The organism is Rhizobium sp. G187 (assembly GCF_051549525.1).
In the GTDB taxonomy this organism is placed as follows: Bacteria; Pseudomonadota; Alphaproteobacteria; order Rhizobiales; family Rhizobiaceae; genus Allorhizobium.
Genome location: NZ_JBPUGM010000009.1, coordinates 55,962 through 161,345, shown reverse-complemented (window position 1 = coordinate 161,345; position 105,384 = coordinate 55,962). Strand labels below are relative to the sequence as shown.

Below are 105,384 nucleotides of genomic sequence, written 5' to 3'. Positions count from 1 at the left end.
GAATTCACCGAAGTACTTGGTGATCGCTGCCGTCAGAGACGTCTTGCCGTGGTCGACGTGGCCGATCGTACCGATGTTGACGTGCGGCTTATTGCGCTCAAACTTACTCTTTGCCATTTGAATGCTTTCCTATGAACGAAAAGAGGTTTCCCCGGGCGACCCGGTTTGGTCCCGCCGTTTAAGGCTTTCGCATCCATTGCGCAAGAGTTAAATCTCTGGCGCTCTCCAGCGCTACCAAGGGCTTGTCATGGCGCGCCGTAGGCAGGCTTCATCTTTGCTATGGTCGCATCGATCTCAGCCGCCACGATGGGATCATCGATAAGCTCGGCGCATTGGAACAGCGGCATCGGATGTTCCCCACCGTCGCCCCGGACCACGGGCACCGCCGCTTCCGCCAGGGCTGCTTCAACCGCATTGCGGAGCGGCGCCCAGTCCTCGATATCACCTTTGCCCCGCTCGACAATGATTGCGGCCCATCCATTGCCCTGTTCCTTGAGAACCTCATTCTCCTGCCGGTCAAGACAGACGGCAATCGCATATCCCTGTACATCGCGGGTCACGGCATCCCGCGGCGCGGCCAATGCCGACAGGGGCGCCTGAGCGGCTGACAAGGTGAGAGCATAGGCGCAGAATGACGCGAGATTAGGTGACGTCTTCATGACGCATGGTCTCCCGGAACTCGAGATGAAAATCACAGCCGTCTCCATGAGGCGATGGCCGGATCAGTCATTGCGGGAAAAGTGGTGAAAGTGTGCAGCGGAGCGCGGGATCAGGATCACTCTATGACAGCGATCACAAGAGCTGGCATAACTTGCAGACAGCGCGATGCATCGCAAACAGCGATCAGCGCGGTAGAACGCAAAATGTCAAAGAGAGTGGGAAGTCACACTTGGAGCGGGTAACGGGAATCGAACCCGTGTATTCAGCTTGGAAGGCTGCTGCTCTACCATTGAGCTATACCCGCATTTCACGATCCGAGGACGAATGGTGGAGAGAGTTGGATTTGAACCAACGTAGGCTGAGCCAACGGATTTACAGTCCGTCCCCTTTAACCACTCGGGCATCTCTCCATTCTTTCGTCCGGATCGTTCGACCAAGCTTTTTAGTCTCGACCAGTGGGCGTTGCCCCTCGGTCTGCGGCGGGTATATGACGGCCGAACCGGCTCGTGTCAACACGAAGTTTGCGGAAAATTTCCAAAAAAAACATCAGCCCTTGTGCGCCGGCCTTTCCCGCCGACAATTCACAGCACCCTCTATGCCCATTCGAGCCCGCCCGTTATAAGGGCCTATGGCAAAAGATCCCAAAACAGACAAAACCGCCCGTGACACTCACTATGCGACGCTGCGCCGACAGGTGCGCGACGCAAAGCGCGAACGCGGCGAAATCCCGACACCCGCCCCGCAGACGCGGCGCAAGAGCAATGCCGACTGGACACCACCGCCTATCGCCCCCGACCAGGTCTTCCTGTACGGCCTGCACACGGTGCGTGCCGCGCTCGACAATCCGGAGCGCAAGCTGATCAAGCTTTCCGCAACCCAGAACGCGCTGGTCCGGCTGGAAATCGCATCTGTGGAAAACCTCGGCATTCCCTTCGAGACCGTGACGCCGCAGGATCTCGACAAAGCGCTCGGTCCCGACGCAATCCATCAGGGTGTCATGCTGGAGACGCGTCCCCTGCCCGTGCGTCGACTGGAAGCCTTGAAGGACAGCCCCCTGCTTCTCGTCCTTGACCAGGTGACCGATCCGCACAATGTCGGTGCGATCATGCGTTCGGCGGTCGCATTCGGCGCCGGCGCCGTCATCACGACGCAACGCCACAGCCCAACCGAATCAGGTGTACTGGCCAAATCAGCCTCCGGCGCGCTGGAAATGATTCCCTACATCCAGGTCACAAACCTTGCTGGCGCTCTCGGCGAGCTGCACGATCTTGGCTTCTTCACCATCGGCCTCGATTCGGAAGGACCGGCCCCCATGGAAGACATGCTGCAGGGCAGTCGCGTGGCGCTGGTTCTCGGCTCCGAGGGCAAGGGCCTGCGGCAGAAGACGCGCGAAACGGTCTCGGCACTTGCACGCCTCGACATGCCGGGCGCGATCAAGTCGCTCAACGTTTCGAATGCCGCAGCGATCGCTCTCTACGCCACCCGCCAACATCTCGCCCGCAAGGCCTGATCGGCCGCATCCCCGACTTCGACGGAACCGCTGCTCGCCCACGACAGCTGTCCCGTCGAAGCGGCGAAGCTCATGCAGCCCCGACAGCCCGCTTCCACGAACCGCTTCGGAATGATGACTGAGGCAGCTTCATAGGCCAGCTGCGCGGGCGGACGGACCTGCCCCGCTCAATGATCCCGCATGAAAACGCTTGGCGAATCCGGGCTGCCCGGCCTCGGGGGCAAAACGCCAACGCACACAGCCCCCGACGCCTCCCGTTAGCGAATTACCTAAGCAACTTACCGCCTACATAGAGGGTTTCACAGGCCGGGCCGACACATCCACTGCGACCTCCGCGTGGACATGGTTTATCAGACCGTCATTGGCCGGAAACCTCGGACAGCCCTGTATCCCAACCACAGAAAAGCCGCGAGAACGATCACCTGCACCACAAGAAAGGGCGGCTCGGAGCCGGTGGGCGCGAGGGCGTTGAGCGCGGGCACCTTGAGGAATCCCTGGGCCACAAGGACGAAGACGTTGAGGTAGAGCGAGGCCGTCGAACAGATCAGGAAGATCTCTCGCCAATGGCCAGCGAGACGGCGAGCATAAAGCGCGAACAGGGCTGCGGCGAGCAGCGGGCTCATCAAGATCCCCACGCCGATGGCGGGCGTGACCCCGCTGAAAGGGAAGAGAAATCCAGTTACAACCGTTGCCACCGTTGATCCGAGGAAGAGCGCATTCCAACCGGACCGAAACTCAGAGCGCAGCCATCCGCGCAGGGCGACGATGCCCGCAACGATGCCGACAAGACTGAGGATGACGTGGAACAGGGTGAAGGGCGTCAGTGCGAAGATCATCATGAAACTCCGTCTCTAAGTGCCAAGACAGGAGTAGGCGCCCAAACGGAACGCTTGTAAATTGTCATTTTTCGCACTGCACCAAGACCGGATATCCGGCGTGGCCAAACAAACGTCCCCCTCGGCCCATCCCGTGCCATTTTTCCCGCTATGGTTAACGGATGGTCAAGATGTTCTGCCTAGCCTCGGAACATCACCGCCATCTGGCCATTTCCTTGAGATCTGGAGGACCGACATGTTTTCACTTATCAGCACGCTTCGCGAACCGACGCCTGAAACGCCCGATACCGGCACCTTTGCCGATGCCGCCCTCAGCATGCCGATGGTCGAGCTTACGAGCCAGCGCCGCAAAGACCGGCGGTCGAAGGATCACGCGCGCGATTACGGTGTCGAACGCATGGTGCAGATCGGTGCCGTCGGCTACGTCTGAAAACATCAATGCCTGAATAAGAGGGCTTGGCCGGATGCCGTTGTCGTCATCCGGTCGCCGAATAGCGGATCGGCACCATGTGGCCGATCTCGAAAAAGACTCGTCTCCCTCTCCCGGCAATTCATGCTGCCGGCCGGAGTATCAGACGCCGGAACCGGGTGGTTGCCGCGACAGGGGAAGTACGCGAGCGTTGGACAGGTGACAGCGGCTTCGCGAACCGCCTGACGCAGTTCGCGCCTGTCCTCACAGGACAACAGACCCCACCATGTCATCCCTCCGCCCGGACCAGAGTGATCTCCATCAAAACGACAGGGCGGGGAAGAGAACTCGTCCGCTCCATCATGCGCACGCCGAAAATACGGCACGTCGCGGCGCCGCATGACAAGCACCAACGCATTGATAGACTTCACGAAAATTAGGAGAGTGGTGCCCCCGGCAGGGTTCGAACCCGCGACCCCCTGATTACAAATCAGGTGCTCTACCAACTGAGCTACAAGGGCAGTGCGGGGTGTGTATGCGGAAAACTTTCTGCCGTAAAGCAAAAAATCAGGCCAAGGTTAGCACAAATGGTGAATGATGCGCCGCAATGCATTTCAGGCGCAATTTTCCAGCCGAACCGAATTGCCGCCTAACGGCTTGTCGTTGCTGTCTGTTGTCATGTACGACTGACGCCAATCGTCAACAGGGCCAGCCATGTCTCGCACCTTCCGGTCGCTATCCTTCATCGCCTCAGGCACCGAAGAGGCTCAGGCTTCGAGAGAGGCGCTGATTCGCCTCTATGGTGACACGACCCCGACCGATGCCGATGTGATCGTCGCGCTGGGCGGAGACGGCTTCATGCTGCAGGTCCTGCATGACACGATGAACAGCGGCAAGCTGATTTACGGCATGAATCGTGGATCAGTTGGTTTTCTGATGAATGATTTTTCCGTCGAACAGTTGCATGAGCGAATCGGTGCAGCAGTCGAAAACGAATTCCACCCGCTGAAGATGACGACAACCAATGCTGACGGGTCGATCTCCTTTGCCCTCGCCATCAACGAAGTCTCTCTCTTGCGGCAGTCCTATCAGGCAGCCAAGATCCGGGTGCTGATCGACGGGCGCGTGCGGCTGGAAGAACTGATCTGCGACGGGCTTATGGTGGCCACTCCGGTCGGGTCAACGGCCTACAACCTTTCGGCCCATGGCCCAATCCTGCCGCTTGAGGCGCCGCTGCTGGCATTGACGCCTGTCAGCGCATTCAGGCCCCGGCGTTGGCGTGGTGCACTCCTGCCCGATAAGGTGACCGTTGTGCTCGAAGTGCTGGAGCCGGAGAAGCGACCGGTGAACGCGGTCGCGGATCATAACGAGGTCAAGTCTGTGCTGCGGGTCGAAATTGCCCAATCCGAGGAGACGACCGCCCGCATTCTGTCGGATCCGGGACGCTCCTGGTCCGATCGGATCATCGCCGAACAGTTTTCCGGCTGAGGTTTCAAGTTTGAGGTTTTCGATGCGACGCGTCCTTTCCGCTGCCGCCCTTGTGCTGTTGATGTCCGCCCCGCTCTCCATAGCCGAGGACATCGACCAATTGCCGGTGACAGCCACCTTCGTGGTCAGCGGCGGCTTCTGGCAGGCAGGCCCCGAAGGTTTACCGCTTGCCGGCGTTGGCACGACGGCGACGGGCAGCGGCTACTACAAGCTGGTCGCCATTCGCCAGCCAGACCGCACGGCGCGGGTCTTTTTGCAGATGGTCAGCGCGGGCGAGGCCGGCCCGAAACTCGTCGAGAGCGTGGAACTGGAAGAATTCACCGCGATCCGGCCTTATGTCACCGGCATCCAGCCCGAAAGCATGACCGGCGTCGCGGGAACGCCCGGTTTTTTTGCAACCGTCTATCTGAAGACCGATCCGCAGAGCGAGCGCGTCGAGGAATGGACAGTGCTGATTGACGATCTCGGAGACATCAGGGTCGAGCGGGCGAGCAACTGACCCACCTGCCCCTCTGACAGCGTTTGCTGACAGCCGATCGAGACAAAAGAAAAAAGGCGGGGCGCCTCGGCCCCCCCGCCATCTCTTCATCTATAGCCCAAGCTCTGCCCTTCAGTCGATGTCTGCGACTTCCGATGCCTTGCCGCTGATGCGGTGAGCAAGGGCGGCCTCCATGAACTCGTTCAGTTCGCCGTTCAAAACGCTGTCCGGATCGGTGCTTTCAACACCGGTGCGCAGGTCCTTGACCAGCTGGTACGGCTGCAGAACGTAAGAGCGGATCTGATGGCCCCAACCGATATCCGTCTTGGAGGCGGCTTCGGCATTGGCTGCCTCTTCACGCTTCTTCAGTTCGACTTCGTAAAGGCGGGCGCGCAACATATCCCACGCCTTGGCGCGGTTCTTGTGCTGCGAGCGTTCCTGCTGGCAGGCAACTGCGATGCCGGTCGGAATATGCGTGATACGCACGGCCGAGTCTGTGGTGTTGACGTGCTGACCACCCGCACCGGACGAACGATAGGTGTCGATGCGGCAGTCGCTTTCGTTGATCTCGATCTGGATCGAGTCGTCGACCACTGGGTAAACCCAGATCGACGAAAAGGACGTGTGGCGGCGTGCATTCGAATCGTAGGGCGATATGCGGACCAAGCGGTGAACGCCCGATTCCGTTTTCATCCAACCATAGGCATTGTGGCCCTTGACCAGAATGGTCGCAGACTTGATGCCGGCTTCTTCGCCATCGTGCACTTCCAGCACTTCCACCTTGAAGCCCGAGCGCTCGGCCCAGCGGGTATACATGCGCAGAAGCATGTTCGCCCAGTCCTGGCTCTCCGTGCCGCCGGCGCCGGAATGGACTTCGACATAGGTGTCATTGCCATCGGCTTCGCCAGACAGCATGGCCTCGACCTGACGCCGTGCAGCTTCGGTCTTGAGTGCCTTGAGCTGGTCCTCGGCATCCTTGATGACCGATTCGTCGCCCTCTTCCTCGCCCATCTCGATCAGCTCGATGTTGTCCTTCATCGCCTGTTCGAGACGCTTGACGCCTGCAATGTTATCATCCAGCTGCTGGCGCTCGCGCATCAGCTTCTGGGCTTCCTGGGCATCATTCCAGAGGTTGGGATCCTCTGCCTTGTTGTTCAACCAGTCCAGTCGTCTTATCGCCTGATCCCAGTCAAAGATGCCTCCTCAGCAGGCTTATGGCCTGCTTGATTTCGTCGACTACGTTCTCGATTTCGTTGCGCATGCGTCCGGTCTCAACCTCGTGGCAGCTGGTGAAAAAATCTGGCCCTCGCATAGTTGCGCCCGGCCCTGATGTAAAGGGCCGGGTCATCGCGAGAGGTCTCGAAGGATCAGAAGAGGCCGCCGGATCCCGAGGTCACGGCCTGGTTCGCCTGGGGCGATTCGCGCAGGATTTCTTCCGGCGGCGCATAGCCATCCATGCCGATGACCGAGAGCGTATCGGCCGGACCGGTGCCGGGCTTGAAGGCTTCGATGATCGTGTCCGGTTCGCCTTCGAGCGCGAACATGCCCGTCGTACGGTTGACAGCGATGAAGCTCATGCCTTCCGGTACAAAGAACTTCCCAGGAGGCGTATTGGCCGTGGCTTTCTGCATGAAATCGTTGAAGATCGGGGCGGCCAGCGAACCACCGGTCGAGCCACGGCCAAGCGGGGCCGGTGTATCGAAGCCGATATAGACGCCGGCAACCAGATCCGGCGTATAGCCGACGAACCACGCGTCCTTCTCGTCATTCGAGGTACCGGTCTTGCCGGCGACCGGGCGGTCGAGCTTGATCTTGCCGGCTGCCGTTCCGCGCGTGATGACACCTTCCATCATCGAGGTAATCTGGTAGGCGGTCATCGGGTCGAGAACCTGGTCACGGTTGTCCACGACAACAGGCTCTTCCTGTCCGGCAAAACGATCGGCATTGCAGGTCTGGCAGATCTGGTCTTCATGGCGGAAGATGGTCTTGCCGTGGCGGTCCTGGATACGGTCGATGAGGGTCGGCTTGATCTGCTTGCCACCATTGGCAAAGACGGCATAGGCCGAGACCATGCGCAGCACCGTCGTTTCGCCGGAGCCCAGCGACATCGATAGCACCGGGTTCATCTTGTCATAGACACCGAAGCGTTCGGCATATTCGGCAACGAGGTTCATGCCCATGTCGTTGGCAAGGCGTACCGTCATCAGGTTTCGCGACTTTTCGATACCCATGCGCAGCGTCTGGGGACCGGCCGAGCCGCCACCATAGTTCTGCGGACGCCAGACCTCGCCACCGGCGACGAACTCGACCGGCGCATCGAGGATGACGGAGGCCGGCGTATAGCCGGTATCGAGTGCTGCGGCATAAACGAACGGCTTGAACGAAGAGCCCGGCTGGCGCATCGCCTGCGTCGCGCGGTTGAACTCCGACTGGGCATAGGAGAAGCCGCCGGCAACGGCCAGAACGCGCCCCGTATGCGGGTCCATCGCAACAATGCCGCCCTGAACACGGGGGAGCTGGCGCAGGCGATAGCGGTTGCTGCCCTCTTCCACTTGCTGCACATAGACGACATCACCAGCAGACAGAACGCCTTCGGGCGACTTGGCGGACTTGCGATCCGGATCGGCAGAGCGATAGGCCCATTCCATGTCCTTTGGCGCGATACGCGCCCGCTCCCGGTCTCCAAGCACCCTGCCCCCGGCTTCCTTGGCAGGCTGCAAGCCAATATCAACGCCGTCGGAGGAAGCGTCGAGCACGACGGCGACCTTCCATTCCGGCACATCGGACAGAGCCGGAACGTCGGCAAGCGGAACACCCCAATCGCCATCCATCGGGATCTTCTTCACCGGGCCGCGGAAACCGCGGCGCTGGTCGTAGGTCAGCAGCGCGGACTGCAGGGCAGACCGGGCGGCCTTCTGCATGTCAGGATCAAGCGAGGTGCGCACGGACAGGCCGCCCTCGTAGAGAGCCTCGTCGCCGTAGCGCTCGATCAGCTGACGGCGGACCTCCTCGGAGAAGTAATCGGATGCAAAAAGATACGAACCAGTGCGACGCAGATTGACGCCGAGTGGCTGCTTCTTGGCCTCTTCCCCTTCGTCGCGCGCGACGAAACCGTTTTCCACCATCCGGTCGATAACCCAGTTGCGGCGCTCAAGCGCTGCTGCCTCGCGGCGGAACGGATGATAATTGGCCGGGCCCTTGGGTAGGGAGGCGAGATAGGCCGTTTCGGCGATCGTCAGTTCGGTGACCGACTTGTCAAAATAAGTCAGCGCCGCACTGGCGATACCATAGGAATTCAGTCCGAAGAAAATCTCATTCAGATAGAGCTCAAGGATCTTGTCCTTCGAATAGGCCTGCTCGATACGGAAGGAGAGAATGGCTTCCTTGACCTTGCGGTCCATGGTCTGGTCGGCGCTCAGAAGAAAGTTCTTCGCCACCTGCTGGGTGATCGTCGACGCACCGACCGGGCGGCGACCGGAGCCGAAATTCTGCAGGTTGACCAGAATAGCGCGACCAAGGCCGGTAATGTCGACGCCGGGGTGGTTGTAGAAATTCTTGTCTTCAGCCGAAAGGAAGGCAGCCTTCACCCGGTCCGGGATGGCCTGAATCGGAAGGAACAGACGGCGTTCGCGGGCATATTCCGCCATCAGCGCGCCGTTGCCGGCATGGATACGCGTGGTCACCGGCGGTTCGTAGCTCGCCAACACCTCGAAGTTCGGCAAGTCGCGGCTGACGCCGTGCAGATAGACGGCAACGGCTGCCGCCACGCACAGTGCCAGAACGGATGCCAATCCGAAGAGATATCCAATCAGTCTGATCATGTTTCCGCTACCGGGTCCGACTTCAGGTACAGCGCGCCGCCATCAGCTTTGCACATCCCGTGGCGTTTTGCACGTCGCGCCATGGATGACAAGACGGTCAAAGCGCCGGACGAGCTTGCGATTCACCGCTGGCCGCCATCAGGGTTCGAGGAAACGGGGTGCGGTCACAATGTGAGGAAAATAGGGCGTTCCGGCCAAGCAGCACAGCGAAGCACCAGGAGGCGCGATGCAGTCCACAGCTGGCTGGACATGTGGATCAACCACCGTTGACCATCAGTGGCGCCCGATAGCGCCGGATGGCCTCGACGAGGAGATCGGCGACCTTGTCCCGCCACTTGTCATCGAGCAGCAGTTTCTCGTCCTGCTTATTGGAGAGGAATCCAAGCTCGAGCAGAATGGAGGGCACATCCGGGGCCTGCAACACGCGGAAACCCGCATGGCGGTGGGGATTGTTGATGAGCGAGATCTGCCCCTCGAAGGACTGGACCACCGCCTGCGCCATCGAGATCGAAAACGCCTGCGTTTCCCGCCGTGTCAGGTCGAGCAGGATGTCATTGACCTCTGCCGTTTCGGTTGGAAGGGCGACACCGCCGATCGCATCGGAAAGGTTTTCGCGCTCGGCAAGCTGCGCGGCCATATGGTCGGACGCCTTGTCGGAGATCGTGTAGACGGTCGCGCCACGGGTATCAGCCTGGCGAAGCGTATCGGCGTGGAGGGAGATCAGGAGATCAGCCCCCTGGCGACGCGCGATCAGCACGCGCTCGGACAGAGACAGGAACCGATCATCGCTGCGGGTCAGGACTGCGCGAATGCCCGCTTCGCCCGACAATCGCTCATGCAAGGATTTGGCAAAGGCAAGCGTGATCTCTTTTTCAGCGGTGCGGGTTCCAGCTCCCGTGGCGCCCGCATCGATGCCACCATGCCCCGCATCGATGGCGATCACAAATTCGTGCGACGGCTCGACAGCGACCTCGTCGGTGACGCTTGGAGCATCACCGGCACTCCAGGCCTGCGTCTTGACCAGTTCGGCAAACTCCTCAGCCGGCACCAATTCCGCATCCAGGACGAGACGGTAACCGTTACCTTCGTCATTGGCCCTGACATCCGAAACAACGAAACGGGCGGGACGTGCGGCCGTCAGCACGATGCGGGCAGATTGATTGTCGACAGAGCCGTAGCGAATGTCGCTAAACAACCCGGTGGCCCCAAGGCTCCCCTCATCGAAGGCAAAGGCGGTGGCGGGCAGATCAACCACGATGCGGTCCGGATGGGCGATGTAGCGCAGCGCGACATCAGGACGACCGTCAAAATCTATGACGATTCGTGTGCGGGCATCGTCTCCAGCGATGCGGGCGGCATAGGCAACCAACGGAGCAGATGCACTCGCCTCAGCCTTTGCCTCGTCAACCGCCATTGCGGGCGCGAAGCTCCCCTGCCCCAGCGACATGGCAATGACGGTTAATACGATTCGAAATTTTCGCCCCACAAGGTTCACCATCGCCCCACTCGTGCTCGTGACCAAGGCCGCTTCCAGTCTTTTCCTCAAGGTCTCAGTGACCGCCATCACAAAAGCGAAATTCAAAGATGTCGCTCAGCCTGCAGGCCCCATCGACCGATTGTGACCGAAACATGACTGCAAAATCACGTCATTCAGCACAGCCAGAAAGCGAATCGTGGCGCCTGAGCCACCCCGTCTAATCGACTGCCTTTACGGCGTAAATCCGTTTGCTCTTGCTATTGTGAAGGATAATACATACAACGCAAGCGAGGGATAAGAGTGCAAACGGGATAGGATTTCCGTCACGGCTGCCAACCTCAGACAATGGATTTGGCGCCTGTCCAACGGGAAGTTCATCCGCCGTCGTCGCACTCTGTCCTGAAACTGGTTCAACACGCCGGCAATGCCGGCACCCAACGGTGGGTTTCCACCAACGGCTCTTCAAGAGCATTCATCGGATCCCAGGCGGATCCATATCATAGTCGTAGACGTACGGTTTTCGATGTTGTTGCGGCAGGTTGACATAGTCACGAACGGACCGGGATCAATTGATTTCCCGATGCCCGTGCGGTCGCCGCAAACCCTGTTCCCCGTGCGTTTCCTTTCTTATCCGTCGCATCGTTTGCCAGGGGCCCGCCGCTTTGTTCAGAGCGCGGCTGGGTCACCGAACGAATGCGCCGAGGAGCAAAGCTTAAATGGCAGACAAAATGCTTATCGACGCGTCTCACGAAGAAGAGACCCGCGTTGTCGTCGTCCGCGGTAACCGCATCGAAGAATTCGATTTCGAATCCCAACACAAGAAGCAGATCCGGGGCAATATCTATCTGGCAAAGGTAACGCGAGTCGAACCCTCGCTACAGGCCGCTTTCGTTGATTACGGCGGCAATCGCCACGGCTTCCTCGCCTTTGCCGAAATTCACCCGGACTATTACCAGATCCCGCTCGCCGACCGTCAGGCACTTCTTCGAGCCGAGGCCGAAGAACACCGCCGGGAAAACGACGTCGAAGGCGACGAGATCCTGAGCAGCGATCCTGCCCTTCAGGACCAGCCAGACATTCAGCCCGCAATGCCAGCTCCGGCGCCAGTCGTCGCCGAGGTTGAAGTTGCGGACGAAGCCGTTTCGGACGAAGCAACTGTGGTCGAGGCTGTCGCCGAAGAGGCGGCTTCAGACGAGACTGCACCGAAGGCCAAGGCCAAGCGGGTTCGCAAGCCCCGCGCCAAGAAGGCAGCCGCCACAGACGAAGCCGCCACGGAGGCCGGCGACGAAACCGAAGGCGACGACGACGCCAAGGGCGGCACCATTGCAGCCATGGTCGACATGGACGAAGTTTCCGAGGAAGCTGGCGGCCGTCGCGGTCGGGGCCGCGACGATGACGATGATGGCGACGATGACGAAGACGGCCACATCGAAGAAAAGGAAGAAATCGAATCCGTCGGCGCCGAAGACGCCATGGAAGAGGTTCCGGATCGTGTCGTGCGCAAGCCGCGCAAGCAGTATCGCATCCAGGAAGTGATCAAGCGCCGGCAGATCCTGCTGGTCCAGGTTGCCAAGGAAGAACGCGGCAACAAGGGCGCTGCCCTCACCACCTATCTCTCGCTTGCCGGCCGCTACTCGGTGTTGATGCCGAACACGGCGCGCGGCGGCGGCATTTCCCGCAAGATCACCAACCCGACCGACCGCAAGCGTCTCAAGGAGATTGCCCGTGGCCTCGAAGTGCCGCAGGGCATGGGCGTGATCCTGCGCACGGCCGGTGCCAACCGCACCAAGGTCGAGATCAAGCGCGACTTCGAATATCTGATGCGCCTGTGGGAAAATGTCCGCACGTTGACGCTCGCCTCGACGGCGCCCTGCCTCGTCTATGAAGAAGGATCGCTGATCAAGCGGTCGATCCGCGACCTTTACAACAAGGACATTTCCGAGATCGTTGTCTCGGGCGAAGAAGGCTATCGCGAAGCGAAAGACTTCATGAAGATGCTGATGCCGAGCCATGCCAAGGTGGTTCAGCCCTATCGCGACCTGCATCCGATCTTTTCGCGCTCGGGCATCGAAGGCCAGCTCGACAAGATGCTGCAGCCGCAGGTGACGCTGAAGTCCGGTGGCTACATCATCATCAACCAGACCGAAGCGCTGGTGTCGATCGACGTCAATTCGGGTCGCTCGACCCGCGAATACTCGATCGAGGACACGGCTCTCCAGACCAACCTCGAAGCGGCGGAAGAAGTGGCACGTCAGCTGCGCCTGCGCGACCTGGCTGGCCTGATCGTCATCGACTTCATCGACATGGAAGAAAAGCGCAACAACCGCGCCGTCGAGAAGAAGCTGAAGGATTGCCTGAAGAACGACCGTGCCCGCATTCAGGTTGGCCGCATCTCGCATTTCGGCCTTCTGGAAATGTCGCGTCAGCGCATTCGCGCCTCGGTGCTGGAATCGACGACCCAGGTCTGCCCGCACTGCCAGGGCACCGGCCTGATCCGCTCGCAGTCCTCCGTGGCCCTGCATGTTCTGCGCGGTGTCGAAGAGTTCCTGCTCAAGAGCACGACGCATGACATCATCGTGCATTCGACACCGGAAACGGCGCTCTACCTGCTCAACCAGAAGCGCGACACCATCGTCGACTATGAAGGCCGCTTCGGCGTTTCCATCGTGATTGATGCCGGCATGCCGGCTCAGCATGGCGGCGCTCAGCACTTCACCATCGAGCGCGGCGAGGCCGTTGCCAATCCGGTGAAGATCGAGAGCCTGATGTCGCTGATGCCGGAACCGGAAGAGGACGACTACGTTCCAGAGCCGGAGGACGAAGACGAAGAAGACGTCATCGTTGCAGCAACCGAGGTTGCCGCGCCGGCAGCCGCCGCTGCTGCAAACGGCAATGGTGGGGGCGACGATCAGCAGGGACGCAAGCGCAAGCGCCGTCGCCGCCGTCGCGGCAAGAACGGCCAGGGTCCGAACGGGCAGCAGCTGTCGGAAGAGAATGGCGCAGACGCCGGTGGTGACGATGAGGATGAAGACGCTGAGGACGGCGACGCCACCGAGACCGAAGCCGAAGTCAGCGCAGACGCTGCTCAGAACGGTGACGAAGAAAGCCAGAAGCGCAAGCGCCGCCGTCGTGGCAAGCGTGGCGGCCGTCGCAACCGCACTGACGAGGAAGCCTCTGGCCAGATCGCCGAAGGCGAAGGCGATACGGACGATGCTGCCGAGACCGATGATGCATCGGAAGACGGCGAAGCCCTTGTTGAAACGGAAGTGACGACCGAAACGGCCGACGTCGCCGAGACCGCAGAAGCGGCCCCGGCACCCAAGCCGCGCCGGACACGCAAGGCCAAGACACCGGTAGCCGTCGAAGTTGCTGCAACCGAAGCCGAAACCGTCGCTGAACCGGTCACGCTCGAAAAAGCAGCCGAAGCCGTGGAAGCGGAAGCCGTCGTTGTGGCTGAAGCTGCAGCAGCCATCGTCGAGACAACAAATGTCGAGGAAACGGCTGAAGAGCCCGTTCGGGCGAACCGCGCGGCAAGTGCGGCACCGCAGGAGCCGCTCGTCACTTCGACGCGTACGACCGAGGAAAACCCTGATGCGCCGAAGCCCAAGAAGGGTGGCTGGTGGCAGAAGCGCGGCTTCTTCTGAGACGCAGTGACTAAACCCTGACTTTAAAAGGCCCTGCTCATCGCGCGGGGCCTTTTTCGTTTAATCATGATTTCGGTAGATCACCGTCGGAGAATGCATCCTTGCCGTTCGGCCGCCATCGCTGCATCACCAGTGTCGGCTCATCCATGAAGACCGCCGTGTGCAGACACTGGTAACCGAGTTTTTCTGCAATGCGGATTGAGGCTTTGTGTTGCGGATCGAAGATGCAGACCGAGCGATCTGCGATTGCCCTCTCGTCGATCCAGGCTTGCGCCGCCAGCATGGCCTCCGTTGCCAGACCTCGTCCATGAGCCTGCCTCGCCAGGACCCAACCCGCCTCCGGGAAGGGACCGAGCGGCGGGACAATGTCGCGCTGGAAATCGGCAAAGCCGACATCCCCTATATAAGCCCCAGACTGACGCTCTTCGACGGCCCAGTAACCGAACCCCAGCAACTTCCAGTGACCCGCATAGCGCAGGAGACGTGACCAGGTTTCCGAGCGCGTCGACGGACGGCCGAGGATAAAGCGGCAGATTTCCTCGTCACTCCACAGGTCAGCCATGGCCTCAAAATCCTCGATCCTGTGCGCCCTTAGCAGCAAGCGTTCGGTCAGGATCTCGGGGGCGTTGGAGGAAACGCTGCTCGGCATGACATCTCCTTGAAACAGGATCTCAACGCGGAATCTTCCTTCTGCACTACATCAGGAAAGCCAAACAAAATTCTGAAATATATAGATATCTCACTAAATCCCAAAGCTCCTAAACGGCTCGCGGCAGCCAGGCTTCGAGGCGTGACGTTGCCTCGACCATATCCTGCATACTGCCGGCATAGGAAAGCCTGAGCGCCAGATGGCCATCCACAGGATCGAAGTCACGACCGGGGGTGACGGCGATATCGGTCTCGGCGAGAATGCGCTTTGCCAGTTGCATACTGTCATTGGTGTATCGCGATGCATTGACATAGGCGTAGAAGGCACCGTCCATCGGCGACAGCAGCGGCAGGCCGAGCTCTGGCAATCGCTGCATCAGAAAATCGCGGTTGGCGCTGCAGGCAGCCTTGTAATGCTCCAATTCGTCCGTTGCGCTGAGCGCTGCGAGCGCCGCGATCTGCGATAATTCAGGCGCGGAAATGTAGAGGCTCTGTGCAAGGCATTCGATCGGACGAACGAGTTCTGCCGGGACCACCATCCAGCCGATTCGCCAGCCGGTCATGCAGTAATACTTGGAAAAGGAGTTGATGATGACAGCTTCATCACCGATCTCCAGTGCCGTGACTTCCTCGGCTCCATAGGTGAGGCCATGATAGATCTCGTCCGAGATCAGCGTGATCCCCTCGCCCTTGCAGTAGTCATAGACAGATTTCAACTGCTTACCGGTGGTGACTGTACCGGTCGGGTTGGCGGGGCTTGCCAGAAGCACGCCATTGAGACGCATTCCAGCTTCCGCCTGGGCCCGCTCCAGGCTTTCGGGCGTCAGCGTGTAACCGGTCTCGGGGCCAACGGGGACTTCGATAACGCGAAGGCCAAGGGCGGCCAGGATGCTGCGATAGGCGGGATAACCCGGCCTGGCGATCGCGACAGCGTCGCCCGCATCAAACAGCGCCAGGAAGGCAAGGTTGAAGCCGGCCGACGAACCGGTCGTGACGACCACCCGGTTCCAGTCCAGCGCGACGCCGTGACGGCGGCCGTATTCGACCGCCAATGCCTTTCGCAGTTCGGTCAGCCCAAGCGCGTCGGTATAGCCGATACGTCCGACATCGAGTGCCAAACGCGCAGCGGCAAGCGCCGCCTGCGGGGCTGGATGTCCGGGCTGACCGACGGCCATGGAGATCACCGGCCGCCCTTCCTGGCGTCGACGGGTGGCTTCGGCCAGAATGTCCATGGCATGAAAGGGCTCGACGGCACTGCGTTTGGAGATGGAAATCAAGGGAACGGGCTCCGCGGATGTGATTGCGCCTGACATTTGCCGCAAAGTGGCTTTCATCACAAGAAAAGACCCGGGATCGCGACAACAAAGCAAATTTACTTGTCTCGCCAAACCGATCGTTTACGCAAGGGGCTTAAGGCTCGAGCAGAGGCGGCTTTCCTCGCCGCAACAACAGATGAGGTTGAACATGGCCCTGAACTTCAAGATGATCGCTGCCACCACTGTGGCGCTCCTGCCGTTCATGCTGCCCGTGGCGGCCCATGCGCTGGACGATGCCCAGAAGAAGGAGTTCGGCGCATTCATCCGTGAATACTTGCTGGAGAACCCGGAAGTGCTGGTCGAAGCCCAGCAGGCCCTGCAGGAAAAGCAGGAAACCGCGCGGATGAAACAGGCAAAGGTCGCAGTCTCGTCCAATACCGACAAGATCTTCAAGTCGACCTATGATGTGGCGATCGGCAACCCCGAGGGCGACGTGACCGTGGTCGAGTTTTTCGACTATAATTGCGGTTATTGCCGGCGCGCCCATGCAGACATGGAAGCCGTGCTCGAGCAGGACAAGAATATTCGGTATGTCCTGAAGGAATTCCCGATCCTCGGCCCTGACTCGGAAGCCGCCCACAAGGTATCCGACGCCTTCCGCAAACTCTCCCCTGAGAAATATGGTGACTTTTTCCGCGCCATGATGACGTCCGAAGGACGCGCATCGGAAGAAAGCGCCATAGCGATCGCATCGGATCTGGGTGTCAGCGAGGAAAAGATCCGGGCCAAGATGGCCGAGAGCCCGAATACAGCCTCCGTCGAGGAGACATATCGCCTTGCCGCCGACCTCGGCATTACCGGCACCCCGTCTTACGTCATCGGAGACGAGATGTTGCCGGGCGCCGTTGGCACGGCTGCGCTGTCCGAGAAGCTCGGCAATGTCCGCTCCTGTGGTCAGGCGACCTGCTAATCCTGAAGGGTTTGGCCAGATTCAGCCAGCGCTTTGGGGATTTCCGGGGAAGGTCTGCCTAGGAAATCGGCGAAGGGCTTTCCCTGCAAGGGCTGCCGGTCTATAGGAAGCCGTGAAAAGTCGACGGTAGGATAGATGAGCAAGACCTTATTCGTTCTCAACGGTCCCAATCTGAACATGCTCGGCAAGCGCGAACCGGGTATCTATGGCGGTAAGACGCTTGCCGATATCGAGGCCGATTGCCTTGCATTCGGCCAGGAATTCGGATTCCAGGTCGACTTTCGCCAATCCAATCACGAAGGCGACCTCGTCGGCTGGCTGCACGAGGCGGGCGAGAAGGCGGCGGGTGTCGCGATCAATGCCGGCGCCTATACGCATACATCTGTCGCCCTGCATGACGCCATTCGCGCCATATCACCCGTGCCGGTCATCGAGGTTCATATCTCGAACGTGCATGCACGCGAAGAATTTCGCCACAAATCGCTGATAGCGCCGGCATGCAAGGGCGTGATCTGCGGTTTCGGCCCCTTGAGCTACATCCTGGCGCTTCAGGCGCTGAAGACCATCACGCAATAACAAGAATACAGGACACCCAATCCATGGCTGACAAGAAAACGGGTATCGACCAGGCCCTGATCCGAGACCTCGCGAACATCCTCAAGGATACCGACCTCACCGAGATCGAAGTCGAACAGGACGACATGCGCATCCGCGTATCGCGCAACGGCAACACCCCGATGATGATGCCGCAGATGCCCTCGTTCAACTTCCAGGCCCCGGCCGCTGCTCCTGCCCCCGTTGCTGCCGCTCCGGCCGCTGCTGCTGCCGCACCGGCTGGCCGCGACCTCTCCAAGGCCGTGACCGCTCCCATGGTCGGCACCGTGTACCTGTCTCCGGCGCCAGGCTCGCGTCCCTTCGTTGAAGTCGGCTCGACGGTCAAGGAAGGCCAGACGCTTCTGATCATCGAAGCCATGAAGACCATGAACCAGATCCCCTCGCCTAAGTCCGGCAAGATCGTCGAGATCATCATCGACGACGCGAGCCCGGTCGAATACGGCGAGCCTCTGGTTATCATCGAGTAAGCCGATGAGTGGTATCTCGAAGATCCTCATCGCAAACCGCGGCGAAATCGCGCTGCGCGTGCTGCGCGCCTGCAAGGAACTCGGCATCGCAACCGTTGCCGTGCATTCCACCGCAGACGCCAATGCCATGCATGTGCGCCTTGCCGACGAAAGCGTGTGCATCGGTCCTCCGCCGTCACGCGACAGCTATCTGAACATTCACCAGATCGTTGCCGCCTGTGAAATCACCGGCGCCGATGCAGTGCATCCAGGCTACGGCTTCCTGTCGGAAAACGCCAAGTTTGCCGATATCCTTGACGCTCATGGCATCACCTTTATCGGACCGACGGCGGAGCATATCCGCCTGATGGGCGACAAGATCACGGCCAAGAAGACCGCGGTCGAACTCGGCATTCCCGTTGTTCCGGGTTCGGACGGCGAAGTCTTGCCAGAGAATGCGCTGGAAATCGCCCGGCAGATCGGTTTCCCGGTTCTGATCAAGGCAACCGCCGGCGGCGGTGGCCGCGGCATGAAGGTGGCGAAGACCGAGGCCGAGCTGGAAGAGGCCGTATCGACCGCCCGTTCCGAAGCGCTCGCCGCCTTCGGCAACGACGCCGTCTACATGGAAAAATACCTCGGCAAGCCGCGTCATATCGAAGTGCAGGTCGTCGGCGACGGTTTCGGCAATGCGATCCATCTCGGTGAACGCGACTGCTCTCTGCAGCGCCGCCACCAGAAGGTCTGGGAAGAAGCAAACTCCCCTGCCCTTAACGTCGAGCAGCGCATGAAGATCGGCCAGATCTGCGCTGACGCCATGAAGAAGATGAAGTACCGGGGCGCCGGCACGATCGAATTCCTCTACGAAAACGGCGAGTTCTATTTCATCGAAATGAACACCCGTCTGCAGGTTGAGCATCCGATCACCGAAGCCATAACCGGCATCGACCTCGTGCATGAACAGATCCGCGTCGCCTCCGGTGCAGGCCTCTCGGTCAGCCAAGACGAGATCGTCTTTTCCGGTCACGCCATCGAATGCCGCATCAATGCCGAGGATCCGCGCACCTTCGTGCCCTCGCCCGGCACGATCACGCATTTCCATGCACCCGGCGGTCTGGGCGTTCGCGTCGATTCGGGCGCCTATGCCGGCTACAAGATCCCGCCCTACTACGACAGCCTGATCGGCAAGCTGATCGTGCATGGACGCACCCGCGTCGAATGCATGATGCGTCTCCGCCGCGTGCTGGACGAGTTCGTCGTGGACGGCATCAAGACGACGCTTCCGCTGTTCCAGGATCTCGTGTCCAACCAGGACATCGCCAATGGCGATTACGACATCCACTGGCTGGAAAAATATCTGGCCGAAACCTCGGCCTGATCTGATATGGCTGGGCGGCGCAGCAGGGACCAAGGGATTACACCGGAGCTCCTGCTGCGCGCCTACTCCATCGGGCTTTTCCCGATGTCTGATTCCGCCGATGACCCGGAACTCTTCTGGGTCGAGCCGGAACTGCGCGGGATCATCCCGCTCGATGACTTTCACGTCTCGAAAAGCCTCTCAAAGGCCATCCGCAAACAACCCTTCGATATCCGCTTCGACACCGCCTTTGACGCCGTTGTGGCCAAATGCGCGGAAGCGGCCGAAGACCGGCCGAGCACATGGATCAACCAACAGATCCGGGACCTCTACGGCGCGCTCCATCGCCTCGGCCACGCCCATAGCGTCGAGGCCTGGGAGGGCGACGAGCTCGTGGGCGGACTTTACGGCGTTTCGCTTGGTACGGCCTTTTTCGGCGAGAGCATGTTTTCGCGCCGCACGAATGCATCGAAGATCTGCCTTGTCCATCTGGTGGAGCGATTGAGGGAGCGCGGGTTTACGCTGCTCGACACGCAGTTCACCACCGAGCATCTCAAGACGTTCGGGGCGGTGGATATTCCGAAAGCGGAGTATGGAGTGTTGCTGGAGAAGGCGATGGAGGGGGATACGCTGCGGTTTTGAGGAGACCTTCCGATGGCTCATCATTGAAGCCTTGTCCCAACACCAAGCAGCGCCCAACGCGACTGATCAACCACCAGCCGCCCTTGTTGCTCGGAAATGAGGCGTTTAGTTTTGGACGCAAACCTAAGTCTTGACGAAGCCTGCCCCTTCAGGTTGTGTCGGCAGCACCCCCTCACCTAAAGGCACAAAATGACGAGATCGACTAAACCGCTTGGCATTAAGGGCTATGGAAGCACACCCCATCTAACTGGTTCACGGGTCGGCCCGGCTGATTATTCGCTGACACCCGAGCAATCGCGCCTTTTCACCCTTGGGCCCACCAGGAGAGGAGACCGGTTCATTGTGACAGAAAAAGTGGATGGGTCGTGCGTAGCCGTTGCCAGAGTAGGTGACGAAATTCATGCGCTCAACAGAGCTGGCTATCTCGCCTTAAGTTCCCCGTATGCACTCCATCATGCATTTCATAGGTGGGTGAAGCTGCGGGAGAAACTGTTCCTGGACATGCTGTTGGACGGCGAGCGCATCGTTGGTGAATGGCTGCATACCGCGACTGGAACGCGTTACGACATCGTTGATCCAGACAAGCTGTTCATTTCGTTTTCAATCATGAGGGTTCACGATCGCATCCCCTACGACAACTTCTCCAAGCGCGTAGATGAAATTGGATTGCCGCGTGCACACGTACTACAAGACGGCGGCCCTCTCACCATTGAGGCAATGTTGGATCTTCTAGGTGAGAGCGGATTTCACGGCGCCTTGGACGGGACGGAGGGAGCTGTTTGGCTGCATGAGAACGCAAACCAGTTTTCGGCAATTGCCAAATATGTGAAGCACACGAAGATCGACGGCAGATATCTGTCAGGCAATACAGGTGCAGGCGATATTCTCAACTATTCCGGGGCCGCGTTTTGATTTTTCATACTTGATCCCTGACCAAGGATCTCGATGCCATAGCGGCTTGGGAAGAGCATGCTTCGGCGCCCCGAGCGCCCTCACCCTCTCCGCGCCGCCTCAATCTTCGCCACATCAATCTTCCCCATCTCCATCATCGCCTCGAAGGCCCGTTTTGCCTCCTCACCGCCAGCGCCCAGCGCCTCCGTCAGCGCGCGCGGCGTGATTTGCCAATTGACGCCCCATTTATCCTTGCACCAGCCGCAAGCGCTCTCGCTTCCGCCATTGTCGACAATGGCGTTCCAGTAGCGGTCGGTTTCGTCCTGGTCTTCGGTCGCGATCTGGAAGGAGAAGGCTTCGGACTGTTTGAAGGCGGGGCCGCCGTTGAGGCCCATGCAGGGGATGCCGGCCACGGTGAAATGGACGACCAGGACGTCGCCCGCCTTGCCGGAAGGATAGTCGCTCGGCGCACGCTGGACGGACTTGACGTCCGAGTCGGGAAAGACGGTTGAATAGAAGCGCGCGGCTTCTTCGGCTTGCCTGTCATACCAAAGGCAGATGGTGTTTTTCGCAATGGCCATGGTGTCTCCTCCCAACAGCTGGACACCCCTGCACTGCACGCCTGCGCGGCGGTTGCGTCAAGAGGGAATGAAGCCAGTGTTCCGGAGCTCGAGCGGGCTCTGGCCTCACAGGCGCTCCCCCATGGGCAGCAATCTCCCCTTAGAGGAGTGAGAGGACATACGGCCGGTGTTTCGCCCAACCGGAGGAGCAAGGCTCTTTGGCGATCCTCCGAGGCTGCGGGCGGATTAAGCCCTCCCTTGTGTGGAGAGGGTTTGGACCGGGCAGTTTTTGCCCGCTCAGGCCGCGTTCAGGTCGGCCGTCTCGCCGAAGCCGATGATGAGTTTCGGGCTCGACATGTCGCCGCTCTCCTCGTCGACCTGAACGGAATAGGCGGCCACACCGATGTGGCGGGCGGACATGGCGGTTGCGATCTTCTCCGCGGCGGCGGCACTGGACGCCTGGCGCATTTCGCCGGGCACGACATTGCCGCGGTTCTTCTTGAACGGAAGCACGATGAATTTTTCGGAGAGAGACATGACGAGAACTCCTATTTGTTCTCTTCTTGTTCCCTATTGAGGCAGATGTCAATCGGCAAGTGTCCCAGCGACACGCAGTCGTCCCCACCTCGAAAGACCCAGGGCTCGACACCTTCAAAAGCGGAAAGAGATCGCCGGCCTTTAGAAGAGGCCGACGCTTCCGGGTGGCGTCACAGGTGGTGGCGGCGCGAGAGGCTGCTCTTCCGGCAGAGGCTGACCGTCCAGCGGAGCATCGGCCGGCGGTAACGTGCCACCAAGAACCTCGGCCGGCACCTCCTGCGGCGCCTCGAGCGGCGGCACGGCGGCCTGTGACGGTTCACCCTGTGTCGCGAAGCCTGGGTCGCCGGTCTGTGGCGCTGCCGAGGGATCGTTCGGGGGCGTGGCCGAGGCGGCTGATGGCGGTGCGGCGGGTGCACTGACCGCCGGCGTTTCGGCGGGTTTCGCCGGCTCGGGGGCCGCTTGCACGCCCTTTACGCCTTGCGGCGCCGGCACGTCTGATGTCGCCTTGCAGCCGGTCAGCCAGACGTCATAGATCGGGTGTTCAACGGCGTTCAACGCCGGGCTGTCGGCAAACATCCAGCCGGAAAAGATGCGGCGGATCTTGCGGTCGAGCGTGATCTCGTCGACCTCGATGAAGGCGTCAACCTTCTGGGCTTCGCTCTCGTCGCGCGAATAGCAGACCTTCGGCGTCACCTGAAGCGCGCCGAACTGCACCGTCTCATCGACATAGACGTCGAACGTGGTGATGCGGCCGGTGATCTTGTCGATCCCGGCAAATTCCGCGACTGGATTCGCGAGACGGGCCGCTGACGTCGGTAACGGCAGAAGGAGCGGTGCAAGCGCGACAGAGCCCAGAACCGGAATCGCCAGTTTCCACACGCTCGATTTCATCTTGGGCTCACTTTCCTCGATCAACGGGAGACCACATACGACAAGGGCCTCACGCATGAGGCCCTAACGCCGGATTATGGCCAAATCGGGCAATCAGTTGCCGGGCGTCCAGGCGTCGTAATCGCCGGTCACGCGCGGGCGCTCGCCCGCTACCGCAATCGAACCCTGCGGACGATAGGCAGCTGCCGTGCCTGTCTGGTTGGCGCGATGCGCCTTTTCCCATTCGCGGGCCTTGTAGTCTTCCTTCGACGGCGGTGTGTCGGTGCGATAATGCATCCAGCCGTGCCAGCCCGACGCAATCTTGGAGGCGTCGGCATAGCCGTTATAGATGACCCAACGCTTGGGGTGACCCCAGCTCGTCATTGGTCCTTCGTAATAAACATTGCCGAACTCGTCTTCGCCGACGCGCTTGCCGTGCCGCCAGGTGAAGAAACGGGTTCCCATAGTCTGACCGTTCCACCAGGTGAAGATCTGCAACAGAAACTGCTTCATGTCTTGTCCTTGGGCTCTTGCCGCGGGCCGAAAAGGCCCATTCGATCGTTTCTCGCTTATGCCGCCTTGACCCCGGCTTGTCCAGTGATTCCCCGTCGCACCCCCGTCATTTCAGCTTGATCTTGAAGCCGATATGCGACGGCTGGAAGCCGAGCCGCTCATAGAAGCGGTGGGCATCTTTTCGCGTCGCGTTCGACGTGAGCTGGACAAGGCGCATGTCCAGGCTGCGTGCGGTCTCAACGGCGAATGCGATCATGGCAGCGCCGATGCCCCTGCCCCGCATGTCGGCCCGCGTCTGAACGGCCTCTATGATCATCGAAGACGCGCCCTTGGCCGTCAGTGTCGTGGTGATCATGGTCTGGAATGTGCCGACCACGGCACCGGCAAGCGTTGCGACATAAAGCGTCTCGTTGGATGACCGGCTGATGCGCCCAAACGCCGCCTGATAGTGCGGCAGGGCCTCCGGATCTGTCGTATCGCCATGGCCGCCGAGGTCATCGGCGGCAAACAGGGCGACGATCGCGGTCAGGTCATTTTCGGTCGCTTCGCGTATATTCAGTTCTGCTACTTGCATGCGCGGCTCTTCCCTGCGTTAGCTTTGTCCTCCACTAGCGCCTTCGAGGGACATCTTCATGACACGCATATTACGCCTTTCCACATTCCTGTTCTCATTCGGCCTTGCCCTCGGAGCCTCGGCTGCGGAAGGCGGGCGCAAGGCGATCGCCTATGTGCAGGCGCCCGAAATGAGCTCGGGGCTTTGTGCGGAAAAGGATACGGCAAGCGCCATCGACTGCGCGATGAAGCAGTGCATCTCCGGTGGCGGCACGACGGAGGATTGCCAGGTAAATGCCACCTGCTATCCGGGCGGCTGGAGTGTGGACATTTTCATGATGGCCGATGGCGGTCCGCATTGGCACCAGTTCTCCTGCGGCTGGCAGAGCAAGGAACTGGCAATCAAGGCGGCGGATCTCGCCTGCAGCACAGCAAAGGAAGACAATCTGGTGGAATGTTCAGCCGTCCAGATCATCGATGAGGATGGAAAGGTGAACGAGCCGCCCTTCAACTGATCGGGCACATCGCACACAAAAAAGCCGCTCAACGGAGCGGCTTTTCCATGATCAGGGCTTCGATCCCGCTATCCGGGCCACCGCAATTCTTTGTCCGGTCCACCTCGACAAGGTCATGCGCCGTATAAAAGGCGATCGCGCCTTCGTTTTGCGGCTCGACTTCCAGCCTCAGGATCTCGGCATCGGGAAAGCAGGTCTCGACCTCGGCGAAGAGATCGCGGCCGATCCCCTGCCGCTGATGATCCGGGTGGACATAGAGCTGGTGCAAGATGGCCGTCTTGGTCAGCTTCTCGGACATGGCCGCAAAGGCCATGCCGCCGATCCGCTTTCCGTCGTCGGCAACGAGATATTCGCCGCCCTTGACCTGGATGCGTCGCTTGATCTCGGCCGGCGAATGCCAGGCCGCGATCAGTTCGGCAACTTTGGCCGGCCCGTAGAACCGGTCATAGGTTGCGTGGAAACTCAGCGTCAGCAGGGCGCGAAGCGGTTCGACATCCCGGTCGTTGGCCGTGCGGACGAAGAACACCGGCTTATTCCTCCGGCAGACCGAGCTTGGCCTTGACCAGCGCCTGGACGGCCTGCGGGTTGGCCTTACCGCCGGTCGCCTTCATCACCTGGCCGACGAACCAGCCGGCCAGCGTCGGCTTGGCGAGCACCTTGGCGACCTGATCCGGGTTGGCGGCGATAATCTCATCGACGGCCTTCTCAATGGCGCCGGTATCCGTGACCTGCTTCATGCCGCGGCTTTCGACGATTTCAGCTGGATCGCCACCTTCGTTGAAGACAATTTCGAACAGGTCCTTGGCGATCTTGCCGGAGATGACTTCCGACTTGATGAGATCGATGATGCCGCCAAGCTGGGCCGGCGAAACCGGAGTCTCTTCAATGGCTTTGCCCGCTTTGTTCAAGGCACCAAGCAAGTCGTTGATGACCCAGTTGGCAGCCGTCTTGCCGTCGCGGCCGGCCGCCACAGCTTCGAAGTAATCGGCAATCGCCTTTTCCGAGACCAACACGGAGGCGTCGTAGACCGAGAGACCGAGTTCCGACACGAAGCGCGCCTTCTTGTCGTCTGGCAGCTCCGGCAGATCCTTTTTCAGGTTCTCGATAAAGGCATCATCGAATTCGAGCGGCAGCAGGTCCGGATCGGGGAAGTAGCGATAGTCATGCGCATCTTCCTTGGAGCGCATGGAGCGCGTCTCGCCCTTGCCCGGATCGAAAAGACGGGTTTCCTGGTCAATGACCCCGCCGTCTTCGAGGATGGCAATCTGGCGACGAGCTTCGTATTCGATAGCTTGGCCGATGAAACGGATCGAATTGACGTTCTTGATTTCGCAGCGCGTGCCAAATTCGCCGCCCGGCCTGCGCACGGAGACGTTGACGTCGGCGCGCATCGAGCCTTCATCCATGTTGCCGTCGCAGGTGCCGAGATAGCGCACGATCGAGCGCAGCTTGGTCATGTAAGCCTTGGCCTCATCGGACGAACGCATGTCCGGCTTCGACACGATTTCCATGAGCGCCACGCCCGAACGGTTCAGGTCGACATAGGACATTGTCGGATGCTGGTCGTGCATCGACTTGCCGGCATCCTGTTCTAGGTGCAGGCGCTCGATACCGATCTCGATATCCTCAAAATTGCCCTGACGGTCCGGCCCAAGCGAGATGATGATCTTGCCCTCGCCGACGATCGGATCCTTGAACTGCGAAATCTGATAGCCCTGCGGCAGGTCCGGGTAGAAGTAGTTCTTGCGGTCGAAGATCGAGCGCTTGTTGATCTGGGCTTTGAGACCAAGACCGGTGCGCACCGCCTGGGCCACGCATTCCTCGTTGATCACGGGCAGCATGCCGGGCATGGCGGCATCCACAAGCGAGACGTTGGAATTCGGCGCATTGCCGAAGACCGTCGAGGCGCCCGAAAACAGCTTGGACTGGCTCAACACCTGCGCATGGACTTCCATGCCGATGACGATTTCCCAGTCGCCAGTGGCGCCAGGGATGAAGCGTTTGGGATCGGGTGTGCGCGTGTCAATCAGGGTCATCGGATGCTCGTGTGATGCATGGACGTGTTGCCTCGTGAGGTAGAGCAAATAGGCCTTCGGCGCAAGGCTGGAGCGGCATGCCAGGCGACATGGAGTGCCCCAGGGCGTGCCCCAGGGCATGGAAGGCAAACGTTAAGTGGCGGCGCGCTAGAGATGCGGCATGACCGATGCTCTCACTGCCCCGTTTGCCCTGCCGTTTCCTGCGGGCCTTCTGCCGATCTGGCTGCTCGCCGGCTGGAACGTCTTCGTGCTCGGCCTGTTCGCGGTCGACAAAATCGCGGCGATACGCCAAACTTGGCGCGTGCCCGAGCGCAAGCTTATCAGTTGTATCGTGCTCTTCGGCTCAGGAGGTGCGCTGATCGGACAGCGGCTGTTCCGACACAAGACCCGCAAGCCACCTTTCACCTGGCTGATCCCGACAATGCTCATTCTGCATATGTTCGTTGTGGCAACTGGCGTGGCCCTCGTCGCCTTTACTCAAAACTCCTGACCATAGCCGGCCGGCTCAATGGCAGCCAGTTGCTTGGACAGCCCAATCGTCTGCACGTCAAGATCGAGCTTGGGGTTGTAGGTCATCGTCAACCAGTTGACCGAATATCCCTTTTTCTCGAAGAACTTCACGGCCTCGGCATTCATCGCATGGGTCTGAAGCTTGGCCGTTGAGAAGCCCTGGCGCAGCATGTCCTCTTCAACGGCCATCAGAAGCGCGGATCCCAAGCCACTTCCCTGATACGCGGGATCGATCCAGAAGTCGGTAATCGTCTCGTCCAGATCCTCGCGCGCGGCCCAGCCGACCGGCACTCCGGACTTTTCAACAACGGTAATGGTGATCCACCCTTCCGCAGTGAACCGCGTAAAAGCATCGCGCGCATTGCCGATCATCTCGGCCGTCTCGCCGACCGTCACCATCGCCTTGCGCCAAGCGCGAAGGCCGATCTCCGCCAGCAGCCCTGCATCGTCCTGTCGAGCCTTGCGGATCGTGACCATTCGCACCTCTGTGTTGAGATGAGTAAACCACTGGTGCTGCGGCTTGACCAGCGCAGCACTTGAGCAGGCCCATGACTCAAGGAAAATCATAGGCTTACGTTATGACATCGGGGGCCGCAGCCACGATATACGGCAGCGGACCGGGTCGCTGATTCGCTGCGAAGCGAACCTGAACTCGACATCCGCCATGCGGATTGGTATTTTTCGTCCACCAACAGGAGTGTGGATGTCAGGATTGTCTGAGACCCGGTAAAGGCCCTGCCCGCGATCGAACGACGATCCGGCGGCCAGGGCCTGAAAACTGAGCCCCGACGCGCAAGCGCCGGTCATGTTTTCGTGCGCGCAGAAGAGCGCGCTTTTCCCGGACAAGACATCCATGGACATCTCACGCTCGGATCAGCGGATCCTTCATCTCCTCGCACAAGGCGGCTGGATTGAAATTCAGCGGAACGGCACAGCCAAGATAGAAACAGTCGCATGCTTTTCCCGCGACGGCTGGCTCTATCCCGGCTTCGACCTCGAGCTTTTCCGTCGATTGAAAAGGCTGAAAGCGATCAGCTCGCGACAAGGAAAGCCCTATCGGATCACCGAACGGGGCCTGAGGTTGGTGCGAGCAGAACAGGACAATCGATAGGCCGGATGCCAGCACCGCACTGCGCGGTGCTGGCTGACGCGATGACTTCTGCAGCCCAGAGCACGGACGATGGTCCTAAAGCATCTGCTGCAGCTTCACCTTTTCGACCATCATGCCCATCGACGGGGAATGCTGCATGCCGCGCCAGACGAGGGAGAATCCCAAATCCTGGTAGAGCCGGATCGCACCTTCGTTGGCAGCGTGGGTGTCAATTCGTGCGCGCTTGAGACCTTCGGAGCGCATCTCGCGCAGTGTCGCCAAGATGAGGGCCGAGCCTATGCCGAGGCCCTGATGGGCCGGACTGACCCAAAGGTCGGAAATATAGTCACGTGCGCCCTCTCGGGCCGTCCAGCCGGCGATTTCACCGCCGAGTTCACCAATGGTGATCAGGCTGAAATGATCCTGGGCAAAGCGGCGAAAACTCAAACGAATTTTGACCATCATGTCGACGCCAAAGGCATTGAGCACCGGGTTTGCAGCCCACGCCTCGAAACCGATGCGGCCGACGCTGTCCGCGTCGGCCGCCGTCATGTCACGTATGACGAAGTCCTTTACCACCACTTGGCCGGGGTAAACTTCCCGGCAGCCTGTTCGATGACATGGGCGGTCTTGAAGAGGGTCTCTTCCTCGAAAGGCTTGCCGATGATCTGGAGCCCAAGAGGCAGCCCCTTGCTGTCAAGGCCAGCAGGAACGGAAATCCCGGGCAGCCCAGCCATGTTGAGCGTGATGGTGAAGACATCCTGGAGGTACATCTTGACCGGATCGGCGGCGAGTTCCTTGTCGCCGATGGCAAAAGCCGAGGTTGGGGTGATCGGAGCGAGGATCGCGTCGACGCCGGCCTCAAACGCGAGTTCAAAGTCGCGCTTGATCAGGGTGCGGACCTTCTGGGCCTTCAGGTAATAGGCATCGTAGTAGCCGGCCGAGAGCACATAGGTGCCGATCATGATACGGCGCTGGACCTCCTTACCGAAACCTTCGGCACGGGTCTTCTCGTACATGTCGGCAATGTCCTTGCCGTCAACGCGCAGGCCGTAGCGGACGCCGTCATAACGGGCAAGGTTCGACGAGGCTTCGGCAGGCGCGACGATGTAATAGGCCGGCAGCGCGTATTTGGTATGCGGCAGGGAGATGTCGACAATCTCGGCGCCGGCTTCCTTCAACCAGGCGATACCCTGTTGCCAGAGCGCGTCGATTTCTTCCGACATGCCTTCGACGCGGTACTCCTTCGGGATGCCGATCTTCATGCCCTTCACCGAGCCGCCAATCGCCTTTTCGTAATCCGGGACCGGCAGATCAACCGAGGTCGTGTCCTTCGGATCAACGCTTGCCATGGACTTCAGGAGGATGGCTGCATCGCGCACATCACGGGCGATGGGACCGGCCTGGTCGAGCGACGAAGCATAGGAGACGATACCCCAACGCGAGCAGCGGCCATAAGTCGGCTTGATGCCGACGGTGCCGGTAAAGGCGGCGGGCTGGCGGATCGAGCCGCCCGTGTCCGTTGCGGTGGCGCCGGCGCAGAGATGGGCGGCGACGGCTGCGGCCGAACCGCCGGAGGAGCCGCCCGGAACCAGCTTCTCATCCGAGCCCTTGGCCTTCCACGGATTGACGACCGGGCCGTAGTAAGAGCTCTCATTCGACGAGCCCATGGCAAATTCGTCCATGTTGAGCTTGCCGAGCATGACAGCGCCTTCGTTCCAAAGGTTCTGCGTCACGGTGGATTCATACTTTGGCTTGAAGCCATCGAGAATGTGGCTGCAGGCCTGGGTGTGCACGTCCTTGGTGGCGAACAGGTCTTTGACGCCGAGCGGAATGCCTTCGAGAGCGCCGGCCTTACCATCGACAATGCGCGCATCAGACGCCTTGGCCATGTCACGCGCGACGTCTGCGGTCACTGCGACATAAGCGTTGAGGGCACCATTCGCGCCATCGATCGCGGCGAGATAGGCATCCGTCAGTTCGACGGCCTTGATCTCCTTGGCGGCGAGTTTCGCGCGGGCTTCGGCGATGGTGAGGCTGGTCAATTCGCTCATGGCAGGTTCACTTCAGACTGTCGGCGCCCGATGGGCGGGAGATTGGGGAGGCTCGGCAATAACAGCGGCAGCGGTCGGATCTTACTCGACGACTTTCGGCACCTGGAAGAAGTTTCGGTCGGTGGCTGGTGCATTCGCCACGATATCATCGGCCTTGGCGCCATCGGTAACCGCGTCGACGCGCTTCTTCATCGCCATCGGGGTTACCGAGGTCATCGGCTCGACACCGGTTACATCGACCTCGTCGAGCTGCTCGACGAAGCCGAGGATGCCGTTCAGTTCACCGGTCATGCGCGCGGCTTCTTCTTCGCTCACGGCGATACGGGCAAGATGGGCCACGCGCTTGACGGTGGCGAGATCGACGGACATGGCATTCTCCAGATGGGCTGTTGTCTTCGCTATAATGGCCGTCAAGCGCTGAGGCAACGGGGTTTTGTCAGACCGTGACGGCAGATCCCGGCTGCGGGGTCAGAACGCGGGTGCGCGTGCCATCCATGCCGGCGACAAATTTCTCCGGCGTCTGATCGATGATCGGGAAGGATCCGTAGTGGCACGGGATCGCCGTCTTGAAGTCGAAGAAGCGCTGGCAGGCAAGTGCCGCCACGGCTCCGCCCATGGTGAAGCGGTCGCCGATCGGCACGAGGCCGATATCGGGCTGGTGCAGTTCATGGATCAGCTTCATGTCGGAAAAGATGTCGGTGTCGCCCATATGCAGGAGCGATGCATCGTCTTCAAAATGCAGCATCAGACCATTGGCGCTGCCGAGCGCGTGGGAAACGCCGTCTTCGGTGACCTGGGCCGAGGAGTGCAAGGCATTGGTGAACGTCACGCTGAAACCTTCGAAATGAACCGTTCCGCCCGTATTGCCCATTTCCAGCTTCTCTACGCCCTTCGTCCCCAGCCAGGCGGCAAGGTCAGCATTGGCAAGCACCGTTGCACCCGTTTCCCGGGCAAGCTCGACGGTATCGCCGACATGGTCGCCATGACCATGCGTGAGCAGAATATGCGTGACGCCCTTGGTCATGTCCTTGCGGTCGAGACCAGCGAAACCAGGATTATGGGTCAGGAAGGGATCGATGAGGATCGAGGTCTTCGCCGTATCGAGGCGGAAAGCGGCGTGACCGAGCCAGGTGATTTTCATGGGGGATCTCCGATTTGCAATGTTCCGTGGCAATATATGGCAAGCTCCCTGCCCGGCAACACCCCGGGGCACGAGTTGCGTGACCGTCACCACTGGTCTATGCGACCTGCATGACAAGAGTTGCGCTCTCGCGCACGGAAGGAATGACCATGGCCGACGACGATTACATATATGATGATGCCACCGGCGAATGGCGTCCGGCATCCGAGATTGCAGCAGCGGCCGCCACCAAGCCCGTGGCGCGTGACGCATCCGGCACCGAGCTTGCCGATGGCGATTCGGTCGTGCTGATCAAGGACCTCAAGGTCAAGGGCGCCGGCCAGACACTAAAGCAGGGCACAGTCATCCGCTCGATCCGTCTGACCGACGATCCGGAGCATATCGATTGCCGGCATGATGCGATCAAAGGGCTGGTGCTGCGAACCGAGTTCGTGCGCAAGCGTTGAACGTCAAGCGGAGAGCGGACGATGGCGACACTGACGATTGAGGAACTGGCCGAGCGGCTCCAGCCGAACCAGGCCGTAGCAGGGCTTGACCTCGGAACAAAGACGATCGGTCTCTCTGCGTCTGACCTTGGACGTCGTTTCGCGACCCCTCGCCCGGTGATCAAACGCGTCAAGTTCACCAAGGATGCCGAGGTCTTGCTCAGTTTTGCAGCGAAGGAAAAAATCGTCGCCTTCGTGATCGGCTTGCCAACCAACATGGACGGCTCGGCGGGGCCGCGCGTTCAAGCAACGCGCGCCTTTGTCCGCTCCATGTCGGAAAAGACCGACATACCTTTCATCTATTGGGACGAGCGCCTGTCGACGGTGGCCGCCGAACGGGCACTCCTCGAAATGGATGTCTCAAGGGCGAAACGCAGCGAACGGATCGATTCGGCCGCTGCGAGCTTCATTCTTCAGGGCGCGCTCGACAGGCTTTCGACGCTGGCGCGCGCATCCGACAGTTCTGCCGACTTTTCCTGACGGGCCTTCCACCAGGCCATAATCTTCTTGCGGCGGCGGAAGCCGATGATTGCGAACAGGACAAGGCTGTCCACCACGATCGCCCGCATGACGAGTGGCGGAATGGTTTCCGGGGGTATACCGAGCGCGTTTCCGTAGATCTGGAAGACGAGGTCATGCGTCTGCCGGGTCAGCATGAAAAAACCGAAGCTCATGTCGTTGTAGGACAACCCATACCAGGCGCCGAGCAGCAGGATGGGGCCTGCCCAAAAGATCAATAATGCCTTCATAGCGCTCTTGCCTCTCCGATTGCCGGCGAATCATTCGCCAGGGGCCAGTTTTCAAGCGTCCAACGGAATGCCGCCATGGCAGTCAGCACCACCGCAGGAATGGCGATATCGAGCGCCAGCCCTGCGAAGAATGCGGCCGTCATGACCGTCAGTACCATCCGTGCTGCGACTTCACTCGTCACCATTGCACCCTTTAACGCCTGTCCTGTCCGAAGGTGTCCTCCAAGCGTGCGCAACGCAACGTAAACCTTTTGTTAAGGTTAACGGCGCCTGGGGATAAATCCTTCCAAAGCGTTATCGCATCAGCACCCTTCAACCGTGCCGGGTAGATTGCCTTGTGACAGTTCACCCTTTAACCCTGCCGCAACCGATATGCGGAACCGCCATGCTGATCATCTTTGAAAGTATCCTGCCGATTTTCCTGCTCGTTCTGCTCGGCGTCGGGCTGAAACGCTCGCCACTGATTGCACCAAGCTTCTGGGGTGGCATGGAGCAGTTCGGCTATTTCGTGATGTTTCCCGCCCTGCTCTTCCAAACATTGGCGACAACAGACCTTACACAGTTCGAAAGTGCGGGCGTCGGACTGGTGTCGCTCCTCGCCGTTCTGATCATGTCTGCAGTCTCGCTTGCCCTCTGGCCTGTGCTGAAGGCCGCTGGCATGGGCGGACCTGCCTTCACCTCGATCTTCCAGACGGCCACCCGCTGGAACGGTTTCATGGCGCTTGCCATTGCGGAAAAGCTGACTGGGCCGCAGGGGCTTGCCATCATTGCCGTGATCATGGCGACGATCATCATCCCCGTGAACCTGATCAATGTCGGTGTGATGGTTTGGTTTTCCGGCCAGAGCCGCGACCTCAAGACCTTCGCGCTGCGGATCATCACCAATCCGATCATCATCGGATCATTGGCCGGGGTCGCGGTCAATCTTCTCCGGATACCACTCTATGAACCGTTGATGACAACCGTTGATCTCGTCGCCCGCGCATCGCTTGGATTGGGGCTGATCACGGTGGGTGCAGGCTTGCGAATCGCGGATGCCCTACGCCCACAACCGAGCGTGCTTTTGAGCGTGTTTCTCAAGCTCGTGCTGTTCCCGATCATCTCCGTCGCTGTCGCGATCGTCTTCGGATTTTCGCAGGAGACGATTTTGATGATTGCGCTCGGTGCTGCCGTGCCAACCGCGATGAACGGCTATCTGCTGGCCAAACAAATGGGCGGAGATGCGGATCTCTATGCGGCAGCGGCCACCGTGCAGACGGTCGCTGCCTTTTTCACTATTCCTGCGGTGTTGACGCTCGTGACCTACGCGCCTGGCGGATAAAGAAGGTCGAGCACGAATCGGGCGTCGAAGCGGGCATCGATGACGCCGTAGCTATGGCGCCAACCGCCAGCCAGGCGGCTCTCGAGGAAGGCGTCAGCGATCTTGGTGGCACCCAGACGATAGAGTTCGGCGGCCCCGGCTGCGAGTGCCAGTTGCTCGATCAAAAGACGGCCGGCGGCCTCATCCTGATCGGCAAGGGCGGTAGCGGCACGGAGCACTTCGACCGTCTTGCGCCCGGAAGGACCAAGGTCGCGCTCAAGGCCTGCGAACAAGGTCTCAAACAGATCTTTGCCACGGCTCAGCACGCGCAGAACGTCAAGCGCCATGACATTGCCGGAGCCTTCCCAGATCGCATTGACCGGAGCCTCGCGGTAGTGCCGGGCGATGGCGCGTTCTTCGACATAGCCATTGCCGCCGATGCACTCCATTGCCTCATAGATGAGGGCGGGTGCGATCTTGCAGACCCAGTATTTCGCGACCGGCGTCATGACGCGGGCGTAAGCGGCATCCACCGAGTTCTCGCGGGCTCTGTCGAAGCTTTCAGCGACGCGGAAGGCGAGTGCGGTGGCAGCGGCAACGTCGAGCGCCATATCCGCCAGTACCCGCGTCATCAGCGGCTGATCGATCAACTTCTTGCCGAAGACCGAGCGGCCGCGAACATGATGGACGGCCTCCGCCATCGATGCGCGCATCATCCCAGCCGAGGAGAGCGCGCAATCGAGTCGGGTCAGCGTCACCATGTCGAGGATGGTGCGAACACCGTCGCCGGGTGCGCCGAGCAGGAAGCCGAAGGCCTCGTCGAACTCGACTTCGGCCGATGCATTCGAGCGATTGCCCAGCTTGTCCTTGAGGCGCTGGAATTCGAGGCCATTGGCCGATCCATCTTCCAGGAGCCGGGGCACGAGGAAGCAGCCCATGCCGTCCTTGGTCTGGGCCAGCATGACAAAAGCATCCGACATCGGTGCGGACAGAAACCATTTGTGCCCGGACAGGCGATAGATGCCCTCGCCCACCCGCTCACCCTGGGTGACGTTGGCACGCACATCCGTGCCACCCTGCTTTTCCGTCATGCCCATGCCGATGGTGACGGCACTCTTCTGCATTGGCGGGCGATTGGAGGAGTCGTATTTGCGCGCCAGGATCTTCGGCGTCCATTCCTTCTGAACGGCCGGCGAGGCAACGAGGGCAGCCACCGAAGCGCTGGTCATGGTCAGCGGGCACAGATGACCGGATTCGAGCTGAGCGGTCAGGAAGAAGCGGACGGCGCGGGCCTTGTGCTCGCGTCCGCGCGCATCAGGCAGGTTTTCCCAAACCGAAGAATGCAGGCCCGACGCCATCGACCGGCGCATCAACGCGTGCCAGGCGGGATGGAACTCCACCACGTCAAGGCGCTCGCCGCGCGGCCCGTGCGTGCGCAGATGCGGCGCACTGACATTCGCCATACGGGCCAGTTCCTGCGCCTCCGGCGAAGTCACGTATTTGCCAATCGCGTCAAACTCGTCCTTCAGGGGACGAGGTAGCTGCGCCGTCAGATCGACCAGCAGCGGATCGGCCCGATAGGCGTTCACGCCAGACCAAGGCTTGGGCTGGTTCAACGCGGAGAGTTTCTCTTCAGACCGATTCAAAGTGCTCATGCTGATGTCATAAGCAGACTGTAGCCGGTCTGCCAACGGTCCGGCCCCGTTTTTCTCGTTTTGAGCCGTGTGCCGCGTGAGGGACGACACCATTTGCGGCTTGTTGGACTGACCTTAACTGGGCCTTCCGTTGATCGTAAGGTAGAATATGGGGACCGTCACACGAAGCCTCAAGCTTCGCCTTGCTCCGCAGGTCGTCAGTCATTATAGACCCCCGTGACATCTTAAGGGGGACGTCCATGGTCTTCTTTCCTCATCGCCACCTCATCGGCATCAAGGGCCTTACCGAGCAGGACATCACGTTCCTGTTGGACAAGGCGGACGAAGCCGTCAAAATCAGCCGACAGCGCGAGAAGAAGACGTCCACGCTTCGCGGCCTCACCCAGATCAACCTGTTCTTCGAAGCCTCGACCCGGACCCAGTCCTCGTTCGAGCTTGCCGGCAAACGTCTCGGCGCCGATGTGATGAACATGTCGGTCGGCAATTCCTCGGTGAAGAAGGGCGAGACGCTGATCGATACGGCGATGACGCTGAACGCCATGCGGCCGGACGTGCTTGTCGTGCGGCATTCCTCAGCAGGTGCAGCAGCCCTCCTCGCCCAGAAAGTCGCCTGCTCGGTCGTCAATGCCGGCGACGGCCAGCATGAGCATCCGACCCAGGCTTTGCTCGATGCGCTGACGATCCGGCGCGCCAAGGGCAAGCTCTCGCGCATCATCGTCGCGATCTGCGGCGACGTGCTGCATTCGCGCGTGGCACGCTCCAACATCCTGCTCTTGAACGCCATGGGCGCACGCGTGCGGGTCGTGGCGCCTGCGACGCTTCTCCCGGCCGGCATCGCCGACATGGGATGCGAAGTCTATCACGATATGAAGGAAGGCCTGAAGGACGCTGACGTCGTGATGATGCTGCGCCTGCAGCGCGAGCGCATGTCCGGCTCCTTCGTGCCGTCGGTGCGCGAATACTTCCACTTCTACGGCCTCGATGCCGAAAAACTCAAAGCCGCCAAGGACGATGCGCTGGTCATGCATCCGGGCCCGATGAACCGAGGCGTCGAGATCGCCTCTGAGGTTGCCGATGGCCCGCAGAGCGTGATCGAGAGCCAGGTGGAAATGGGCGTCGCCGTTCGCATGGCGGTGATGGAGACATTGCTGGTTTCGCAGAACCAGGGACCGCGCAGCGAGGGATTGGGCGCATGATGAAACCACTCGTCCTCAAGAATGCCCGTATCCTCGATCCGTCGCGCAATCTGGATGAAACCGGTACGATCATCGTCGGCCATGATGGACTGATCCTCGCAGCCGGCCACGATGCGCAGAATCAGGGCGCGCCCGAAGGTGCAGAGATCCGCGACTGCCGTGGACTTGTCGCCATGCCGGGTCTTGTCGATGCGCGTGTATTTGTCGGCGAACCCGGCAGCGAACACCGCGAAACGATTGCCTCCGCCAGCCGGGCGGCTGCAGCCGGCGGTGTCACATCCTTCATCATGATGCCGGAAACCGATCCCGTCATCGATGACATCGCGCTGGTCGAATTCGTCAAGAAGACGGCGCGCGATACGGCAAGCGTCAATATCTATCCCGCAGCGGCCCTGACCAAGGGCATGACGAGCGCCGAGATGACCGAGATGGGTCTCTTGCAGCTTGCGGGCGCCGTCGCCTTCACCAATGGGCGTCATGGCCTGAACGACACGCAGGTTCTGCGCCGGGCAATGACCTATGCGCGCGAATTCGATGCCGTCATCGCGCTCGAGACCCGCGAAAAATATCTGGCCGCCAATGGCGTGATGAACGAAGGACTGCTGGCCAGCTGGCTGGGGCTCGGCGGCATTCCGCGAGAGACCGAGATCATTCCGCTGGAACGAGACCTGCGCATCGCATCTCTGACGAAGGCGAAGTATCACGCCGCACAGATTTCCGTGCCGGAATCGGTCGAGGCGATCGAGGTGGCGCGCAAGCGCGGCGCCAAGGTCACCTGCGCCATCTCCATCAACCATCTCAGCCTGAACGAGAATGACATCGGCGAGTATCGCAGCTTCTTCAAGCTCTACCCGCCACTGCGATCGGAAGACGACCGTATGGCGATGGTCCAGGCGCTGGCCGAGGGCAAGATCGACATCATTGTTTCATCGCATGATCCGCAGGATGTCGACACGAAGCGCCTGCCTTTCGGTGAGGCTGCGGATGGTGCCACTGGGCTTGAAACCATGCTTTCGGCCGCACTCAGGCTGCATCATGCGGGCCATGTGCCGCTGATGCGGCTGATCGATGCCATGTCGACCCGGCCCGCGGCGATCTTCGGGCTGCCCGGCGGAACGCTGAAGGCAGGGGCAAGCGGGGACATAGCCCTCGTCGATCTCGACGAGCCCTGGCTGGTGTCTAAGGACCAGTTGCTCGGTCGCTCCAAGAACACACCGTTTGAAGATGCGCGCTTTTCGGGCAGAGCCGTCGCGACCTATGTCGCAGGACGCTCAGTCCACGCGCTCTGAGATCAAGGCAAAGAGGGGAAACCATGCCCAGCGTCAACTTTCTCGCCATCGGTTTGCCGGCGCTCATCGCCGTGCTCTCGCTCGGCTACCTGCTCGGTTCAATTCCCTTCGGCCTCGTGCTGACGAAGATGGCCGGACTTGGCGACCTCAGGTCGATCGGCTCTGGCAATATCGGCGCGACCAACGTGCTGCGCACCGGCAATAAGAAACTCGCTGCCGCCACGTTGCTTCTCGATGCCCTCAAAGCAACCGCTGCGGCCGTGATTGCACAGGCCATCTTCGGCCAGAATGCCGGGTTGCTGGCAGGCTTCGCCGCCTTTATCGGCCACCTGTTTCCGGTCTGGCTAGGGTTCAAGGGCGGCAAGGGGGTCGCGACCTATATCGGGACGCTGCTCGGCGTGGCACCCCTGATGGTGCTCGTCTTCGCTGCGGCATGGCTCTCGGTTGCCTTCATCTCCCGCTACTCCTCGTTGTCCGCACTCGTCGCCACACTTGTCATTCCGGTTGTATTGTGGATACTCGGGGCTGAGGAAGCGGCGCTTGTGACGGCCGCCATGACCACGATCACCTTCTGGCGACACAAGACCAATATCGAGCGTCTGATCGCCGGCACGGAAAGTAAGATCGGCCAAAAAGGCTAGAGGAGACGCATGGGCGAAGGCGGCGCAAGACGGAAGGGGATTGCGCTGACCGACCGGCAAAGGATTGCGTGGCTGCGTCTCATCCGCAGCGATAATGTCGGCCCCTCGACCTTTCGCGACCTCATCAACCACTTCGGCTCGGCCGAGTCCGCCCTTGAAGCGCTTCCCGATCTTTCCCGCCGTGGCGGATCAAGCCGTGCCATCCGCATAGCGACCGTCGAAGAAGCTGAGCGCGAACTTGAGGCTGTACGCCGCTTCGGCGCTGTTTTTGTCGGCATTGGCGAGCCCGATTACCCCCCTGCCCTTCGCCAGATCGATGGCGCGCCACCGCTCCTCACAGTCAAGGGGGACCTATCGATTGCGACCCTTCCGGGGGTCGGCGTGGTCGGCGCGCGCAATGCATCGATCAGCGGTGCAAAATTCTCCGCCATGATGGCGCGCGAGATCGGTCAGGCAGGCTATGCGATCGTTTCTGGTCTGGCGCGGGGCATCGATGCGGCAGCCCATCGGGCAAGTCTCGATACGGGCACCATTGCCGCCATGGCAGGTGGACTCGACCAGCCCTACCCGCCGGAAAACATCCCATTGCTGCAACACATCTGCGAAGGACGCGGGCTTGCCATTTCGGAGATGCCTTTCGGTTGGGAACCGCGTGCGCGCGACTTTCCGCGACGCAACCGGCTGATCGCAGGCGTTGCGCTTGGCGTCGTCGTCATCGAAGCTGCAATACGCTCCGGATCGTTGATCACGGCGCGGCTTGCCGGTGAATTCGGCCGGCAGGTCTTTGCAGTGCCCGGATCACCACTTGATCCACGTTGTGCCGGCACCAACGGGCTGCTGAAGGATGGGGCCAGCGTGACGACGTCGCCTGACGACGTGCTACAGGCGCTCGCCCCTGTGTCGCGTATCGATCTGTTCAGCCAGTCGGCAATCGAGGAACCCGAGGACGACGGCCGTCATATGGCACCTCCCCCCAACGACGACGAGCGCAGCCGGATCGTTGAGGCCTTGGGACCGACGCCTGTGGATGTCGATGACATCATTCGCCACACCGGCCTCCCGGCATCGTCGGTCTATCTCGTCCTGCTCGAACTGGACATTGCCGGCCGTCTAGAGCGGCATCCTGGGGGGCTTGTTGCGTTGAGCATGATTGAGTGAAAGCGTGCGCCGTCCCGATTGCAGATCGCCGGCTTCGACATAGGCCATTTCGATCAGATAGCAGAGCATCTCCGCCCCCTCGCTCTCTGCGACCAGTCGCAGTTCGCCGAGCATCTGGCGGATATAGGCAATGTTTTCCAAGGTGCGGCCAAATCGACCGTCTACTTCATTTCTATCTTTGGCCATCGCCTCGCTCACTGTCGATGGGGACGAGCAGACGGAAGCTGCCGTGTCGTTCAACCACAATAACTTAAACATCCAGGATTGCAATCAATTGCATCTCTTCTTTAGGTTGCATTTCGTTGCAGCTCGGAAAATAGTTCAACCCTCTTGACCGCAGGCCTTTCGCCCTCCATGTCGGGAAGCCGTGTTCCGAGAACGGCGGCGTGGTGTTGCCGATCGGAAACATGAAGGTGCAGTGTATCGATGGACGTCGTAGTCGTAGAATCCCCGGCCAAGGCCAAGACGATCAACAAGTATCTGGGACCCGGGTACAAGGTGCTCGCCTCGTTTGGCCACGTGCGCGATCTGCCGGCGAAAGATGGATCGGTGCTGCCCGATCAGGATTTCGAGATGTTCTGGGAGGTCGACACCGCCTCACAGAAGCGGATGAAGGACATCGCCGATGCGGTGAAATCCTCAAACGGACTGTTTCTCGCGACCGACCCGGATCGCGAAGGTGAAGCGATCTCCTGGCATGTGCTCGACCTTCTGAAGAAGAAGAAAGTGATCGGCGACAAGCCTGTGAAGCGCGTCGTCTTCAATGCGATCACCAAGAAGGCCGTGCTCGATGCCATGGCCAATCCGCGTGATATCGACACGCCGCTGGTCGATGCCTATCTGGCGCGCCGCGCACTCGATTATCTCGTCGGCTTCAATCTGTCGCCGGTGCTCTGGCGGAAATTGCCAGGCGCCCGATCTGCCGGACGCGTCCAGTCTGTGGCGCTGCGCCTCGTCTGCGATCGCGAAAACGAGATCGAACGCTTTGTTGCCGAAGAATACTGGAACATCTCAGCGCTCTTGAAAACGCCGCGTGGCGAAGAGTTCGAGGCGAAACTCGTTTCGCACCAGGGCAAGCGCATGCAGCGCAATTCCGTGACCAATGGCGACCAGGCGGCCAGCATCAAGACGCTGCTCGAGGGGGCAGCCTTTGCCGTTGAGAGCGTCGAGGCCAAGCCGGTCAAGCGCAATCCAGGCCCTCCGTTTACAACCTCCACGCTGCAGCAGGCCGCGTCTTCGAAGCTCGGTTTTTCGGCATCGCGCACCATGCAGGTGGCGCAGAAGCTTTATGAAGGTATCGATATTGGTGGGGAGACCGTCGGTCTCATTACCTATATGCGTACCGACGGCGTTCAGATGGCGCCGGAAGCGATCGACGCTGCCCGTTCTGCCGTCGCCGACCAGTTCGGTCCGCGTTACGTACCGGAAAAGCCGCGCCTCTATTCGACCAAGGCGAAAAACGCCCAGGAAGCGCATGAAGCGATCCGCCCGACCGACTTCAACCGTTCGCCGGACAAGGTGCGGAAATTCCTCGATGCCGATCAGCTGAGGCTGTACGACCTGATCTGGAAGCGCGGTATCGCGAGCCAGATGGCTTCTGCCGAAATCGAACGCACGACTGTCGAGATCCTGGCCGAGAATGGCGGCGAGAAGGCCGGCCTTCGCGCCGTGGGCTCCGTTATCCGCTTCGACGGCTTTATCGCCGCCTATACCGACCAGCGCGAAGACGGCGAACCGGCCGAGGATGGCGATGACGAGGACGGCCGCCTGCCGGAGATCAATGCGCGCGAAAGCCTCGCGAAGCAGAAGATCAATGCCAGCCAGCATTTCACCGAGCCGCCGCCGCGCTATTCGGAAGCCTCGCTGATCAAGAAGATGGAAGAGCTCGGCATTGGCCGTCCTTCTACCTATGCCGCAACGCTGAAGACGCTGTCCGACCGCGAATACATCGTCACCGAAAAGCGCAAGCTCATCCCGCATTCCAAGGGGCGGCTGGTCACGGCCTTCCTCGAAAACTTCTTCACGAAGTATGTGGAATACGACTTCACCGCCGATCTTGAAGAAAAGCTCGACAAGATCTCGGCCGGCGAACTGAACTGGAAGGACGTGTTGCGCGACTTCTGGAAGGATTTCTTCGCCCAGATCGAAGACACCAAGGAGTTGCGCGTTACCAACGTGCTCGACGCGCTCAATGAGGCCTTGGCACCGCTCGTCTTCCCGAAGCGCGAAGATGGATCGGACCCGCGCATCTGCCAGGTCTGCGGCACCGGAAATCTGTCGCTGAAGCTCGGCAAATACGGCGCCTTTGTTGGCTGCTCGAACTATCCGGAATGCAATTTCACCCGCCAGCTGTCTTCCGAAGGCGGCGCGGAAGCGGAGGCCGGCGGAAACGAACCAAAGGCACTTGGCAAGGATCCTGTGACCGAAGAGGAAATCACGCTGCGCTCCGGCCGGTTCGGGCCTTACGTGCAGCGCGGCGATGGCAAGGAGGCCAAGCGCTCCTCCCTGCCCAAGGGCTGGGCGCCCGGTGATATCGACTTCGAGAAAGCGCTCTCGCTGCTATCGCTGCCGCGCGATGTCGGCGCCCACCCCGAAACCGGCAAGATGATATCGGCCGGTCTTGGACGTTACGGACCCTTCGTGCTGCATGACGGCACCTATGCCAATCTGGAAGGCATCGAGGACGTGTTGTCGATCGGCCTCAACCGGGCCGTTACCGTGCTTGCCGAAAAGAAGGCCAATCCCGGTGGGCGTGGACGGACCGCGGCCGTGGCGCTCAAGGAGCTCGGTGAGCATCCGGACGGCGGTGCCATGACGGTCCGCGACGGTCGTTTCGGTCCCTATGTCAACTGGGGCAAGGTCAATGCAACCCTGCCAAAGGGCAAGGATCCGCAGGATGTGTCGGTCGAGGAAGCCCTCGTGCTGATCGCGGAACGCGCAGCCAAGGACGGCGGCAAGACCAAGGCCAAGAAGGCCCCGGCGAAAGCCGCAAAGGCGAAGACGGATGCCTCTGGCGAGGCAAAACCGAAGAAGGCAGCTGCAAAACCGAAGCCGAAAGCCGCGGCAAAGCCTGCGGCCAAATCGAAAACAACGAAGAAGAGTGCGACTTGAGCAAACCGACCCGCAACCTCCCGCATGACACCGGCTCCGGCAACCGCAAGAGCCGTCGGGCGGAAGGTGCGGCCAAGGCCAAGGCTGCCAATCCGACGTCGATTATCCATGGTGAAGTGCCACCCCGCGAGGTGCTGCTGCAGTTCATCACCGACAATCCGGAGCGGGCGTCGAAGCGCGAGATTGCCAAGGCCTTCGGGCTGAAGGGAGAGACGCGCGTCGAGCTCAAGCAGATCCTTCGGGACCTGGAAGACGACGGCCTCCTGCAGAAGAGCCGAAAGTCATTGGCCCGGCCCGGCGCTTTGCCACCTGTCACCGTGCTTGACATTACCACCCGTGACAAGGATGGCGAACTGATCGGCAGGCCGGCCGAATGGCCGGAAGAAGCGGGTGCTGCTCCTGCCGTTCTGATCCGCCAATCGAGCGCCGACCGCGCCAAGGGAAAGTCCGCTGTCGGCGGCCTCGGCGACCGTGTCCTCGCCAAGATCTTCACCAACAAGGATCGCGCCGGTCCCGCCTATACTGCCCGCGTGATCAAGATCCTCGACCGTCATGTCGGCGCAGTGCTTGGCGTCGTGCGCCTGGCGGCCGACGGCGGAGCCCGGCTGATGCCGATCGAACGGCGCGGCGAGGAAATGCAGATCGATGCGGCCGACATTGGCGAAGCCAAGGATGGCGATCTGGTCGAAGTCGAAGTCGGGCGTGCCGCACGCATGGGCCTGACCCGGGCAAAGGTGCTTTCGGTTGTCGGATCGGTCGCTTCGGAAAAGGCGATCTCAATGATCGCCATCCATGCGCACAGCATCCCCTACATCTTCCCGCAGTCGGTGCTTGCCGAAGCCGATGACGCCAAGCCTGCCTCGATGTCGCATCGGGAAGACTGGCGCCATATCCCGTTGATCACGATCGATCCGGCCGATGCAAAGGACCATGACGACGCAGTCTATGCAGAACGCGACCCGTCACCGGACAATCCGGATGGCGTCATCGTCACCGTCGCCATCGCCGATGTCTCTTACTATGTCCGGACGAAATCGGCGCTTGACCGCGAGGCGCTGAGGCGTGGCAATTCGGTCTATTTCCCGGATCGGGTCGTGCCCATGCTGCCAGAGCGGATCTCCAACGATCTCTGCTCGCTGCGCGAGGGCGTTGACCGCCCAGCACTTGCAGTACGTATGGTATTTTCCGCCGAAGGCCGCAAGGTGAGCCACACCTTCCATCGCATCATGATGAAGAGTGCCGCCAAGCTGTCTTATCAGCAGGCACAGGCCGCAATCGACGGCAAGCCCGACGACAAGACGGGCCCGCTGCTGGAACCGATCCTGAAGCCACTCTGGCACGCTTATGGCGTCATGAAGCGCGGGCGCGATCGCCGCCAGCCGCTGGAACTTGATATGCCGGAGCGCAAGATCATCCTCAGGGAGGATGGCACGGTCGACCGCGTCCATGTTCCGGAGCGTCTGGACGCCCACAAGCTGATCGAAGAGATGATGATCCAGGCCAATGTCTCGGCGGCAGAGACATTGGAGACGAAACGCCAACCGCTCGTCTACCGCATCCACGACGCGCCGTCGCTCTCCAAGCAGGAGGTGCTGCGCGAATTCCTTGCCACGATCGGCTTCTCGCTGGTCAAGGGCGGCAATCTGCGGTCCAACTCGTTCAACGGCATCCTCGCCAAGGCGCAGGACACGCCGCACCAGATCATCGTCAACGAGATGGTGCTGCGCAGCCAGAGCCAGGCGATCTACAGCCCAGAGAATATCGGCCATTTCGGCCTGAACCTGATGAAATATGCACATTTCACCTCGCCGATTCGCCGCTATGCCGACCTGATCGTGCATCGCGCACTGGTCGGCTCACTCGGCTTGGGCGAAGGCGGCATCACGCGGGAGGAAGAGGCCATCCTCGACGACATCGCCGCCGAGATCTCGACCTTCGAGCGCCGCGCCATGGCGGCCGAGCGTGACACGGTCAACCGTCTGGTTGCGCATCACCTGGCGGGCCGCATCGGGGAGGAATTCGAGGGCAAGATCGGTGGCGTCACGAAGTCGGGTCTTTTCATCAGCCTGCCGCAATTTGGCGCAGATGGCTTTATCCCGGTTTCCACACTGGGTCGCGACTACTATATCTACGACGAAGCTCACCAGGCCTTGACGGGCGAGAAGTCTGGATTGGGTTATCAACTTGGCGACACGGTGGAGGTACGGCTGGTCGAGGCTGTGCCGCTGGCCGGTGCGCTGCGTTTCGAAATGTTGAGTGAAGGACGGAAAATGCCGGCCGGTACGCGTTCCTTCCACAAGGGGGCGCGTCGCGGTCACAAGCAGCCGGGCACACGCCCGCCCCGCTCCAGACGCTGACAGAGATCGCCCCGGAGACTGTGATGACGACGAACCAGACACATCTGCCGGCACAGTTCGGTGGTCAGGATCAGGCGGAACGTCCGCTTGGCCGCTCCATCAAGCGCGGTATGCTGAATACGTGTCCCGCCTGCGGCCAGGGAAAGCTCTTCCGCGCCTATCTCAAGGTCACCGACCGCTGCGAGGCCTGTGGTGAGGACTATCACCATCACCGCGCCGACGATCTGCCTGCCTATCTCGTCATTCTGCTGCTCGGCCACATTCTGGTTGCGGGCTACATGATGACCGACATGGCTTTTCCATTGCCAGGCTGGGTGCATTTCGCCATCTGGGCGCCGATCGGTGTGGTTACCTCCCTCCTCTGCCTTCAACCGATCAAAGGCGGCGTCGTTGGTCTGCAATGGGCGTTGCGCATGCATGGCTTCGGCGGGCAGGACGACGAGGCCGACCAGACGGGTGGGCATCAGGGCTGAATCAGTCGTCACGTCCCTGTTTAATGTTTGCTGATATGGATGATCGCTGCAAATCGCGATTCTTCAATACCTGCCCGCCAGTGGGTTGACAGGCCCGCGATTTGCAGTGTGAACATGCCGTGCCTCGATGCACGATCAGGAGCTAATACGCGCAATGCCATACCAGATGCCGAAGCACTCTCCGCTTCAAGGCGGAGACTTTCCGCAGGTCGGATTTGATTGCAGAGGCGCTGATGTCTGAGGTGAAGTGCGCGCCCAACGGCGATCGTGAAGATATTCACTGGTACTCGCTGATTGCAGCCATATCGGCGATATCAGCTGTCGGCATTGCCATCGGTCTTGGCTTGCCTCTGCTGAGCATCATCCTCGAGAAGCGGGGTATCTCCTCGACCCTGATCGGGCTGAATTCGGCGATGGCCGGGATCGCGGCGATGATCGCGGCGCCACTTACGACGAAGATTGCGCATCGCCTCGGTGTCGCCAACACCATGCTCTGGGCCGTACTTCTCTCGGCCATCAGCGGCGTCGGCTTCTACTACGCCACGCAGTTCTGGATGTGGTTCCCGCTGCGCCTCGTCTTCCACGGCGCGACCACGACGCTCTTCGTACTCTCTGAGTTCTGGATCAATGCGGCTGCGCCCTCGCGGCGGCGCGGGCTTGTCATGGGCATATACGCGACAGTGCTGGCAATCGGCTTCGCCTGCGGGCCTCTCCTGTTCTCCGCGCTTGGCAGCGAGGGGCTTCTGCCGTTTGCGGTCGGGGCACTTGCGATTCTCGCAGCTGCCATCCCGATCTATATCGCTCGCAATGAAAGCCCTGTTCTCGACGAGAAGCCGGAGCAGCACTTCCTCCGCTACATCTTCCTCGTGCCGACAGCGACCGTTTCTGTTTTCGTCTTCGGTGCTGTCGAGGCTGGCGGCCTGTCGCTCTTCCCCATCTATGCCACTCGTACGGGCTTCAGCGAGAGCCAGGCAGCGCTTCTGCTGACCGTGATGGGCATTGGCAACATGGTGTTCCAGATCCCGCTGGGCCTCATCTCCGACCGCATGCGCGACCGCAGACTGCTCCTCTCCATCCTGTCGGTCGTTGGCCTTACGGGTTCCTTGATGCTGCCATGGCTTTCGGAGAACTGGATCCTGATGGCGGTCGTGCTACTTTTCTGGGGCGGCAGCGTCTCCGGGCTTTATACCGTGGGCCTCAGCCATCTCGGATCGCGACTCACGGGTGCCGACCTCGCCGCCGCCAATGCTGCCTTCATCTTCTGCTATGCAGTTGGCACGGTGGCTGGTCCACAGGCAATCGGTGCGGCCATCGACGTGACGGGCAATGACGGTTTCGCCTGGGCTATCGCGGGATTCTTTGCACTCTATGTCGTGCTTTCCCTGGGTCGCCTGCTTTTTAGCCCGAAACGGACTTGACTTTTCGGGCGCGATTTGTAGTTTCGCGCCAGATTTGCCGTGGACATCGTTCGGTCGTCCACGGCTTCGTTTATTAGAGGCAGGACGACCATGGCCAAGGCTACAACCATCAAGATCAAGCTTCTGTCGACGGCCGACACGGGTTTCTTCTACGTAACGACGAAGAACAGCCGTACGATGACGGAAAAGATGACGAAGACCAAGTACGACCCGGTTGCTAAGAAGCACGTCGAGTTCAAGGAAACGAAGATCAAGTAAGATCTCGTTGACATCTTCAAAAAAGAGCGCGTCCTTGGGGCGCGCTTTTTTTATGTCCGCTTTCCCGCGCGTCAGCATATCAGCGACACACCCCTCCCCCTCGTCGGGGCACAAAAAAACCGGCTCCCGCAAGGGAGCCGGTTAAGAATAGGGGGTCGGTCGGCATGAGACACGGCACGAGGAACCGTTAATCGTCACACGCCAACCGACCGACCCCACGACCCAGGAGATGCGGCGGACCTGAGCATCATGGGGTATTCCGCTGCCTCCACGCGAGGCATCTGTGATGCACAGAAGTTCTCTCACCCCGAGAGAAAAATCAACACTTTATTAACTGAAACACTGCGGCATGTACCAACATGGTTAAAATCAGCATGGCAGAGCTTAATTAGCTATACCTTACACCAAAACAATTCCAAGGTCGGCGTGAACATTCATCAATTGCGGGAAAGTATTGCAGATAACTGACCGAACGCTTGCTCATAGCCCCTCAACAAAAGAAAAGCCACGAGTAGATAGACTATACTAATATAAAGGTAAGTCCCTTGCTCGGAGGATCAACGTCGCCAAGACATGCCATCGGCCGGTGGCCGAATGTGTGCATATGTTGTCACAGATGCGACAGTTGCAAACACAATCCGTCAAAAGGACTGCAAACAGTCACAATCGACACCAAGGGCGGCTTTTCGCCACCGGCGCTGGACAAATCTGTGAATAGCGTCATTTTCGCGAAATCGGGAGCTCCATGCAACTCCCCGTTTATGGCGCGTCGAATCACAGATTAGGCGGCAGCAGCAACAACACGATTGCGTCCAAGATTCTTGGCTTCGTACAGAGCCAAATCCGCCTGCTTCAGCAGTTGCTCAGGCGTCACGATCCCCGGGCCAAGCGTTGCAATCCCCATGGATGCCGTCAGCATCAACGGCATTTCGCCGGTGCGTAGCTGGAAGGGCCGCGCCTCGATCATGCTGCGCAGGCGCTCGGCAACGCTCTGGGCGACCTCGGCAGAGGTGTCGGGCATGACGACAACAAATTCTTCGCCGCCGTAGCGACAGGCGAGATCAGCGCCGCGCACGGTGCTGCGAATGCGCCCGGCAAACTCCTTGAGCACGTCGTCGCCCGCATCGTGTCCATGCACATCATTGACCTGCTTGAAGCGGTCGATGTCTGTGATGCAGATCGTCAAGGGGCGGCCACGGGCCATGGCGCGGGCAAACAGCGTCTTCAGATGCGTATCGAGGTAACGTCGATTATGGAGCCCCGTCAGGCCATCCGTCACGGCCAGCTCAATCGTCTGACGGACATTGGTGCGCAGCCGGTCATTATAGCGCTTGCGGCGGATCTGCGTGAGGGTTCTGGCGACCAATTCATTCGGATCGATGGGACGGACGATATAATCGTTCACGCCAAGGTCCAGCGACCGGATGATCATCTGCTCGTCGCCCTGCTCTGTGATCAACAGGACCGGCAACATCCTGGTACGCTCCAGAGAGCGCAATTGCGAACACAGACGCAGAGGATCGTAGTCTTCCAGATTACCGCTGACGATGACGAGGTCGAACGGACTTTCCGCAGCCTCAAAGACGGCGGCCTGCGGGTCAGACATGGCCGTGACTTCGGCAATCGGCTTCAGGGCCTTGATGATGCGCTCTTGCGATGCTGCCCTGCTGTCCACCAGCAAGACCTGAGCCTGCTCCTCCAGGCGCCCGTCCTGCAGACGGAGGGGATCGTCCAGTGCCTGCTGCAGGTCGGGCTGCGACCGCAGGCGCAACTCATCGCTCAACGTCTTGAGACGCACGAGGCTCTTCACGCGCGAAATCAGCTGCAAATCATTGACAGGTTTGGTCAGGAAGTCGTCAGCACCGGCCTTCAGGCCGCGTACACGATCCGACGGCTGATCGAGGGCCGTGACCATGACGACGGGAATATGCGCAGTCCGCGGGTTCGACTTCAGACGTTCGCAGACTTCGAAGCCGTCCATTTCCGGCATCATGATATCGAGAAGGACGACATCGACCTGGGTTCGATCGCAGATATCAAGCGCGTCGCGACCGTTGCTGGCCGTCAGGACGTCGAAATACTCCGCCATCAAGCGTGCTTCAAGCAGCTTGACGTTGGCTGGAATGTCATCGACGACGAGAATACGCGCTGTCATGGTTCAGTCCTCACGCATCGCCGAGATAGGTTTTGATCGTCTCGATGAACTTCGGAACGGAAATCGGTTTGGAGACATAGGCTTCGCAGCCGCCCTGACGGATCCGTTCTTCGTCACCCTTCATGGCAAAGGCGGTGACCGCGATCACGGGAATGACATGGAGTTCCGGATCGTCCTTCAGCCACTTGGTCACTTCCAGTCCCGACACTTCAGGCAGCTGGATATCCATGAGAATCAAATCGGGACGATGGCGGCGCGCGAGATCCATGGCCTCCATGCCGTTGCGAGTCTGCACGGTTTCATAACCGGATGCCTCGATAAGATCGCGGAAGAGCTTCATGTTGAGCTCGTTGTCTTCGACAATCATTACCTTTTTCGGCATTCACCCGATCCTTGATCTCGCGTTGCTGTGGCCGATGCGGCGACTGATGCTCACACGAGTTGCTTCTTCCGTCGCGTTGCATGCTAGTGCTATTTGGTTTCGAAATCGGAAACTTGCCAGTGCTGGTGGAAAACTTGATGAAAAACAGACCAATACCACAGGATGCAGAAACGACTGCGATTGCCGTTCTAGGTTGGCTCGCAGGCGAACCGGAGATGCTGTCACGCTTCCTTGCACTCTCGGGCGTACAGCCGGGCGAAATGCGCCTGGCGGTGGGCGATCCTGGCTTCCTGGCAGGCATGCTGGAGTTCCTGATGCAGCATGAACCGACGCTGATGGCATTCTGCACGGCTACAGAAACACCACCGGAGACCGTGGTGGCCGCCTATCACCACTATGTCAGCCCCGGCCTTGGCTCTGGAGAGTACTAGGCTTTTGCGAGCGGAAGAGACTTGATCGGAGGATGCCGCATACCCTGGCTCAATGTGTTTGAAAGCAGACAAAACAAGGGGCTTGCCAAGTCCGGGAGCACGGCATACCGTGATGATGTTCAACTTTTGTTCCAACAATGTCACGCGCCGCTCAAGACTATCCCGGCTTTTGTCGCGACTGCCTGGCTGGCCAACCGGTAGGCCTGAGGCGCTGTCGTGCCTGTGGCAGCCCTCGCCTCGTCTATCATCCTGAGCTCTATCAACTGACGTTGGCGCATATCGACTGCGACGCCTTCTACGCATCTGTCGAGAAACGCGACAATCCCGATCTGGTCGACAAGCCTGTTATCATCGGCGGCGGCAAGCGCGGCGTGGTGTCGACCGCCTGTTATGTCGCACGCATCCACGGTGTGCGGTCCGCCATGCCGATGTTCAAGGCCCTCGAAGCCTGCCCTCAAGCTGTGGTGATCCGTCCGGACATGGAAAAATATGTTCGGGTGGGACGTGAAATCCGGGCCATGATGGAAGAGCTGACGCCGCTTGTGCAGCCGATATCGATTGACGAGGCTTTCCTTGAACTGAGCGGCACGCAATTGCTGCACCATGATCCACCGGCCCGCGTCCTCGCGCGCTTCGCCAAACGTGTCGAAAGCGAGATCGGCATCACCGTCTCGGTCGGACTGAGCTACTGCAAGTTCCTCGCCAAGGTTGCCTCCGATCTCAACAAGCCGCGTGGCTATTCGGTGATCGGGGAAGCCGAGGCCGTGTCCTTCTTGGCCGATAAGCCTGTTGGCCTCATCTGGGGCGTCGGCAAGGCTTTTGCCGCGACGCTTCAGGCAGATGGCATCCGCACCATCGGGCAATTGCAGGGCATGGATGAAACAGAATTGATGCGCCGCTACGGCTCCATGGGCCAACGCCTCTCCCGTCTTTCACGCGGCAATGACGATCGCAGCGTCCGGCCAAACGATGCTGCAAAGAGCGTATCAGCCGAGACAACATTCTTCGACGATATCAATAGGATGGAAGATCTGGTTCCGCATTTGCGTGAACTGTCGGAAAAAGTTGCCTGGCGCTTGAAGCGGCATGGGATTGCCGGGCAAACTGTTGTCTTGAAATTGAAGACCAAGGACTTCAAGAGCCGCACACGCAACCGCCGACTGGACGATCCGACTCAGCTTGCCGATCGCATCTTTCGCACGGGGCTCGCGCTGCTCGAGAAGGAAGCCGATGGCACCCGTTTCCGGCTCATCGGCATTGGTGTCAGTGACCTTCAGGATCCCTCTACTGCAGATCCAGGTGATCTCGTCGATCCGCAGGCGGCAAGGCGGGCGGCGGCTGAAGCTGCCATGGATCGATTGCGCGAGAAATTCGGCAAGGGTACAGTGCAGACCGGCTATACCTTTCCCAAGCGATCCTAGGCCTCAGTCCTTGCGAAGCACACCTTCCTCTCCTCCCGCCGTCAGCGTCGGCGGAGCGCCACAAAAACGGCGTTGGCGGCTCGTCCGCATTGCCTCGGCCTATCGACGCAACCGACAGAACGATCTTTTGCTTGGCTCGATCCTCGCCTTTGTGGCCGGCGCCATGAATGCCGGCGGGTTTCTCGCATTCGGCCAATACACCTCGCACATGACGGGGATAGTCTCTGCTCTTGCAGACAATCTGGCGCTCGGATTATTTGCCCTCGCCGGCTCGGGCCTTGTGCTCCTCGTCTTTTTCCTCTTCGGCGCGGCTTGCTCGGCGATCCTGATCAACTGGGCGCGTCGACATGCCCGCCGGCAGCAATATGCCTATCCTCTTGCGCTGGAATCCGGACTGCTGATCGCCTTTGCAGGGCTGGGGATCGTCATGCCCCCTGTTCTGGTCGCATCGGCAACCGCCATGCTGGTCAGCTTCACCATGGGCCTGCAGAATGCGACGATCACGAAGATTTCCGGTGCCAGAATCCGCACCACGCACCTCACCGGCATGATCACGGATATCGGTATCGAAGTTGGAAAGCTCGTCTATGACTGGGTTGCCCGCCTGCGCCACCGCCCACCAATCCCAAGTGACCCGGGCAAGCTTAAAGTTCTGCTCCCGATCGTGACCTTATTTTTTGTCGGCGGTTTCACGGGAGCCCTCGGCTTCAACGCACTTGGCCATGTGTTTTCTCTGCCGATTGCGGCACTGTTGCTGCTCGTGGCATCGCCACAACTGCGGACAGGGCACCGATACAGATCAAGCTAGGCCCAGACGGCTGCGAACCGCAAAGCTACCGCCGGCTTTTATCCGTGTATAAATGCTCGTGGTCCGGCTCACAGCCAGCTTCTGAAAGTTTTCTTAAGCATCACACCCTAGCATCGGGCTTTCCCGATTTCGGTTCCAGTGGTGGTTCATGATCAAGCGTTTTCTGATGACCTTCAGCCTTGCTGCAAGCACGGCCCTGGTCTGCCCCGCTTTGGCGTTCGCGGACGGACCGCTCCAGATCTTCGTGTCGAAAGCAACACAGACGCTCACGCTCTATGAAGGTGACGACCTTGTTGCAACCAGCAAAGTGTCCACCGGCAAGACCGGTCACCGGACCCCCTCGGGTGTGTTTTCGATCCTGGAAAAGCGCAAATATCACAAGTCGAACATCTATTCGGATGCGCCCATGCCTTTCATGCAAAGGCTGACATGGAGCGGGATTGCCCTGCATGAAGGGCGTATTCCTGACTATCCGGCGTCGCATGGCTGCGTAAGGCTGCCTCGCGACTTCGCACGCTCGCTCTATGGCATGACACGGCGCGGTGTCCATGTGATCATCACCGAGGCTCCGATCGAGCCACGCAAGATCGTTCACGCAGCCCTGTTTGCACCAAGCCTGCCAGCCCCTTCGCCCGCGCTTCTGTCTGATGCCAGGCCGGAACCCGCGTCGGGACTGCGCGGGAGCCAACCGGTCGAAGTGGCAATGACGGCCTCCAATACACGGTCGGCGCCGGGTATTCTTCGCGAGGCAGAGGAACCAGCGGCATTGCGCATTCTGATCACCCGCCGCACCGTGACAGACCAGGTGCGCGACGTGCAGGAAATGCTGACTGAACTCGGCTTTGACACCGGTACGGCAGACGGCGTGCTCGGATCAAAGACCATCGCCGCCATCAAAGGCTACAGGGCTGCGCACGAGATTGGCGACAATGGCGGCATCCTCTCCGAAGAGTTCCTGGAATCGCTCTATCACATCGCCGGGCGACCGCAGCCTGCAGCCGGCAAGCTCCTGGTTCGGAGCGCGTTTGAGCCACTGTTCGAGGCGGATGTCGGAATCAGGGACCCGCATCTCGGCTTGGGAACCCACTTCCTCGTGCTCACCTCCAGTGACCGAGAGCGTCACACGGCTGAATGGCGCGGCGCAACCCTTACCGACAACCTGACGAACAGCGCGATGGCGCGCCTCGGTATCACACAACCAGCCGACAATGGCGCCCTTTCCACGGCCGAAGCTGCCCTCGCCCGCATCGAGATCCCGAACGACCTGCGCAGCCGCGTCGAGACACTGCTCGGCGCGGGTTCTTCGCTGACGATTTCCGACAATGGTACGAGCATCGAGACAGGCAAGGGCACTGATTTCATTACGCTGACGCGGGATGAAATGGGAGGCTAGCTGTCTCCGCCCAACGGAGCATCCAGGCCCCACAAGCGATCACGCAAACGTCCTGCATCCTGGATGGCACGGTTGACACCCGCCACACCGAAAAGACCCACCAGCGTCGGATCGTCCGTCTGTAGAGCATGCCCCAGTCCGGCGCGGCCTTGGGGAGGCGCAATTCCAAGATCCTGCAGGATGGTTGGGAAGATATCGAGCGTTGACGCAGGCTTTGTCTGGACGCCCTGCCTGTCCACTCCAAGAACAAGCAAAAGGTTTCGACGCGGCTGCTCGTTCAACTTGCCATAAACCTCGTTTCGCATGGCAAGGTGATCGCTCTGGATCACAACAACGGTGTTTTCAAGAAGGCCATCCGCTCCCAACCGCTTCACGAAGCGCTCAACCAACAGATTGGTACAGGCGAACCCTTCCAGCGTGTGGTTCGGCTGGCTCGTAACAAATGGCTCAGCATCGCAAGCTGGAGATATGAAACCTACAGGACTATGACCGCCCAGTGTCGTCAGCATCACACTGAAAGGGCCTTGTTCACGCTGCAAATCCCGAATTTCATCATAGGCCACGTCGAACATGTCCTCGTCGTGGAGGCCCCACGCATTGGACCGTCCGGGAAAGCGCTGATGCAATTCGTCAAAGCCAAGGAGGCGCTGATATCCATGATTGGCTGCAAAACCCCTGGTGCCTGCAAAATTGAGGGATGCCCCCTTCAGGAAAACATTCTGATACCCACGTTTCGCAAGCACATCACCCAGACACCGCGCATTGGGCAAGAGATTGTCCACCAGGTCGAAAGAATTTTCCCTGATCACGCCCAGCGCAAACAATGGTACTCCGCATGTTGCGGCAACATGGCCAGCCAGCGTCCATCCAGTCTGCTCGACTTGCTCAATATTGGTGGCCATCCACGCTTCCTGTGAAAGCCGCTTGAGCGGATCTGCAACATTGCCGAAACGGCTGGTATCGAAAAAGGTGCTTTCCGCGCTTTCGAGAAAGATGTGAATCAGATTCTTCGGCCGCACCGAGGTCTGGATTGGCGGATCGGCGACCACATAGTGTGATCCCAGATCAACCGGAGGCGGCTCGCTAAGTGCGAGCGCATGCTGCGCGCCCCACCACAAAAGCGGATTTGCACCGATCAGCACGATCGGCAAGCAGAAGTTGATAAGCCGCAGCGCAGCGGACATTCGCGCGAGAATACACCATCCCACTGCCATGAAGGCAAACGGTAGAGCCGCGAGGATTGCGTCGTGGAGAGTTGTTTTCACGACGTTGTTTGATGCCACATCATAGCGAAAATGAAAAAGTATCGCGTTTAGGTCGATATCACCAAACAGCGAATAAAGAACGAACCAAAGGGCAAAGAGAACGATCGACAGAACAGACCAGAACAGGTTCACCCTGCAGATCGTCATGGGGAAAAACTTGATGAGGCCATAAAGGAAGAGTGATGCTGCACTGAAGGCCAACAAATGGTCAGCGATCGTCAAATTGTACAGGTTTCCGAGGGACGAGGCCAAGCCAAGCGAGAAAATGGCGGCCCATAAAAAACCGCGGAGCGGACGGTAATTGTCCAGTCTTTTGAAATCGGCAGTACGCATAAAACACCCCCATAGATATTTGACTATCTATAGAGCACAACCGTTTCGAACTGCTGAACGATAATTGTTCACACTGAGGCATTGCGGCACAGGCATGAGCCGCAACACCATTACCCAACATGCCTTAGACCAACTCGACGTCCAGCACCCCCGGCGTGGAGCGCATGGCAGCGGCGATTTCCGGCGAGATACGGAAACGTTCGGTCAGTTCCACCTCGATTTCCCGCCGGCCATCGTCCTTGATGACGATGAAGGAGACCAGGCCGTCACCGCGGGTGTTGAGATGAGCGGCGACCGAACGCAGGGGGCCGGAATCACGGACATAAACCCGCAAGGCCTTCTGCATGCGGATCGACTGCTCCTCCAATGACTGCGCCGTCTGGATGCGCAGTCCGATACCTTCGGGCCGCTCTTCCGCCTGCACCGTGATCACCAGCGATTTGCCCGGTTCGAGAAGATCGCGATACTGATTCAAGCCCTCAGAAAAGAGCACGGCCTCGTACTGACCGGAGGCATCGGACAGCGTGACGATACCCATCTTGTTGCCGGTTCTTGTCTTGCGCTCCTGACGCGAAATCACGGTCCCTGCCAGCCGCCCGGCCGTCGCGCCCTGTTTTACCGCGCCGGAAAAATCCGCAAAGTTCTGGACGCGCAGCTTGTCGAGCAGCGAGCGATAGGAATCAAGCGGATGGGCGGACAGATAGAAGCCCAGAACCTGAAATTCCCGCATCAGCTTTTCAGAGGGCAACCAAGGCGTGAAAGGCGCGAAGGCGATCTTTTCCGGCCCGCTTGCACCGCCAGCGCCAAACATGTCGGATTGGCCGCTCACGGCATTTTCCTGCGCACGCTGGGCGTAACCCATGATGCGGTCAAGGCTGCCGATGAGTTCGGCACGGTCGTGGCCGAAGCAATCGAAGCCGCCAGCGGCAATCAGGCTTTCGATGACACGGCGGTTGACCTGTTTCGGATCGATCCGCAGGCAAAAATCCTCAAGACTCTCGAAAGGCGTATCGCCGCGCACCGCCACGATATGCTCGACCGCGGCCTCCCCGACACCCTTGATGGCGGCGAGCGCGTAAAAGATTTTGTTCGGACCGGTCTGAAAATGGCGGAACGAGGTCTGCACCGACGGCGGCACGACCTCAATTCCGAGGCGACCGGCATCCTGGCGGAAATCAACCAGTTTTTCGGTATTCGACATATCGAGCGTCATAGACGCCGCCAGGAATTCGACCGGATAATGTGCCTTCATATAGGCGGTCTGATAGGACACGATGGCGTAAGCTGCGGCGTGCGACTTGTTGAAGCCATAGTTGGCGAACTTGGCCAGCAGTTCGAAGATGTTGCTCGCCTGTGGCTTGGATACGCCGTTCTTCATCGCGCCGTCGACGAAACGGGCGCTCTGCTGATCCATCTCCGCCTTGATCTTCTTACCCATGGCGCGGCGTAGAAGGTCGGCCTCGCCGAGCGAATAGCCCGACAGGACCTGGGCAATCTGCATAACCTGTTCCTGGTAGACGATAACGCCCTGGGTCTCCTTCAAGAGATAATCGATAGAAGGATGGACTGTCTCGATCTCCTCCTCGCCATGCTTGCGGGCATTATAGGTCGGGATGTTTTCCATCGGACCCGGGCGATAGAGCGCCACGAGCGCGATAATGTCCTCGATGCAGTCTGGCCGCATGCCGATCAGCGCCTTGCGCATGCCGGCACTTTCCACCTGGAACACACCAACCGTTTCGCCACGCGACAGCATTTCATACGTGGGCTGGTCGTCGAGCGGAATGGCCGCCAGATCGACCTTGTGGCCGCGCTGTTCGACGACGAAATCGACTGCGGTCTTCAGGACCGTCAATGTCTTCAGGCCGAGAAAGTCGAACTTGACCAGGCCAGCCTGCTCGACCCATTTCATGTTGAACTGGGTGACCGGCATGTCGGAACGTGGATCGCGATACATCGGCACGAGTTTTGACAGGGGCCGATCACCGATGACGATACCGGCGGCATGGGTCGAGGCGTGGCGATAGAGACCTTCGATCTTCTGGGCGATATCGAGCAATCGGCCGACGACCGGCTCCTTGTCGATTTCCTCCTGGAATTTCGGCTCTTCTTCGATGGCCTTGGAAAGCGGTGTCGGATTGGCCGGATTGTTGGGCACCAGCTTGCAGATCCGGTCAACCTGACCATAGGGCATTTCAAGAACACGACCGACATCGCGCAAAGCCGCACGGGCCTGCAGCGAACCGAAGGTGATGATCTGCGCGACCTGCTCGCGGCCGTATTTCTGCTGAACGTAACGAATGACCTCTTCGCGCCGATCCTGGCAGAAGTCGATATCGAAGTCGGGCATGGAAACGCGATCGGGATTGAGGAAGCGTTCGAACAGCAAGGAGAACCGAAGTGGATCGACATCGGTGATCGTCAGCGCATAAGCGACCAGAGAACCCGCACCTGAGCCACGGCCGGGACCGACCGGAATATCATGCTGCTTGGCCCATTTGATAAAGTCAGCAACGATAAGGAAGTAGCCTGGGAACTTCATTCGCTCGATGACGGACAGTTCGAAATCAAGCCGTTCGCGATAGTCCTTTTCGACATAGCCCTTCGCCATGCCGAGTGTGGACAGACGCATGTCGAGACCTTCCACCGCCTGCCGCCGCAATTCGAGCGCCTCCTCGCGCTCTGCTTCCTGCGGATCGTCACTGCCACCCGTAAAGCGCGGCAGGATCGGCTTGCGCGTGTCCAGAATGAAGGAACAACGCCGCGCAATTTCAACGGTGTTGTCGAGTGCCTCCGGCAGATCGGCAAAAACGGCCTGCATCTCGGCCCGGCTCTTGAGATAGTGATCCGGGGTCAGGCGAAAACGATCGTCATTCGAGACGATGGCGTTGTGTGCAACGGCCATCAGCGCGTCATGTGCATCGTAGTCACCACGCGAGGGGAAGAAGGCCTCGTTCGTGGCGACCAGCGGCAGATCGTGATCATAGGCAAGTTGCACGATATTTCGCTCATGGGCGCGATCGTAATTGCCATGCCGCTGTAGCTCGACATAAAGCCGGTCACCGAACAGTGCCTTCAGGGCCACGAGCCTTGCTTCCGCCGCCGCTCGATTGCCATCGCGCAAGAGGCGATCGACAGGCCCGCCACCGGCACCCGTCAATGCAATCAGTCCCTCTGTCCCCGTCTCCTCAAGCCAGGACCGCTTGACGTGAACTGGTTGGCCGGCATCCCCGCCCAAATAGGCGCGCGACACGAGATCCACCATTCTCTCATAGCCTGCGGCATCGGCAGCGAGCATCACGATCGCGGGAAAGTCGGGCATATGACCGTTGCCGCCCCGCTTCTCACCATGTCCATCCTCCATGTCGACCGACACCTGGCAGCCAATGATCGGCTGTATGCCGTCACCGAGAGCCTTCTGGGAGAATTCCAAAGCGACAAAGAGATTGTTGGTATCGGTAATTGCGATCGCCGGATGGCCGTCAGCGACGGCCTTGCCGAGGATCTTCTTCAGAGGCAGTGCCCCTTCCAGCAGGGAATAGGCAGAATGCACGCGAAGATGGACAAAGCCTGGACCTTCTCCGCTTCCTGCGGATGCATCGTTGTCGACAATCGCCTCGCCCATGCTCTCGGCCCTCGCATCTTCTGAATCGCACCAGTGTCAGTGCTTGAGATACCGAAGTCCAGACACGGCGTCGACGCGAAAGCGTCTCTCTACAGGTCTTTCATGGAAGTCAAAATCACAGTGCCATCATCAAAACAGCCATGCTGGCAACAAACACGGTCATGGAGGCAAATGCAGCAACGTCACGAAGCAATTCGGTCATGTCTGGCTCCCGTCTGTTTATGTTTTTATTTTGTTCCCTTATTGTTCTATTGTCAACCTAAAAAAGCGCGTGGACACGCGGGAACAAAATCCCACGTGCCATAATGAAGGCAGCGATGTGTCGAAGTTCAGATCGAGATTTCGACGACTTTTCCGTCGATGAGGGTGACGCAGCGATCCATGCGCTGCGCGATCTCGTGGTTGTGCGTTGCTATCATGGCTGAGAGACCAGATTGCCGAACAAGCGCTTCCAGCGCCGAAAAGACATAACTTGCCGTTTCCGGGTCGAGGTTGCCGGTCGGCTCATCAGCAAAGAGGACAAGCGGCGCATTGGCAACCGCGCGGGCAATCGCGACACGCTGCTGCTCACCGCCAGACAGCTCGGCCGGGCGATGGTCCGCCCTGTGGCCTACCCGCATGTAATCAAGCAATTGCTGCGCCCGCTCCGCCGCATCGGCCTTGGGCAGACCAGCAATCAGTTGCGGCATCATGACGTTTTCCAGTGCCGAGAATTCCGGCAGCAGATGATGAAACTGATAGACGAAACCGATCGAATTGCGGCGGATGGCCGTGCGCGCCTCGTCGCCGAGATCCTGGCAAGAGACACCGCCGATTACGACTTCGCCAGCGTCTGGATGTTCGAGCAATCCGGCAACATGCAGCAGCGTCGACTTGCCCGTGCCCGAAGGCGCAACGAGTGCCACGGTTTCGCCGGTGCGCAGGGTAAAGTCGGCACTCTTCAGGATCGAAAGAACCGTCTCGCCCTGGCCATAATGGCGGTCGATGCCGGTCAGCGATAGTACGATGTCATTGGCCATCGGAATCGGCATCCTCATTCGTAACGCAGGGCCTGGACCGGATCGAGCTTTGACGCGCGCCAGGCCGGGAAGATCGTCGCCAGGAAGGACAGGCCGAGCGCCATGATGACGACGGATACGGTCTCGCTCGCATTCATGTCGGCCGGCAACTGACTGAGAAAATACAGCTCCGGATCAAAGAGAACAGTGCCCGAGACCCAGGAAAAGAACTGGCGGATCGACTCAATGTTGAGACAGACGAGCACACCGAGCAGAACGCCGGCAAAAGTGCCTGCCGTTCCGATCGCAGCACCCGTCATGAAGAAGATGCGCATGATAGCGCTGGAACTCGCGCCCATGGTGCGCAGGATGGCGATGTCGCTCGACTTGTCCTTCACCAGCATGATCAGGCCGGAAATAATGTTGAGGGCAGCAACAAGCACGATCAGCGTCAGGATCATGAACATCACGTTCCGCTCAACCTGCAGGGCGGAGAAGAAGGTCTGATTGCGCTGGCGCCAGTCCGTGATGAAGATCTGCCGTCCCGCCGCCTGCTCGATCAGCGGGCGCAGCGTATCGACGGCATCCGGATCCTGGATGAAGAGCTCGATCGACTGAACGATGCCCTCAACGTTGAAATAGAGCTGCGCCTCTTCGAGCGGCATATAGATGATCGAGGCATCGTATTCCGACATGCCGATCTCGAAAATGCCCGAGACCGGATAGGACTTGACTCGCGGATTGACGCCAAGCGGTGTCACGTCGCCCTCTGGCGAAACAAGTGTGATCGTATCGCCGGCAGACAGGCCCAGTTGGGCCGCCATGCGCGAACCGACCAGAACTCCCTGCCCCGCAGCAAATCCAACCATGTCGCCCTGGCGAATATTGCTCGATACGGTGGCAAGCTTCGTCAGGTCGTCCGGGCGAATGCCCCGCACAAGCGCACCGGTACCCGCGCCCTCGCGACCCGAAGCCAGCGTCTGGCCTTCGACCAGAGGCAGCGCCATCGTTACTCCTGGCACTGCACTCATACGCTCCGCAAGGCCCGCATAATCGCTGAGCGGCTGATCGATCGCCTGAACGATCATGTGGCCGTTGATCCCGAGAATGCGGGAGACGAGCTCGGTGCGAAAACCGTTCATCACCGCCATGACGATGATCAGGGTCGCAACGCCCAACATGATCCCAATGAAGGAAAAGCCGGCGATCACCGAGATGAAGGCCTCCTTGCGGCGGGCACGCAGGTAGCGCCACGCCACCATGCGTTCGAAGCCGGAAAAGGCTCGTGCAGTGCCGGCTTTCCCAGACCCTGCCGTCTCGTTGCCAGCGGCTTGGCTCGCCATTGTCACTCCTTGCTACTCGCTATCAGGCGGTCAGCTTATTGATCGCAGCTTCGATCGTCAGCGTCTCGCGGGCACCTGTCTTCCGGTCCTTGAGCTCGACTTCGCCGGCAGCGACAGCACGCGGGCCCGCGATCACCTGGACCGGAACACCGATCAGGTCGGCTGTTGCGAACTTGGTGCCGGCGCGATCGTCGGTGTCATCGTAAAGCACGTCCTTGCCAGCGTTCTGCAAGGCTGCGTAGAGGCGCTCGCAGGTGCTGTCGCAGGCCTGATCGCCCGCCTTCATGTTGATCACAACCGCATCGAATGGCGCGACGGACGCCGGCCAGATGATACCGTTCTCGTCATGTGAGGCTTCGATGATGGCCGGAACGAGGCGTGTCGGTCCGATCCCGTAGGAGCCCATATGGACCAGGTGTTCCTTGCCGTCCGGACCTTGCACCTTGGCACCCATCGGCTCGGAATATTTTGTGCCGAAATAGAAGATGTGACCGACTTCGATCCCGCGGGCAGACAGACGTTCGCCTTCGCCGATGGAATCGAATGCGGCCGCGTCGTGCATTTCGGATGTGGCCGCATAGACCGAGGTCCATTTATCGAAGATCGCCTGCAGGCCCTCGACACTGTCGAAATCGGTATCAACCGCCGGAATGTCAAAATCAACGAAGCTCTTGTGGCAGAAAACTTCGGATTCGCCGGTATCAGCGAGAATAATGAATTCGTGGCTGTGATTGCCACCGATCGGACCGGTGTCGGCGCGCATGGGGATAGCGCGCAGTCCGAGGCGATCGAAGGTGCGCAGGTAAGCGACGAACATCTTGTTGTAGGAATGGATCGCGTCGGCCTGGGTCAGGTCGAACGAATAAGCATCCTTCATCAGGAACTCGCGCGAGCGCATCGTGCCGAAGCGCGGACGGATCTCGTCACGGAACTTCAGCTGGATGTGATAGAGGTTGAGCGGCAGGCTCTTGTAGGATTTCACGGAGGAACGGAAGATGTCAGTGATCATCTCCTCATTGGTCGGACCGTAGAGCATCGGCCGGTCTTGCCGGTCGCGAATCCGCAGCATTTCCTTGCCGTAATCCTCGTAACGACCGCTTTCCTGCCAGAGCTCAGCCGACTGCAACGTCGGCATGGAGAGCTCGATGGCGCCAGCGCGGTTCTGCTCTTCCCGGATGATCGCGTTCACCTTGTCGAGCACGCGCTTGCCAAGCGGCAGCCAGGAATAGATGCCCTGGCTCTGCTGGCGGATCATGCCCGTGCGCAGCATCAGGCGGTGAGAAACGATTTCAGCTTCCTTCGGGTTTTCCTTCAGGATCGGCATGAAGAAGCGCGACAGACGCATAAAGACTTCCAGACGGTTTTGGATGCCGCAACCAGGCGGAATCAGCGATTGAAACGGGTTAACAGAAAGCGTTCATAGCCGTTCGGGTCGCAGAAGAAAACCCGCAAGCGGATCAAGCGATCGTCACCCACAGAAGCGCAGCGCAAGGGTGCGCCGCCGGCGCTTAGACATGTCTCAACGCGTCGGAGACGTCGTTTTGATGACTTTCTTGCGACAAATTTTCCATCAACACTTTTTTCGTCCAAGTGTAACAAATCTGCATGATTGGGTAGTGACAACGGTAAATGTTTGGGCTAGGTTCAGCCCATAAAACAGGCAGGAAGAACAAATTCTTGTCATACTCGCGGTCAAGTCTTGGGAGGATCAGATCTTTGGCGCGCCTCGTCGCAGCCCCTTAAGTGGTGAAGGATCACGCGAATATTAGAACAAGGTCTCGCGACCTTGTTTTTTTTTGCCCTGGTGACGGGCAAGCTCGTCAAAAGAATTCGGCGGGCACTGCCCGCCGCTTCCGCACTTATTTAATAGCGGGAATGATGACCGGCAGGTCTTTCATGCTGAAGCCGAAAACGGCCTCCCCCGCGATCCATGCACCGTAGATCAGAGCCGATACCAACGTGGTCAGCAAGAAAATCCGGCCACCGCGAAAACGACTGGGAGCGCTTGCGACCGTCCCAGGTGTGACGCTCTGGTCTTCCGCCTGGGTTCTGAGGCCGATCGGCAGGACCGCAAAAAGCGTCAGCCACCAGATGACGAAATATACTGCAAAGGCGGAGATAATCGCCATCTTCAACTCCTTATGCCGATCCATGCCGATCCCATCGGGCGATCCGGCGCAGCTCTTCTATAATACCGCGATGCTCGAAGCTCAAAGACCAAAGCGTCGCATGGCAGGAACCGGCTTGCCCACGCGACAAATTCTGGCAATGAGTAATTGATCAGACCTGCTCAAGCTCGATCAGAGTGCCGAAGAAATCCTTGGGATGCAGAAACAGCACGGGCTTGCCATGCGCGCCGATCTTCGGCTCGCCGGAGCCGAGCACTCGGGCACCAGACCGTACCAGGTCCTCGCGCGCTGCGACGATATCAGCGACCTCATAGCAGATATGATGCATTCCCCCGGCTGGGTTCTTGGCCAGGAAGGCAGCAATCGGGGAATCGGAACCGAGCGGCTCGAGAAGCTCGACCTTTGTGTTTTCAAGCTCGACGAAAACCACGGTCACGCCATGCTCCGGCAGAGCTTCTGCCTGCGAAACACGCGCGCCAAGCGTGTCGCGATAGGATGCTGTTGCTGCAGCAAGATCCGGAACGGCAATGGCGATATGATTGACGCGACCAAGCATCATGTCCTCCTCAGGTGAGAGCAGCGAGTGCGACCAAGGGTGCCAGACTGGCATCTGCGCGCCGCATCGTGCGCGCAGCACCTTAGTCTCGGCCCGCCTTATCAGTCCCTCAGACTTTGGTCAGGAACACCGTCACGATCGGCTTCTTGCCCCAGGCCTCGTTGGCGGCGGAGCGGACCGAGCGGCGGATGGATTCGCGAACCGTTTCCAGTTCCTTGCGGCGGCTGCGCGGAATGCTTTCCACGGCGCCAAGCACCGCATCATAAAGCGTGTCTTCCATCAATTCGCCTTCATGGTCCAGTTCCGGAAGACCAAAGGCAACCACATCCGGGTCTCCGATGAAATCGAAGCGGCTGTCGAGGAGAACGCTGACGGCGACATGGCCGACATAGGACAGCTTCTTGCGGTCCGAGATCCCCATCTCATCCATCGAGCCGACCAAGCGGCCGTCCTTGTACACCCGGCCGAAGGGTGCTTCGTCGATGACTTCGGCAGGACCTGGGGCCAGACGCAGGACATCGCCGTTGCGTACACTCGGCACCTGACCGATACCGGCCTGAAGGCCGAGTTCCCGCTGCGCAACCAGGTGCGCGGCTTCGCCATGGACTGGCACCAGGATCTGCGGACGCGTCCACTCATACATCTTCAGCAGCTCGTTGCGGCGCGGATGGCCGGACACATGCACGAGGGCATCGCTGTCCGTCACGATATGCACGCCCTGCTCAATCAAGCCATTCTTGATGTCGAGGATCGCCTTCTCATTGCCCGGAATAGCGCGTGAGGAAAAGACCACGGTATCGCCGGCGGCAAGTGCCACATTGCGCATCTCGTCGCGCGAGAGCTTGGCGAGCGCGGCACGGGGCTCGCCTTGGCTGCCGGTGAGAATGACGACGACTTTGTCACGCGGGATATAGCCATACTCATCCTCGGCGATGAAGGGCTGGATACCTTCCATGATGCCGATATCATAAGCCACTGCCGTTACACGCTTCAGCGAACTGCCAAGCAGCAACACTTCGCGACCGGCGGCTTCCGCCGCCTGGGCGATCGAGCGGATGCGGCCGACATTCGACGAGAAAGTGGTGATCGCAACACGACCTTCCGCAGCCTCGATGATCTTGCGCAGACCTTCAGAGACCTCCTCTTCAGACGGAGAGACACCGTCACGCATGGCATTGGTCGAATCGCAGAGAAGGGCCAAAACGCCCTCGTCGCCGACGGCGCGGAAACGCGCCTCATCGGTCATCGGCCCAAGTGACGGATTATGGTCAATCTTCCAGTCGCCGGTATGGACGACATTGCCGAGCGGCGTGCGGATGACCAGCGACATCGGTTCCGGGATCGAGTGGTTAACGCCAATCGCTTCAATTTCGAAAGGACCGACATTGATCCGGTCGCCCTGTTTGAAAGGCGTGATCGGGATTTCCGCGCGAGACCCTTCATAGGCACGCTTGGCCTCCAGCATGCCGGCAGTAAAGCCGGATGCATAGACTGGCACGTTGAGCCCCGGCCAGAGATCGTTCAATGCGCCGTAGTGATCCTCATGCGCATGGGTGATGATGATACCTTTGAGGTTCTTCTTCTGCGCCTTGATAAAACGGATATCGGGAAGCACGAGATCGACGCCCGGCAGGTCGGGACCGGCAAAGGTCACGCCGCAATCGACCATGATCCACTGGCGGTTTGACGGCGGACCGTAACCGTACAGTGCGAGGTTCATGCCGATTTCGCCCACGCCGCCCAGCGGCAGGAAAACCAGTTCGTCGTTCTTGGTCATTCTTCTTTCCGTTCCAGTCCTACCCGAAAAACACATCACCAGCGGCAACCGACAGAATTCCATCCGCGCCGCGGTCGAGCAATAAAAGTCCCTTATCATCGATTCCGGAAAAGATACCGGAAATCGAGCGATCCGGCAGGTTCACCGTAATTTTCTCACCCATACCACAAGCGACACTGCGCCAGCGCCGAACGATCTCGGCGATCCCTCGGCCCTGATCCCATACGCTTAGAATTTCCGCCATCTCGACATAGAGATGGGCGAAAAGTTCCTGCGGTCCGATCGATACGCCCTGATCTACGAGCGAGGTGACGGGATAGAGCGCGAGATCCGGCCTCTCGCGAATATTGATGCCAATACCAATCACGAGCGCCAGCTTGCCGTCCAGCAAACGCTCGGCCTCGAGAAGAATGCCGGAGGTTTTGCGGCGCCCGATCATCACATCGTTCGGCCACTTGATCTCAACCGGTTCGCCGCCTGGTGGCATGACTTTGGCAATCGCGGCCCGCACGGCCAGCGCCACGGCGAGAGGCAAGGAAGCGAGTTGTTCCTGCGTCGACGGATCAATCAGAAGAAGGGAGGAATAAAGGTTTCCGCGCTCGGAAACCCATTCGCGACCGCGCCGACCGCGGCCGCCGGACTGGCGTTCAGCCGTGATCCAGAGAAAACCAGCTTCGCCCGCGCGAGCGCGGGCGAATGCTTCCGTATTGGTGGACGAGACTTCGTCGAGGGCCTCGTGCCGGAAATCGTCAATCGATATCCGGCGCGTGTGCGAAAGGCTGGTCAATTAAACAGCGTCTTTGCAGCCGCTTCTGCGGCTGTGCCAAGCGGGCCGCCGAAGAAGATATAGCCGAGGACGAAGAGACCCGACAGGCCAAAGACAAGGCGCAGCTCGATGGCCGTGCGGGCAAACTCGCCCTTCGGTTCGTCGAACCACATGACCTTTACCACCCGCAGGTAATAGAAGGCACCGATAACCGACGCGACGACGCCGATGATAGCGAGCGCGTACAGCTTGGCCTCGATGGCTGCGACAAAGACGAAGTACTTGGCGAAGAAGCCTGCGAGTGGCGGGATACCTGCCAGCGAGAACATCAGTGCCGTGAGGACAAACGCCATGAACGGGCGCGTCGTCGAGAGGCCAGCGAGATCGTCGATGTTCTCGACATTGCCGCCTTCTTTGCGACGCATCGCCATGATGCAAGCGAAGGAGCCGAGCGTCATGATCAGATAGATCATCATGTACAGAAGGACGCCCGAGATGCCGGTTTCGCTGCCCGAGGCAAGACCGACCAAGGCGTAACCCATGTGACCGATCGAGGAATAGGCCATCAGGCGCTTAATGTTGCGCTGACCGATCGCGGCCACTGAGCCGAGAACCATGGAAGCGATCGAGATGAACACGATGATCTGCTGCCATTCGGCAAAGATCGGCATGAAGGCGTCGATCACAACACGGACCATGATCGCCATGGCGCCAATCTTGGGAGCCGCAGCCAGGAAGGCAGTCACCGGGGTGGGAGCACCTTCGTAGACATCAGGCGTCCACATGTGGAATGGGACGGCCGAGATCTTGAATGCCAAACCGGCGAGGACGAAGACCAGACCGAAGATCAGGCCGAGCGAAGGTTCGCCCTGCGAGAGAACAGCGGAGATCTGCTCGAAGCCGGTATTGCCGGTGAAGCCGTAGACCAGCGACATGCCGTAGAGCAGCATGCCGGACGACAGCGCACCGAGCACGAAATACTTCAGACCCGCTTCCGTCGAGCGCAGGCTGTCACGGTTGATCGCTGCGACGACGTAAAGCGCCAGCGACTGAAGTTCCAGCGACATGTACAGCGTGATCAGGTTGTTGGCGGAGATCATCAGCATGATGCCGAGTGTCGCCAGGACCAGCAGCACCGGGAATTCGAACTTGTCGAGATGGTCGAAACGAGCATGGCCAACGGCCATGATCATCGCCACGACCGAGCCAGTCAGGGCCAGGATCTTCATGAAGCGCGAATAGCCGTCGGCGATATAGGCGCCGTTGAAGGCTTGGCCCTCGCCGCCCGAAAAGACGAGCCAGGCGCCCGCGAAGATCAAAAGCGCCACGGCAAGGCCGGTGACGAGGTTGGTCGAGCGGTTGCCGGAAAAGACGCCGATCATGAGCAGCACCATGGCGCCCACGGCCAGGATCAGTTCCGGCGTGACCAGATGCAGACTAGTGATGAGAGTTTCAGCGGTCATGTCCAAAGGATCCTGTCGTCAGTTCGCAATCAGCGCCAGAGACTGGGCTGCCTGCAAGGCTGCGGTGTAGTTGTTCACCAGATGGTCGACGGACGCAGCCGTGGCATCCAGGATCGGAGCCGGGTAGACGCCGAAGAAGATGGTGAGAGCGACCAGCGGGTAGAGCACGAGCTTTTCGCGTGCAGAAAGATCGAGCAAGGCCTTCAGGCTGTCCTTCTCGAGCGCACCGAAGACGACGCGGCGATAGAGCCAAAGGGCATAGGCTGCCGACAGGATCACACCCGTTGCGGCGATGAGCGCGACCCAGGTGTTGACGCGGAACACGCCGATCAGTGTCAGGAACTCGCCAATGAAGCCAGACGTGCCGGGAAGACCGACATTGGCCATGGTGAAGATCATGAACGCGACCGCATATTTCGGCATGTTATTGACCAGACCGCCATAGGCTGCAATCTCGCGGGTATGCAGCCGGTCGTAGATCACACCGACGCAAAGGAACAGCGCGCCGGACACGAAGCCGTGGCTGATCATCTGGAAGATCGCGCCCTGAACACCCTGCTGGTTGGCAGCGAAGATGCCCATGGTCACGTAGCCCATATGAGCAACCGAGGAATAGGCGATCAGCTTCTTGATGTCTTCCTGCATCATCGCAACCAGCGACGTGTAGACGATGGCGATCACGGAGAGCGCAAAGACCATCGGTGCGAAGAGGTCGGAGGCCAGCGGGAACATTGGCAGCGAGAAGCGCAGGAAGCCATAGCCACCGAGCTTCAGCATGATCCCGGCCAGAATGACTGAGCCCGCTGTCGGCGCCTGTACGTGCGCATCCGGGAGCCAGGTATGCACTGGCCACATCGGCATCTTCACCGCAAAGGACGCGAAAAAGGCGAGCCACAGCCATGTCTGCATCGACGCCGGGAAATCATAGTCCAGAAGCTGTACGACATCGGTGGTACCGGCCTGCCAATACATCGCCATAATGGCAAGAAGCATCAGGACGGAGCCGAGCAGCGTATAGAGGAAGAACTTGTAGGACGCGTAGACGCGGTCCTTGCCACCCCAGACGCCGATGATGATGAACATCGGAATGAGGCCCGCCTCGAAGAATACGTAGAAAAGCACGATATCGAGCGACACGAAGACGCCGATCATCAGTGTTTCGAGGACCAGGAAGGCGATCATGTATTCCTTCAGGCGCTTCTCAACCGAGGTCCAGCTCGCGAGAATGCAGAAGGGCATGAGAAGGGTCGTCAGAATGACGAACAGCATGGAAATGCCGTCGACACCGACGTGATAGGAAATTCCGGTGCCGAGCCAGCTGTGCTTCTCAACCATCTGGAAGCCGACATTGGAATTGTCGAAATTGATCCAGATGAAGAGCGAGACGACAAAGGTAAAGACCGTCGTCATCAGCGAGACATTCAGGATGTTGCGGCGGCCAAGAGAGGTGTCACCACGGGTCAGCAGGAGCAGAGCCACGCCGACCAGAGGAAGGAAGGTGACCGTCGAGAGAATGGGCCAATCGGTCATCAGAGGGAGCTCCCGAGCATCATCCAGGTAACGAGGGCCGCAATGCCGATCAGCATCGCGAAGGCATAGTGATAGAGGTAACCCGACTGCAGGCGGACAACCTTCTGTGTTAGACCGCCCACGGCGGCGGCAACGCCATTCGGACCATAGGCGTCGATGACGGCGACGTCCGACTTCTTCCACAGGAAGCGGCCGAGGGCCTTGGACGAACGAACGAAGAGGAAGTCATAGAGCTCGTCGAAGTACCACTTGTTGAGCAGGAACTGGTAGAGCATCCACTGCTGTTCAGCGAGCTTCTTCGGCGCCGACGGGTTCTTAATGTACATGTACCAAGCCGTGACAAAACCGAGGAGCATTGCCACGAAGGGGCTGAGCGCAACCCAGGCCGGAACGTGATGGAACTCTTCGAGCAGCTCGTTCCCTGGCAGGGTGAACAGCGCGCCCTTCCAGAATTCTGCGTAGTGATGGCCGTAGAAATAGCCTTCAAACACAACACCGGCGAAGACTGCCCCAACAGCCAGCATGAAGAGCGGGATCAGCATGACCATCGGGGATTCATGAACGTGATGCATGACATCGGCGGAGGCACGCGGCTTGCCGAAGAAGGTCAGGAACATCAGGCGCCAGGAATAGAAGCTCGTGAACAGAGCAGCGATTACCAGCAGCGTGAAGGCGAAACCTGAAACAGCCGAATGCGAGGCGAATGTCGCTTCGATGATCACGTCCTTTGAGAAGAAGCCGGCAAAGCCGACGGACGTGAACGGAATGCCGACGCCGGTAATGGCGAGCGTGCCGAGCAGCATCATGCGGAAGGTCCACTTGATGTGCGGGCGCAGGCCGCCCATGTAGCGCATGTCCTGTTCACCGTCGACCGCATGGATGACCGAGCCGGCGCAAAGGAACAGGAGCGCCTTGAAGAAGGCGTGTGTGAAGAGGTGGAAGACGGCCGCACCATAAGCACCGACGCCGAGCGCCACGAACATGTAGCCGAGCTGCGAGCAGGTCGAATAGGCGATGACGCGCTTGATGTCGTTCTGCACCAGACCGACGGTTGCCGCAAAGAAGGCGGTGATGGCACCGACAACGGTGACCACCGTGAGCGCATCCGGCGACAGTTCAAAGATGGGGGACATGCGCGCGACGAGGAAGACGCCGGCGGTGACCATGGTCGCCGCATGGATAAGAGCGGAGACCGGGGTCGGGCCTTCCATGGCGTCCGGGAGCCAGGTGTGCAGCAGGAACTGCGCCGACTTGCCCATGGCGCCCATGAACAGCAGCAGGCAGGCGCCGGTCAGCGCGTGGCTGCGGTCCAGCTGCATGCCGAAAAGGTTCAGAACCACTTCAGGTGCCGCAGAAGGATCGGCTGGCAGGTAGGACTGTGCAGATGCGAAAATCGTTTCGAAGTTGATCGAACCGAACATCACGAAGAGGGCGGAAATGCCGAGGATGAAGCCGAAGTCACCAACGCGGTTGACAATGAAGGCCTTCATGGCAGCGGCAGAAGCGGACGGCTTCTTGAACCAGAAACCGATCAGCAGGTAGGACGCAAGACCAACACCTTCCCAGCCGAAGAACATCTGCAGCAGATTGTCCGACGTGACGAGCATGAGCATCGCGAAGGTGAAGAGCGACAGATAGGCAAAGAAGCGCGGCCGATGCGGATCGTGATGCATGTAGCCGATCGAATAGAGATGGACGAGGGTCGAGACCGAATTGACGACGACCAGCATAACTGCCGTCAGCGTATCGATGCGCAGTGCCCATTCGACGTCGATGCCGCCGGATTGGATCCAGCGCAGGACCGGGACCTTGATCATCTCATGGGCTTCATGCGCCATGGCGACCTGGAAGAAGACGATCCAGGACAGGACCGCGACCACGACCATCAGACCGGTTGTGACATATTCCGACGCCTTGGCGCCGATCTGGCGGCCGAACAGGCCAGCAATCAGGAAACCGATCAGCGGGAGAAAGACGATAGCCTTGTAGATCAGCATAGCCGTGTCAGCCCTTCATCACGTTGACGTCTTCGACGGCGATCGAGCCGCGATTACGATAGAAGACCACGAGGATCGCAAGGCCGATAGCCGCTTCCGCCGCTGCCACCGTCAGGATGAACAGCGCAAAGACCTGACCGACGAGGTCGCCGAGGAAGGTCGAGAAGGCGACCATGTTTATGTTCACGGCCAAAAGGATGAGCTCAACCGACATCAGAATGACGATGACGTTCTTGCGGTTCAGGAAGATGCCAAAGACGCCCAGGGTAAAGAGCATGGCACTGACCGTCAGGTAGTGGGAAAGACCGATTTCCATAATATACGTTCCTTGACCTCGTGCTCGGCTCAGACGCCCTGGCCCGGCTTGACCTTGACCACCTTGACGGCAGTTTCCGGCGTGCGGGCGACCTGGGCGGAGATGTCCTGGCGCTTGATATTGGTGCGATGGCGCAGCGTCAGCACGATCGCGCCAATCATGGCGACGAACAGGACGAGGCCCGCGATCTGGAAGAAGAAGACGTAGTCCGTGTAGAGCACGTCACCGAGGGCCTGCGTATTCTGACGCTCGGCAACCGCCGGGATCGGCTGCGTGATGGCGCTCTTCGCTTCAGGGCTGATCGCGCTGCCGCCGATGACGACAATCAGTTCGACCGCCACGATCAAACCGATCAGTGCGCCGATCGGTGCATATTTCGCAGCCCCTGCGCGAAGCTCGGTAAAGTCGATGTCGAGCATCATCACGACGAAGAGGAAGAGAACCGCAACCGCGCCGACATAGACAACGAGAAGGATCATCGCCAGGAATTCAGCACCCGTGAGGAGCAGAAGACCAGCCGCATTGATGAAGGTCAGAATGAGGAACAGGACCGAATGGACCGGGTTCCGAGCCGATATCACCATGAAGGCCGAAGCCACTGCGACAAAGGCGAAGAGATAGAAAAAGAGAGCCTGAAGACCCATGTTGGTGCCTTTTCATCTTCCCCCGGACGAGGGCCCTGCCCCGTCGCCCGATAAGGCATGGCGGTATCCCCACCGACATGCCGTTTACGAATACAGATGCTGCGGCGAGGCATTACGCCTCGCTGAAGCGGAAACGATCCCGAGGGATCAGCGGTAAGGAGCGTCCATCGCAATGTTGCGTGCGATTTCGCGTTCCCAGCGGTCGCCATTGTCCAGCAACCGCGCCTTGTCGAAATAGAGTTCTTCGCGGGTCTCGGTCGCGAACTCGAAGTTCGGACCTTCGACGATCGCGTCAACCGGGCAAGCTTCCTGGCAGAAGCCGCAATAGATGCACTTCACCATGTCGATGTCGTAACGGACCGTGCGGCGGGTGCCGTCGTTGCGGCGCGGACCGGCCTCGATGGTGATGGCTTGGGCAGGACAGATCGCCTCGCAGAGCTTGCAGGCGATGCAGCGCTCTTCGCCGTTCGGATAGCGGCGCAGCGCATGCTCGCCGCGGAAACGCGGCGAAACCGGGCCCTTTTCGAACGGATAGTTGATCGTCGCCTTCTGCTTGAAGAAGTAACGCATCGACAGGAAGAAGGCGCCGACGAACTCCTTCAGGAAGAGTGAATTGATAGCCTGTGCAATCGCCATCTTATTCTCCAAATCACCGAAACTTCCGGGAGGGCATCACGCCCAACCCATCAGCTTCAGCACGAATGCGGTGATGATGACCATGGCGAGCGAGATCGGAAGGAAGACCTTCCAGCCGAGACGCATCAACTGGTCATAACGGTAGCGTGGAACGAATGCCTTCACCATGGCGAACATGAAGAAGACCAGGCCCGCCTTGAGAACGAACCAGATGATACCCGGGACCCAGTTCAGGATCGCGATATCGACCGGTGGCAACCACCCTCCGAGGAAGAGGATCGTGGTCAGCGAGCACATGAGGACGATGGCCGCATATTCGCCAAGCATGAACATCATGTAGGGCGTCGAGCCGTATTCGACCATGAAGCCGGCAACGAGTTCGGATTCGGCTTCCGGAAGGTCGAAGGGCGGACGGTTGGTCTCTGCCAATGCCGAGATGAAGAAGATCACGAACATCGGGAAGAGCGCCAGCCAGTGCCAGTCGAGGAAGGAGGCCGGAAGGCCCATCATCGTGCCGAGGCCATTGTTCTGGGCAACCACGATGTCGGTGAGGTTCAGCGACCCCACACAGAGCAGAACGGTGACGATCACGAAACCCATCGAGACTTCGTAGGACACCATCTGGGCTGCGGAACGCAGCGCACCGAGGAACGGGTACTTCGAGTTCGAAGCCCAGCCGCCCATGATGATGCCGTAGACTTCGAGCGACGAGACGGCAAAGACGAAGAGAATGCCGACATTGATATTGGCGATCACCCAACCTGCATTCAGCGGAATGACGGCCCAGGTCGCAAGCGCCAAAGTCACGGCGACGAGCGGCGCCAGAAGGAAGACGCCCTTGTTGGCGCCAGCCGGGATGACCGGCTCCTTGAAGACAAACTTCAACAGGTCGGCGAAGGACTGGAACAGACCCCAGGGACCGACGACATTCGGGCCGCGGCGCAGCTGGACAGCTGCCCAGATCTTGCGGTCTGCCAACAGGATGTAAGCGATGAACACCAGCAGGCAGACGAGCAGCAGCAGCGACTGCCCGATCATGATGGCCGCAGGCCATACATAGGTGGAAACGAAATTATCCATGGTCCCCTGCCCTTACTCTGCCGCAGCCTTGAAATTGTTGCGGGCCAATGCCGAGCACTCGGCCATGACGGCCGAAGCACGTGCGATCGGGTTCGTCAAATAGAAGTCTTTGACCGGCGACGCAAACAGAGACTTGCCGATCTTACCCGGTTTTTTCGCCAGTGCAGCAATATCGCCAGCCGAACCCGGTGCAATCTCGTCAATCGCTGCGAAATGCGGGTATGCGGCGTATAGCGCAGCGCGAAGCTGCGGCAGCGAATCGAAGGGCAGCTTGCGGCCAAGCACGTCGGAGAGTGCACGCAGGATCGCCCAGTCTTCACGCGCTTCGCCTGGTGCAAAGCCGGCACGGTTGCCGACCTGGACGCGGCCTTCGGTGTTGACCCATGTACCCGACTTTTCGGTGTAGGTCGCACCCGGCAGGATGACATCGGCATGATGTGCGCCGTTGTCACCATGGCTGCCGATATAGACGACGCACTTGGCGGTCTTGGCAGAGAAGTCCAGTTCGTCAGCACCGAGCAGGAAGACGACGTCAAGCGACGACAGCATGTCACCTGCAGCGACTGCGCCCTCGCCCGGCACGAAGCCAAGGTCAAGACCGCCAACGCGGGATGCTGCCGTGTGCAGGACGCAGAAGCCGTTCCACTCTTCGGACACGGCCCCGACATCTGCTGCAAGCTTTGCAACATTGGAAAGAACAGCCTTGCCGTCAGCACCCGTCAACGCGCCCTGGCCGACGATAATCAGCGGGTTCTTGGCTGCCTTCAGCGTCTCGGCAAAGTTGTTCTTGCCAGATACGAGATCCGAAAGCGTATCAGCCCCGGCGCCGAGATAGTCATAGGGGTAACGCAGCTCGCCGCCTTCACCGATTACACCGATCGGCAAACCGCCGCGGCGCCAGCGCTTGCGGATGCGGGCGTTCAGCACGGCCGCCTCATAGCGTGGGTTCGCACCGACGATGAGAATTGCGTCAGCCGATTCAATGCCTTCGATGCCAGCGTTAAACAGGTATGTCGAGCGGCCGAGCGACGGATCAAGTGCCGTCCCATCCTGGCGACAGTCGGTATTCGACGAGCCGAGTGCATTGACGAGTGACTTCAGCGCAAAGATTTCTTCGACGGAAGCGAGGTCACCGGCGACGGCACCTATCTTGTCAGCCGAGGTGGCAGCAACAGCGGACTTGATTGCAGCAAAGGCTTCAGCCCAGGAGGATGCCTGCAGGCGGCCATCCTTCTTCACGTATGGACGGTCGAGACGCTGGGTCTTCAGGCCATCCCAGATGAAGCGGGTCTTGTCGGAGATCCACTCTTCGTTGATCTCCTCGTTGACGCGCGGCATGATGCGCATGACTTCGCGGCCACGCGTGTCGACGCGGATCGCAGAGCCGAGCGCGTCCATCACGTCAATCGATTCGGTCTTGTTGAGTTCCCACGGGCGGGCCGTGAAGGCGAAGGGCTTCGAGGTCAACGCGCCGACCGGGCAGAGGTCAACGACATTGCCCTGGAGTTCAGACGTCATCGCCTGCTCGAGATAGGTGGTGATCTCGGCATCTTCGCCACGACCGATCAGGCCGAGTTCGGCAATACCGGCGACTTCGGTGGTGAAGCGGACGCAGCGCGTGCAGTGGATGCAGCGGTTCATCACGGTCTTGACCAGCGGTCCGATATACTTGTCTTCGACGGCGCGCTTGTTTTCCGTGTAGCGCGAGCTGTCGATACCGAAGGCCATGGCCTGGTCCTGCAGGTCGCATTCGCCGCCCTGGTCGCAGATCGGGCAATCCAGCGGATGGTTGATCAGCAGGAATTCCATCACGCCTTCGCGGGCCTTTTTGACCATCGGCGTGTTGGTGAAGACTTCAGCCAGTTCACCGTTCGGGCCGCCACGGATATCGCGCACGCCCATGGCGCAGGATGCTGCCGGCTTTGGCGGGCCGCCCTTCACCTCGACAAGGCACATGCGGCAATTGCCGGCGACCGACAGCCGTTCGTGGAAACAAAAGCGCGGAACTTCAGCGCCGGCTTCCTCGCACGCCTGCAGCAGCGTGAAATGATCCGGAACCTCGATCTCTTTGCCGTCGACCTTCAGCTTTGCCATATTCGCCTTCCTGCCTCACGCTTCCGCGTATATCCCCGTGGCACTTCCGCCCCGGTTGGCCAATTGTGGTCGAACCCGACCACAATCCGCCCGTTTTATCCCATCAAGTCCGGCTTACCGCATCCCGCGCAGCCAGACCCTAAACTCAACTGCCTGAGCGGACCTTACGTGACTTGGCCGAGCCGATAACCAGCCGACGCGCCTGTCCTGTCCAATCATCCCGCAGGGCCCGGCCATCCAGGCCCAGCTCCGCGTCCAGCGCCGCAAGCGCCTTGTCATCCAAGTCAACCAGATCCTGAAAGCGGGCAATCCCCCTGCCCTTCAGAAGCTGTTCAATCTTTGGCCCGATCCCATCGATCTTCTTCAGATCGTCAGCCTTGCCACCCGTCTTCTTCGACGTCGACACCTTCTTCGGTGCCGATGCCTCGCTCGGCGAGAGATCCGGCACAGATGCCATAGCATCTCCCTGCCGGTCCTTCGGCTTCGCCTTTGCTGGCGCTGCCTTTGGCTTCACCGTGACCGATTTCTCAGCCTTGGGCTCCGTCGCCGACTTCACAGCGGTCGCCGGAACCTGCGTCTCCTTCTCAACCTCTGCCGGGGAACGCCCAACGGCATCAGCGGCCTTCCGCTCTTCCTCAAGCTGGCGTGCCAGCTGGCCAGTCACTTCCATCGCCCCTTGCAGCGAGCCCAGCCAAAACCGGCTCATCTGCGTTGCCATGGAAAGGCCGAAGGCGGTAGCGGCGGCAATCGTTGCCGCCGGGTTGTTCATCAGCGCATCAAGACCTTCGGGCGGCCGAGCGGGTTCAGCCGGTCTATCCGGCCCCTTGTCCCCGCTCTTGTCCGAAGAGCCTGCCATTGCCCCCGATCCCTTACTCTGCCGCTTCCATGACGACGCCGTGGGCGATCGCATTGCGCGTATACTGGTCGATGCGCGCCTCGATCTCCGGACGGAAATTGCGGATAAGGCCCTGGATTGGCCAGGCAGCCGCATCGCCGAGCGCACAGATCGTGTGGCCCTCGATCTGCTTGGTCACCTGGAACAGCATGTCGATTTCACGCTTCTGGGCATTGCCCTTCACCATGCGCTCCATGACACGCATCATCCAGCCCGTGCCTTCACGGCATGGCGTGCACTGGCCGCAGCTCTCATGCTTGAAGAAGGCTGAAATGCGCCAGATCGCCTTGATGATGTCCGTGGACTTGTCCATGACGATCATGCCGCCGGTGCCGAAGGACGACTTCACTTCGCGCAGACCGTCGAAGTCGAGCACGACATCCATCATGTCCTCTGCCTTGACGACCGGGCAGGATGCACCACCCGGGATGACCGCGAGCAGATTGTCCCATCCCCCGCGGATACCGCCGGCATGCTTTTCGATCATTTCGCGGAAGGTGATGCCCATGCTTTCCTCAACCGTGCAGGGACGGTTGACGTGGCCGGAGATCATGAACAGCTTCGTGCCGACATTGTTCGGGCGACCGAAGGACGAGAACCAGCCGGCGCCACGGCGCAGGATGGTCGGCGTCACAGCAATCGATTCGACGTTGTTGACCGTCGTCGGGCAGCCATAGAGACCCATGTTCGCCGGGAATGGCGGCTTCAGGCGCGGCTGGCCCTTCTTGCCCTCCAGGCTTTCGAGCAATGCTGTTTCTTCACCGCAGATATAAGCGCCGGCACCATGGTGGACATAGATGTCGATGTCGTAGCCGAGCTTGTTGTTCTTGCCGAGGAGGCCTGCGTCATAGCACTCGTCGATTGCCGCCTGCAGAGCCTCACGCTCGCGCATGAACTCGCCACGCACATAGATATAGGCTGCATGCGCGCCCATGGCGAAGGACGCGATCACGCAGCCTTCGATCAGCGTGTGCGGATCGTGGCGCAGGATGTCGCGGTCCTTGCAGGTACCGGGTTCGGATTCATCGGCATTGACCACGAGGTAATGCGGACGGCCATCTGATTCCTTCGGCATGAAGGACCACTTCAAGCCCGTCGGGAAGCCGGCGCCGCCGCGGCCGCGCAGACCCGAATTCTTGACCTCGTTGATGATCCAGTCGCGACCCTTTTCGAGGATCTGCTTGGTACCATCCCAGTGGCCGCGCGCCATGGCACCCTTCAGGGACTTGTCCTTGAGGCCATAGATGTTGGTAAAGATGCGATCCTGATCCTTCAACATGTCTCTCTACCCCTTAGCGCGGCTTCTTGCCGAAGACTTTGATGTATTCAGCTTCGCCACCCTTGGCGAGCGCCTTGGCCTGCTTGACCCAGTCGTCCCGCTCAATGCGGCCGGCGAACTTCAGGTAGGTATCCACCCACTCGCGTTCCGCCTTCTTCCACTTGGCGACCTGCTCGAACGTGTAGATTCCAAGACCGTTCAGCGTCGCCTCGATCTTCGGGCCGACGCCCGAGATCATCTTCAGATCGTCCGGCGTCGCGGGACGCTCGATCCCGGCAGGACGGTTCTTTTCGTCAGCAACCGAGGCGGTCTCAACGGGACGAGCCGTATCGGCATTGTCACCTTCAACCTTGGCATTTTCCGCCGCAGCCTTTTTGGCTGTTGCCGGCGTCTTCAGCTTCTTGTCGGTCTCAGGCGCATCCGTCACGGGCTTTGCAGCGTTAGCCGGCGGCACTGAAGGTGCGGCAGCCGGAGCCGCGTCAGCGTGGTCGCTAAAGCGAATCGGCTGGATTTCATCCGTCAGCGCGATCGGGCCACCGACGGGTGCAGAATGGATACGGTCGATCTGCGGACCCGGCTTGATGTCGGAGCCCTTGCCTGCGGCGAAACGGTCGATGATGTGCTCGAGCTGGGTCGGCGTCAGATCTTCATAGGCGTCCTTGAAGATCATGACCATCGGCGCGTTGACGCAGGCGCCCTGACATTCGACCTCTTCCCAAGACAAGGTGCCATCAGCATTGCGCTCGAAGGGCTCGGCATGAATCTTGGACTTGCACACATGGATCAGATCTTCCGCGCCGCGCAGCATGCAGGGGGTGGTGCCACAGACCTGGATATGCGCGCGCGTGCCGATCGGACGCAGCTGGAACTGGGTGTAGAAGGTCGCGACCTCGAGGACACGGATATAGGCCATGTCGAGCATTTCGGCGACGAATTCTATCGCCGCCTTGGTCACCCAGCCATCCTGCTCCTGTGCACGCATCAACAGCGGAATGACCGCCGATTGCTGGCGGCCCGCCGGATACTTGCGAATGGTGGCTTCAGCCCAGGCGGCATTTTCCGCATTGAAGGAAAAGCCTGCCGGCTGGAATTGCTCTTCGGCTAGTCGACGAACGGACATACTTCCTCACGCCTTGTCTCAGTTTATGGAACCACACCGCGTATTCGTCACATTGGCGAATTCGCAGGCATAGGCCGAATTGTCTTTCTGCAGGAACACGAAGAGCTTGGACCCAGTCCAGGTCGAACTCTTGATCTCATATCCCTGCGCGATGAGCTTTTCCATCGTGGATGACGATGTTGTCGACGTCAGAGCGGTCTGATCCTCGGCCACCGCCTGGGTGGCCATGAGACAGATGACAGTGGCGGCGACAAGCTTCAGCATCAGCGGTCAACTTCCCCGAACACGATGTCGAGCGATCCGAGGATCGCCGAAACGTCGGCCAGCTGATGACCGCGGCACAGGAAATCCATCGCCTGCAGATGCGCATAGCCCGGAGCGCGGATCTTGCAGCGATAAGGCTTATTGGTGCCGTCGGAGACCAGATAGACGCCAAACTCGCCCTTCGGCGCTTCAACGGCGGCATAAACCTCACCGGCCGGCACGTGATAGCCTTCCGTGTAGAGCTTGAAGTGGTGGATCAGACCTTCCATCGAGCGCTTCATCTCGCCACGTTTCGGCGGCACGACCTTGCCGTCTAGCGACGAAACCGGTCCGGTCTTGGCATCCCCCAGCAGACGATTGACGCACTGCTTCATGATCCTCACCGACTCGCGCATTTCGAACATGCGGATCAGGTAGCGATCGTAGCAGTCGCCATTCTTGCCGACCATGATGTCGAAGTCCATGTCGGCATAGCACTCGTAGGGCTGCGACTTGCGCAGATCCCAGGCAGCGCCGGACCCGCGAACCATGACGCCGGAGAAGCCCCAAGCCCAGCAGTCTTCGAGGCTGACGACGCCGATATCGACGTTACGCTGCTTGAAAATGCGGTTGCCCGTCAGGAGGTCGTCGATATCGTCGAGCTTTTCCGGGAACTGGTCGCACCACTTGCCGATATCTTCGACCAGCTGATGCGGCAGATCCTGGTGAACGCCGCCAGGACGGACAAAGGCTGCGTGCATGCGCGCGCCGGACGCACGCTCATAGAACACCATCAGCTTTTCGCGTTCTTCAAAGCCCCAGAGCGGCGGCGTCAATGCGCCAACGTCCATGGCTTGAGTCGTGACGTTTAGAAGGTGCGAAAGGATACGGCCGATTTCCGAGTAGAGAACACGGATCAGCTGGCCACGGATCGGAATTTCCAGACCCAGCAGCTTTTCAACGCCCAGCGAATAGGCGTGTTCCTGGTTCATCGGCGCGACATAGTCGAGGCGATCGAAATAAGGCAGCGCCTGAAGATAGGTCTTGGTCTCGATCAGCTTCTCGGTGCCGCGGTGAAGCAGACCGATATGCGGATCAACGCGTTCGACGATTTCGCCGTCAAGCTCCAGGACGAGGCGAAGAACGCCGTGCGCCGCCGGATGCTGCGGGCCGAAGTTGATATTGAAGTTGCGGACGTTGTGTTCTGTCATGGTCCCTGCCCTTCCGCTCACTTTGCCGCTTTTTCATCGCCGGGCAGCACGTATTCCGTGCCTTCCCAAGGCGAAAGAAAGTCGAAGTTGCGGAATTCCTGCTTCAGCTCGACCGGCTCGTAAACGACGCGCTTGGCGCTATCGTCATAACGAACCTCGACGAAGCCCGTCGTGGGGAAGTCCTTGCGCAGCGGATGCCCTTCGAAACCGTAGTCGGTCAGAATGCGGCGCAGATCCGGATGGTCGGTAAACAGGATGCCGTACATGTCCCAAGCCTCGCGCTCGAACCAGTCGGCGCCGGGGAATACCGGGCAGGCTGACGGCACAGGCTTGAATTCACCGGTTGCGACCTTGATGCGGATGCGTAGGTTCTGGCGCGGGGACAGCAGATGATAAACGACATCGAACCGATCTTCGCGCGCCGGATAGTCGACGCCGCAGATATCGATCAGGTTGACGAACCCGCACTGGACATCGTCGCGCAGGAAGGTCAGCAGCGAGATGATGTTTTCCGACTTCGCGGTCAGAGTCAGTTCACCAAAGGCGATCTCGCTGGATGCGATCAGCGCGCCGCGCGTTTCCTGCAGGTAGGATGCCAGCTCGTTCAGGGCTTCACTCATTGTCTCGTCCCTTCCTTACCGCTCGATCGTTCCGGTGCGCCGGATCTTCTTCTGCAGCAGGAGCACGCCATAAAGCAGCGCTTCTGCCGTGGGGGGACAGCCTGGCACATAGATGTCGACCGGCACGACACGATCGCAACCGCGCACGACGGAATAGGAATAGTGATAATAACCGCCGCCATTGGCGCAGGAGCCCATGGAAATGACGTAACGCGGCTCCGGCATCTGGTCATAGACCTTGCGGAGTGCGGGCGCCATTTTGTTGGTCAGCGTGCCGGCAACGATCATCACGTCGGACTGGCGCGGTGAGGCGCGCGGCGCAAAGCCGAAGCGCTCGGCATCGTAACGCGGCATCGACAGCTGCATCATTTCGACGGCGCAGCAAGCCAGACCGAAGGTCATCCACATCAGCGAACCCGTACGGGCCCAGTTGATCAGCTCGTCTGTTGACGTGACAAGGAAGCCCTTGTCCGCCAGCTCGTTGTTGATCTCACCAAAGAACCGGTCGTCGCTGCCGATGGGCTTGCCCGTGTTGGGGTCAATAATGCCCTTGGCCTGCGGTGCCACCAGCGTGGCGTCGGATTGGATCACTCCCATTCGAGCGCCCCCTTCTTCCATTCATAGATAAAGCCAACGGTGAGCACACCGAGGAAGACCATCATCGACCAGAAACCGAACCAGCCAATTTCGCTGAAGGACACTGCCCAGGGGAACAGGAAAGCGACTTCAAGATCGAAGATGATGAAGAGAATCGACACCAGGTAGAAGCGGATATCGAATTTCATGCGCGCATCGTCGAAAGCGTTGAAGCCGCACTCATAGGCCGACAGCTTTTCCGAATCGGGCGCCTGATACGCAACGGCAAAAGGCGCAACAAGGAGCGCTATGCCGATGACGAGGGATATACCGATGAAGATGGCGATCGGAAGGTAGGAACTGAGCAGATCAGTCATCATATCACCCTGCTTGTCTCACATGCCGAATGGCATATAGGGCGGAGCCGACAAGCCGAAAGAGAGTTGCAACGAGCCGTGGTTAGCGCAGCCGGACTGCCAGTGCAAGTCCGGCAGAAGCCTTTTCACCCGATACCGAATGTCACACTACCAGCAGGTAAAAAGCCTGTCTTGTGCAAATGCGAAACACACAAGAAAAATCAAATATTGAGGAGGAGAGACACAATGAAGTGGCGCGAGTGACGGGGCTCGAACCCGCGACCTCCGGCGTGACAGGCCGGCACTCTAACCGACTGAGCTACACCCGCGCATTGTCATGAACAGTTGTCCATGGCGCCGCCGAAGCGGCATGCCTTGATTTTAAATGGGAATGGCGCGAGTGACGGGGCTCGAACCCGCGACCTCCGGCGTGACAGGCCGGCACTCTAACCAACTGAGCTACACCCGCGCATTTCCATTTGAGGGGTCAGGGCGACCCCGCCGAGCGGGCTAACCCGTTCGATGAGCGGGTCTCTAAGGGGTTCGTCCGGAGGTGTCAAGCAGGTTTCAAGACAAAACAGTGACCGACTGAATTTTATCCCCATTGCCCCTTGCCGCCCTCACCGGCGCCATCCCGCAAATGAACCCCAGTCGCGCGCGTCGCGACACCACGCCGCAGATCAGATCTCAGGTTTTGCAGCGTTACTCAGGAGGTTTTCCACATGCGCTACTGACGAGCTCTGCAAAAAAAGAAAAAATCTCAAGAAAAACCCTTGCGGATTTTCCGCGATCCGCATAGATCACGGCCACCGACGCGGCGGACATGATCCGGCTAGCGAGCGGGCGATTAGCTCAGTTGGTAGAGCGCCTCGTTTACACCGAGGATGTCGGCGGTTCGAGTCCGTCATCGCCCACCATATTTTCGCGAAAATTGTTGATGGTTTTGGCATCCGCCGCTTGTAGCGTTGGCCTTCGATCGGCTCTGTGCGCCTCTTAGACGCCAGAATGCAGAACGGGCAGAACCGTTTGGCCCCGCCCGTCCCCTGATTTCTATCGTAGTGCCCGCCCTTAATCGGCCGCCAGCACGATCACCATGTCTTCCGCCGTATAGGTCAGCAGCTCAGAGCGGTTCGGATTGACGGTCACGCCGCCGAGATTGCGCAGGTCCTGGTCAGTGGCACGCTGGCGGCGGTAGCCGATGGCGATTTCGCCACGGCGCAGCGCCGAGAGGGCCACGGTGAAAAAGTTCACCGGCTGGTCAATTGCCACATAGTCGCTCATCGGGCGCATGTAGATTTCCGATCCCTCCTCATCGAGAAGCTCGGCGAAGATCGCTGCCATGAACTCGTTTTCCGAAGCCTGGGCCAGCATCAAACTAACCAGCTTGTTGCTGACGACGAAATCGTCGGCTCGGGTCACTTCTGCCAGTTCGCGGTTTCGGACATCGGTCATTTCACTGACCACGTTGATATGCAGGCCGGCATTTTCGGCAATCTTGCGCAGATGCAGGAGCGTAATCAGCGTCCGCGTGTCAGCCGATTGCATGCTCATGTGGTCGCTGTAACCGAGCACCAGCACATGGTCATAGGAAGGAATGTCGAGCGCCTCCAGCGCCGCCTTGCTGCTCGTGTCGATCACATGGTGCTGGACGGCCATGTGGTCGTTGGGCAGCAACAGGCCGGCCACCTCCGCTTCAAACTCCGGGGTATTGGCAGCAATCGTCAGAAGCGAGCCCGGGGCGACATAGCGGCCGAGTTCCGTTGCAATGACCGGCCCACGGCGGTTCCAGCCCAGGATGAGAGTTCTTTCTGGCTGGACACCGCGCTTGACCGGCAGGCGAACGGCATTTTGCGCGATCTGCGGGGCACCGGACCAGATCTGGATCGACGCATCATCCTCCGCGATGATGACGAGACGCTCGCCGGGGCCGATGACACGATTCGGCGACGGGTTGAGATGGATGCGACCTTCGACATCGCAAACGCCGATCAGCGTGCTCGAGTCGTAGGACATGACAGCCGTGCCGAAAGGTTTGCCCTCCAGCTGCGGCTGGGCCAGCGTGTAGATCTCGCAGCCATCGAAATCGAGAAGTTCGGTGTAGACCGCCGACAGGCCCGACTGGCGGCTGGTGTGGACGACGATTCGGGAAATCAAATCATCCGCGAGCACGAGCTGCATTTCCTTGCCGCCCACGATTCGGGCGACTTCGGTGTTCTGCGCTTCGCGGATTTCGGCCGCGATCATGTAGGGCTCTGGGCGGCGGCTCGGATCGTTGACCAGGGCCAGTACCGACTTGATGACTTGCGAATCGGGATCTTCGTCCTCCGGCGACAGGACGATGATCGATCGTGAGGTGTGCGGGTTCACGATGGCGAGGTCGTAGAGATCGGTCGGATCGCCACTGCGGCAGATGATCTTGGTGTTCTTCAGATCTCCTACCTTGGTGGCAATCTCGTCTTCCATCTCCACCTTGTCCTTGTTCGCCATGATGACGATTCGCGGACGCTTGCGGCTCTGGTTGGCAATCACCAGTTCGGAAATGACGTCAAAGATCGACGAGGACCAGTTCAGGATGATTGTGTGGTCGCTTTCCAGCACGCGGGAACGACCTTTACGCAATTCGTCGAGCTTGTTTTCCAGGCCGGAGCTGATGACACCGATCAAGGCCGAGAAAACGAAGATGCCGGCGAGTGTGACCACAAGCGCCACAAGACGGAACCCCCAGCCCTGGTCGCCGCCCATCGTGCCGGCGTCGAAGGTGCGCATGAGCGATTCCCAGGTGCCTTCGATGAAGCTCACCGGCTCGCCGCCCTCAGGCGCAATGCCTGTCAATGCGAGAAAGGCGCCGGCCAAGCTGATGACCACGAGGGAAATCAGCGCCAGCCAGCCGATCAGCGCGATTGCGCCGCCCGCCATGCTCTTGTCGAACTCATAGCGCAACCGCGCTCGCCAGGTATTGCTTGTCTTCATCGGGATGCTCTCAGATGCTCGCAGGAAACGTAATTGTGATCATTCCATGGCAAGGCTTCCGTTAACACTCAATGCGATTGCAAGCGGCGGAAGGCTTGAACCCTATAAAAGTCGGGGAGCCATGGATCAGAGAGCCGCTCACTGAACGATTCTCCCCTGTTCAGCCGATCCGACAAACGAAAAGGCCCACGACCGGGAGGTCGCGGGCCGAACTTCAGGTTCGTTGGCGCCGATTACTTCGGGCCGATCGGGCGGGTTGCCGCGGCCTTCTCAACCATGGCGGTGACTTCCGCGCGGCGGGCGCCTTCCAGCGGCATGCGCGGCATGCGGACGCGCTCCGAGCCACGGCCCATGATCTGCTCAGCCAGCTTGATCGACTGAACGAGGTCGTGTTCGGCATCGAGATGCAGGAGCGGCATGAACCAGCGATAAATGCGGCGCGCTTCGATCCAGTCACCACGGTCGGCGGCAGCGATCAGTGCGACCGATTCGGCCGGAAATGCACTGGTGAGGCCGGAGACCCAGCCCTTGGCGCCGAGCATCATGCCTTCAAGCGCGACGTCATCGAGGCCGGCGAAGAGGTCGTAACGATCGCCAAAGGCGTTGATCAGGTCGGTGAAGCGACGCGGATCGGGCGCACTTTCCTTGACCGCCTTGATGTTCTTCACGCCGTCGAGCGCTTCGAGCACGTCCGAACCGATGTTGACGCGGTAGGCCGGCGGGTTGTTGTAGAGCATGATTGGCAGACCGGTCGCCTCGGCCACAGTCTTGAAATGGGCAACCAGTTCATGCGGCTTCGGCACATAGACCATGGCCGGCAGAACCATAAGGCCATCGGCACCAATCTCTTCCGCGTCGCGGGCATAAGCGGCGGCGCGGCGGGTGTCGAATTCCGACACGCCCGTAACGACAGGCACGCGGCCATTCACGACTTCGACGGCTGCCTTCAGCACCTTGCGCTTTTCTTCTGGTTCGAGCGAATTGTTCTCACCGCAGGTACCCATGACGATCAGGCCGTTTACCCCGTCATTGACCAGGGCATCGAGCACGCGCTGCGTCGCGTCAAAATCGATCGAGAGATCTTCGTTAAATTGCGTTGTTGCGGCGGGGAATACGCCGTGCCAGCCCGTGGTCATGGAAAGCTCCTCTTGTTGGGTGAGAGGATAATATACAGTTTGTCGACAAGAGCAAGTGAGTGCGGCAGATTAGCCCGTGAGCCGACGTGCAACGCCTCCGAAGCTTGTTCTGATCGCCGCTTCAGGGATCGGGAAACGCGATGGCGTTTTCGATATTGCGTGCGACGTAATCCTGGATCTGGCGGACGATCTGCTCGCCATGCGCAATCGCCAGCCGGTCGGCCTCAGCCACATCGCCAGCCCTGATGGCGGCGATCATTGCCTCATGCTCTTCGACATACCGACGCGGCAGACGGTCGTCGAACGTCGAGTAATAGAGCCGAAGGATGCGCCGTCCCTCGTCGAGGAGGCGGGCAAAAAAGCTGATGTAATAGGGATTGCCGGCGCGTTCGGCGATGGCGACATGGAACTCGCGATTGGCCTCGATCATGGCAAAGGCATCCTGCGCCTCAACGGCATCGGAAAACTCTCTCTGCCGTTCGGCGATCACCTCCATGAAAGCATCTCCCTGCCGGCTTGCAGCGCCGCGCGTGGTCACGCGGTACATCAGACAAAGCGCCTCGAAATAGGTGGGCAGCGTGGAAAAATCGATCGTGGCCACGATGGTGTTGCGATTGGGCAGCGTGGTGACCAGACCATCGGCAGTGAGCCTCAGCAATGCCTCCCTGATCGGCGTGCGGGACATGCCGAAATGATCCGAGAGCCTTGTCTCGTCCAAAGGACTGCCGGGCGCACGTTGCATGGCTAGGATTTCCTGACGGAGCGCCTTGTAGACGGTCTCGGCACCGGAGCCGCGGGCCCGCGGGCCCTCGGTCGTGATGGCCCCTGCCCCCAAAGCGTGATCTGCGCCGCTCGCCTCGCCTGTGCTGTCGTGCCGCTCGTCGGTCATCCGGTCATCCCTCGTCTTTGGAGCGACCGCCAAGGCCGCCAGTCTGCGGCAACACAGCGAAGTCAGACCCGGAATGTCAAGGCGGCAACTGACTTCGTTGCAATTGGGGTTTGGAACCTCAGCTAGGCGTCAACTCCGTACGCGCCTCTAAGTACCACTCGACGAAGGCTTTCACACCATCCTCTAGCCGGATCCCGGGCACAAAGCCCGTCAAAGCCTGCAGCAGATCGGGCGCCGCAAAGGTGCGCGGCACGTCCCCCTTCTGCATCGGCAGCATCTGGCGGATTGCCTTCCGCCCGAGCACCTTTTCCACCATCTCGACGAAGTCCATCAGATTCTCTGGCTGACCGCCGCCAATATTGACGATGCGGAATGGAGCCTCGTGCGACAACGTCTCGACCGTCTCGTCTGCCACGCGGTTATCCTCGCCGGGAATAACCGCGGACAAGCGCAGGATCGCTTCAACAAGGTCGTCCACATAAGTGAAGTCGCGGCTCATCTGGCCTTCGCCGTAGATTTCGATTGGCTGGTCCCTGAGCATCCGGTCGACGAACTTGAACAGCGCCATGTCCGGCCGGCCCCAGGGTCCGTAGACCGTGAAGAAACGGAAGGCTGTTGTCGGCGTCTTGTAGAGATGGGCGTGGCTGTGGGCGATCAGCTCCATCGACTTCTTGGTCGCGGCATAGATCGTCAACGGCGCGTCGGTACGGTCCGTCTCGCGAAAAGGAACGGTCGGGCTCGCGCCATAAATCGATGAAGTCGAGGCGAGCATCAGATGCTTGACCTTGTGGCGCTCGGCCAGATCGATGATGTTCCACGAGCCCGTCACGTTGGAGCTCAGATAAGATTGCGGGTTTTCGAGGCTGTAGCGCACGCCGGCCTGGGCGGCGAGATGGATGATGATGTCAGGCTTGCACTCCGCGATCGCGGTCTCAAGCTGTGGGCGATCTTCCAGCATGGCAATAACCGGCCGGAAGGCGGGATACTGAGATAGTGCCGCATGGCGCATCTGCTTGAGCTTGACGTCGTAATACGGCGTCATACCATCGAAACCGGTGACCTCATGACCCTCGGCGAGAAGCCGCCGAGCCAGGTGAAACCCAATGAAGCCAGCGGTCCCGGTGACGAAGTAACGCATGGTCAGACCGTAATCTTCCGTTTGCCGATCGGGAAATGCTCGAAGCCGTATTTGGCCATTTCCTCAGGCTTATAGATATTGCGCAGGTCAACGATCACGGGTGCCGCCATGTCGGCCTTCAGGCGGCGGAAGTCGAGTGCGCGGAACTCGTCCCATTCCGTAATGACGACGATCGCCTCTGCGCCAGTGGCAATCTCGTAAGGGTTAGCGCCGTAGGTGACTGGGCCAAGCACGGCCTTCGCCGCATCCATGCCCTCGGGGTCGAAGACATGCACATCCGCGCCGCCATCGAGCAGGGCCTGAACGATGGTGATCGATGGTGCGTCGCGCATGTCGTCGGTGTTCGGCTTGAAGGTGAGCCCGAGAAGCGCGATCTTCTTGCCGCGAACAGACCCACCGCAGGCCGTGATGACCTTGCGGCCCATGGCGCGCTTGCGGTTGTCGTTGATCGCGACTGTGGTCTCGATCAGGCGCAGCGGGCTGTCGTGATCCTGGGCGGTCTTGACCAGCGCCAGCGTATCTTTCGGGAAGCATGAGCCACCATAGCCGGGACCGGCATGCAGAAACTTGTCACCGATGCGCTTGTCCATGCCGATGCCCTTGGCGACCTTCTGCACGTCGGCACCAAGCTGCTCGCAGAGATCGGCGACCTCGTTGATGAAGGTGATCTTCATGGCAAGGAAGGCATTGGCCGCATATTTGATCAGCTCGGAGGTGCGGCGTTCGCAGAAGTAGAGCGGTGCCTCGTTGAGATAGAGCGGCCGGTAGACCTCGCGCATGATGTCGATGGCGCGCTCCTCATCGGTGCCGATGACAATGCGATCCGGGCGCTTGAAGTCGGTGATCGCGGCGCCCTCGCGCAGGAATTCCGGATTGGAGACGACGGCGATGTCCTTGTCCGGGAACTCTTCGCGGAAGATGCGCTCGATCTCGTCCCCGGTGCCAACGGGCACGGTGGATTTGGTCACGACGACAGTAAAGCCCGTGACGGCCGCGGCTATCTCGCGGGCAGCCGCGTAAACGTAAGAAAGGTCGGCATGACCGTCCCCGCGGCGCGAAGGCGTGCCGACGGCAATGAAGACAACATCGGCATCAGCGACAGGCGTCTGAAGGTCGAGCGAGAAGCTCAGGCGACCCGCCGACCGGTTATGCGCGATGATTTGGTCCAGCCCCGGCTCGAAGATCGGCACTTCGCCGCGTTCCAGCGCGTCGATCTTGTCCTGCGACTTGTCGACACAGATCACCTGATGGCCGAAATCCGCCAGGCAGGCTCCCGAAACCAGGCCAACATAGCCAGAGCCGATCATAACAATGCGCATGCAACACCTATCTCAATTCACGCGCGCCCAAGGGCGCCACATCGCTTCATCCGTGGACCACAAACCACGACACTGCCATGACAAAGATTAAATTCGCGCAGGTCCCAGCGAGAGAATTCACGGAAACCGCCGGTGAAGCAGCTAGCTGTGGGACGTTTTCAGGTCAAGTGAAAGGCGAATTCGGCGTCCTCAACGGCTGAGTTCCTGGCGAAGCCGCGCATGAGCTGCCTCATCTAGCGAAAATCGCCACATGATCGCGATCGCGGCAAGCTTCGGCAGGATCGGCAACCATGCATAAAGGCCGGACAACGCCATCAAGGCATGCGGCGTTTGCACCGCCGTCGGGTTGCTGACGAAGCCGGCGATGTCCAGCAAGGGAAAGACGATGCCGGCCGACAGCGCAACTGACAGCTTGGTGACGAAACTCCAGGCCGCAAAATACAGACCGGTCCGCTGCTCGCCCGAAGTTGCCGTATCATTATCGATCACATCGGCCTGGATGGCGGCAGGCAAGGTGAGGTCAAAGCCGAGCAGGAGGCCGGTCGCCGCGCAGACAATCGCAAAAGGGATCACGTCTCCCTCGCCGAGAAATCCAGCGACGGAAAAGATGAGACAGGCGGCGAGCATGGCGATTGACCAGGCCCGATGCTTGCCAACCCGTCGGGCCAAGGCAACCGCGAGTGGCACACCAGCGATGGCGCAGAGGAAATAGGTGAACAACAAAGGCCCCTGCAAATCGGGACGACCGAGCCGCTGACCAACGAAATAAAGGAAGAGCGACGCCGGAACGGCATTGGCGAAACTATTGAGCAGAAAGGCGGCCACAAGCCGCAGGAACGGCTTGTTGCGACCGAGATGTCGGATGCCCTCGCCGATCGACAGCTGACGCTTGGTGAGGTCGACGGGTTCGGGGACACGCCAGACGGCGATAAGTGCTGACACCGGCAATGCAACCGCAATCAGGACAGCGAGCCAGGCGAGACCATGGAAACCGAAGGCCGTGTCGATACCGCCGGCGAAGGGCAGCGTGATCGCGAGCAGCGAGCCCACCAGCGTCGCCCCCTCGCGCCAGCCAGAGAGCCGAACGCGATCCTGATAGCCTGTTGCCAGTTCTGCGCCCCAGGCCGTGTAGGGCAAAAGCGACCATGTTGATCCGATCGACAGGGCCACACCCCAGATGGCGAGATAGACAATCCCGGCATCGGAGGGCGGCCAGAACAGCATGAAGGCCGACAGCGCCGTCAGCGGCGTTGAGATGAGAAAGAAGAAGCGCCGCCGCCCGAAGCCAGACCGCACCCGGTCTGACAGCCAGCCGAACAGCGGATCGGTCACGGCATCCAGCAGCCGGATGGCGAGAAGCAGACCGCCAATCGCCGCAAGCGAAATGCCGAAATTGTCAGCATAAAAGGTCGGAACAACAATGTAGAAAGGCAGCGCGATCGCCGCCAGCGGCAGGGCCGGCAGGGCATAGAACAGGAGACGGCTGGTGGTGGGCGCGGTATCGGTCATGGATTTTCCATTGGGTCAGCCGAACAAGAACTGATCAGCATTACGCTTTGCGCGTCGCCCCGGTTTTCGCCTCTCGGCGGCAGCGCTCTGAGCAATAGATCACATTCGCCCAATCCCGTTCCCACTTCTTGCGCCATGCAAACGGCCTGGTGCAGGTCGGACAGGTCTTCGTCGGAAGATCCCCCTTGCGGATCATTTTGGCCATGGCGTTGCTCCGAGATGTTTCCTTCTTCTTCGCAAAACCCGGCTGACTGGATCACAACGGTTGAAGCTTGTTTCCCAGCGCTCCACTTGCTAGCTCGAAAGCCACTTCAAGGGAGAGACGAGATGAGAACACATTCTTTTGGCCGAACCGAGTTCACGGTCAGCGACATCGGCTTCGGTGCCTGGCAGATCGGCGGTTCGTGGGGCGAAGTGTCGGAGGCCGACGGCCGCGCAGCACTCAATGCCGCGCTCGACGCCGGCATGACTTTCATCGACACGGCCGACGTCTATGGCGACGGGCGATCCGAGCGGATCATCGCCGACGTTTTGAAGGCCCGGGGCGGTGAGCGCCCAATGGTCGCCTCCAAGGCCGGTCGACGCTTGAACCCGCATTTGGCCGATGGCTACACCAAGGCCAATATTGAGGCCTTCATCGATCGGTCGCTGAAAAACCTCGATGTCGACAGCCTGGATCTCGTTCAGCTGCACTGCCCGCCAACCGATGTCTACTACCGTCAGGAGATGTTCGAGGGGTTGGAAGAGATCCGAAAGGCCGGCAAGATCAAGTATTATGGCGTGTCGGTCGAAAAGGTCGAGGAAGCGCTCAAAGCCATCGAATATCCGGGCGTTACCAGCGTCCAGATCATCTTCAACATGTTCCGCCAACGCCCGGCGGCCCTGTTCTTCCAGGAAGCCAAACGCCGCAATGTGGCGGTGATTGCCCGTGTGCCCCTGGCAAGCGGCCTGCTCTCGGGCAAGATCACGGCACAGACGCAGTTTGCTGCCGAAGACCACCGGAACTTCAACCGCAATGGCGAGACCTTCGACGTGGGTGAGACCTTTGCCGGCGTGCCCTTCGAAACGGGCCTCGCAGCCGTCGAAGAGGTCCGCAAGCTGGTGCCATCAGGCGCCTCCATGGCGCAGTTCGCGCTTCGCTGGATCCTGATGCATGACGCCGTCACGGTGGTTATTCCCGGCGCCCGCAATGGCGAACAGGCGAAGGCGAATGCCGCCGCTTCGGATATGGCGGCACTCTCTTCAGACGTCATGGCAGCGTCGCGGGAGGTCTACGAGCGCCTCATCGCACCGCATGTCCATCACCGGTGGTAAATCCGGAACAGGCATTGAGATAGAAAAGAGGCCGGGTGATCCCTCACCCGGCCTCTCTCGTGTACGATACCTCTAGGCCACTTAGTTGGTGGCGTTCAGGTTCACTTCCCAGAAGAGGGTCTCGCCAGAACTGTCGTCGACACCGTCATTGTCCGTCACGGCAAAGGCCTTGCCGCTTGCATCGAAGGCGAAGCCTTCGAGCTTATCGACAACGTAACCGTTGGTGGCGGCCTTCAGGTCCGGAATGAAGTCATGGACTTCTTCCTTGGCAACGAGCGGGAGCTCTTCGCCGATCTTGGCGGGCTTCAGGTCTGCGATGGCAACGCGGTAGAGCTTCTTCAGCTTGGCATTGTCGCCCACCTGGTTATCACGCTCGACGATGTAGACATGATCGCCATGGGCCGTGATCTCGGAGAGACCGACCCACCCGGCGTCAGCCTTTTCGAGCGGATAGCGCACGCCGCCCCATTCCTTGGACTTCGGATTGTAGGAGAGGAGCTTCACCGAGCCCTTCTCGTCATCTCCCCATTCACGCTGCACGGCCATCCACAGCGTCATGTCATCGCCCTCGCCGACCGAGGTGATGCCTTCGAGACCGAAGCGCGTCTGGCCAGCCAGGAGCTCGGTCGGGAAACCGATCTCTGCCTTGATCTCACCCTTGGCGTCCACGTTGTAGAGACCATGGCCGACGAGCTTTGCGGCATCGCCTTCCGAAGCGAGCCAGAAGCCGCCCTTGCCATCCAGCGTGATGCCTTCGATGTCGAGTTTCTGGGCCGCAGCACCGCCACGGGTGATCGGGAGAGCAGATGTGATCGCTGCCGGCTTCTGCGTCGCATCGATCGTGAAGATCGTCGGCTGCATCGCATAGAAGCTGTCGTTGACGGCGTAGAGCTGGCCTGCCTTTTCGGCGTCGCCGACCAAACCGGACAGAGCGCCCCAACCGATCGGTGCGCCGTCTACCATGGCAGACTGCAGCATCGGATAGGCCGGTGTTCCCTCGCCAAGCTCATAGAGCATGATATGCGAACGCGGGCCGCCATCTTCGCCGAGGTCAACCTCATTGGCGGTGACGAGCAGGTTGCGCGACGGGATGGCGACCGCACCTTCTGGCGAAATGCCCGACGGCAACAGTTGCGAAAGTACGGGCTCAGCGCCTGTATCCTTGTAGACAGCGGCGATCGAGGACCGTTCGGCAAGCACGAAGAAATATGGCTGGTCGCCGAATGTTGCGGCCTCCAGGCCTTCTGGCTCGATACCCTTCGACTTGGCGCGCTTGTCAGGGAAATGGCCGATACGGGCAATTTCCTGCTCCAGAGACACGCCCGATTCGTAAGAGACCTTGCCGGTCTTGTCGAAGATGGTGAAACCGCGCGAACCGCCGTTCCAGTCCCCCTCATTCGCAACAACCAGGCGGTTGTCGTCCAGCCACTTTACGGCGTCCGGCTCGCGCAGCACGCCAGCCTTCTTGCCGGTAAAGGACAGAGCACCCTCGGACTTGGTGTCGATGCCTGCGAGGTCGACCGTGCCTGCGGAGAAATGCGACTTCACTTCGCCGGTTTTGCCGTCGACGATCGCAATGTGGTTGTTTTCCTGCAGCGTCACGGCGATTTCGCCGAGGCTGTTGATGGCGACGAATTCCGGCTCCGGATCATCCGCACCGACTTCAGCGATGCCCGTGAGTGCCACACGCTTCATCGATCCGCAGTCGGCAACGCCGTCGGCGAGCGGCAGGATGACGAGATCACCGGCCGGCATCTGCGGAATGGCGCCGTCGTTGACGTCTTCATCGCGTTCGTTCTCGATAGCAATGGCGACGAAAGACTTGTCCTTCGCGACGGCCACGGAGTCCGGCTGGCCGCCAATATCGCAGGAGGCGTCGACAGCCTTGGTGGCGATATCGACCATGGCAAGCTTGCCCGACGGGTTGGTGAAGCTCTCGGAGGTGTTGACGCCGACCAGCGCCTTGCCGCCGGCGACGGCAACCGATGTCGGCTCTCCGCCCATCATGAGAGCGCCGGCAGCCTTCGGCGCCTTGGCGTCTGTGATGTCGACGAAGCCGATGGCACCGAGCGGGCTGTCCGAATAGATCAGCGTGTTGCCATCTTCCGAAGCCGTGACGATCTCGGCGGATGTCGTCGTCAGCTTGTCCTTGTCGGCTGGCAGATTGGTGGCGACCGGGAATGTGGCGATGCGGTTGAAGACCTGTTCGGCGGCAGCAGGAAGGGAGACCGAAGCGAAGAGCGCCGCCGTCAGGGCGACGCGAGAAAGACCATGGGTCATCTGAAAACCTCCAAAATCCAAAATGGAACAGGAGGCTTTTGAGGCAGTCCGATGACAGTCGGATGACAGTTTCCCGAGCTGCCCCCAAACAGCGTTTATTATTCCGCCGCCGTCTCCCTGCGGGCCTCCCGCAGCATTAGAAACAAGGAGGCACCGAGGATCAGCAGTGCACCGATCCACAGATAGCCACTTGGCGCATAGCCGAAGACCAGCCAGCCAGCCAGAACATTGAGCGGCAGCTTCAGGTCGTCGAAAGGCTGCACGTAGGCCGCATCCGCTGCGTTGTAGGCAAGCGTCAGCAGATACTGGCCAATCGCCGTCAGAAGGCCGGCACTGAGCAGGAGCCACAGCGCCAGACCATGCGGCACTTCAAAGCCGCCGGCCACCGCCAGTCCGGCATTGATCGGCGTGAGGAGCACAAGCAGCCAGACGGTTACCGTTTCCGGCGCCTCGTATTGCGTCAGGTTCTTCATGATCAGCGAAGAGCCGCCCCACAGAAGCGCCGAGAGAACCGGCAGCAAGGCCTGATACGTGAAGGCGTCGGACCAGGGCTGGAGAATGATCATCGCTCCGATGAAGCCAGTCAACGTGGCAAACCACCGGTCGCGACCGACCGTCTCTCCGAGAAACAGACGGGCACCCACAATGATGAAGAAGGGCGAGGTCATGACAAGGGCGATGGCTTGCCAGATCGGAACGGTCGCCAGCCCCATGACCCAGGCCTGGACGCCGAAAGCGGCCAGCAGGACACGGATCAGGTGGCGTATAGGATAGGCGGTGCGCATGGCGCGCAAGCCGAGACGATAGAGCAAGGGCAGCGAAAGGACGAGGGCAAAGCCATATTGCCAGAAAGCGGTCGAAGCCGGCGGAAAGCCGAGGGTCATCGCGAGCCACTGAGTGACCACATTGAGCCCGGCAAAGGCGATGCCCGCGAGTACCATGAAACCGGCGCCAATAACGGCCCGGGAGCGCAAGAGCGAAACGGAGCTCTGATTCATGCGTGTTTCCTACATCAAAGGACCAACATAAATCAGGACAGATGAGGACAAGACCAGACCGCGGGGCACAGGTTCTTGCGCAGCGAAAGCCCCCTCCCCTTGGGAAAGGACAAACCGCTTTGACCTCATTCTCTTTCATCCGGACTATGACCGTCGGCTCCGGCATCACACCGGATCTGCTGACCCTTCTCCACTGGGTGGAGTAGGCGCTCGCGGGCTCGAGGCCGAAACCCCATACCGCCGGTGGGGAGTTTCACCCCGCCCTGAGAACGATTGCCGGTAAGCCGGCAGGCAGAAGACTAGGACAGGTTTTGCTGCAGCGCAAGATCGAGAAAAAGAAAGCCCGGCACGAGGCCGGGCTTAAACTGTTGTCAGCTGAGCGTCGCACCGTGGGTGGCGACGATCGCGACCGATCAGCTGTTGACAGCGTCCTTCAGGCCCTTGCCGGCCGTGAACTTCGGAACGTTACGAGCCGGGATATCGACTTCAGCGCCGGTCGAAGGATTACGGCCCTTGGAAGCTTCGCGACGGGCGACGGTGAAGGCGCCGAAACCGGCCAGGCGAATGTCGCCGCCGTTCTTCAGCTCGGCCTGGACCGTTTCAAAAACGGCGTCGACGGCAGAGGCCGCATCGGCCTTGGTCAGGCCAGCCTTCTCGGCGACCGCGGATACGAGTTCGTTCTTGTTCATGTTTCCACCCTTTCTGATTGGTATGAAACGACTCAATGACTAAGTCGGGCGGAGAATACGAATGCTTCTGCCCTACGCAACTCAAAAGCACTCGAAAGCCCCGGAAAACAAGCCGTTTAAGCGTGTTTTCACAAAAAAAGACTGGCAAAATTGCCAGTCTTCTTTCGATTTTTAACCCTTCGACACCTTGGCGGTGCCAAAAAGCATCAATGCGCGATGGTCACGCCATTCTCGTCTGCCGATTCCACCGTGCCGATGGCAGGCGTCTCGACAGTACCGTCCCACTCGATCGGATCCGGCACTCGCTGCAGCGCGTGGCGGATGACCTCGCCCATTCGCGACACCGGAACGATCTCAAGATTGTTCTTCACGTTGTCCGGAATGTCCGCCAGATCCTTGGCGTTCTCTTCCGGGATCAGAACCTTCTTGATGCCGCCGCGAAGCGCTGCAAGCAGCTTTTCCTTCAGGCCGCCGATGGGCAGGACACGGCCGCGCAGGGTGATTTCACCCGTCATGGCAACGTCCTTGTTGACCGGAATGCCGGTCATGATCGACACGATGGCGGTGGCCATCGCCACACCAGCCGACGGGCCATCCTTCGGCGTAGCGCCTTCCGGCACGTGCACGTGGATATCCGACTTGTCGAAGCGCGGAGGCTCGATGCCGAAATCGACAGCACGCGAGCGGACATAGGATGCTGCCGCAGAGATCGATTCCTTCATCACTTCCTTCAGGTTGCCGGTGACCGTCATGCGGCCCTTGCCCGGCATCATCACGCCTTCGATGGTCAGAAGCTCGCCACCGACTTCGGTCCAGGCGAGGCCCGTAACAACGCCGATCTGATCCTCGCCCTCGGCTTCACCGTGGCGGAAGCGCGGGACGCCGAGGAAGTCGGAAATGTTCTTTTCCGTGACCTCGACAGCCTTGACCTTGCCCTTGATGATCTCGGTGACCGCCTTGCGGGCGAGTTTCATCAGTTCGCGTTCGAACGAGCGAACACCGGCTTCGCGGGTGTACTGCTGGATGACCATCAGGATCGCCTTGTCGGTGACCGAGAATTCCTCGGGCCGCAGGGCATGTTCCTTGATCGCCTTGGGCAGTAGATGGCGCTTGGCGATCTCGAGCTTCTCATCCTCGGTGTAACCGGCGATGCGAATGATCTCCATGCGGTCCATCAGCGGACCCGGGATGTTCAGCGTGTTGGCCGTGGTGACGAACATCACGTTGGACAGGTCATATTCGACCTCAAGATAGTGATCCATGAAGGTTGAGTTCTGTTCCGGATCCAGCACCTCGAGCAGTGCAGAGGACGGATCGCCGCGATAGTCCTGGCCCAACTTGTCGATCTCGTCGAGCAAGAAGAGCGGGTTGGACTTCTTCGCCTTCTTCATCGACTGCACGATCTTGCCGGGCATAGAGCCGATATAGGTCCGGCGGTGACCGCGAATTTCCGCTTCGTCACGAACGCCACCCAGCGCCATGCGGACATATTCGCGGCCGGTCGCCTTGGCGATCGACTTTGCAAGCGAGGTCTTGCCGACGCCCGGAGGGCCGACGAGGCACAGGATCGGTCCCTTGATCTTGGTCGCACGCGCCTGGACGGCGAGATATTCGACGATGCGCTCCTTGACCTTGTCGAGGCCGAAGTGGTCCTCATCGAGAATCTTCTCGGCAGCATTCAGGTCGATCTTGACCTTGGACTTCTTGCCCCAGGGCAGACCGAGCAGCCAGTCGAGATAGTTGCGTACGACAGTGGCTTCCGCCGACATCGGGCTCATATGGCGCAGCTTCTTCAGCTCGGCATCGGCCTTTTCCTTGGCTTCCTTGGAAAGCTTGGTCTTGGCGATGCGCTCTTCCAGCTCGGCCATCTCATCACGGCCATCTTCGCCGTCGCCGAGTTCCTTCTGGATCGCCTTCATCTGCTCGTTGAGGTAGTATTCGCGCTGGGTCTTCTCCATCTGGCGCTTGACGCGCGAGCGGATGCGCTTCTCGACTTGAAGAACCGAGATCTCGCCTTCCATGAAGCCGAGCGCCTTTTCAAGGCGCGTCTTCACGCTCACCGTTTCCAGCATTTCCTGCTTTTCGGTTATCTTGATAGAGAGATGCGAGGCAACGGTATCGGCAAGCTTGGAATAGTCCTCGATCTGGCTTGCAGCGCCGACGACTTCCGGAGAGATCTTCTTGTTCAGCTTGACGTAGTTTTCGAACTCCGAAACCACGGAGCGCGACAGCGCCTCGATTTCGACCGGGTCTTCTGACGGTTCGTCAAGAATGCGGGCGGAGGCCTCATAGTAGTCCTCGCGACCGGTATACTGGTCGATGCGGGCGCGCGCACGGCCCTCGATCAGAACCTTGACGGTTCCATCGGGCAGCTTCAGCAGTTGCAAAACATTTGCCACCGTACCGACTTCATAGATGGCATTCGGCGCCGGGTCATCGTCGCTCGCATTGATCTGGGTGGCCAGCATGATCTGCTTGTCGGAGCCCATCACCTCTTCCAGAGCGCGGATGGACTTCTCACGACCGACAAACAGTGGGACGATCATGTGCGGAAACACCACGATGTCGCGCAGAGGCAGCACCGGATAGGTGGCGACCTCATTTGCTGCAGACGTATTCGACATTTCACTTCCTTTCGAACATCCCGACTTCCCGGGATTTGATGCCGACCCTCAAAGGCGTCAGGCATATTCTTGCTCCACCCTCAAGTGGCGTTTCGAACACTGCAATTCAACCCTGCCAGCCCAAATGCCGACGATTCGGCAAAGGCAGCCAGGGACGGCACATCACAACATGCTACCTGCCCAAGCTGAACCGAACCATGCGCGTCTACGCGTGAAAGACGGGGACGAGGCGCATCAAGGCAAAAACCGGATCGGCTCGTCGGGCAGCTGCGAACGCAATACAGCGCATCACCCATTCCTGTCTGTTTTAGCCCAATCATCCGGCGTCGCAACAGACGAAACGGTTAATTTCGTCGTGTGTCGCGGGAAAGCTGCAGAGGTCACTCCGAAACGAAAAGAGCCCGCCGGTGGGCGGGCTCTTTACAGACAATTGGCGAGCCAAGGTTACGCCGAAGCGTTGGCCTTTTCTTCCTGGCGATCCGAATAGATGTAGAGCGGCCGCGAGGAGCCGTTGACGACATCATCCGAGATGACGACTTCGCGAACGCCTTCCAGTTCCGGCAATTCGAACATCGTATCGAGCAGGATCTTTTCCATGATCGAACGAAGGCCGCGGGCGCCGGTCTTGCGGGTGATCGCCTTGCGGGCAATCTCGCGCAGCGCATCCTCGTGGAACGTCAACTCGACGTCTTCCATCTCGAACAGGCGCTGGTACTGCTTGACGAGCGCGTTCTTCGGCTCCGACAGGATCTGGATCAGAGCGTCCTCATCCAGGTCTTCGAGCGTTGCCAGAACCGGCAGACGACCGATGAATTCCGGGATCAGGCCGAACTTGACCAGATCTTCCGGCTCCAGCTCGCGCAGCACTTCGCCGACGCGGCGATCTTCCGGCGAGGTCACCGTCGCACCAAAGCCGATCGAGGTCTTTTCCCCACGGGCCGAGATGATCTTGTCGAGGCCTGCAAAAGCGCCACCGCAGATGAACAGGATGTTCGTCGTGTCGACCTGCAGGAATTCCTGCTGCGGATGCTTACGGCCGCCCTGCGGGGGAACCGAGGCAACCGTGCCTTCCATGATCTTCAGAAGCGCCTGCTGAACGCCCTCGCCCGACACGTCGCGGGTGATCGACGGGTTGTCCGACTTGCGGCTGATCTTATCAACTTCGTCGATATAGACGATGCCGCGCTGGGCGCGCTCGACATTGTAGTCGGCCGCCTGGAGCAGCTTCAGGATGATGTTTTCAACGTCTTCACCGACATAACCGGCTTCGGTCAGCGTCGTGGCGTCGGCCATGGTGAAGGGTACATCGATGATGCGTGCGAGCGTCTGGGCAAGATAGGTCTTGCCGCAGCCGGTCGGACCGACGAGCAGGATGTTCGACTTCGCCAGCTCGACGTCACCGCCCTTGGAGGCGTGCGACAGGCGCTTGTAGTGGTTGTGCACAGCCACAGACAGGATCTTCTTTGCCTGCTTCTGGCCGATTACGTATTCGTCGAGAATCTTGATGATGTCCTGCGGCGTAGGAACGCCATCGCGGGACTTGACCATCGAAGATTTGTTTTCCTCGCGGATGATGTCCATGCAGAGTTCGACGCATTCATCACAGATGAACACCGTCGGTCCGGCAATCAGCTTGCGGACCTCGTGCTGGCTCTTGCCGCAGAAGGAACAATAAAGGGTATTCTTGGAGTCACCGCCGTTGCTTCCGCTGACCTTGCTCATGTCTTTATCCTTCCAGCACGCCGCGCCACCGCAATTGCGGCAGGGCGGTCACTCTCACTGTTGGATTCCAGCCGCCGCCGTTGGCTGAAACCTCTTCCGATCCGGAGCCACTAGCCGATCCGGACTGATCCAGAGCGGCGGCAACGAAAACTCCCAGTCTCGGCAGACTATGTCATAAAGATTCAACATAGCCTTAATCCTAGTAATAGCGCTTTCCCGGCGACTTTAAAGCCCCGACCCGTTCACAAGCAAGGGCGCATTGCCTTTGCCGGCGCGGACCGAACCTCATCAAGCCGACGGAGCCGCACCTTCGATTTCTGCACGCGAGGTCAAGATGCGGTCGATCAGACCCCAATCCTTGGCTTCGCTCGATTCCATGAAGTGATCACGATCCAGCGTGTTTTCGACTTCGTCATAGGTCCGGCCGGTGTGCTTCACGTAGATTTCGTTCAACCGACGCTTCATCTTAATGATGTCACGAGCATGGCGCTCGATGTCGGATGCCTGACCCTGGAAGCCGCCGGAAGGCTGGTGCACCATGATGCGCGCGTTCGGGGTCGCAAAACGCATGCCCTTTTCGCCAGCAGCCAACAGAAGAGAGCCCATGGACGCGGCCTGACCGACGCAAAGCGTCGAGACTGCCGGACGAATGAACTGCATCGTATCGTAGATCGCCATGCCCGCGGTGACGATGCCACCCGGCGAGTTGATGTAAAGGGCGATTTCCTTCTTCGGATTCTCCGCCTCAAGGAAGAGGAGCTGGGCGCAAACGAGCGACGCCATCGTATCCTCGACCGGACCCGTCAGAAAGATGATCCGCTCCTTTAGCAGTCGGGAGAAGATGTCGTAGGAACGCTCGCCACGGTTGGTCTGCTCCACGACCATCGGCACCAGAGCCAGGGCGGTATCAACGGGGTTTTTCATGTCGGTCCTTTATCAGCCTCTCCCCGTCACGCCGGTGGCGGGAATCACGTAACTTGTGTCAATCCCTACATAGAGTGTCTGGACCCCCACATTCAAGACTGGAGCAAGGGATATCCTTAATGCTCCGCTGCCCTCTCCTGGTCGGCTCTACAGGGTTTCAGGGCATGATGCCAATGAACAGACGCGTGCCCGCCCACCTTGCACAAGAAGCTGCTAACATGGTGAAGTTCCGGTAATTTTTCAGTACGCGCCCCAGTGGCAGATCGCCGCGGCAGCACCAGATAGTGTTCAGGTTTACCGTCTCTGCACGATTGTGCGGCGATATCGGGCAAAATTGCAGTTTGGGAATTTCAACGTGATCGACGTGAAAACGGCCTTCATTCTTTGGGTCGCGCAGGCCGGCGCATTGGCCGTGCTGCTCTTGGGCATCTGGCTGCAGGCTCGAAAAGAGAAACATTTTCTTTATTTCGGAATAGGCTTTGCGCTGCATGCGAGCGGCCTCGCACTCGTCGCTCTTCGCGGACAGATCCCCGATGCCCTGTCGATCCATCTCGGGAACCCGGTGTCTTTGCTTGCCTTCGCGGCCTGGACTGCCGCCGTTGGCGCGATCGACAAAAAGCGTGTGCCCTTTTTTGCGTTCACACCACCGCTTGTGTGGATTGCGGCCAACCTTATCCCTGCCATACGCGATGATTTCGCCTTTCGCGTGGCCACCTACAACTTCGCTGCGGGGCTCGGATTCGCGGCCCTTTCCTTCGCCGCGCTGACCGTCCGCTTCAGCACCGTGCGATACCGCGCCCTTCTTGCATCGATCTGGCTCGCCCAATCGGTCTGCGCGTTCCTGTTTGCGGCCGCTGCCGGCTTTTTCGGCGCAGACGATTTCAGTAATCCGCCGGCCACCATCTGGGCGGGCCTCGCTGCCGTGGTCGGCTTTATTGCCAGCCTCGTTATCCTCGCCAAGATGCTGATGGATCGCTCGGAGGAACGCCTCAAGCTTCTGGCGCGAACCGATTCGCTGACCGGTGTCCTCAACCGCCGTGGCTTTTCAGCCGCCTTCGATGCGCTCACATCAACCACGACATCACCACTGATTGCCGTTGTTCTCTTCGATCTCGACCACTTCAAGCATCTCAATGATCGGCATGGCCATGCCGCCGGCGATGCGGCGCTGGTGGAATTCGCTTATCTGTGTGGGGCACTGCTTCCGGAAACCGCCGCATTTGGACGAACAGGCGGCGAGGAGTTCGCTGCAGTGTTGACGATCGGGGAACCCCGCGACGCTGCCCTTTTTGCGGAGACCGTACGGCTTGCGATCGCTGGGCGAAAGATCCGGATCGGCGACCAGGATATTCAGATTACAACCAGTGTCGGCATTGCCGTTGGCCCCAAAGAAGTGTCAGGCCTGGATGGCCTTTTGTCGCGTGCCGACGAGGCGCTCTATGCCGCGAAAAAGCAGGGACGGAACCGGACGTCGTTGAAGGCCGGCGACAGGATTGTGACCGTGCCACCGACCAAGACGCGCACGCTCGATGCCGAGGCCGACAAGCAGGTGGCGATCTTGAGGAGAATTGCCGCGGCAGGTGCGGCATTGGACGACTGACTGAGCGTCCTTCGCTCAGTGCGCGCAGCCGTTGTTCGCCCCCCTTGCACAACCGCGCACTTCGGCTAAACAGACGGCATGATTGACCTTCCTTTTCTTTCCATCGACAGCGCCAGCCGGCACGTGTCGCTCAATGCCCGCGACCCACAATTCTACAGTGATCCCAACCGCACCTATGCGGCGCTTCATGCTCACGCCCCGACCTTCTACTGGGAAGAGCAGAAGCAGTGGTATTTCACCGGCTACGACCACGTGAACGCGCTGTTGCGCGACCGTCGCTTTGGCCGACAGATCCTGCATGTCGCGACCCGCGAGGAGATTGGCCTGCCGGAACCGGCCGCCCATACCCGGCATTTCGACAAGGCCGAGGAGCACTCCCTGCTGGAGATCGAGCCGCCAGAGCACACGCGACTGCGCACACTGGTCAATCGCGCCTTCGTCTCCCGGCATGTGGAGAAGATGACGAGCGAGATCGCCGATCTTGCCAACCGGCTGATCGACGCCTTTGAAGCGGATGGAAAGACAGAGCTTCTGACGAGTTTTGCCGACATCATTCCGGTGACGATGATCGCGCGCATGATTGGCATTCCCGAAGACATGGGTCCCCAGCTTCTCAAATGGAGCCACGACTATGTCGGCATGTACATGTTCAAGCGGACGCGGGCCGATGAAGAGGCTGCGGACCGTTCGGCGAAAGAATTCGCCGATTATGTGAGGTCGGTGATTGCCGAGCGCCGGGCTGAACCGCGCGACGATCTGCTCAGCCACATGATCCATACCGAACACAAGGGCCAGTTCCTCACCGAGGACGAGCTGATTTCGACGACCATCGTGCTGCTGAATGCCGGGCACGAGGCAACTGTTCACCAGATCGGCAATTCAGTGCGCGTGATCCTCGAAAGCGGGCTAGACCCGGCGCAGATGTTTGCCGATGAAAAGGCGACCGAGCGCACTGTTGAGGAAACACTTCGTATCTGTGCGCCGGTGCATATTTTCGAGCGCTGGTGCATCGAACCGACAGAGATCGACGGCGTTTCACTCAAGCGCGGTGACAAGGTCGGCCTGATCCTTGCTGCCGCCAATCTTGATCCGGTGAAGTTTCCCGAACCGTTGACGTTCAGGCCGGAACGGAACGAAGGCGCCAACCTCTCCTTTGGGGCCGGCATCCACTTTTGCATCGGGGCACCGCTGGCGCGGCTGGAACTCAACATCGTCCT

General features: G+C 59.8%; 96 protein-coding genes, 6 tRNA genes, 1 pseudogene and 1 riboswitch (1 of these 104 cut by a window edge). Of the genes and pseudogenes, 34 read left to right on the top strand and 69 right to left on the bottom strand.

Annotated elements, in window-relative coordinates:
* From ACSV9I_RS20980 to ACSV9I_RS20965, 4 genes are all read right to left on the bottom strand, one after another.
* Positions 1 to 117 (bottom strand): GTP-binding protein (locus ACSV9I_RS20980; protein ID WP_139108845.1); only part of this gene is annotated, 117 nt, incomplete at its 3' end.
* 128 nt (positions 118 to 245) lie between these two features.
* Positions 246 to 659 (bottom strand): hypothetical protein, encoded by a 414-nt coding sequence (locus ACSV9I_RS20975; protein ID WP_438330682.1) that lies wholly within the window; start codon positions 657 to 659, stop codon positions 246 to 248.
* 231 nt (positions 660 to 890) lie between these two features.
* A tRNA-Gly gene (locus ACSV9I_RS20970) sits at positions 891 to 964 on the bottom strand.
* 21 nt (positions 965 to 985) lie between these two features.
* Positions 986 to 1,070, bottom strand: a tRNA-Tyr gene (locus ACSV9I_RS20965).
* A gap of 218 nt (positions 1,071 to 1,288) precedes the next feature.
* Here ACSV9I_RS20965 and rlmB point away from each other — a divergent pair.
* Complete coding sequence (gene rlmB, locus ACSV9I_RS20960; RefSeq protein ID WP_054158931.1) at positions 1,289 to 2,170, top strand: 23S rRNA (guanosine(2251)-2'-O)-methyltransferase RlmB; 882 nt, start codon at positions 1,289 to 1,291, stop codon at positions 2,168 to 2,170.
* A gap of 350 nt (positions 2,171 to 2,520) precedes the next feature.
* Here the strand turns inward: rlmB and ACSV9I_RS20955 are convergent, their stop codons facing one another.
* Complete coding sequence (locus ACSV9I_RS20955; protein WP_438330681.1) at positions 2,521 to 3,009, bottom strand: hypothetical protein; 489 nt, start codon at positions 3,007 to 3,009, stop codon at positions 2,521 to 2,523.
* A 232-nt stretch (positions 3,010 to 3,241) separates the two neighbouring features.
* On the opposite strand from ACSV9I_RS20955, the gene ACSV9I_RS20950 reads away from it, so the two are divergent.
* Positions 3,242 to 3,436 carry a hypothetical protein gene (locus ACSV9I_RS20950; RefSeq protein ID WP_438330680.1) on the top strand — a complete coding sequence of 65 codons (195 nt, stop codon included), beginning with the start codon at positions 3,242 to 3,244 and terminating at the stop codon, positions 3,434 to 3,436.
* Positions 3,437 to 3,860: 424 nt separating this feature from the next.
* Here ACSV9I_RS20950 and ACSV9I_RS20945 read toward each other — a convergent pair.
* A tRNA-Thr gene (locus ACSV9I_RS20945) sits at positions 3,861 to 3,936 on the bottom strand.
* Positions 3,937 to 4,129: 193 nt separating this feature from the next.
* Here ACSV9I_RS20945 and ACSV9I_RS20940 point away from each other — a divergent pair.
* Both ACSV9I_RS20940 and ACSV9I_RS20935 read left to right on the top strand, forming a co-directional pair.
* The gene (locus ACSV9I_RS20940; protein WP_054158982.1) at positions 4,130 to 4,903 is read left to right on the top strand and encodes an NAD kinase; all 774 of its coding nucleotides are present in this window, start codon (positions 4,130 to 4,132) and stop codon (positions 4,901 to 4,903) included.
* A 22-nt stretch (positions 4,904 to 4,925) separates the two neighbouring features.
* Positions 4,926 to 5,402 (top strand): hypothetical protein, encoded by a 477-nt coding sequence (locus ACSV9I_RS20935; protein ID WP_438330679.1) that lies wholly within the window; start codon positions 4,926 to 4,928, stop codon positions 5,400 to 5,402.
* 111 nt (positions 5,403 to 5,513) lie between these two features.
* Here the strand turns inward: ACSV9I_RS20935 and prfB are convergent.
* The 3 genes from prfB to ACSV9I_RS20920 form a co-directional block, all read right to left on the bottom strand.
* A protein-coding gene (prfB, locus tag ACSV9I_RS20930) for a peptide chain release factor 2 (RefSeq protein ID WP_438330678.1) occupies positions 5,514 to 6,642 on the bottom strand; the annotation gives its coding sequence in 2 pieces (ribosomal slippage) (positions 5,514 to 6,572 and positions 6,574 to 6,642; 1,128 coding nt in all).
* 106 nt (positions 6,643 to 6,748) lie between these two features.
* Positions 6,749 to 9,202, bottom strand: a complete 2,454-nt coding sequence (locus ACSV9I_RS20925; RefSeq protein WP_438330676.1) for a penicillin-binding protein 1A — start codon at positions 9,200 to 9,202, stop codon at positions 6,749 to 6,751.
* A 256-nt stretch (positions 9,203 to 9,458) separates the two neighbouring features.
* Complete coding sequence (locus tag ACSV9I_RS20920) at positions 9,459 to 10,649, bottom strand: N-acetylmuramoyl-L-alanine amidase (protein ID WP_438330688.1); 1,191 nt, start codon at positions 10,647 to 10,649, stop codon at positions 9,459 to 9,461.
* 746 nt (positions 10,650 to 11,395) lie between these two features.
* Here ACSV9I_RS20920 and ACSV9I_RS20915 point away from each other — a divergent pair.
* A complete protein-coding gene (locus tag ACSV9I_RS20915) occupies positions 11,396 to 14,323 on the top strand; it encodes an Rne/Rng family ribonuclease (protein ID WP_438330675.1) in 2,928 nt (975 codons plus the stop codon).
* 64 nt (positions 14,324 to 14,387) lie between these two features.
* Here the strand turns inward: ACSV9I_RS20915 and ACSV9I_RS20910 are convergent, their stop codons facing one another.
* Both ACSV9I_RS20910 and ACSV9I_RS20905 read right to left on the bottom strand, forming a co-directional pair.
* Positions 14,388 to 14,972, bottom strand: coding sequence for a GNAT family N-acetyltransferase (locus ACSV9I_RS20910; RefSeq protein ID WP_438330674.1), 585 nt, complete (start codon positions 14,970 to 14,972; stop codon positions 14,388 to 14,390).
* A 109-nt stretch (positions 14,973 to 15,081) separates the two neighbouring features.
* On the bottom strand, positions 15,082 to 16,248 hold the full coding sequence (locus ACSV9I_RS20905) for an aminotransferase class I/II-fold pyridoxal phosphate-dependent enzyme (protein ID WP_438330673.1): 1,167 nt from the start codon (positions 16,246 to 16,248) through the stop codon (positions 15,082 to 15,084).
* Between the two features lie 187 nt (positions 16,249 to 16,435).
* Here ACSV9I_RS20905 and ACSV9I_RS20900 point away from each other — a divergent pair, with 187 nt between their 5' ends.
* From ACSV9I_RS20900 to ACSV9I_RS20875, 6 genes are all read left to right on the top strand, one after another.
* Positions 16,436 to 17,197 (top strand): DsbA family protein, encoded by a 762-nt coding sequence (locus ACSV9I_RS20900; RefSeq protein WP_438330671.1) that lies wholly within the window; start codon positions 16,436 to 16,438, stop codon positions 17,195 to 17,197.
* Positions 17,198 to 17,332: 135 nt separating this feature from the next.
* Entirely contained in the window at positions 17,333 to 17,773 is a 441-nt protein-coding gene (gene aroQ, locus ACSV9I_RS20895) for a type II 3-dehydroquinate dehydratase (RefSeq protein WP_054158990.1), read from the top strand.
* A gap of 23 nt (positions 17,774 to 17,796) precedes the next feature.
* Positions 17,797 to 18,279: an acetyl-CoA carboxylase biotin carboxyl carrier protein gene (accB, locus tag ACSV9I_RS20890; protein WP_054158991.1), complete on the top strand. Its 483-nt coding sequence runs from the start codon at positions 17,797 to 17,799 to the stop codon at positions 18,277 to 18,279.
* A gap of 4 nt (positions 18,280 to 18,283) precedes the next feature.
* The gene (accC, locus tag ACSV9I_RS20885) at positions 18,284 to 19,633 is read left to right on the top strand and encodes an acetyl-CoA carboxylase biotin carboxylase subunit (protein WP_438330669.1); all 1,350 of its coding nucleotides are present in this window, start codon (positions 18,284 to 18,286) and stop codon (positions 19,631 to 19,633) included.
* A 6-nt stretch (positions 19,634 to 19,639) separates the two neighbouring features.
* The gene (aat, locus tag ACSV9I_RS20880; RefSeq protein WP_438330668.1) at positions 19,640 to 20,254 is read left to right on the top strand and encodes a leucyl/phenylalanyl-tRNA--protein transferase; all 615 of its coding nucleotides are present in this window, start codon (positions 19,640 to 19,642) and stop codon (positions 20,252 to 20,254) included.
* A gap of 342 nt (positions 20,255 to 20,596) precedes the next feature.
* A complete protein-coding gene (locus ACSV9I_RS20875) occupies positions 20,597 to 21,166 on the top strand; it encodes an RNA ligase family protein (RefSeq protein ID WP_438330667.1) in 570 nt (189 codons plus the stop codon).
* A gap of 80 nt (positions 21,167 to 21,246) precedes the next feature.
* On the opposite strand, the gene ACSV9I_RS20870 is transcribed toward ACSV9I_RS20875, so the two are convergent.
* The 5 genes and pseudogenes from ACSV9I_RS20870 to ACSV9I_RS20850 all read right to left on the bottom strand — a co-directional run bounded on the left by ACSV9I_RS20870 (position 21,247) and on the right by ACSV9I_RS20850 (position 24,199).
* Positions 21,247 to 21,720: a VOC family protein gene (locus ACSV9I_RS20870; RefSeq protein WP_438330686.1), complete on the bottom strand. Its 474-nt coding sequence runs from the start codon at positions 21,718 to 21,720 to the stop codon at positions 21,247 to 21,249.
* Between the two features lie 282 nt (positions 21,721 to 22,002).
* Positions 22,003 to 22,242, bottom strand: a complete 240-nt coding sequence (locus ACSV9I_RS20865) for a hypothetical protein (protein ID WP_054158996.1) — start codon at positions 22,240 to 22,242, stop codon at positions 22,003 to 22,005.
* A 468-nt stretch (positions 22,243 to 22,710) separates the two neighbouring features.
* A pseudogene (locus ACSV9I_RS20860) lies at positions 22,711 to 23,133 on the bottom strand (DUF2155 domain-containing protein); the annotation flags it as partial.
* Between the two features lie 93 nt (positions 23,134 to 23,226).
* Positions 23,227 to 23,625 carry an NADH:ubiquinone oxidoreductase subunit NDUFA12 gene (locus ACSV9I_RS20855; protein ID WP_438330666.1) on the bottom strand — a complete coding sequence of 133 codons (399 nt, stop codon included), beginning with the start codon at positions 23,623 to 23,625 and terminating at the stop codon, positions 23,227 to 23,229.
* A 106-nt stretch (positions 23,626 to 23,731) separates the two neighbouring features.
* Positions 23,732 to 24,199: an N-acetyltransferase family protein gene (locus ACSV9I_RS20850; protein WP_438330665.1), complete on the bottom strand. Its 468-nt coding sequence runs from the start codon at positions 24,197 to 24,199 to the stop codon at positions 23,732 to 23,734.
* A 58-nt stretch (positions 24,200 to 24,257) separates the two neighbouring features.
* Between ACSV9I_RS20850 and ACSV9I_RS20845 the strand changes: the two genes are divergently transcribed.
* Entirely contained in the window at positions 24,258 to 24,692 is a 435-nt protein-coding gene (locus tag ACSV9I_RS20845) for a hypothetical protein (protein ID WP_438330664.1), read from the top strand.
* Positions 24,693 to 24,720: 28 nt separating this feature from the next.
* Here ACSV9I_RS20845 and ACSV9I_RS20840 read toward each other — a convergent pair whose 3' ends face one another.
* Together ACSV9I_RS20840 and gatB are read right to left on the bottom strand one after the other, a co-directional pair.
* Positions 24,721 to 25,218 carry a GNAT family N-acetyltransferase gene (locus tag ACSV9I_RS20840; RefSeq protein WP_054159001.1) on the bottom strand — a complete coding sequence of 166 codons (498 nt, stop codon included), beginning with the start codon at positions 25,216 to 25,218 and terminating at the stop codon, positions 24,721 to 24,723.
* A gap of 4 nt (positions 25,219 to 25,222) precedes the next feature.
* Entirely contained in the window at positions 25,223 to 26,728 is a 1,506-nt protein-coding gene (gene gatB / locus ACSV9I_RS20835; protein ID WP_438330663.1) for an Asp-tRNA(Asn)/Glu-tRNA(Gln) amidotransferase subunit GatB, read from the bottom strand.
* A gap of 160 nt (positions 26,729 to 26,888) precedes the next feature.
* Here gatB and ACSV9I_RS20830 point away from each other — a divergent pair, with 160 nt between their 5' ends.
* On the top strand, positions 26,889 to 27,218 hold the full coding sequence (locus ACSV9I_RS20830; protein WP_438330662.1) for a DUF1294 domain-containing protein: 330 nt from the start codon (positions 26,889 to 26,891) through the stop codon (positions 27,216 to 27,218).
* Here ACSV9I_RS20830 and ACSV9I_RS20825 read toward each other — a convergent pair.
* A complete protein-coding gene (locus tag ACSV9I_RS20825) occupies positions 27,206 to 27,715 on the bottom strand; it encodes a GNAT family N-acetyltransferase (protein WP_054159004.1) in 510 nt (169 codons plus the stop codon). The two genes, ACSV9I_RS20830 and ACSV9I_RS20825, sit on opposite strands and share 13 nt — an antisense overlap.
* A gap of 376 nt (positions 27,716 to 28,091) precedes the next feature.
* Between ACSV9I_RS20825 and ACSV9I_RS20820 the strand changes: the two genes are divergently transcribed.
* On the top strand, positions 28,092 to 28,349 hold the full coding sequence (locus ACSV9I_RS20820) for a YjhX family toxin (protein WP_054159006.1): 258 nt from the start codon (positions 28,092 to 28,094) through the stop codon (positions 28,347 to 28,349).
* Positions 28,350 to 28,424: 75 nt separating this feature from the next.
* On the opposite strand, the gene ACSV9I_RS20815 is transcribed toward ACSV9I_RS20820, so the two are convergent.
* From ACSV9I_RS20815 to ACSV9I_RS20800, 4 genes are all read right to left on the bottom strand, one after another.
* Positions 28,425 to 28,880 (bottom strand): GNAT family N-acetyltransferase, encoded by a 456-nt coding sequence (locus ACSV9I_RS20815; RefSeq protein ID WP_054159105.1) that lies wholly within the window; start codon positions 28,878 to 28,880, stop codon positions 28,425 to 28,427.
* Between the two features lie 20 nt (positions 28,881 to 28,900).
* Positions 28,901 to 30,382: an Asp-tRNA(Asn)/Glu-tRNA(Gln) amidotransferase subunit GatA gene (gatA, locus tag ACSV9I_RS20810; protein WP_438330661.1), complete on the bottom strand. Its 1,482-nt coding sequence runs from the start codon at positions 30,380 to 30,382 to the stop codon at positions 28,901 to 28,903.
* A gap of 81 nt (positions 30,383 to 30,463) precedes the next feature.
* Positions 30,464 to 30,751 (bottom strand): Asp-tRNA(Asn)/Glu-tRNA(Gln) amidotransferase subunit GatC, encoded by a 288-nt coding sequence (gene gatC / locus ACSV9I_RS20805; protein WP_054159008.1) that lies wholly within the window; start codon positions 30,749 to 30,751, stop codon positions 30,464 to 30,466.
* A 67-nt stretch (positions 30,752 to 30,818) separates the two neighbouring features.
* Positions 30,819 to 31,523 carry a metal-dependent hydrolase gene (locus ACSV9I_RS20800; RefSeq protein WP_438330660.1) on the bottom strand — a complete coding sequence of 235 codons (705 nt, stop codon included), beginning with the start codon at positions 31,521 to 31,523 and terminating at the stop codon, positions 30,819 to 30,821.
* A gap of 149 nt (positions 31,524 to 31,672) precedes the next feature.
* On the opposite strand from ACSV9I_RS20800, the gene ACSV9I_RS20795 reads away from it, so the two are divergent.
* Together ACSV9I_RS20795 and ruvX are read left to right on the top strand one after the other, a co-directional pair.
* Positions 31,673 to 31,969 carry an alkylphosphonate utilization protein gene (locus ACSV9I_RS20795; RefSeq protein WP_438330659.1) on the top strand — a complete coding sequence of 99 codons (297 nt, stop codon included), beginning with the start codon at positions 31,673 to 31,675 and terminating at the stop codon, positions 31,967 to 31,969.
* Positions 31,970 to 31,990: 21 nt separating this feature from the next.
* Positions 31,991 to 32,488: a Holliday junction resolvase RuvX gene (ruvX, locus tag ACSV9I_RS20790; protein ID WP_054159011.1), complete on the top strand. Its 498-nt coding sequence runs from the start codon at positions 31,991 to 31,993 to the stop codon at positions 32,486 to 32,488.
* Here the strand turns inward: ruvX and ACSV9I_RS20785 are convergent.
* Together ACSV9I_RS20785 and ACSV9I_RS20780 are read right to left on the bottom strand one after the other, a co-directional pair.
* Positions 32,422 to 32,757 carry a DUF6105 family protein gene (locus ACSV9I_RS20785; RefSeq protein ID WP_054159012.1) on the bottom strand — a complete coding sequence of 112 codons (336 nt, stop codon included), beginning with the start codon at positions 32,755 to 32,757 and terminating at the stop codon, positions 32,422 to 32,424. The genes ruvX and ACSV9I_RS20785 overlap by 67 nt on opposite strands.
* Positions 32,754 to 32,942 (bottom strand): hypothetical protein, encoded by a 189-nt coding sequence (locus tag ACSV9I_RS20780; RefSeq protein ID WP_438330658.1) that lies wholly within the window; start codon positions 32,940 to 32,942, stop codon positions 32,754 to 32,756. Before ACSV9I_RS20780 ends, ACSV9I_RS20785 begins: the two co-directional genes overlap by 4 nt.
* 200 nt (positions 32,943 to 33,142) lie before the next feature.
* Between ACSV9I_RS20780 and ACSV9I_RS20775 the strand changes: the two genes are divergently transcribed.
* Entirely contained in the window at positions 33,143 to 34,078 is a 936-nt protein-coding gene (locus ACSV9I_RS20775; RefSeq protein WP_438330657.1) for an AEC family transporter, read from the top strand.
* Here ACSV9I_RS20775 and ACSV9I_RS20770 read toward each other — a convergent pair.
* A complete protein-coding gene (locus ACSV9I_RS20770; protein ID WP_054159106.1) occupies positions 34,060 to 35,712 on the bottom strand; it encodes an acyl-CoA dehydrogenase family protein in 1,653 nt (550 codons plus the stop codon). The two genes, ACSV9I_RS20775 and ACSV9I_RS20770, sit on opposite strands and share 19 nt — an antisense overlap.
* A gap of 239 nt (positions 35,713 to 35,951) precedes the next feature.
* Here ACSV9I_RS20770 and ACSV9I_RS20765 point away from each other — a divergent pair, with 239 nt between their 5' ends.
* From ACSV9I_RS20765 to dprA, 4 genes are read left to right on the top strand one after another with little or no spacing between them, the layout of a single operon-like run.
* Positions 35,952 to 36,908, top strand: coding sequence for an aspartate carbamoyltransferase catalytic subunit (locus tag ACSV9I_RS20765; RefSeq protein WP_438330656.1), 957 nt, complete (start codon positions 35,952 to 35,954; stop codon positions 36,906 to 36,908).
* Positions 36,905 to 38,197, top strand: a complete 1,293-nt coding sequence (locus tag ACSV9I_RS20760; protein WP_438330655.1) for a dihydroorotase — start codon at positions 36,905 to 36,907, stop codon at positions 38,195 to 38,197. The genes ACSV9I_RS20765 and ACSV9I_RS20760 overlap by 4 nt, the downstream gene beginning before the upstream one ends.
* 23 nt (positions 38,198 to 38,220) lie before the next feature.
* A complete protein-coding gene (plsY, locus tag ACSV9I_RS20755; protein ID WP_438330654.1) occupies positions 38,221 to 38,838 on the top strand; it encodes a glycerol-3-phosphate 1-O-acyltransferase PlsY in 618 nt (205 codons plus the stop codon).
* Between the two features lie 9 nt (positions 38,839 to 38,847).
* Positions 38,848 to 39,996, top strand: a complete 1,149-nt coding sequence (gene dprA / locus ACSV9I_RS20750) for a DNA-processing protein DprA (protein WP_438330652.1) — start codon at positions 38,848 to 38,850, stop codon at positions 39,994 to 39,996.
* Here the strand turns inward: dprA and ACSV9I_RS20745 are convergent.
* Entirely contained in the window at positions 39,949 to 40,182 is a 234-nt protein-coding gene (locus ACSV9I_RS20745) for a hypothetical protein (RefSeq protein WP_438330651.1), read from the bottom strand. The genes dprA and ACSV9I_RS20745 overlap by 48 nt on opposite strands.
* Positions 40,183 to 40,422: 240 nt before the next feature.
* Between ACSV9I_RS20745 and topA the strand changes: the two genes are divergently transcribed.
* The 5 genes from topA (at position 40,423) to rpmG (ending at position 47,613) form a co-directional block, all read left to right on the top strand.
* Positions 40,423 to 43,107, top strand: coding sequence for a type I DNA topoisomerase (topA, locus tag ACSV9I_RS20740; protein WP_438330650.1), 2,685 nt, complete (start codon positions 40,423 to 40,425; stop codon positions 43,105 to 43,107).
* Positions 43,104 to 45,464: a ribonuclease R gene (gene rnr / locus ACSV9I_RS20735; protein WP_438330649.1), complete on the top strand. Its 2,361-nt coding sequence runs from the start codon at positions 43,104 to 43,106 to the stop codon at positions 45,462 to 45,464. The genes topA and rnr overlap by 4 nt, the downstream gene beginning before the upstream one ends.
* Before the next feature lie 23 nt (positions 45,465 to 45,487).
* Positions 45,488 to 45,937, top strand: a complete 450-nt coding sequence (locus ACSV9I_RS20730) for a DUF983 domain-containing protein (protein WP_438330648.1) — start codon at positions 45,488 to 45,490, stop codon at positions 45,935 to 45,937.
* Positions 45,938 to 46,170: 233 nt separating this feature from the next.
* Positions 46,171 to 47,355, top strand: coding sequence for an MFS transporter (locus ACSV9I_RS20725; protein ID WP_438330647.1), 1,185 nt, complete (start codon positions 46,171 to 46,173; stop codon positions 47,353 to 47,355).
* 90 nt (positions 47,356 to 47,445) lie between these two features.
* Positions 47,446 to 47,613 carry a 50S ribosomal protein L33 gene (gene rpmG / locus ACSV9I_RS20720; protein WP_006727600.1) on the top strand — a complete coding sequence of 56 codons (168 nt, stop codon included), beginning with the start codon at positions 47,446 to 47,448 and terminating at the stop codon, positions 47,611 to 47,613.
* Positions 47,614 to 48,394: 781 nt separating this feature from the next.
* On the opposite strand, the gene ACSV9I_RS20715 is transcribed toward rpmG, so the two are convergent.
* On the bottom strand, positions 48,395 to 49,768 hold the full coding sequence (locus ACSV9I_RS20715; protein WP_054159021.1) for a PleD family two-component system response regulator: 1,374 nt from the start codon (positions 49,766 to 49,768) through the stop codon (positions 48,395 to 48,397).
* 10 nt (positions 49,769 to 49,778) lie between these two features.
* The gene (locus ACSV9I_RS20710) at positions 49,779 to 50,150 is read right to left on the bottom strand and encodes a response regulator (protein WP_054150644.1); all 372 of its coding nucleotides are present in this window, start codon (positions 50,148 to 50,150) and stop codon (positions 49,779 to 49,781) included.
* Between the two features lie 137 nt (positions 50,151 to 50,287).
* Between ACSV9I_RS20710 and ACSV9I_RS20705 the strand changes: the two genes are divergently transcribed.
* The 4 genes from ACSV9I_RS20705 to ACSV9I_RS20690 all read left to right on the top strand — a co-directional run bounded on the left by ACSV9I_RS20705 (position 50,288) and on the right by ACSV9I_RS20690 (position 54,203).
* Complete coding sequence (locus ACSV9I_RS20705) at positions 50,288 to 50,581, top strand: DUF3572 domain-containing protein (RefSeq protein ID WP_054159022.1); 294 nt, start codon at positions 50,288 to 50,290, stop codon at positions 50,579 to 50,581.
* A gap of 137 nt (positions 50,582 to 50,718) precedes the next feature.
* Complete coding sequence (locus ACSV9I_RS20700) at positions 50,719 to 52,002, top strand: DNA polymerase IV (protein ID WP_438330646.1); 1,284 nt, start codon at positions 50,719 to 50,721, stop codon at positions 52,000 to 52,002.
* 127 nt (positions 52,003 to 52,129) lie between these two features.
* Positions 52,130 to 52,810: a YoaK family protein gene (locus tag ACSV9I_RS20695; RefSeq protein ID WP_438330645.1), complete on the top strand. Its 681-nt coding sequence runs from the start codon at positions 52,130 to 52,132 to the stop codon at positions 52,808 to 52,810.
* 148 nt (positions 52,811 to 52,958) lie between these two features.
* A complete protein-coding gene (locus ACSV9I_RS20690; protein WP_438330644.1) occupies positions 52,959 to 54,203 on the top strand; it encodes a L,D-transpeptidase family protein in 1,245 nt (414 codons plus the stop codon).
* On the opposite strand, the gene ACSV9I_RS20685 is transcribed toward ACSV9I_RS20690, so the two are convergent.
* From ACSV9I_RS20685 to ACSV9I_RS20555, 27 genes are all read right to left on the bottom strand, one after another.
* Positions 54,200 to 55,801, bottom strand: a complete 1,602-nt coding sequence (locus ACSV9I_RS20685; protein ID WP_438330643.1) for a sulfatase-like hydrolase/transferase — start codon at positions 55,799 to 55,801, stop codon at positions 54,200 to 54,202. The genes ACSV9I_RS20690 and ACSV9I_RS20685 overlap by 4 nt on opposite strands.
* A gap of 124 nt (positions 55,802 to 55,925) precedes the next feature.
* Positions 55,926 to 59,426, bottom strand: coding sequence for a DNA polymerase III subunit alpha (dnaE, locus tag ACSV9I_RS20680; RefSeq protein WP_438330642.1), 3,501 nt, complete (start codon positions 59,424 to 59,426; stop codon positions 55,926 to 55,928).
* A gap of 329 nt (positions 59,427 to 59,755) precedes the next feature.
* Complete coding sequence (locus ACSV9I_RS20675) at positions 59,756 to 60,445, bottom strand: ABC transporter ATP-binding protein (RefSeq protein WP_438330641.1); 690 nt, start codon at positions 60,443 to 60,445, stop codon at positions 59,756 to 59,758.
* A gap of 14 nt (positions 60,446 to 60,459) precedes the next feature.
* Positions 60,460 to 61,767, bottom strand: coding sequence for a lipoprotein-releasing ABC transporter permease subunit (locus ACSV9I_RS20670; RefSeq protein ID WP_438330640.1), 1,308 nt, complete (start codon positions 61,765 to 61,767; stop codon positions 60,460 to 60,462).
* A 22-nt stretch (positions 61,768 to 61,789) separates the two neighbouring features.
* Positions 61,790 to 63,112 (bottom strand): proline--tRNA ligase, encoded by a 1,323-nt coding sequence (gene proS / locus ACSV9I_RS20665; RefSeq protein ID WP_438330638.1) that lies wholly within the window; start codon positions 63,110 to 63,112, stop codon positions 61,790 to 61,792.
* A 514-nt stretch (positions 63,113 to 63,626) separates the two neighbouring features.
* On the bottom strand, positions 63,627 to 63,896 hold the full coding sequence (locus ACSV9I_RS20660; protein WP_438330637.1) for a DUF1467 family protein: 270 nt from the start codon (positions 63,894 to 63,896) through the stop codon (positions 63,627 to 63,629).
* A 151-nt stretch (positions 63,897 to 64,047) separates the two neighbouring features.
* The gene (gene mce, locus ACSV9I_RS20655; protein ID WP_438330685.1) at positions 64,048 to 64,452 is read right to left on the bottom strand and encodes a methylmalonyl-CoA epimerase; all 405 of its coding nucleotides are present in this window, start codon (positions 64,450 to 64,452) and stop codon (positions 64,048 to 64,050) included.
* A 109-nt stretch (positions 64,453 to 64,561) separates the two neighbouring features.
* Positions 64,562 to 66,229: a ribonuclease J gene (locus ACSV9I_RS20650; protein ID WP_438330636.1), complete on the bottom strand. Its 1,668-nt coding sequence runs from the start codon at positions 66,227 to 66,229 to the stop codon at positions 64,562 to 64,564.
* A gap of 19 nt (positions 66,230 to 66,248) precedes the next feature.
* The gene (locus ACSV9I_RS20645; protein WP_438330635.1) at positions 66,249 to 67,016 is read right to left on the bottom strand and encodes a biotin--[acetyl-CoA-carboxylase] ligase; all 768 of its coding nucleotides are present in this window, start codon (positions 67,014 to 67,016) and stop codon (positions 66,249 to 66,251) included.
* Entirely contained in the window at positions 67,013 to 68,458 is a 1,446-nt protein-coding gene (gene nuoN, locus ACSV9I_RS20640; RefSeq protein ID WP_438330634.1) for an NADH-quinone oxidoreductase subunit NuoN, read from the bottom strand. Before nuoN ends, ACSV9I_RS20645 begins: the two co-directional genes overlap by 4 nt.
* A gap of 18 nt (positions 68,459 to 68,476) precedes the next feature.
* Positions 68,477 to 69,988 carry an NADH-quinone oxidoreductase subunit M gene (locus ACSV9I_RS20635; RefSeq protein WP_054159032.1) on the bottom strand — a complete coding sequence of 504 codons (1,512 nt, stop codon included), beginning with the start codon at positions 69,986 to 69,988 and terminating at the stop codon, positions 68,477 to 68,479.
* The gene (gene nuoL / locus ACSV9I_RS20630) at positions 69,988 to 71,985 is read right to left on the bottom strand and encodes an NADH-quinone oxidoreductase subunit L (protein ID WP_438330633.1); all 1,998 of its coding nucleotides are present in this window, start codon (positions 71,983 to 71,985) and stop codon (positions 69,988 to 69,990) included. The genes ACSV9I_RS20635 and nuoL overlap by 1 nt, the downstream gene beginning before the upstream one ends.
* 7 nt (positions 71,986 to 71,992) lie before the next feature.
* Complete coding sequence (nuoK, locus tag ACSV9I_RS20625) at positions 71,993 to 72,301, bottom strand: NADH-quinone oxidoreductase subunit NuoK (RefSeq protein WP_438330632.1); 309 nt, start codon at positions 72,299 to 72,301, stop codon at positions 71,993 to 71,995.
* Between the two features lie 29 nt (positions 72,302 to 72,330).
* A complete protein-coding gene (locus ACSV9I_RS20620) occupies positions 72,331 to 72,945 on the bottom strand; it encodes an NADH-quinone oxidoreductase subunit J (RefSeq protein WP_438330631.1) in 615 nt (204 codons plus the stop codon).
* Between the two features lie 147 nt (positions 72,946 to 73,092).
* On the bottom strand, positions 73,093 to 73,581 hold the full coding sequence (gene nuoI, locus ACSV9I_RS20615; RefSeq protein WP_054159036.1) for an NADH-quinone oxidoreductase subunit NuoI: 489 nt from the start codon (positions 73,579 to 73,581) through the stop codon (positions 73,093 to 73,095).
* 36 nt (positions 73,582 to 73,617) lie between these two features.
* Positions 73,618 to 74,661, bottom strand: coding sequence for an NADH-quinone oxidoreductase subunit NuoH (gene nuoH, locus ACSV9I_RS20610; protein WP_054159037.1), 1,044 nt, complete (start codon positions 74,659 to 74,661; stop codon positions 73,618 to 73,620).
* 12 nt (positions 74,662 to 74,673) lie between these two features.
* Positions 74,674 to 76,755, bottom strand: coding sequence for an NADH-quinone oxidoreductase subunit NuoG (gene nuoG / locus ACSV9I_RS20605; RefSeq protein ID WP_438330630.1), 2,082 nt, complete (start codon positions 76,753 to 76,755; stop codon positions 74,674 to 74,676).
* A gap of 145 nt (positions 76,756 to 76,900) precedes the next feature.
* A complete protein-coding gene (locus ACSV9I_RS20600; RefSeq protein ID WP_438330629.1) occupies positions 76,901 to 77,611 on the bottom strand; it encodes a 5' DNA nuclease in 711 nt (236 codons plus the stop codon).
* A gap of 13 nt (positions 77,612 to 77,624) precedes the next feature.
* A complete protein-coding gene (nuoF, locus tag ACSV9I_RS20595) occupies positions 77,625 to 78,929 on the bottom strand; it encodes an NADH-quinone oxidoreductase subunit NuoF (protein WP_054159040.1) in 1,305 nt (434 codons plus the stop codon).
* 13 nt (positions 78,930 to 78,942) lie between these two features.
* Entirely contained in the window at positions 78,943 to 80,049 is a 1,107-nt protein-coding gene (locus ACSV9I_RS20590; RefSeq protein ID WP_438330628.1) for an NADH-quinone oxidoreductase subunit E, read from the bottom strand.
* Positions 80,050 to 80,067: 18 nt separating this feature from the next.
* Entirely contained in the window at positions 80,068 to 80,313 is a 246-nt protein-coding gene (locus ACSV9I_RS20585; protein WP_054159042.1) for a hypothetical protein, read from the bottom strand.
* Positions 80,313 to 81,503, bottom strand: a complete 1,191-nt coding sequence (locus ACSV9I_RS20580; protein WP_438330627.1) for an NADH-quinone oxidoreductase subunit D — start codon at positions 81,501 to 81,503, stop codon at positions 80,313 to 80,315. The genes ACSV9I_RS20585 and ACSV9I_RS20580 overlap by 1 nt, the downstream gene beginning before the upstream one ends.
* 17 nt (positions 81,504 to 81,520) lie before the next feature.
* Complete coding sequence (locus ACSV9I_RS20575; RefSeq protein ID WP_438330626.1) at positions 81,521 to 82,123, bottom strand: NADH-quinone oxidoreductase subunit C; 603 nt, start codon at positions 82,121 to 82,123, stop codon at positions 81,521 to 81,523.
* 15 nt (positions 82,124 to 82,138) lie between these two features.
* Complete coding sequence (locus tag ACSV9I_RS20570; RefSeq protein ID WP_054159045.1) at positions 82,139 to 82,720, bottom strand: NuoB/complex I 20 kDa subunit family protein; 582 nt, start codon at positions 82,718 to 82,720, stop codon at positions 82,139 to 82,141.
* Entirely contained in the window at positions 82,711 to 83,076 is a 366-nt protein-coding gene (locus ACSV9I_RS20565) for an NADH-quinone oxidoreductase subunit A (RefSeq protein WP_054159112.1), read from the bottom strand. Before ACSV9I_RS20565 ends, ACSV9I_RS20570 begins: the two co-directional genes overlap by 10 nt.
* 231 nt (positions 83,077 to 83,307) lie before the next feature.
* Positions 83,308 to 83,384: transfer RNA gene (locus tag ACSV9I_RS20560), tRNA-Asp, on the bottom strand.
* A gap of 63 nt (positions 83,385 to 83,447) precedes the next feature.
* Positions 83,448 to 83,524 (bottom strand) — tRNA-Asp (locus ACSV9I_RS20555).
* Positions 83,525 to 83,896: 372 nt separating this feature from the next.
* Between ACSV9I_RS20555 and ACSV9I_RS20550 the strand changes: the two genes are divergently transcribed.
* Positions 83,897 to 83,972, top strand: a tRNA-Val gene (locus tag ACSV9I_RS20550).
* Positions 83,973 to 84,123: 151 nt separating this feature from the next.
* On the opposite strand, the gene ACSV9I_RS20545 is transcribed toward ACSV9I_RS20550, so the two are convergent.
* From ACSV9I_RS20545 to ACSV9I_RS20515, 7 genes are all read right to left on the bottom strand, one after another.
* Positions 84,124 to 86,025 carry a CASTOR/POLLUX-related putative ion channel gene (locus ACSV9I_RS20545; RefSeq protein ID WP_438330624.1) on the bottom strand — a complete coding sequence of 634 codons (1,902 nt, stop codon included), beginning with the start codon at positions 86,023 to 86,025 and terminating at the stop codon, positions 84,124 to 84,126.
* 233 nt (positions 86,026 to 86,258) lie between these two features.
* The gene (locus ACSV9I_RS20540) at positions 86,259 to 87,161 is read right to left on the bottom strand and encodes a dihydrodipicolinate synthase family protein (protein ID WP_054159047.1); all 903 of its coding nucleotides are present in this window, start codon (positions 87,159 to 87,161) and stop codon (positions 86,259 to 86,261) included.
* Between the two features lie 121 nt (positions 87,162 to 87,282).
* Positions 87,283 to 88,050, bottom strand: coding sequence for a GntR family transcriptional regulator (locus ACSV9I_RS20535; protein WP_438330623.1), 768 nt, complete (start codon positions 88,048 to 88,050; stop codon positions 87,283 to 87,285).
* A gap of 118 nt (positions 88,051 to 88,168) precedes the next feature.
* On the bottom strand, positions 88,169 to 89,188 hold the full coding sequence (locus ACSV9I_RS20530) for an NAD-dependent epimerase/dehydratase family protein (RefSeq protein WP_438330622.1): 1,020 nt from the start codon (positions 89,186 to 89,188) through the stop codon (positions 88,169 to 88,171).
* A 2-nt stretch (positions 89,189 to 89,190) separates the two neighbouring features.
* Entirely contained in the window at positions 89,191 to 90,507 is a 1,317-nt protein-coding gene (locus tag ACSV9I_RS20525) for a UDP-glucose dehydrogenase family protein (protein ID WP_438330621.1), read from the bottom strand.
* A 189-nt stretch (positions 90,508 to 90,696) separates the two neighbouring features.
* A complete protein-coding gene (locus ACSV9I_RS20520; protein WP_438330620.1) occupies positions 90,697 to 92,016 on the bottom strand; it encodes an MFS transporter in 1,320 nt (439 codons plus the stop codon).
* A gap of 40 nt (positions 92,017 to 92,056) precedes the next feature.
* Positions 92,057 to 92,212, bottom strand: coding sequence for a DUF2256 domain-containing protein (locus ACSV9I_RS20515; protein ID WP_438330684.1), 156 nt, complete (start codon positions 92,210 to 92,212; stop codon positions 92,057 to 92,059).
* Between the two features lie 131 nt (positions 92,213 to 92,343).
* On the opposite strand from ACSV9I_RS20515, the gene ACSV9I_RS20510 reads away from it, so the two are divergent.
* A complete protein-coding gene (locus ACSV9I_RS20510) occupies positions 92,344 to 93,330 on the top strand; it encodes an aldo/keto reductase (protein WP_438330619.1) in 987 nt (328 codons plus the stop codon).
* An 81-nt stretch (positions 93,331 to 93,411) separates the two neighbouring features.
* Here ACSV9I_RS20510 and ACSV9I_RS20505 read toward each other — a convergent pair whose 3' ends face one another.
* From ACSV9I_RS20505 to ACSV9I_RS20480, 6 genes are all read right to left on the bottom strand, one after another.
* On the bottom strand, positions 93,412 to 95,610 hold the full coding sequence (locus tag ACSV9I_RS20505) for an esterase-like activity of phytase family protein (RefSeq protein WP_438330618.1): 2,199 nt from the start codon (positions 95,608 to 95,610) through the stop codon (positions 93,412 to 93,414).
* A 98-nt stretch (positions 95,611 to 95,708) separates the two neighbouring features.
* Positions 95,709 to 96,608, bottom strand: coding sequence for a DMT family transporter (locus ACSV9I_RS20500; RefSeq protein ID WP_438330617.1), 900 nt, complete (start codon positions 96,606 to 96,608; stop codon positions 95,709 to 95,711).
* 123 nt (positions 96,609 to 96,731) lie between these two features.
* Positions 96,732 to 96,883: riboswitch (FMN riboswitch) on the bottom strand.
* 138 nt (positions 96,884 to 97,021) lie between these two features.
* The gene (gene hupB, locus ACSV9I_RS20495) at positions 97,022 to 97,297 is read right to left on the bottom strand and encodes a DNA-binding protein HupB (RefSeq protein ID WP_006727558.1); all 276 of its coding nucleotides are present in this window, start codon (positions 97,295 to 97,297) and stop codon (positions 97,022 to 97,024) included.
* 206 nt (positions 97,298 to 97,503) lie between these two features.
* Positions 97,504 to 99,921, bottom strand: a complete 2,418-nt coding sequence (gene lon / locus ACSV9I_RS20490; protein ID WP_054159054.1) for an endopeptidase La — start codon at positions 99,919 to 99,921, stop codon at positions 97,504 to 97,506.
* Between the two features lie 444 nt (positions 99,922 to 100,365).
* Entirely contained in the window at positions 100,366 to 101,643 is a 1,278-nt protein-coding gene (gene clpX / locus ACSV9I_RS20485) for an ATP-dependent Clp protease ATP-binding subunit ClpX (RefSeq protein WP_438330616.1), read from the bottom strand.
* Positions 101,644 to 101,931: 288 nt separating this feature from the next.
* A complete protein-coding gene (locus ACSV9I_RS20480) occupies positions 101,932 to 102,567 on the bottom strand; it encodes an ATP-dependent Clp protease proteolytic subunit (protein WP_054159056.1) in 636 nt (211 codons plus the stop codon).
* Between the two features lie 355 nt (positions 102,568 to 102,922).
* On the opposite strand from ACSV9I_RS20480, the gene ACSV9I_RS20475 reads away from it, so the two are divergent.
* On the top strand, positions 102,923 to 104,167 hold the full coding sequence (locus ACSV9I_RS20475) for a GGDEF domain-containing protein (protein ID WP_438330615.1): 1,245 nt from the start codon (positions 102,923 to 102,925) through the stop codon (positions 104,165 to 104,167).
* Positions 104,168 to 104,245: 78 nt separating this feature from the next.
* Positions 104,246 to 105,384, top strand: partial view of a cytochrome P450 gene (locus ACSV9I_RS20470; protein WP_438330613.1) — the 5' portion only. Its footprint extends 106 nt past the window's final position; 1,139 of the gene's 1,245 nt are visible here — the first part of the coding sequence; the start codon lies at positions 104,246 to 104,248; the stop codon falls past the right edge of the window.

Excerpts from the sequence above, each read along its gene's own strand:
- ACSV9I_RS20975 (WP_438330682.1), bottom strand. The coding sequence starts at position 659 with ATGAAGACGTCACCTAATCTCGCGTCATTCTGCGCCTATGCTCTCACC.
- ACSV9I_RS20820 (WP_054159006.1), top strand. The coding sequence starts at position 28,092 with ATGGACATCTCACGCTCGGATCAGCGGATCCTTCATCTCCTCGCACAA.
- ACSV9I_RS20700 (WP_438330646.1), top strand. The coding sequence starts at position 50,719 with ATGTCACGCGCCGCTCAAGACTATCCCGGCTTTTGTCGCGACTGCCTG.
- ACSV9I_RS20865 (WP_054158996.1), bottom strand. The coding sequence starts at position 22,242 with ATGTCTCTCTCCGAAAAATTCATCGTGCTTCCGTTCAAGAAGAACCGC.
- ACSV9I_RS20670 (WP_438330640.1), bottom strand. The coding sequence starts at position 61,767 with ATGGCGAGCCAAGCCGCTGGCAACGAGACGGCAGGGTCTGGGAAAGCC.
- nuoL (WP_438330633.1), bottom strand. The coding sequence starts at position 71,985 with ATGCTGATCTACAAGGCTATCGTCTTTCTCCCGCTGATCGGTTTCCTG.
- ACSV9I_RS20765 (WP_438330656.1), top strand. The coding sequence starts at position 35,952 with ATGGTCTTCTTTCCTCATCGCCACCTCATCGGCATCAAGGGCCTTACC.
- ACSV9I_RS20950 (WP_438330680.1), top strand. The coding sequence starts at position 3,242 with ATGTTTTCACTTATCAGCACGCTTCGCGAACCGACGCCTGAAACGCCC.
- nuoI (WP_054159036.1), bottom strand. The coding sequence starts at position 73,581 with ATGGCGATTGCACAGGCTATCAATTCACTCTTCCTGAAGGAGTTCGTC.
- ACSV9I_RS20620 (WP_438330631.1), bottom strand. The coding sequence starts at position 72,945 with ATGGGTCTTCAGGCTCTCTTTTTCTATCTCTTCGCCTTTGTCGCAGTG.
- nuoF (WP_054159040.1), bottom strand. The coding sequence starts at position 78,929 with ATGTTGAAGGATCAGGATCGCATCTTTACCAACATCTATGGCCTCAAG.
- ACSV9I_RS20760 (WP_438330655.1), top strand. The coding sequence starts at position 36,905 with ATGATGAAACCACTCGTCCTCAAGAATGCCCGTATCCTCGATCCGTCG.
- ACSV9I_RS20510 (WP_438330619.1), top strand. The coding sequence starts at position 92,344 with ATGAGAACACATTCTTTTGGCCGAACCGAGTTCACGGTCAGCGACATC.
- ACSV9I_RS20575 (WP_438330626.1), bottom strand. The coding sequence starts at position 82,123 with ATGAGTGAAGCCCTGAACGAGCTGGCATCCTACCTGCAGGAAACGCGC.
- ACSV9I_RS20855 (WP_438330666.1), bottom strand. The coding sequence starts at position 23,625 with ATGAAGCAGTTTCTGTTGCAGATCTTCACCTGGTGGAACGGTCAGACT.
- ACSV9I_RS20910 (WP_438330674.1), bottom strand. The coding sequence starts at position 14,972 with ATGCCGAGCAGCGTTTCCTCCAACGCCCCCGAGATCCTGACCGAACGC.
- ACSV9I_RS20920 (WP_438330688.1), bottom strand. The coding sequence starts at position 10,649 with ATGTCGCTGGGGCAGGGGAGCTTCGCGCCCGCAATGGCGGTTGACGAG.
- ACSV9I_RS20540 (WP_054159047.1), bottom strand. The coding sequence starts at position 87,161 with ATGACCACGGGCTGGCACGGCGTATTCCCCGCCGCAACAACGCAATTT.
- ACSV9I_RS20815 (WP_054159105.1), bottom strand. The coding sequence starts at position 28,880 with ATGACGGCGGCCGACGCGGACAGCGTCGGCCGCATCGGTTTCGAGGCG.
- ACSV9I_RS20710 (WP_054150644.1), bottom strand. The coding sequence starts at position 50,150 with ATGCCGAAAAAGGTAATGATTGTCGAAGACAACGAGCTCAACATGAAG.
- proS (WP_438330638.1), bottom strand. The coding sequence starts at position 63,112 with ATGCGTCTGTCGCGCTTCTTCATGCCGATCCTGAAGGAAAACCCGAAG.
- ACSV9I_RS20745 (WP_438330651.1), bottom strand. The coding sequence starts at position 40,182 with ATGGCCAAAGATAGAAATGAAGTAGACGGTCGATTTGGCCGCACCTTG.
- ACSV9I_RS20925 (WP_438330676.1), bottom strand. The coding sequence starts at position 9,202 with ATGATCAGACTGATTGGATATCTCTTCGGATTGGCATCCGTTCTGGCA.
- ACSV9I_RS20660 (WP_438330637.1), bottom strand. The coding sequence starts at position 63,896 with ATGGCGATTATCTCCGCCTTTGCAGTATATTTCGTCATCTGGTGGCTG.
- ACSV9I_RS20940 (WP_054158982.1), top strand. The coding sequence starts at position 4,130 with ATGTCTCGCACCTTCCGGTCGCTATCCTTCATCGCCTCAGGCACCGAA.
- ACSV9I_RS20845 (WP_438330664.1), top strand. The coding sequence starts at position 24,258 with ATGACACGCATATTACGCCTTTCCACATTCCTGTTCTCATTCGGCCTT.
- ACSV9I_RS20635 (WP_054159032.1), bottom strand. The coding sequence starts at position 69,988 with ATGACCGATTGGCCCATTCTCTCGACGGTCACCTTCCTTCCTCTGGTC.
- gatC (WP_054159008.1), bottom strand. The coding sequence starts at position 30,751 with ATGTCCGTCGATCTCGCCACCGTCAAGCGCGTGGCCCATCTTGCCCGT.
- aat (WP_438330668.1), top strand. The coding sequence starts at position 19,640 with ATGGCTGGGCGGCGCAGCAGGGACCAAGGGATTACACCGGAGCTCCTG.
- dprA (WP_438330652.1), top strand. The coding sequence starts at position 38,848 with ATGGGCGAAGGCGGCGCAAGACGGAAGGGGATTGCGCTGACCGACCGG.
- ACSV9I_RS20955 (WP_438330681.1), bottom strand. The coding sequence starts at position 3,009 with ATGATGATCTTCGCACTGACGCCCTTCACCCTGTTCCACGTCATCCTC.
- ACSV9I_RS20500 (WP_438330617.1), bottom strand. The coding sequence starts at position 96,608 with ATGAATCAGAGCTCCGTTTCGCTCTTGCGCTCCCGGGCCGTTATTGGC.
- rlmB (WP_054158931.1), top strand. The coding sequence starts at position 1,289 with ATGGCAAAAGATCCCAAAACAGACAAAACCGCCCGTGACACTCACTAT.
- ACSV9I_RS20775 (WP_438330657.1), top strand. The coding sequence starts at position 33,143 with ATGCTGATCATCTTTGAAAGTATCCTGCCGATTTTCCTGCTCGTTCTG.
- ACSV9I_RS20600 (WP_438330629.1), bottom strand. The coding sequence starts at position 77,611 with ATGGCAGGCTCTTCGGACAAGAGCGGGGACAAGGGGCCGGATAGACCG.
- ACSV9I_RS20715 (WP_054159021.1), bottom strand. The coding sequence starts at position 49,768 with ATGACAGCGCGTATTCTCGTCGTCGATGACATTCCAGCCAACGTCAAG.
- ACSV9I_RS20705 (WP_054159022.1), top strand. The coding sequence starts at position 50,288 with ATGAAAAACAGACCAATACCACAGGATGCAGAAACGACTGCGATTGCC.
- ACSV9I_RS20650 (WP_438330636.1), bottom strand. The coding sequence starts at position 66,229 with ATGACCAAGAACGACGAACTGGTTTTCCTGCCGCTGGGCGGCGTGGGC.
- ACSV9I_RS20915 (WP_438330675.1), top strand. The coding sequence starts at position 11,396 with ATGGCAGACAAAATGCTTATCGACGCGTCTCACGAAGAAGAGACCCGC.
- ACSV9I_RS20505 (WP_438330618.1), bottom strand. The coding sequence starts at position 95,610 with ATGACCCATGGTCTTTCTCGCGTCGCCCTGACGGCGGCGCTCTTCGCT.
- dnaE (WP_438330642.1), bottom strand. The coding sequence starts at position 59,426 with ATGGGCGAGGCGATTGTCGACAACGATGCATCCGCAGGAAGCGGAGAA.
- nuoH (WP_054159037.1), bottom strand. The coding sequence starts at position 74,661 with ATGGATAATTTCGTTTCCACCTATGTATGGCCTGCGGCCATCATGATC.
- ACSV9I_RS20780 (WP_438330658.1), bottom strand. The coding sequence starts at position 32,942 with ATGGTGACGAGTGAAGTCGCAGCACGGATGGTACTGACGGTCATGACG.
- ACSV9I_RS20725 (WP_438330647.1), top strand. The coding sequence starts at position 46,171 with ATGTCTGAGGTGAAGTGCGCGCCCAACGGCGATCGTGAAGATATTCAC.
- ACSV9I_RS20830 (WP_438330662.1), top strand. The coding sequence starts at position 26,889 with ATGACCGATGCTCTCACTGCCCCGTTTGCCCTGCCGTTTCCTGCGGGC.
- ACSV9I_RS20520 (WP_438330620.1), bottom strand. The coding sequence starts at position 92,016 with ATGACCGATACCGCGCCCACCACCAGCCGTCTCCTGTTCTATGCCCTG.
- ACSV9I_RS20530 (WP_438330622.1), bottom strand. The coding sequence starts at position 89,188 with ATGCGTTACTTCGTCACCGGGACCGCTGGCTTCATTGGGTTTCACCTG.
- ruvX (WP_054159011.1), top strand. The coding sequence starts at position 31,991 with ATGGCGACACTGACGATTGAGGAACTGGCCGAGCGGCTCCAGCCGAAC.
- ACSV9I_RS20795 (WP_438330659.1), top strand. The coding sequence starts at position 31,673 with ATGGCCGACGACGATTACATATATGATGATGCCACCGGCGAATGGCGT.
- ACSV9I_RS20480 (WP_054159056.1), bottom strand. The coding sequence starts at position 102,567 with ATGAAAAACCCCGTTGATACCGCCCTGGCTCTGGTGCCGATGGTCGTG.
- accC (WP_438330669.1), top strand. The coding sequence starts at position 18,284 with ATGAGTGGTATCTCGAAGATCCTCATCGCAAACCGCGGCGAAATCGCG.
- ACSV9I_RS20535 (WP_438330623.1), bottom strand. The coding sequence starts at position 88,050 with ATGACCGACGAGCGGCACGACAGCACAGGCGAGGCGAGCGGCGCAGAT.
- ACSV9I_RS20565 (WP_054159112.1), bottom strand. The coding sequence starts at position 83,076 with ATGACTGATCTGCTCAGTTCCTACCTTCCGATCGCCATCTTCATCGGT.
- ACSV9I_RS20850 (WP_438330665.1), bottom strand. The coding sequence starts at position 24,199 with ATGCAAGTAGCAGAACTGAATATACGCGAAGCGACCGAAAATGACCTG.
- aroQ (WP_054158990.1), top strand. The coding sequence starts at position 17,333 with ATGAGCAAGACCTTATTCGTTCTCAACGGTCCCAATCTGAACATGCTC.
- ACSV9I_RS20690 (WP_438330644.1), top strand. The coding sequence starts at position 52,959 with ATGATCAAGCGTTTTCTGATGACCTTCAGCCTTGCTGCAAGCACGGCC.
- rpmG (WP_006727600.1), top strand. The coding sequence starts at position 47,446 with ATGGCCAAGGCTACAACCATCAAGATCAAGCTTCTGTCGACGGCCGAC.
- ACSV9I_RS20770 (WP_054159106.1), bottom strand. The coding sequence starts at position 35,712 with ATGAGCACTTTGAATCGGTCTGAAGAGAAACTCTCCGCGTTGAACCAG.
- ACSV9I_RS20545 (WP_438330624.1), bottom strand. The coding sequence starts at position 86,025 with ATGAAGACAAGCAATACCTGGCGAGCGCGGTTGCGCTATGAGTTCGAC.
- ACSV9I_RS20935 (WP_438330679.1), top strand. The coding sequence starts at position 4,926 with ATGCGACGCGTCCTTTCCGCTGCCGCCCTTGTGCTGTTGATGTCCGCC.
- ACSV9I_RS20525 (WP_438330621.1), bottom strand. The coding sequence starts at position 90,507 with ATGCGCATTGTTATGATCGGCTCTGGCTATGTTGGCCTGGTTTCGGGA.
- gatB (WP_438330663.1), bottom strand. The coding sequence starts at position 26,728 with ATGACCCTGATTGACACGCGCACACCCGATCCCAAACGCTTCATCCCT.
- accB (WP_054158991.1), top strand. The coding sequence starts at position 17,797 with ATGGCTGACAAGAAAACGGGTATCGACCAGGCCCTGATCCGAGACCTC.
- ACSV9I_RS20785 (WP_054159012.1), bottom strand. The coding sequence starts at position 32,757 with ATGAAGGCATTATTGATCTTTTGGGCAGGCCCCATCCTGCTGCTCGGC.
- ACSV9I_RS20675 (WP_438330641.1), bottom strand. The coding sequence starts at position 60,445 with ATGGCCAATGACATCGTACTATCGCTGACCGGCATCGACCGCCATTAT.
- ACSV9I_RS20730 (WP_438330648.1), top strand. The coding sequence starts at position 45,488 with ATGACGACGAACCAGACACATCTGCCGGCACAGTTCGGTGGTCAGGAT.
- ACSV9I_RS20900 (WP_438330671.1), top strand. The coding sequence starts at position 16,436 with ATGGCCCTGAACTTCAAGATGATCGCTGCCACCACTGTGGCGCTCCTG.
- ACSV9I_RS20800 (WP_438330660.1), bottom strand. The coding sequence starts at position 31,523 with ATGAAAATCACCTGGCTCGGTCACGCCGCTTTCCGCCTCGATACGGCG.
- gatA (WP_438330661.1), bottom strand. The coding sequence starts at position 30,382 with ATGAGCGAATTGACCAGCCTCACCATCGCCGAAGCCCGCGCGAAACTC.
- ACSV9I_RS20570 (WP_054159045.1), bottom strand. The coding sequence starts at position 82,720 with ATGGGAGTGATCCAATCCGACGCCACGCTGGTGGCACCGCAGGCCAAG.
- nuoG (WP_438330630.1), bottom strand. The coding sequence starts at position 76,755 with ATGGCAAAGCTGAAGGTCGACGGCAAAGAGATCGAGGTTCCGGATCAT.
- ACSV9I_RS20580 (WP_438330627.1), bottom strand. The coding sequence starts at position 81,503 with ATGACAGAACACAACGTCCGCAACTTCAATATCAACTTCGGCCCGCAG.
- lon (WP_054159054.1), bottom strand. The coding sequence starts at position 99,921 with ATGTCGAATACGTCTGCAGCAAATGAGGTCGCCACCTATCCGGTGCTG.
- ACSV9I_RS20585 (WP_054159042.1), bottom strand. The coding sequence starts at position 80,313 with ATGCTGAAGCTTGTCGCCGCCACTGTCATCTGTCTCATGGCCACCCAG.
- ACSV9I_RS20515 (WP_438330684.1), bottom strand. The coding sequence starts at position 92,212 with ATGATCCGCAAGGGGGATCTTCCGACGAAGACCTGTCCGACCTGCACC.
- ACSV9I_RS20825 (WP_054159004.1), bottom strand. The coding sequence starts at position 27,715 with ATGGTCACGATCCGCAAGGCTCGACAGGACGATGCAGGGCTGCTGGCG.
- plsY (WP_438330654.1), top strand. The coding sequence starts at position 38,221 with ATGCCCAGCGTCAACTTTCTCGCCATCGGTTTGCCGGCGCTCATCGCC.
- ACSV9I_RS20590 (WP_438330628.1), bottom strand. The coding sequence starts at position 80,049 with ATGTCCGTTCGTCGACTAGCCGAAGAGCAATTCCAGCCGGCAGGCTTT.
- ACSV9I_RS20685 (WP_438330643.1), bottom strand. The coding sequence starts at position 55,801 with ATGCGTACTGCCGATTTCAAAAGACTGGACAATTACCGTCCGCTCCGC.
- mce (WP_438330685.1), bottom strand. The coding sequence starts at position 64,452 with ATGCTTGGTCGCGTCAATCATATCGCCATTGCCGTTCCGGATCTTGCT.
- hupB (WP_006727558.1), bottom strand. The coding sequence starts at position 97,297 with ATGAACAAGAACGAACTCGTATCCGCGGTCGCCGAGAAGGCTGGCCTG.
- topA (WP_438330650.1), top strand. The coding sequence starts at position 40,423 with ATGGACGTCGTAGTCGTAGAATCCCCGGCCAAGGCCAAGACGATCAAC.
- nuoN (WP_438330634.1), bottom strand. The coding sequence starts at position 68,458 with ATGACCGCTGAAACTCTCATCACTAGTCTGCATCTGGTCACGCCGGAA.
- clpX (WP_438330616.1), bottom strand. The coding sequence starts at position 101,643 with ATGAGCAAGGTCAGCGGAAGCAACGGCGGTGACTCCAAGAATACCCTT.
- nuoK (WP_438330632.1), bottom strand. The coding sequence starts at position 72,301 with ATGGAAATCGGTCTTTCCCACTACCTGACGGTCAGTGCCATGCTCTTT.